This window comes from Bradyrhizobium sp. WSM1253 (assembly GCF_000244935.1).
Taxonomy (GTDB): Bacteria; Pseudomonadota; Alphaproteobacteria; order Rhizobiales; family Xanthobacteraceae; genus Bradyrhizobium; species Bradyrhizobium canariense.
The window spans coordinates 375,368-481,793 of sequence record NZ_JH600073.1 but is presented as its reverse complement, the minus strand read 5'-3'; the positions used below and the strand labels follow the sequence as shown (position 1 = coordinate 481,793).

General features: G+C 63.2%; 121 protein-coding genes, 3 tRNA genes and 1 pseudogene (1 of these 125 only partly in view). 75 read left to right on the top strand and 50 right to left on the bottom strand.

Going from position 1 to position 106,426, the window contains the following annotated elements:
- From BRA1253DRAFT_RS04215 to BRA1253DRAFT_RS04200, 5 genes are all read left to right on the top strand, one after another.
- Window positions 1–457, top strand: the end of a protein-coding gene (locus BRA1253DRAFT_RS04215; protein ID WP_007591511.1) for a tripartite tricarboxylate transporter permease. The gene continues 1,106 nt to the left of window position 1, outside the view; the window shows 457 of its 1,563 coding nt (coding positions 1,107–1,563); its start codon lies beyond the left edge, outside the window; it ends in the stop codon at window positions 455–457.
- The gene (locus BRA1253DRAFT_RS04210; RefSeq protein WP_007591509.1) at window positions 454–1,458 is read left to right on the top strand and encodes a 4-hydroxythreonine-4-phosphate dehydrogenase PdxA; all 1,005 of its coding nucleotides are present in this window, start codon (window positions 454–456) and stop codon (window positions 1,456–1,458) included. Before BRA1253DRAFT_RS04215 ends, BRA1253DRAFT_RS04210 begins: the two co-directional genes overlap by 4 nt.
- A gap of 137 nt (window positions 1,459–1,595) precedes the next feature.
- On the top strand, window positions 1,596–1,805 hold the full coding sequence (locus tag BRA1253DRAFT_RS41105) for a hypothetical protein (RefSeq protein WP_007591507.1): 210 nt from the start codon (window positions 1,596–1,598) through the stop codon (window positions 1,803–1,805).
- Between the two features lie 135 nt (window positions 1,806–1,940).
- On the top strand, window positions 1,941–3,002 hold the full coding sequence (locus BRA1253DRAFT_RS04205) for a glycosyltransferase family 4 protein (protein WP_007591505.1): 1,062 nt from the start codon (window positions 1,941–1,943) through the stop codon (window positions 3,000–3,002).
- A gap of 12 nt (window positions 3,003–3,014) precedes the next feature.
- Entirely contained in the window at window positions 3,015–4,013 is a 999-nt protein-coding gene (locus tag BRA1253DRAFT_RS04200; protein WP_007591504.1) for a L,D-transpeptidase family protein, read from the top strand.
- A 41-nt stretch (window positions 4,014–4,054) separates the two neighbouring features.
- Here the strand turns inward: BRA1253DRAFT_RS04200 and BRA1253DRAFT_RS04195 are convergent, their stop codons facing one another.
- The 3 genes from BRA1253DRAFT_RS04195 to BRA1253DRAFT_RS04185 all read right to left on the bottom strand — a co-directional run bounded on the left by BRA1253DRAFT_RS04195 (window position 4,055) and on the right by BRA1253DRAFT_RS04185 (window position 6,476).
- On the bottom strand, window positions 4,055–4,471 hold the full coding sequence (locus tag BRA1253DRAFT_RS04195; protein WP_007591502.1) for a cupin domain-containing protein: 417 nt from the start codon (window positions 4,469–4,471) through the stop codon (window positions 4,055–4,057).
- Between the two features lie 10 nt (window positions 4,472–4,481).
- A complete protein-coding gene (locus BRA1253DRAFT_RS04190; RefSeq protein WP_007591489.1) occupies window positions 4,482–5,225 on the bottom strand; it encodes an SDR family oxidoreductase in 744 nt (247 codons plus the stop codon).
- 237 nt (window positions 5,226–5,462) lie between these two features.
- Entirely contained in the window at window positions 5,463–6,476 is a 1,014-nt protein-coding gene (locus BRA1253DRAFT_RS04185) for a formylglycine-generating enzyme family protein (RefSeq protein WP_007591477.1), read from the bottom strand.
- A gap of 499 nt (window positions 6,477–6,975) precedes the next feature.
- Between BRA1253DRAFT_RS04185 and BRA1253DRAFT_RS04180 the strand changes: the two genes are divergently transcribed.
- Complete coding sequence (locus BRA1253DRAFT_RS04180) at window positions 6,976–7,962, top strand: helix-turn-helix domain-containing protein (protein WP_007591473.1); 987 nt, start codon at window positions 6,976–6,978, stop codon at window positions 7,960–7,962.
- A 160-nt stretch (window positions 7,963–8,122) separates the two neighbouring features.
- Here the strand turns inward: BRA1253DRAFT_RS04180 and BRA1253DRAFT_RS04175 are convergent, their stop codons facing one another.
- On the bottom strand, window positions 8,123–9,199 hold the full coding sequence (locus BRA1253DRAFT_RS04175; RefSeq protein WP_007591471.1) for a methyl-accepting chemotaxis protein: 1,077 nt from the start codon (window positions 9,197–9,199) through the stop codon (window positions 8,123–8,125).
- A 278-nt stretch (window positions 9,200–9,477) separates the two neighbouring features.
- On the opposite strand from BRA1253DRAFT_RS04175, the gene recJ reads away from it, so the two are divergent.
- The 3 genes from recJ to BRA1253DRAFT_RS04160 all read left to right on the top strand — a co-directional run bounded on the left by recJ (window position 9,478) and on the right by BRA1253DRAFT_RS04160 (window position 13,080).
- Complete coding sequence (gene recJ, locus BRA1253DRAFT_RS04170) at window positions 9,478–11,319, top strand: single-stranded-DNA-specific exonuclease RecJ (RefSeq protein WP_007591469.1); 1,842 nt, start codon at window positions 9,478–9,480, stop codon at window positions 11,317–11,319.
- Between the two features lie 44 nt (window positions 11,320–11,363).
- Entirely contained in the window at window positions 11,364–12,173 is an 810-nt protein-coding gene (locus tag BRA1253DRAFT_RS04165; RefSeq protein WP_007591463.1) for an SDR family NAD(P)-dependent oxidoreductase, read from the top strand.
- Between the two features lie 109 nt (window positions 12,174–12,282).
- Window positions 12,283–13,080, top strand: coding sequence for an aldolase (locus BRA1253DRAFT_RS04160; RefSeq protein WP_007591461.1), 798 nt, complete (start codon window positions 12,283–12,285; stop codon window positions 13,078–13,080).
- A 31-nt stretch (window positions 13,081–13,111) separates the two neighbouring features.
- On the opposite strand, the gene BRA1253DRAFT_RS04155 is transcribed toward BRA1253DRAFT_RS04160, so the two are convergent.
- A complete protein-coding gene (locus BRA1253DRAFT_RS04155; RefSeq protein ID WP_007591460.1) occupies window positions 13,112–14,332 on the bottom strand; it encodes a lytic murein transglycosylase in 1,221 nt (406 codons plus the stop codon).
- 129 nt (window positions 14,333–14,461) lie between these two features.
- Between BRA1253DRAFT_RS04155 and BRA1253DRAFT_RS04150 the strand changes: the two genes are divergently transcribed.
- The 3 genes from BRA1253DRAFT_RS04150 to BRA1253DRAFT_RS04140 all read left to right on the top strand — a co-directional run bounded on the left by BRA1253DRAFT_RS04150 (window position 14,462) and on the right by BRA1253DRAFT_RS04140 (window position 15,291).
- Window positions 14,462–14,722, top strand: a complete 261-nt coding sequence (locus tag BRA1253DRAFT_RS04150) for a hypothetical protein (RefSeq protein ID WP_007591459.1) — start codon at window positions 14,462–14,464, stop codon at window positions 14,720–14,722.
- Window positions 14,723–14,781: 59 nt separating this feature from the next.
- A complete protein-coding gene (locus BRA1253DRAFT_RS04145) occupies window positions 14,782–15,033 on the top strand; it encodes a hypothetical protein (protein WP_007591458.1) in 252 nt (83 codons plus the stop codon).
- A 75-nt stretch (window positions 15,034–15,108) separates the two neighbouring features.
- A complete protein-coding gene (locus BRA1253DRAFT_RS04140; RefSeq protein WP_007591457.1) occupies window positions 15,109–15,291 on the top strand; it encodes a hypothetical protein in 183 nt (60 codons plus the stop codon).
- 18 nt (window positions 15,292–15,309) lie between these two features.
- Here BRA1253DRAFT_RS04140 and BRA1253DRAFT_RS04135 read toward each other — a convergent pair whose 3' ends face one another.
- Window positions 15,310–15,831 (bottom strand): MarR family winged helix-turn-helix transcriptional regulator, encoded by a 522-nt coding sequence (locus BRA1253DRAFT_RS04135; RefSeq protein ID WP_007591456.1) that lies wholly within the window; start codon window positions 15,829–15,831, stop codon window positions 15,310–15,312.
- 54 nt (window positions 15,832–15,885) lie between these two features.
- On the opposite strand from BRA1253DRAFT_RS04135, the gene BRA1253DRAFT_RS04130 reads away from it, so the two are divergent.
- Window positions 15,886–16,359 carry a carboxymuconolactone decarboxylase family protein gene (locus tag BRA1253DRAFT_RS04130; RefSeq protein WP_007591446.1) on the top strand — a complete coding sequence of 158 codons (474 nt, stop codon included), beginning with the start codon at window positions 15,886–15,888 and terminating at the stop codon, window positions 16,357–16,359.
- Between the two features lie 21 nt (window positions 16,360–16,380).
- A complete protein-coding gene (locus BRA1253DRAFT_RS04125; protein WP_007591444.1) occupies window positions 16,381–16,884 on the top strand; it encodes a cupin domain-containing protein in 504 nt (167 codons plus the stop codon).
- A gap of 100 nt (window positions 16,885–16,984) precedes the next feature.
- On the opposite strand, the gene BRA1253DRAFT_RS04120 is transcribed toward BRA1253DRAFT_RS04125, so the two are convergent.
- From BRA1253DRAFT_RS04120 to efp, 3 genes are all read right to left on the bottom strand, one after another.
- Complete coding sequence (locus BRA1253DRAFT_RS04120) at window positions 16,985–17,893, bottom strand: amino acid ABC transporter substrate-binding protein (RefSeq protein WP_007591441.1); 909 nt, start codon at window positions 17,891–17,893, stop codon at window positions 16,985–16,987.
- Between the two features lie 180 nt (window positions 17,894–18,073).
- Complete coding sequence (locus tag BRA1253DRAFT_RS04115) at window positions 18,074–19,696, bottom strand: peptidoglycan DD-metalloendopeptidase family protein (RefSeq protein ID WP_007591437.1); 1,623 nt, start codon at window positions 19,694–19,696, stop codon at window positions 18,074–18,076.
- 23 nt (window positions 19,697–19,719) lie between these two features.
- Window positions 19,720–20,286: an elongation factor P gene (efp, locus tag BRA1253DRAFT_RS04110; RefSeq protein ID WP_007591435.1), complete on the bottom strand. Its 567-nt coding sequence runs from the start codon at window positions 20,284–20,286 to the stop codon at window positions 19,720–19,722.
- 162 nt (window positions 20,287–20,448) lie between these two features.
- On the opposite strand from efp, the gene epmA reads away from it, so the two are divergent.
- From epmA to BRA1253DRAFT_RS04095, 3 genes are read left to right on the top strand one after another with little or no spacing between them, the layout of a single operon-like run.
- Entirely contained in the window at window positions 20,449–21,513 is a 1,065-nt protein-coding gene (gene epmA / locus BRA1253DRAFT_RS04105) for an EF-P lysine aminoacylase EpmA (RefSeq protein ID WP_007591431.1), read from the top strand.
- Window positions 21,510–22,604: a lysine-2,3-aminomutase-like protein gene (locus BRA1253DRAFT_RS04100; protein WP_035992751.1), complete on the top strand. Its 1,095-nt coding sequence runs from the start codon at window positions 21,510–21,512 to the stop codon at window positions 22,602–22,604. Before epmA ends, BRA1253DRAFT_RS04100 begins: the two co-directional genes overlap by 4 nt.
- A 44-nt stretch (window positions 22,605–22,648) precedes the next feature.
- The gene (locus BRA1253DRAFT_RS04095) at window positions 22,649–22,903 is read left to right on the top strand and encodes a hypothetical protein (protein ID WP_007591425.1); all 255 of its coding nucleotides are present in this window, start codon (window positions 22,649–22,651) and stop codon (window positions 22,901–22,903) included.
- A gap of 54 nt (window positions 22,904–22,957) precedes the next feature.
- On the opposite strand, the gene BRA1253DRAFT_RS04090 is transcribed toward BRA1253DRAFT_RS04095, so the two are convergent.
- The 7 genes from BRA1253DRAFT_RS04090 to BRA1253DRAFT_RS04060 all read right to left on the bottom strand — a co-directional run bounded on the left by BRA1253DRAFT_RS04090 (window position 22,958) and on the right by BRA1253DRAFT_RS04060 (window position 28,515).
- Complete coding sequence (locus BRA1253DRAFT_RS04090) at window positions 22,958–24,043, bottom strand: 3-deoxy-7-phosphoheptulonate synthase (protein ID WP_007591423.1); 1,086 nt, start codon at window positions 24,041–24,043, stop codon at window positions 22,958–22,960.
- A 235-nt stretch (window positions 24,044–24,278) separates the two neighbouring features.
- Window positions 24,279–24,857, bottom strand: coding sequence for an HdeD family acid-resistance protein (locus BRA1253DRAFT_RS04085; protein ID WP_007591421.1), 579 nt, complete (start codon window positions 24,855–24,857; stop codon window positions 24,279–24,281).
- 74 nt (window positions 24,858–24,931) lie between these two features.
- On the bottom strand, window positions 24,932–25,972 hold the full coding sequence (locus tag BRA1253DRAFT_RS04080) for a PrsW family glutamic-type intramembrane protease (RefSeq protein WP_007591420.1): 1,041 nt from the start codon (window positions 25,970–25,972) through the stop codon (window positions 24,932–24,934).
- A 563-nt stretch (window positions 25,973–26,535) separates the two neighbouring features.
- Window positions 26,536–26,793 carry a hypothetical protein gene (locus BRA1253DRAFT_RS44300; protein ID WP_007591419.1) on the bottom strand — a complete coding sequence of 86 codons (258 nt, stop codon included), beginning with the start codon at window positions 26,791–26,793 and terminating at the stop codon, window positions 26,536–26,538.
- 104 nt (window positions 26,794–26,897) lie between these two features.
- Window positions 26,898–27,524 carry a pilus assembly protein PilZ gene (locus BRA1253DRAFT_RS04070; RefSeq protein ID WP_007591418.1) on the bottom strand — a complete coding sequence of 209 codons (627 nt, stop codon included), beginning with the start codon at window positions 27,522–27,524 and terminating at the stop codon, window positions 26,898–26,900.
- Window positions 27,525–27,689: 165 nt separating this feature from the next.
- Entirely contained in the window at window positions 27,690–28,337 is a 648-nt protein-coding gene (locus BRA1253DRAFT_RS04065; RefSeq protein WP_007591416.1) for a hypothetical protein, read from the bottom strand.
- A 103-nt stretch (window positions 28,338–28,440) separates the two neighbouring features.
- A tRNA-Glu gene (locus BRA1253DRAFT_RS04060) sits at window positions 28,441–28,515 on the bottom strand.
- 224 nt (window positions 28,516–28,739) lie between these two features.
- Between BRA1253DRAFT_RS04060 and BRA1253DRAFT_RS04055 the strand changes: the two genes are divergently transcribed.
- The 3 genes from BRA1253DRAFT_RS04055 to BRA1253DRAFT_RS42665 are packed head-to-tail and all read left to right on the top strand — an operon-like array spanning window position 28,740 to window position 29,461.
- Complete coding sequence (locus tag BRA1253DRAFT_RS04055; RefSeq protein ID WP_007591415.1) at window positions 28,740–28,994, top strand: PilZ domain-containing protein; 255 nt, start codon at window positions 28,740–28,742, stop codon at window positions 28,992–28,994.
- A gap of 48 nt (window positions 28,995–29,042) precedes the next feature.
- Window positions 29,043–29,288, top strand: coding sequence for a hypothetical protein (locus BRA1253DRAFT_RS04050; protein WP_007591413.1), 246 nt, complete (start codon window positions 29,043–29,045; stop codon window positions 29,286–29,288).
- 5 nt (window positions 29,289–29,293) lie between these two features.
- Window positions 29,294–29,461 carry a hypothetical protein gene (locus tag BRA1253DRAFT_RS42665; protein ID WP_007591410.1) on the top strand — a complete coding sequence of 56 codons (168 nt, stop codon included), beginning with the start codon at window positions 29,294–29,296 and terminating at the stop codon, window positions 29,459–29,461.
- A gap of 108 nt (window positions 29,462–29,569) precedes the next feature.
- Here the strand turns inward: BRA1253DRAFT_RS42665 and BRA1253DRAFT_RS04045 are convergent, their stop codons facing one another.
- From BRA1253DRAFT_RS04045 to BRA1253DRAFT_RS04030, 5 genes are all read right to left on the bottom strand, one after another.
- Window positions 29,570–30,208, bottom strand: coding sequence for a glutathione S-transferase family protein (locus BRA1253DRAFT_RS04045; protein ID WP_007591409.1), 639 nt, complete (start codon window positions 30,206–30,208; stop codon window positions 29,570–29,572).
- 239 nt (window positions 30,209–30,447) lie between these two features.
- Window positions 30,448–30,630, bottom strand: coding sequence for a hypothetical protein (locus BRA1253DRAFT_RS43390; protein WP_157158543.1), 183 nt, complete (start codon window positions 30,628–30,630; stop codon window positions 30,448–30,450).
- The gene (locus BRA1253DRAFT_RS04040; RefSeq protein WP_007591407.1) at window positions 30,597–31,049 is read right to left on the bottom strand and encodes a VOC family protein; all 453 of its coding nucleotides are present in this window, start codon (window positions 31,047–31,049) and stop codon (window positions 30,597–30,599) included. The genes BRA1253DRAFT_RS43390 and BRA1253DRAFT_RS04040 overlap by 34 nt, the downstream gene beginning before the upstream one ends.
- 224 nt (window positions 31,050–31,273) lie before the next feature.
- Complete coding sequence (locus tag BRA1253DRAFT_RS04035) at window positions 31,274–31,672, bottom strand: VOC family protein (protein ID WP_007591406.1); 399 nt, start codon at window positions 31,670–31,672, stop codon at window positions 31,274–31,276.
- Between the two features lie 279 nt (window positions 31,673–31,951).
- Complete coding sequence (locus tag BRA1253DRAFT_RS04030; RefSeq protein ID WP_007591405.1) at window positions 31,952–32,206, bottom strand: hypothetical protein; 255 nt, start codon at window positions 32,204–32,206, stop codon at window positions 31,952–31,954.
- A 180-nt stretch (window positions 32,207–32,386) separates the two neighbouring features.
- On the opposite strand from BRA1253DRAFT_RS04030, the gene BRA1253DRAFT_RS04025 reads away from it, so the two are divergent.
- From BRA1253DRAFT_RS04025 to BRA1253DRAFT_RS04015, 3 genes are all read left to right on the top strand, one after another.
- Window positions 32,387–32,626, top strand: coding sequence for a hypothetical protein (locus BRA1253DRAFT_RS04025; RefSeq protein ID WP_007591404.1), 240 nt, complete (start codon window positions 32,387–32,389; stop codon window positions 32,624–32,626).
- A gap of 116 nt (window positions 32,627–32,742) precedes the next feature.
- Window positions 32,743–32,985: a hypothetical protein gene (locus tag BRA1253DRAFT_RS04020; RefSeq protein WP_245285858.1), complete on the top strand. Its 243-nt coding sequence runs from the start codon at window positions 32,743–32,745 to the stop codon at window positions 32,983–32,985.
- A gap of 5 nt (window positions 32,986–32,990) precedes the next feature.
- Window positions 32,991–33,260 (top strand): hypothetical protein, encoded by a 270-nt coding sequence (locus BRA1253DRAFT_RS04015; RefSeq protein WP_007591399.1) that lies wholly within the window; start codon window positions 32,991–32,993, stop codon window positions 33,258–33,260.
- Window positions 33,261–33,287: 27 nt separating this feature from the next.
- On the opposite strand, the gene BRA1253DRAFT_RS04010 is transcribed toward BRA1253DRAFT_RS04015, so the two are convergent.
- The 6 genes from BRA1253DRAFT_RS04010 to BRA1253DRAFT_RS03990 form a co-directional block, all read right to left on the bottom strand.
- A complete protein-coding gene (locus BRA1253DRAFT_RS04010) occupies window positions 33,288–33,491 on the bottom strand; it encodes a DUF3072 domain-containing protein (protein WP_198288292.1) in 204 nt (67 codons plus the stop codon).
- Between the two features lie 132 nt (window positions 33,492–33,623).
- Window positions 33,624–34,646, bottom strand: a complete 1,023-nt coding sequence (locus BRA1253DRAFT_RS04005; RefSeq protein ID WP_007591395.1) for an acyltransferase — start codon at window positions 34,644–34,646, stop codon at window positions 33,624–33,626.
- Window positions 34,647–35,029: 383 nt separating this feature from the next.
- Window positions 35,030–35,206: a hypothetical protein gene (locus BRA1253DRAFT_RS44295; protein WP_007591393.1), complete on the bottom strand. Its 177-nt coding sequence runs from the start codon at window positions 35,204–35,206 to the stop codon at window positions 35,030–35,032.
- Between the two features lie 186 nt (window positions 35,207–35,392).
- Window positions 35,393–35,665, bottom strand: coding sequence for a hypothetical protein (locus tag BRA1253DRAFT_RS04000; protein ID WP_007591383.1), 273 nt, complete (start codon window positions 35,663–35,665; stop codon window positions 35,393–35,395).
- 176 nt (window positions 35,666–35,841) lie between these two features.
- A complete protein-coding gene (locus BRA1253DRAFT_RS03995) occupies window positions 35,842–36,144 on the bottom strand; it encodes a hypothetical protein (RefSeq protein WP_007591380.1) in 303 nt (100 codons plus the stop codon).
- A gap of 245 nt (window positions 36,145–36,389) precedes the next feature.
- Complete coding sequence (locus BRA1253DRAFT_RS03990; RefSeq protein ID WP_007591378.1) at window positions 36,390–36,575, bottom strand: hypothetical protein; 186 nt, start codon at window positions 36,573–36,575, stop codon at window positions 36,390–36,392.
- Window positions 36,576–36,983: 408 nt separating this feature from the next.
- On the opposite strand from BRA1253DRAFT_RS03990, the gene BRA1253DRAFT_RS03985 reads away from it, so the two are divergent.
- Together BRA1253DRAFT_RS03985 and BRA1253DRAFT_RS41100 are read left to right on the top strand one after the other, a co-directional pair.
- Window positions 36,984–37,280: an HU family DNA-binding protein gene (locus BRA1253DRAFT_RS03985; protein WP_007591377.1), complete on the top strand. Its 297-nt coding sequence runs from the start codon at window positions 36,984–36,986 to the stop codon at window positions 37,278–37,280.
- Window positions 37,281–37,427: 147 nt separating this feature from the next.
- The gene (locus tag BRA1253DRAFT_RS41100) at window positions 37,428–37,604 is read left to right on the top strand and encodes a DUF2934 domain-containing protein (RefSeq protein ID WP_007591371.1); all 177 of its coding nucleotides are present in this window, start codon (window positions 37,428–37,430) and stop codon (window positions 37,602–37,604) included.
- Between the two features lie 229 nt (window positions 37,605–37,833).
- Here BRA1253DRAFT_RS41100 and BRA1253DRAFT_RS03980 read toward each other — a convergent pair whose 3' ends face one another.
- Window positions 37,834–38,061, bottom strand: coding sequence for a hypothetical protein (locus BRA1253DRAFT_RS03980; protein WP_007591369.1), 228 nt, complete (start codon window positions 38,059–38,061; stop codon window positions 37,834–37,836).
- 290 nt (window positions 38,062–38,351) lie between these two features.
- On the opposite strand from BRA1253DRAFT_RS03980, the gene BRA1253DRAFT_RS44290 reads away from it, so the two are divergent.
- Both BRA1253DRAFT_RS44290 and BRA1253DRAFT_RS03975 read left to right on the top strand, forming a co-directional pair.
- Window positions 38,352–38,504: a hypothetical protein gene (locus tag BRA1253DRAFT_RS44290; RefSeq protein WP_007591367.1), complete on the top strand. Its 153-nt coding sequence runs from the start codon at window positions 38,352–38,354 to the stop codon at window positions 38,502–38,504.
- Window positions 38,505–39,252: 748 nt separating this feature from the next.
- Entirely contained in the window at window positions 39,253–39,450 is a 198-nt protein-coding gene (locus tag BRA1253DRAFT_RS03975; protein ID WP_007591364.1) for a hypothetical protein, read from the top strand.
- On the opposite strand, the gene BRA1253DRAFT_RS45835 is transcribed toward BRA1253DRAFT_RS03975, so the two are convergent.
- Complete coding sequence (locus BRA1253DRAFT_RS45835) at window positions 39,447–39,572, bottom strand: hypothetical protein (RefSeq protein ID WP_007591362.1); 126 nt, start codon at window positions 39,570–39,572, stop codon at window positions 39,447–39,449. The two genes, BRA1253DRAFT_RS03975 and BRA1253DRAFT_RS45835, sit on opposite strands and share 4 nt — an antisense overlap.
- 77 nt (window positions 39,573–39,649) lie before the next feature.
- Window positions 39,650–39,880 carry a hypothetical protein gene (locus BRA1253DRAFT_RS03970; protein WP_007591360.1) on the bottom strand — a complete coding sequence of 77 codons (231 nt, stop codon included), beginning with the start codon at window positions 39,878–39,880 and terminating at the stop codon, window positions 39,650–39,652.
- Window positions 39,881–40,162: 282 nt separating this feature from the next.
- On the opposite strand from BRA1253DRAFT_RS03970, the gene BRA1253DRAFT_RS03965 reads away from it, so the two are divergent.
- From BRA1253DRAFT_RS03965 to BRA1253DRAFT_RS03945, 5 genes are all read left to right on the top strand, one after another.
- On the top strand, window positions 40,163–40,462 hold the full coding sequence (locus BRA1253DRAFT_RS03965) for a hypothetical protein (RefSeq protein WP_035992730.1): 300 nt from the start codon (window positions 40,163–40,165) through the stop codon (window positions 40,460–40,462).
- 536 nt (window positions 40,463–40,998) lie between these two features.
- Complete coding sequence (locus tag BRA1253DRAFT_RS03960; RefSeq protein ID WP_007591358.1) at window positions 40,999–41,760, top strand: NAD-dependent protein deacetylase; 762 nt, start codon at window positions 40,999–41,001, stop codon at window positions 41,758–41,760.
- Window positions 41,761–41,958: 198 nt separating this feature from the next.
- Window positions 41,959–42,591 (top strand): cold-shock protein, encoded by a 633-nt coding sequence (locus tag BRA1253DRAFT_RS03955; protein WP_035992727.1) that lies wholly within the window; start codon window positions 41,959–41,961, stop codon window positions 42,589–42,591.
- Window positions 42,592–42,702: 111 nt separating this feature from the next.
- Window positions 42,703–43,188 carry a DUF192 domain-containing protein gene (locus BRA1253DRAFT_RS03950; RefSeq protein ID WP_007591354.1) on the top strand — a complete coding sequence of 162 codons (486 nt, stop codon included), beginning with the start codon at window positions 42,703–42,705 and terminating at the stop codon, window positions 43,186–43,188.
- Between the two features lie 126 nt (window positions 43,189–43,314).
- A tRNA-Pro gene (locus BRA1253DRAFT_RS03945) sits at window positions 43,315–43,391 on the top strand.
- Window positions 43,392–43,735: 344 nt separating this feature from the next.
- Here the strand turns inward: BRA1253DRAFT_RS03945 and BRA1253DRAFT_RS45830 are convergent.
- A complete protein-coding gene (locus BRA1253DRAFT_RS45830) occupies window positions 43,736–43,867 on the bottom strand; it encodes a hypothetical protein (RefSeq protein ID WP_256375792.1) in 132 nt (43 codons plus the stop codon).
- A gap of 334 nt (window positions 43,868–44,201) precedes the next feature.
- Here BRA1253DRAFT_RS45830 and BRA1253DRAFT_RS03940 point away from each other — a divergent pair, with 334 nt between their 5' ends.
- On the top strand, window positions 44,202–44,396 hold the full coding sequence (locus BRA1253DRAFT_RS03940; RefSeq protein WP_007591350.1) for a hypothetical protein: 195 nt from the start codon (window positions 44,202–44,204) through the stop codon (window positions 44,394–44,396).
- Between the two features lie 39 nt (window positions 44,397–44,435).
- Here the strand turns inward: BRA1253DRAFT_RS03940 and BRA1253DRAFT_RS03935 are convergent, their stop codons facing one another.
- Window positions 44,436–45,605, bottom strand: coding sequence for an OpgC domain-containing protein (locus BRA1253DRAFT_RS03935; protein WP_007591348.1), 1,170 nt, complete (start codon window positions 45,603–45,605; stop codon window positions 44,436–44,438).
- A 259-nt stretch (window positions 45,606–45,864) separates the two neighbouring features.
- On the opposite strand from BRA1253DRAFT_RS03935, the gene BRA1253DRAFT_RS03930 reads away from it, so the two are divergent.
- The 3 genes from BRA1253DRAFT_RS03930 to BRA1253DRAFT_RS03920 all read left to right on the top strand — a co-directional run bounded on the left by BRA1253DRAFT_RS03930 (window position 45,865) and on the right by BRA1253DRAFT_RS03920 (window position 47,426).
- On the top strand, window positions 45,865–46,170 hold the full coding sequence (locus tag BRA1253DRAFT_RS03930; protein ID WP_007591346.1) for an ETC complex I subunit: 306 nt from the start codon (window positions 45,865–45,867) through the stop codon (window positions 46,168–46,170).
- Between the two features lie 198 nt (window positions 46,171–46,368).
- A complete protein-coding gene (locus tag BRA1253DRAFT_RS03925) occupies window positions 46,369–46,854 on the top strand; it encodes an Lrp/AsnC family transcriptional regulator (protein WP_007591345.1) in 486 nt (161 codons plus the stop codon).
- Window positions 46,855–47,126: 272 nt separating this feature from the next.
- On the top strand, window positions 47,127–47,426 hold the full coding sequence (locus BRA1253DRAFT_RS03920) for a DUF3551 domain-containing protein (protein ID WP_007591343.1): 300 nt from the start codon (window positions 47,127–47,129) through the stop codon (window positions 47,424–47,426).
- A 73-nt stretch (window positions 47,427–47,499) separates the two neighbouring features.
- On the opposite strand, the gene BRA1253DRAFT_RS03915 is transcribed toward BRA1253DRAFT_RS03920, so the two are convergent.
- Complete coding sequence (locus BRA1253DRAFT_RS03915; RefSeq protein ID WP_007591341.1) at window positions 47,500–48,528, bottom strand: AraC family transcriptional regulator; 1,029 nt, start codon at window positions 48,526–48,528, stop codon at window positions 47,500–47,502.
- Between the two features lie 112 nt (window positions 48,529–48,640).
- Here BRA1253DRAFT_RS03915 and BRA1253DRAFT_RS03910 point away from each other — a divergent pair, with 112 nt between their 5' ends.
- The 4 genes from BRA1253DRAFT_RS03910 to BRA1253DRAFT_RS03895 are packed head-to-tail and all read left to right on the top strand — an operon-like array spanning window position 48,641 to window position 54,363.
- A complete protein-coding gene (locus BRA1253DRAFT_RS03910) occupies window positions 48,641–49,813 on the top strand; it encodes an isovaleryl-CoA dehydrogenase (RefSeq protein ID WP_007591339.1) in 1,173 nt (390 codons plus the stop codon).
- A 24-nt stretch (window positions 49,814–49,837) separates the two neighbouring features.
- Window positions 49,838–51,442: a carboxyl transferase domain-containing protein gene (locus BRA1253DRAFT_RS03905; RefSeq protein ID WP_007591337.1), complete on the top strand. Its 1,605-nt coding sequence runs from the start codon at window positions 49,838–49,840 to the stop codon at window positions 51,440–51,442.
- A 4-nt stretch (window positions 51,443–51,446) separates the two neighbouring features.
- Window positions 51,447–53,450, top strand: a complete 2,004-nt coding sequence (locus BRA1253DRAFT_RS03900) for an acetyl/propionyl/methylcrotonyl-CoA carboxylase subunit alpha (RefSeq protein ID WP_007591331.1) — start codon at window positions 51,447–51,449, stop codon at window positions 53,448–53,450.
- Window position 53,451: 1 nt separating this feature from the next.
- Window positions 53,452–54,363: a hydroxymethylglutaryl-CoA lyase gene (locus tag BRA1253DRAFT_RS03895; RefSeq protein ID WP_007591329.1), complete on the top strand. Its 912-nt coding sequence runs from the start codon at window positions 53,452–53,454 to the stop codon at window positions 54,361–54,363.
- Between the two features lie 13 nt (window positions 54,364–54,376).
- On the opposite strand, the gene BRA1253DRAFT_RS03890 is transcribed toward BRA1253DRAFT_RS03895, so the two are convergent.
- The 5 genes from BRA1253DRAFT_RS03890 to BRA1253DRAFT_RS03870 form a co-directional block, all read right to left on the bottom strand.
- Window positions 54,377–55,369 carry an IS110 family transposase gene (locus BRA1253DRAFT_RS03890; protein WP_245285857.1) on the bottom strand — a complete coding sequence of 331 codons (993 nt, stop codon included), beginning with the start codon at window positions 55,367–55,369 and terminating at the stop codon, window positions 54,377–54,379.
- A gap of 257 nt (window positions 55,370–55,626) precedes the next feature.
- A complete protein-coding gene (locus tag BRA1253DRAFT_RS03885; protein ID WP_007591326.1) occupies window positions 55,627–56,553 on the bottom strand; it encodes a dihydrodipicolinate synthase family protein in 927 nt (308 codons plus the stop codon).
- Between the two features lie 75 nt (window positions 56,554–56,628).
- Window positions 56,629–57,612 carry a TRAP transporter substrate-binding protein gene (locus BRA1253DRAFT_RS03880; protein ID WP_007591324.1) on the bottom strand — a complete coding sequence of 328 codons (984 nt, stop codon included), beginning with the start codon at window positions 57,610–57,612 and terminating at the stop codon, window positions 56,629–56,631.
- A gap of 24 nt (window positions 57,613–57,636) precedes the next feature.
- Window positions 57,637–58,902 carry a TRAP transporter large permease gene (locus tag BRA1253DRAFT_RS03875; protein ID WP_007591322.1) on the bottom strand — a complete coding sequence of 422 codons (1,266 nt, stop codon included), beginning with the start codon at window positions 58,900–58,902 and terminating at the stop codon, window positions 57,637–57,639.
- The gene (locus tag BRA1253DRAFT_RS03870) at window positions 58,902–59,510 is read right to left on the bottom strand and encodes a TRAP transporter small permease (protein ID WP_007591320.1); all 609 of its coding nucleotides are present in this window, start codon (window positions 59,508–59,510) and stop codon (window positions 58,902–58,904) included. The genes BRA1253DRAFT_RS03875 and BRA1253DRAFT_RS03870 overlap by 1 nt, the downstream gene beginning before the upstream one ends.
- A 204-nt stretch (window positions 59,511–59,714) precedes the next feature.
- On the opposite strand from BRA1253DRAFT_RS03870, the gene BRA1253DRAFT_RS03865 reads away from it, so the two are divergent.
- Window positions 59,715–60,407 carry a GntR family transcriptional regulator gene (locus BRA1253DRAFT_RS03865; protein WP_007591318.1) on the top strand — a complete coding sequence of 231 codons (693 nt, stop codon included), beginning with the start codon at window positions 59,715–59,717 and terminating at the stop codon, window positions 60,405–60,407.
- Window positions 60,408–60,526: 119 nt separating this feature from the next.
- Here BRA1253DRAFT_RS03865 and BRA1253DRAFT_RS03860 read toward each other — a convergent pair whose 3' ends face one another.
- Genes BRA1253DRAFT_RS03860 through dctP form a run of 3 tightly spaced genes read right to left on the bottom strand, consistent with a single transcriptional unit; the run spans window position 60,527 to window position 63,455 of the window.
- On the bottom strand, window positions 60,527–61,885 hold the full coding sequence (locus BRA1253DRAFT_RS03860) for a TRAP transporter large permease (protein ID WP_007591317.1): 1,359 nt from the start codon (window positions 61,883–61,885) through the stop codon (window positions 60,527–60,529).
- Window positions 61,882–62,436, bottom strand: a complete 555-nt coding sequence (locus BRA1253DRAFT_RS03855) for a TRAP transporter small permease (RefSeq protein WP_007591315.1) — start codon at window positions 62,434–62,436, stop codon at window positions 61,882–61,884. The genes BRA1253DRAFT_RS03860 and BRA1253DRAFT_RS03855 overlap by 4 nt, the downstream gene beginning before the upstream one ends.
- Window positions 62,433–63,455, bottom strand: a complete 1,023-nt coding sequence (gene dctP / locus BRA1253DRAFT_RS03850) for a TRAP transporter substrate-binding protein DctP (protein WP_007591303.1) — start codon at window positions 63,453–63,455, stop codon at window positions 62,433–62,435. Before dctP ends, BRA1253DRAFT_RS03855 begins: the two co-directional genes overlap by 4 nt.
- A 318-nt stretch (window positions 63,456–63,773) precedes the next feature.
- On the opposite strand from dctP, the gene BRA1253DRAFT_RS03845 reads away from it, so the two are divergent.
- On the top strand, window positions 63,774–64,016 hold the full coding sequence (locus BRA1253DRAFT_RS03845) for a pentapeptide MXKDX repeat protein (protein ID WP_007591301.1): 243 nt from the start codon (window positions 63,774–63,776) through the stop codon (window positions 64,014–64,016).
- A gap of 123 nt (window positions 64,017–64,139) precedes the next feature.
- On the opposite strand, the gene BRA1253DRAFT_RS03840 is transcribed toward BRA1253DRAFT_RS03845, so the two are convergent.
- Window positions 64,140–64,487, bottom strand: a complete 348-nt coding sequence (locus BRA1253DRAFT_RS03840; protein WP_007591299.1) for a DUF6481 family protein — start codon at window positions 64,485–64,487, stop codon at window positions 64,140–64,142.
- A 267-nt stretch (window positions 64,488–64,754) separates the two neighbouring features.
- Here BRA1253DRAFT_RS03840 and BRA1253DRAFT_RS03835 point away from each other — a divergent pair, with 267 nt between their 5' ends.
- The 3 genes from BRA1253DRAFT_RS03835 (at window position 64,755) to BRA1253DRAFT_RS03825 (ending at window position 66,264) form a co-directional block, all read left to right on the top strand.
- Window positions 64,755–64,991 (top strand): hypothetical protein, encoded by a 237-nt coding sequence (locus tag BRA1253DRAFT_RS03835; protein ID WP_007591294.1) that lies wholly within the window; start codon window positions 64,755–64,757, stop codon window positions 64,989–64,991.
- A gap of 75 nt (window positions 64,992–65,066) precedes the next feature.
- Window positions 65,067–65,303: a hypothetical protein gene (locus BRA1253DRAFT_RS03830; RefSeq protein ID WP_007591292.1), complete on the top strand. Its 237-nt coding sequence runs from the start codon at window positions 65,067–65,069 to the stop codon at window positions 65,301–65,303.
- 184 nt (window positions 65,304–65,487) lie between these two features.
- A complete protein-coding gene (locus BRA1253DRAFT_RS03825; protein WP_007591290.1) occupies window positions 65,488–66,264 on the top strand; it encodes a hypothetical protein in 777 nt (258 codons plus the stop codon).
- 110 nt (window positions 66,265–66,374) lie between these two features.
- Here BRA1253DRAFT_RS03825 and BRA1253DRAFT_RS42655 read toward each other — a convergent pair whose 3' ends face one another.
- Window positions 66,375–66,554, bottom strand: coding sequence for a hypothetical protein (locus BRA1253DRAFT_RS42655; protein ID WP_007591288.1), 180 nt, complete (start codon window positions 66,552–66,554; stop codon window positions 66,375–66,377).
- 227 nt (window positions 66,555–66,781) lie between these two features.
- On the opposite strand from BRA1253DRAFT_RS42655, the gene BRA1253DRAFT_RS44285 reads away from it, so the two are divergent.
- The gene (locus tag BRA1253DRAFT_RS44285; RefSeq protein ID WP_167552267.1) at window positions 66,782–66,931 is read left to right on the top strand and encodes a hypothetical protein; all 150 of its coding nucleotides are present in this window, start codon (window positions 66,782–66,784) and stop codon (window positions 66,929–66,931) included.
- A 237-nt stretch (window positions 66,932–67,168) separates the two neighbouring features.
- Window positions 67,169–67,387: a hypothetical protein gene (locus BRA1253DRAFT_RS03815; protein WP_007591284.1), complete on the top strand. Its 219-nt coding sequence runs from the start codon at window positions 67,169–67,171 to the stop codon at window positions 67,385–67,387.
- A gap of 126 nt (window positions 67,388–67,513) precedes the next feature.
- On the opposite strand, the gene BRA1253DRAFT_RS03810 is transcribed toward BRA1253DRAFT_RS03815, so the two are convergent.
- Window positions 67,514–67,741 (bottom strand): DUF2171 domain-containing protein, encoded by a 228-nt coding sequence (locus tag BRA1253DRAFT_RS03810; RefSeq protein WP_007591282.1) that lies wholly within the window; start codon window positions 67,739–67,741, stop codon window positions 67,514–67,516.
- Between the two features lie 140 nt (window positions 67,742–67,881).
- On the opposite strand from BRA1253DRAFT_RS03810, the gene BRA1253DRAFT_RS03805 reads away from it, so the two are divergent.
- Window positions 67,882–69,165: a hypothetical protein gene (locus BRA1253DRAFT_RS03805; protein WP_007591281.1), complete on the top strand. Its 1,284-nt coding sequence runs from the start codon at window positions 67,882–67,884 to the stop codon at window positions 69,163–69,165.
- Window positions 69,166–69,180: 15 nt separating this feature from the next.
- Window positions 69,181–69,546 (top strand): hypothetical protein, encoded by a 366-nt coding sequence (locus tag BRA1253DRAFT_RS03800; protein ID WP_007591279.1) that lies wholly within the window; start codon window positions 69,181–69,183, stop codon window positions 69,544–69,546.
- 61 nt (window positions 69,547–69,607) lie between these two features.
- Here the strand turns inward: BRA1253DRAFT_RS03800 and BRA1253DRAFT_RS03795 are convergent, their stop codons facing one another.
- Entirely contained in the window at window positions 69,608–69,850 is a 243-nt protein-coding gene (locus BRA1253DRAFT_RS03795) for a hypothetical protein (protein ID WP_007591272.1), read from the bottom strand.
- Between the two features lie 573 nt (window positions 69,851–70,423).
- On the opposite strand from BRA1253DRAFT_RS03795, the gene BRA1253DRAFT_RS43385 reads away from it, so the two are divergent.
- From BRA1253DRAFT_RS43385 to BRA1253DRAFT_RS03785, 3 genes are all read left to right on the top strand, one after another.
- On the top strand, window positions 70,424–70,609 hold the full coding sequence (locus BRA1253DRAFT_RS43385; RefSeq protein WP_007591267.1) for a hypothetical protein: 186 nt from the start codon (window positions 70,424–70,426) through the stop codon (window positions 70,607–70,609).
- Between the two features lie 645 nt (window positions 70,610–71,254).
- The gene (locus BRA1253DRAFT_RS03790) at window positions 71,255–72,112 is read left to right on the top strand and encodes a hypothetical protein (protein ID WP_157158541.1); all 858 of its coding nucleotides are present in this window, start codon (window positions 71,255–71,257) and stop codon (window positions 72,110–72,112) included.
- A 253-nt stretch (window positions 72,113–72,365) separates the two neighbouring features.
- Window positions 72,366–73,208, top strand: coding sequence for a hypothetical protein (locus BRA1253DRAFT_RS03785; protein WP_157158540.1), 843 nt, complete (start codon window positions 72,366–72,368; stop codon window positions 73,206–73,208).
- 109 nt (window positions 73,209–73,317) lie between these two features.
- On the opposite strand, the gene BRA1253DRAFT_RS03780 is transcribed toward BRA1253DRAFT_RS03785, so the two are convergent.
- Complete coding sequence (locus BRA1253DRAFT_RS03780) at window positions 73,318–73,668, bottom strand: hypothetical protein (RefSeq protein ID WP_007591262.1); 351 nt, start codon at window positions 73,666–73,668, stop codon at window positions 73,318–73,320.
- Window positions 73,669–74,208: 540 nt separating this feature from the next.
- Between BRA1253DRAFT_RS03780 and BRA1253DRAFT_RS03775 the strand changes: the two genes are divergently transcribed.
- From BRA1253DRAFT_RS03775 to BRA1253DRAFT_RS43380, 8 genes are all read left to right on the top strand, one after another.
- Window positions 74,209–74,739 carry a hypothetical protein gene (locus BRA1253DRAFT_RS03775; RefSeq protein WP_007591261.1) on the top strand — a complete coding sequence of 177 codons (531 nt, stop codon included), beginning with the start codon at window positions 74,209–74,211 and terminating at the stop codon, window positions 74,737–74,739.
- On the top strand, window positions 74,739–75,320 hold the full coding sequence (locus tag BRA1253DRAFT_RS03770) for a hypothetical protein (RefSeq protein WP_007591260.1): 582 nt from the start codon (window positions 74,739–74,741) through the stop codon (window positions 75,318–75,320). Before BRA1253DRAFT_RS03775 ends, BRA1253DRAFT_RS03770 begins: the two co-directional genes overlap by 1 nt.
- Entirely contained in the window at window positions 75,313–75,501 is a 189-nt protein-coding gene (locus tag BRA1253DRAFT_RS03765) for a hypothetical protein (RefSeq protein WP_007591259.1), read from the top strand. Before BRA1253DRAFT_RS03770 ends, BRA1253DRAFT_RS03765 begins: the two co-directional genes overlap by 8 nt.
- A complete protein-coding gene (locus BRA1253DRAFT_RS03760) occupies window positions 75,494–76,006 on the top strand; it encodes an HK97 family phage prohead protease (protein ID WP_157158539.1) in 513 nt (170 codons plus the stop codon). Before BRA1253DRAFT_RS03765 ends, BRA1253DRAFT_RS03760 begins: the two co-directional genes overlap by 8 nt.
- Before the next feature lie 181 nt (window positions 76,007–76,187).
- The gene (locus tag BRA1253DRAFT_RS41090; protein WP_245285855.1) at window positions 76,188–76,466 is read left to right on the top strand and encodes a P27 family phage terminase small subunit; all 279 of its coding nucleotides are present in this window, start codon (window positions 76,188–76,190) and stop codon (window positions 76,464–76,466) included.
- Complete coding sequence (locus tag BRA1253DRAFT_RS03755) at window positions 76,466–76,717, top strand: hypothetical protein (RefSeq protein WP_007591255.1); 252 nt, start codon at window positions 76,466–76,468, stop codon at window positions 76,715–76,717. Before BRA1253DRAFT_RS41090 ends, BRA1253DRAFT_RS03755 begins: the two co-directional genes overlap by 1 nt.
- Before the next feature lie 1,953 nt (window positions 76,718–78,670).
- Window positions 78,671–78,904, top strand: a complete 234-nt coding sequence (locus BRA1253DRAFT_RS46125; protein ID WP_007591252.1) for a hypothetical protein — start codon at window positions 78,671–78,673, stop codon at window positions 78,902–78,904.
- 37 nt (window positions 78,905–78,941) lie between these two features.
- Entirely contained in the window at window positions 78,942–79,658 is a 717-nt protein-coding gene (locus tag BRA1253DRAFT_RS43380) for a hypothetical protein (RefSeq protein ID WP_007591249.1), read from the top strand.
- 518 nt (window positions 79,659–80,176) lie between these two features.
- Here the strand turns inward: BRA1253DRAFT_RS43380 and BRA1253DRAFT_RS03735 are convergent.
- Window positions 80,177–80,623, bottom strand: a complete 447-nt coding sequence (locus BRA1253DRAFT_RS03735; protein ID WP_083869791.1) for a hypothetical protein — start codon at window positions 80,621–80,623, stop codon at window positions 80,177–80,179.
- Between the two features lie 743 nt (window positions 80,624–81,366).
- On the opposite strand from BRA1253DRAFT_RS03735, the gene BRA1253DRAFT_RS03730 reads away from it, so the two are divergent.
- The 4 genes from BRA1253DRAFT_RS03730 to BRA1253DRAFT_RS46120 all read left to right on the top strand — a co-directional run bounded on the left by BRA1253DRAFT_RS03730 (window position 81,367) and on the right by BRA1253DRAFT_RS46120 (window position 84,918).
- Window positions 81,367–82,161, top strand: a complete 795-nt coding sequence (locus BRA1253DRAFT_RS03730; RefSeq protein ID WP_007591246.1) for an outer membrane protein — start codon at window positions 81,367–81,369, stop codon at window positions 82,159–82,161.
- A 63-nt stretch (window positions 82,162–82,224) separates the two neighbouring features.
- Window positions 82,225–82,509 (top strand): addiction module antidote protein, encoded by a 285-nt coding sequence (locus BRA1253DRAFT_RS03725; protein ID WP_007591244.1) that lies wholly within the window; start codon window positions 82,225–82,227, stop codon window positions 82,507–82,509.
- Window positions 82,510–83,533: 1,024 nt separating this feature from the next.
- Entirely contained in the window at window positions 83,534–83,794 is a 261-nt protein-coding gene (locus BRA1253DRAFT_RS41085) for an AlpA family transcriptional regulator (RefSeq protein WP_007591240.1), read from the top strand.
- Window positions 83,689–84,918: a tyrosine-type recombinase/integrase gene (locus BRA1253DRAFT_RS46120; RefSeq protein WP_083870035.1), complete on the top strand. Its 1,230-nt coding sequence runs from the start codon at window positions 83,689–83,691 to the stop codon at window positions 84,916–84,918. Before BRA1253DRAFT_RS41085 ends, BRA1253DRAFT_RS46120 begins: the two co-directional genes overlap by 106 nt.
- On the opposite strand, the gene BRA1253DRAFT_RS03720 is transcribed toward BRA1253DRAFT_RS46120, so the two are convergent.
- Window positions 84,877–84,953: transfer RNA gene (locus BRA1253DRAFT_RS03720), tRNA-Arg, on the bottom strand. The two genes, BRA1253DRAFT_RS46120 and BRA1253DRAFT_RS03720, sit on opposite strands and share 42 nt — an antisense overlap.
- Window positions 84,954–85,355: 402 nt before the next feature.
- Here BRA1253DRAFT_RS03720 and BRA1253DRAFT_RS03715 point away from each other — a divergent pair.
- The 6 genes from BRA1253DRAFT_RS03715 to BRA1253DRAFT_RS03690 all read left to right on the top strand — a co-directional run bounded on the left by BRA1253DRAFT_RS03715 (window position 85,356) and on the right by BRA1253DRAFT_RS03690 (window position 96,549).
- On the top strand, window positions 85,356–90,560 hold the full coding sequence (locus BRA1253DRAFT_RS03715) for an alpha-2-macroglobulin (protein ID WP_007591236.1): 5,205 nt from the start codon (window positions 85,356–85,358) through the stop codon (window positions 90,558–90,560).
- Window positions 90,561–90,655: 95 nt separating this feature from the next.
- On the top strand, window positions 90,656–92,764 hold the full coding sequence (pbpC, locus tag BRA1253DRAFT_RS03710; RefSeq protein ID WP_007591234.1) for a penicillin-binding protein 1C: 2,109 nt from the start codon (window positions 90,656–90,658) through the stop codon (window positions 92,762–92,764).
- Between the two features lie 50 nt (window positions 92,765–92,814).
- Window positions 92,815–94,557, top strand: a complete 1,743-nt coding sequence (locus BRA1253DRAFT_RS03705) for a glycosyltransferase family 39 protein (RefSeq protein ID WP_007591232.1) — start codon at window positions 92,815–92,817, stop codon at window positions 94,555–94,557.
- 1 nt (window position 94,558) lies between these two features.
- Window positions 94,559–95,404 carry a phosphatase PAP2 family protein gene (locus BRA1253DRAFT_RS03700; RefSeq protein WP_007591226.1) on the top strand — a complete coding sequence of 282 codons (846 nt, stop codon included), beginning with the start codon at window positions 94,559–94,561 and terminating at the stop codon, window positions 95,402–95,404.
- A gap of 63 nt (window positions 95,405–95,467) precedes the next feature.
- Window positions 95,468–96,214 carry a glycosyltransferase family 2 protein gene (locus tag BRA1253DRAFT_RS03695; protein ID WP_007591225.1) on the top strand — a complete coding sequence of 249 codons (747 nt, stop codon included), beginning with the start codon at window positions 95,468–95,470 and terminating at the stop codon, window positions 96,212–96,214.
- Entirely contained in the window at window positions 96,211–96,549 is a 339-nt protein-coding gene (locus tag BRA1253DRAFT_RS03690; protein ID WP_007591223.1) for a lipid-A-disaccharide synthase N-terminal domain-containing protein, read from the top strand. Before BRA1253DRAFT_RS03695 ends, BRA1253DRAFT_RS03690 begins: the two co-directional genes overlap by 4 nt.
- Before the next feature lie 10 nt (window positions 96,550–96,559).
- On the opposite strand, the gene BRA1253DRAFT_RS03685 is transcribed toward BRA1253DRAFT_RS03690, so the two are convergent.
- Both BRA1253DRAFT_RS03685 and metC read right to left on the bottom strand, forming a co-directional pair.
- Complete coding sequence (locus tag BRA1253DRAFT_RS03685; RefSeq protein WP_007591220.1) at window positions 96,560–98,251, bottom strand: Na/Pi cotransporter family protein; 1,692 nt, start codon at window positions 98,249–98,251, stop codon at window positions 96,560–96,562.
- A gap of 156 nt (window positions 98,252–98,407) precedes the next feature.
- The gene (metC, locus tag BRA1253DRAFT_RS03680) at window positions 98,408–99,592 is read right to left on the bottom strand and encodes a cystathionine beta-lyase (protein ID WP_007591219.1); all 1,185 of its coding nucleotides are present in this window, start codon (window positions 99,590–99,592) and stop codon (window positions 98,408–98,410) included.
- Between the two features lie 395 nt (window positions 99,593–99,987).
- On the opposite strand from metC, the gene BRA1253DRAFT_RS03675 reads away from it, so the two are divergent.
- From BRA1253DRAFT_RS03675 to BRA1253DRAFT_RS03655, 5 genes and pseudogenes are all read left to right on the top strand, one after another.
- Window positions 99,988–101,004, top strand: coding sequence for an amino acid ABC transporter substrate-binding protein (locus tag BRA1253DRAFT_RS03675; RefSeq protein WP_007591217.1), 1,017 nt, complete (start codon window positions 99,988–99,990; stop codon window positions 101,002–101,004).
- Between the two features lie 25 nt (window positions 101,005–101,029).
- Window positions 101,030–102,235 (top strand): amino acid ABC transporter permease, encoded by a 1,206-nt coding sequence (locus BRA1253DRAFT_RS03670; protein ID WP_007591216.1) that lies wholly within the window; start codon window positions 101,030–101,032, stop codon window positions 102,233–102,235.
- Window positions 102,232–103,752: an amino acid ABC transporter permease gene (locus tag BRA1253DRAFT_RS03665; RefSeq protein ID WP_007591214.1), complete on the top strand. Its 1,521-nt coding sequence runs from the start codon at window positions 102,232–102,234 to the stop codon at window positions 103,750–103,752. Before BRA1253DRAFT_RS03670 ends, BRA1253DRAFT_RS03665 begins: the two co-directional genes overlap by 4 nt.
- An 11-nt stretch (window positions 103,753–103,763) precedes the next feature.
- Window positions 103,764–104,501: an amino acid ABC transporter ATP-binding protein gene (locus BRA1253DRAFT_RS03660; protein WP_007591212.1), complete on the top strand. Its 738-nt coding sequence runs from the start codon at window positions 103,764–103,766 to the stop codon at window positions 104,499–104,501.
- A 100-nt stretch (window positions 104,502–104,601) separates the two neighbouring features.
- Window positions 104,602–106,426 (top strand): annotated as a pseudogene (locus BRA1253DRAFT_RS03655) (tetratricopeptide repeat protein); the annotation flags it as partial.

Sequence of the window (106,426 nt, the reverse complement as noted above, 5' to 3'; positions counted from 1 at the left end):
CGCCGTTGTGCTGGTGCTGCTGACCGTGCCGGTCTTTGCGGCGCTGATGCGGATTCCCTTCGTGATCATCGCGCCGCTGATCGTGATCATCTGCGTTGTCGGCGCCTATTCGGTGTCGAACTCCTATCTCGATGTCGTCATGATGCTCGGCTTCGGGATCGTCGGCTATCTCTTCAAGAAGCTGTTCTATCCGCTGGCGCCACTCGTGCTCGCGACCGTCATCGGCGACAAGGCCGAGGACGCGTTCCGGCAGTCGATGCTGATGTCCAAGGGATCGCTCGGGATATTCTTCGCCAACAAGCTGGTGACATGCCTGATCGTGGCGGGCATCGTGCTGTTGCTGCTTCCGCTCGTGCTGCAGCTTGCGCGCTTGCTGCGCAAGCCTGCGCCGTCGATCCACGAGACGACAGTCCAGAACACAGCTCGAGAGACCGCTCGAGAGAAGGTGATCATATGACCGCAAAGCCGCTCATTGCACTGGCAATGGGAGATCCCGCTGGCATCAGCCCGGAATTGACCGCAAAGCTCGTGGTGCAGGACGACATCCGCGCCCGCGGCCGGATCGTCGTGATCGGCGACCGGCGCGTCTTCGACCAGGGCGCGCGGATTGCCGGCGTCAACCCGGAGCTGACCATGGTGGAGCAGGGGGCCGATTTGCGCGCGGCGGAGGGCGAGACGCTGTTCGTCGATCTCGGGCACCTCGATCCCGGCGAGGTCCAGCACGGGATCGCGAGCCTCGCCGGCGGCAAGTTCGCGCTTGCCAACTACAAGCACGCGCTCGAACTCGGCCGCGACGGCCGGGTCGATGCCGCCTGCTTTACGCCGTTCAACAAGCAGGCGATGCGGCTGGCCCGCGCCGAGTATGACGATGAGATCGCGTTCTCCGCCGAAGTGGTCGGACTCAAAACTCCCGCAAGCGAGTTCAATGTGCTGGACCGGCTCTGGAATGCCCGCGTGACGTCCCACATCCCGCTCAAGGACGTCGCCGCGCGACTGTCCGGCGAACGTATCCATCGCGCGCTCAAGCTGACTGATGCCTGCATGCGCAATGCCGGCTTCGCCCGGCCGCGCATCGCGGTCGCCGGTCTCAATCCGCATGCCGGCGACGGCGGTAATTTCGGCCGCGAGGAGATCGATGTCATCGCACCCGTGGTCGCGGCCGGCCAGCGCGAGGGCATTGCCGCCGAAGGGCCGTTCCCGGCCGACACCGTGTTCCTGCGCGCCAAAAGCGGCGCCTTCGATGCAGTGCTGACGATGTATCACGACCAGGGCCAGATCGCGATGAAGCTGATGGGCTTTGATCGCGGTGTGACGTTGCTCGGCGGCTTTCCATTTCCGATCTGCACGCCGGCGCACGGCACTGCCTACGACATCGCCGGCCAAGGCATTGCATCAGTCGGTGCCAGTCGTGCCGCGGTGTTGCTCGCCGCGGAGATGGCCGTGCGTCGCGTCGCCTGATTTCTCCGACGGGGAGGTGGGCGCCTGCTTGTGTCTGCGGTGGCCGCGCAGTTTCGGACTTTCCGGGAAGAAGTGGAAACTTCCGTCCTCGTAACGAGTTGCCGTCGCATGAACGTCTCCAATCTCGGAGTTGGAACATGGTCGACGACGACCCGCTACGAACGGCGGTGGATATTGCTTGGTCCGTTTACCGCGCCCGGCATCGCCACGTCGATGCCGCGGATAGTCGTCGCTGCCTGCTTGAGCGTCATCTGCAAGGGAGATGGAAAGCGCGCGGGAGCGATGCCGAAGAACTCACGCAATTCGGGATTGCCTTCCTCGATCGGCTTCCTGACGACGAATGTTGAGGCTCATGGAAGGGCTCGTCTGCCGGGTCGCGGCCGCAAGTGCCAGGCCGAATTGGACGCTGCTCGCGATTTCGAACCTTCTGTCCGCCGCGATCATTCTGGTCGTGCGTGCGGCGGTTTAACGGGTAGCCTCTCATGCGCATCGCTCAGATTGCTCCCCTCGCCGAAAGCGTCCCTCCGAAACTTTACGGCGGCACCGAGCGGGTAGTGGCCTGGCTGGTGGATGGGCTGGTCGAGCTCGGCCACGAGGTCACGCTGTTTGCGAGCGGCGATTCCAGGACGAATGGTGCGCTTCATCCGGTTTGGCCACGCGCGCTGCGTCTCGGGCGGAAGGGGGCGGACCCGACGGCCGCGAGCGCCATGCTGATGGAGGCGATTGCAAGGCGTGCGAAGGAGTTCGACGTGATCCACGCGCATGTCGACTGGCTGTCGTTGCCGTTGCTCAGCCGTCTCGGCGTGCCGTTCCTCACGACCATGCACGGTCGCCTCGACTTGCCTGGGCTACCCGACGTAGCCAGGCAATTCCCTGAAGCATGCTTTGTGTCGATTTCCGATCATCAGCGCCTGCCGCTTCCCGATGCGAAATGGATCGGAACCATCCAGCACGGGCTGCCGTCCAACCTGTTTCGTCCGTCCTACGAACAGGGGTCCTATTTGGCGTTTCTCGGGCGTCTCACCGCAGACAAAGGTCCGGAAGACGCCATTCGCATCGCACGTGCGGTCCAGATGCCCCTCCGCATCGCCGCGAAGGTCCCCCGCGCCGAGACAGCCTACTTCAGGAAGCACATCGAGCCCAACATCGACGGTAAGAACATCCAGCTTGTTGGTGAAGTCGATGACGCGGAGAAACAGCCCTTCCTTGCCGAAGCCGCTGCGCTGTTGTTTCCGATCGACTGGCCGGAGCCGTTTGGGCTGGTCATGATCGAAGCGATGGCATGCGGAACCCCGGTGATCGCCTATCGCTCCGGCTCTGTCCCCGAAGTCGTCGAGCACGGATTGACAGGCTTCATCGTCGAGAACGAGGAGCAGGCCGTCAGGGCAGTCGGCGAATTGGGCAAGCTGGATCGAAGGAAGGTGCGCGCCCGCTTCGAGGAGCGCTTTTCCGCGAGCCGAATGGCGAGGCAGTACGAAGACCAGTACCACAAACTGGCTGCCGCCGCGGCTCGGGAGTTGATCACTGAACCGTCGGAAACGTGAAAGGACCCGGCGATGTCGCTCGGAAAAGCGGGGCAGATTTGCATCTTTCTGGTCTTCGCTCTGGCTGCGCCGCCGGCGTTCGCCGCGGAGATCGACGCCGCTGCCATCAAGGTCGCTGAGCCGTCGAAGAAAACCCTGTCGAACGATAAGCCGACCGCGGCGGGTGTCCGGTTGCAGGTCCTGCTGGACCGCGCGCACTTCTCGCCCGGCGAGATCGACGGCAGGTTCGGCGAGAACGCCAAAAAGGCGTTGCGGGCCTATGCCGAAGCGCGGCAGCTGCCGGTTTCGGACACCGTGACGGACGATGTCTGGACCGCGTTACGGGCGGACGACCGGCCGGTGACGATGACCTATGCCATCACCGAGCAGGACGTGGCGGGTCCTTTCCTGAAAAAGCTGCCGTCGAAGATGGAGGACATGATGGAGCTTACAAAGCTAGGCTTCACCGGTGCGCGCGAGGCCCTGGCCGAGAAATTTCACATGAGCGAGCAGCTCCTGGCCGCGCTCAACTCCGGGCGCCATTTCGATCGCGCCGGCGACACCATCGTCGTGGTGGACACATCAGGCGCAGGCGAGGGCATCTCCACCAAGGCCGACAGGGTCGAGGTCGACAAGGTCAGGCAGACTGTAAAACTGTTCGACAAATCGAATGCGCTGATCGGATTTTATCCCGCGACGGTCGGCAGCGAAGAGAAGCCGTCGCCTTCAGGCACGCTCAAGGTCACGGAAGTCAGCCGAAATCCGTACTATCGCTACAATCCCGCTTATCGTTTCAAGGGCGTCCATTCCCGCAAGCCCTTCACCATCAAGCCCGGCCCGAACAATCCGGTCGGCACGGTCTGGATCAACCTGTCTGCCGAGGGCTACGGCATTCACGGCACGCCTTCGCCGGAGAAGATTTCCAAGGCGGAATCTCACGGCTGCGTGCGTCTGACCAATTGGGATGCCGAGCGCGTCGCCGGCCATGTCTCGAAAGGCACGCCGGTGGCATTCGTGGGCAGCCCCGGATGAACGAACGCCTCGAGGTGGCAACGCCGCTCGCCGATTGTGCGCTATTTCGGGATCGGCATCGTCAGCTCCTTGTCGGCCGTATCCACCACGAAGACAGCCAGCAATTTTGCGGGTTCGGTGTCGCTGGCATTGGCGCTGACGGCATGACGGTCGCCGGGCTTTTCAGAGAAGTTCTCGCCTTTGTGAAAGACCTTGGCGGGGCCGTCATTGACCTGACTGCGGATCGCGCCTTCCAGGACAGTGGCGTAGATGAAAGCCGAGGGCGCGTGGATGTGGGCCGGTGACGACCCTCCGGGACCATACTCGACCAGCACGCCTTTCATGCTCTTCCCCGGGACATTGGGCAGCGCCTGGTCGAACACGACGGTCACCTTGGCCGTGGGGGCCGCCGTCTCGGCGGCATGGGCCGTCAGGAATGATGCGGCATAGACAGCGGTTGCGATCAGCAATTTGCGCATGGGAGTCTCCTCAAAGCCTCGCGAGCCATGTTGCGAGCGACGTTTTGCCGAGCCGCGCCTCGCCGAGAGGGTTCAGCGATGTGTCGTCGATGGGAGCGCCGTAGTACGGCGCCTTTGGGTCTCCCACCACGGGTCGAGCGTCGCCGGACGCCTTCAGGCGCCGTGCGATGAATTCGTTGAAGGGCGCCTTCTCAGGTCCTGCGATATCGATCGTGCCGTTGAGCGGCTGGCCCATCGCGACCTCTGCGAGGCGATCAGCCACGTCGTCGGCCGCGATGGGTTGAAACAATGCCGTGGGAACGACGATCCGGCCCTCGGCCGCACCCATGTCACCGATGGCGCTGAGGAATTCGAAGAACTGGGTGGCGCGGACGATCGAGTAGGGGACCGGAGATGCCTTGACGATGGTCTCCTGCGCCAGCTTGGCACGAAAATAGGCGATGTCGGGCGAGCGCTCGGTCCCGACGATCGAGAGCGCCACATGATGCTTCACGGCCGCAGCCGCCTCGGTCGCAGCGAGGTTTTTGCTCGAACGCTCGAAGAATTCGAGCACGGCGGCAGGCTCCCAGGACGGCGCGTTGGCAACGTCAACCACGACATCCGCACCCGCCAGCACTGCTGCGAGGCCTTCCCCGGTCACGGCGTTCACGCCTGACTTCGGCGAAGCCGCAACAGCGTCGTGGCCTTGTTGCTTGAGCTTCGTTACGAGCTTGGATCCGATCAATCCGGTCCCGCCGATCACGACGATCTTCATGGCCTATCTCCTCGGCACGTTGCGAGCGCGAGCCTTTCAGGATCGACGGCGCCCGCGTCGCGAAAGCGATGAGGCGACTCTTACCGGGGAAATGGGGCAGGCTCTTGCCTGTAACCGGCCTGCCTTGTCCAAAAATGCTGAAGACGTCTGTCCAATCGCCGATAGATAAAGTTGCGTATCGAAATAGTCCGACGCACGGAGCGCACCGCTGACGCCGGCATCCGCCAGCGGCGCTCGCTAGATTGCAGCACGTCCGTCTCGTTGGCGTTCGGTTACAGACGGCATTCGCACCACGCAGCGGAACCCGACATGGCCGGTCGAGGTATCGACCGGCTCGGCGTGCCGCGCAGCCGGGCGATATCGGCGGCAATAGTTCGGCGCGCAAAGATGCGAGCCGCCCTTGAGGACCTTGCGCGGAATCTGGATGTCGGGGAGGCGAGGGTCGTAGCTTGTGTGCTCACCGCCGCCGCGGGGATTTTTGGGGATGCAGCAGGGCTTTGCAGCGTCGGCGGCGTGCTTCGACGACCACCAGTCGGAGGTCCACTCCCAGACGTTGCCGATCATGTCGTAGAGACCGTAGCCGTTCGGCGGGAAGGCCATGACCGGCGAGGTACGCTCGTACCCATCCTCGCCGAGATTCTGGACGGGGAAGTTGCCCTGCCAGATATTGGCCATGTGCTTGCCGCCCGGCACCAGCGCATCGCCCCAGGCGTATTCCTCCGCCTCGAGGCCGCCACGCGCGGCGAACTCCCACTCCGCCTCCGTCGGCAAGTCCTTGCCGGCCCAGTGGGCATACGCTGCCGCATCGCTAAAGGAGACGTGAACGACCGGATGGTCGTCGAGGTCCTTGATGTTGCTGCCGGGACCATAGGGATGGCGCCAGTTGGCGCCGCGCAGGAAAGTCCACCACTGGCTCCAGTCGGTGAGATCGGTGATGCGCGGCAGCGGGGAGAACACCAGCGATCCCGCGTAGAGCATCTCCGCCAGCGCGCCCGGATAGTCCTTCGGATCCGGAACGACCTGCGCCTCGGTGACATGGCCGGTTGCGTTGACGAACTGCTTGAACTGCCGGTTAGTCACGGGCGTGCGGTCGATCCAGAAGCCGTCGACAGCGACGCGATGGCTCGGCGCTTCCTCGGGATAATGATGGTCGGATCCCATGCGAAAGGTTCCGCCGGGAATGAAGACCATCTCGCCGGTCTTCAAATCATCCGGCAACCACTCGCAGTGATCCAGATCCGCTCGCAACATGGTGGAAGCTCCGATACCCGCATTCCACCCGATGCTACTGCGCTACCTCTGGCAGACTTCGACGATGGCTCCTTGTCCGGCCCATTGGACGCATTGTCTGGTCCCCCACTTTTTTGGCGCTCCGGGCAGAGGAGGACGCTGCATTGCGTCCACATCTCTTTCCTTTGCACGCACGTCTTCGAACACGCGGCAAATCCATGCCGCGTGCGCTCTGCCACCCGCAGAACGCTTCCGCTTAATATCGCTAAGGTTGCAAATGATACCCGAAGATTGGACGGCTGTGATGTGCAATTTGTGCCAGTCTGCCCGGGCAGTGAGACCTAATGCCCCATGGCTCAGATCCTTCAGTGCAGAGGCATTTGAGAGCAAATCTTGCGACAAATTCGGCGATGACTTGCCTGAAAACGCGAAGTCAGCTTGTCGTACCCACCTCGCGTTGTAGTGGTACTTCGCTATCGCGTGCCGCAGAATTGTCGCGCTTCAGTAACACGGTACAGCCATGGGGCAATTCCTTCTGGTTGATTCGCGCAAGCTGGATGGTTTCGAAGGTCTTCAGCAGGCCGTCCACGGCTCGCATGTCGATGTGATGCAACTCGGCCGCGGTCGGTTGCGCGGAACTTTATCCCATGTCGGCATCGGCGACTTCTCGCTCAGCATTGGTGCTTTCAACGTCGGCATGCGCACGCAGCGGGTTTCCAGCGACGACAGACTGATCATCGGGATGCTGCTCGCGGCCGAAGAGCGCGTCGCCCACTGGTCGTTCGACATGCAGCTCAATGATGTGCTCGTCATTCCGCCGCGGCTCGAACATGACGGTGTTTTTCACGGCGGCTCCGCCTACGCCGCCATGCGATTCGACATCAACGAGGTCGCGACGCTGTTCGGCGGAGAAGCACGGCTAAGCGATCCCGACACCTGGCGCAGCCGCGGTCATTTCCGCGCGCACATCGAGACCGGCGCGATCGCCTCGCGCCGCCTGGTCCGGATCATGTCGCACCTGCGCGACAACAAATATGGGCTGACGCTATCAACTGCCGATTTCTGGAAACGATCGATCGCCGAATGCATGGCTGCCAACGTCGCGTCGTCGCTGCCACCCGACGGGAATGGCTGGCTCCCTTCCGCACGCCGGCTGATCCGCAAGGTCGAGGAGTTTCTCGACGACGCCGGCACCCGTCCGGTGCACGTGTCGGAAATTTGCGCGGCGCTCGGCGTATCGCGGCGCACCCTCCACCGCGCCTTTCAGGAGGTATTCGGTCTCGGTCCGGTCACCTTCCTCAGGCACAAGCGTCTCTGCGCTGTTCATTCGATCCTGCACCAGAGCGCACCTGGCTCGACCACCGTGACAGCCGTCGCCATGCAACAGGGCTTTTACGAGCTCGGCCGGTTTTCGCAATATTACCTGGCAATGTTCGGGGAGCGTCCGTCGCAAACGCTTGGAATTGCGACGGTGCAGCCCGTCGAAGACGATATCACCAGAACCTAGCGCTCTGAGTCTGGACCGCGAACGACGCCATGATGGCATGCGTGCCGGTGTTTTGCCGGCGTGAAACGGCGAAAAAAACCGTCATGAAAACAACCAGATGGCTACTGTGCATGGGGTTGTTTTCACAGTTTTGAGTTGGATAGGCAGGCCGCCTTCAGCTTTACGCCCCGCAGACGATCACGCCATACCAGCCCAGACCCCGATAGGTCTCGTAGCCCGGGGTGGCATGGAACGCGACCAGCGTGCCCGAGCCGTCCTGATAGAAGCCGGAACGCTGGCCATTGAGCGACAGCGAGATGCGTTCGCTGAGAATGCCTTGTCCGTCGGAAGCGGCGATCACGCGAAGATTGGAGTCGACCAGCAGCACGCGCGCCTTGTCGCTGTCGCCGACACGCACGCCTTGCACGATGGCGCGGGCCTGTGCCTCCCAGTCGAAATGGATGGCGAGCACCCCGATCGGCGCGCCGTTAGCCTGTCCACCGGCGCGGACGCTGGCGCAATAGGTCGCGACCTGGGCATTGCCGAGCAGCGGCTGGTTCTCGACGTCGCCGGCGACATAGTCGTCGCCGGAGCGCAGGGTCTTGGCCTCGCGAAACCATTTGGTGTGGGCGACGTTCTGGCCGACGGCGTGAAACCGGTCGGCGCGGCCGTTGGCGATGACGTTGCCATCGAGGTCGCAGAGCCAGAGGTCGAGATAGACGGTGTAGGCGCCCAAGATCACGCCGAGACGCTGCGAGGCATGGGACACGGCCGCGCCGTCGGGCGAGGCCGCGCAATCGACCAACGCGGAATCGGTCGCCCACCAGCGCACGTCGCAGGTCCGTTCATAGAGGTTGCGGTCGATGAGCTCGATGGCGTTGAGCGACAAATCGACCATGCGCTCGCCGCGCGAGCGCTGGCTCATCCGGTCGATCGAGGAGACGAGATCGCCGGTCCGTTTCGTCAATTGGCTTTCGAGCTCGCGGGCGATGGTCTCGACCTGCTGGCCGACGCCACGGACCTCCTGCGCCACCACGGCGAAGCCCGCGCCCTGTGCGCCGGCACGCGAGCTTTCGATCAGCGCGTTCAGTGCCAGCATCTTCATCTGGTTGGTGATCTGCTGGATCGACTTGGTCTTATCGACCGCGATCTGGTTGACCTCCGCCGTAAGGCGGTTGATCAGCGCGGAGATGTCGGAATCATCCTCGGCGGATTCATTTGCGATCGGCTTGGCTTTGAGACCCAGCGCAGCAGACATCGGGGGCTTCCCTTGGCAATGAGGTCTGATCTGCAACGAACCCGGAACAATCACTGACAGATCGAATACAATTCTTTTTCGAAGATTCCGCCTAACGCCTGCTTAATTTGCTGTTTTGCGGAATGCTCAAATGATAGTCAGTCCGCGCAGCAAAGCGGCAATCCACCGCTTTGTGCGGCGCAGACATTGCAAATCCCGGGGGATTGCGGGCCAATCGTTCCGTCGGCCGGGCGATGCAATACCTCCGGCTCCCAGGTTCCTCAAACCGACCGCTGTTCATGACGCCGCCCGCCACCGCCTTGCCCGTCGAAGCGCCCCAGGCGTTCCTGGGAGTGGCGCGCTCGCTCACCGACAAGCTCTGGCGCGACCGGCTGGATGCGCGCGGGGCGGCGAAGGCGCTTGCCATCGTGCAGCGCCACCAACTGCCCGAGCTGCTGGCGCGGGTGCTGGCAGGTCGCGGTGTCGACAGCGATGCCGTCGCCGATTTCCTCGATCCAACCATCCGCAAGCTCCTACCGGACCCGTTCACGGTGACGGAGATGGAAGCCGCCGCGAAGCGGATCGCGGATGCCGCGGGAAGCGGCGAGAAGGTCGCGATCTTCGGCGATTACGATGTCGACGGCGCGACCTCGGCGGCGCTGCTGACCTGGCATCTGCGCCATTGCGGGCTCGATCCGCTGATCCACATTCCCGACCGCATCTTCGAGGGCTACGGGCCCAACACGGAAGCCGTGCGTGCGCTGGCCGCAAAGGGCGCCACGCTGCTCGTCACCGTCGATTGCGGTACCACCAGCATCGAGCCGCTCGCCGAAGCAAAACGTCTCGGCATGTCCGTCGTCGTGATCGACCATCATCAGGCCGGCACGGAGTTGCCGGAGGTCGACGCGTTGGTCAATCCGAACCGGCTCGACGATCTCTCCGGTCTCGGCCATCTCGCCGCCGTCGGCCTCGTGCTGGTGACGCTGGTCGCGGTCAATCGTGAGCTACGCCAACGCGGCTTCTGGAATGCGGAGATGCCCGAGCCGGATCTGCTCGGCATGCTGCATCACGTTGCGCTCGGCACGGTTGCCGATGTCGCGCCGCTGATCGGGCTCAACCGCGCGTTCGTCGCCAAAGGCCTGATCGCGATGCGGCGGCGCGACCATGTCGGCCACACCGCGCTGATGGACGTGGCGCGGCTCAACGGCCCGCCGGAGGCCTGGCATCTCGGCTTCATGCTAGGGCCGCGCATCAATGCCGGCGGCCGCATCGGCCGCGCCGATCTCGGCGTGCGGCTGCTTTTGGAGGGTGACAGCGTCGAGGCCGCGCGGATCGCCGCCGAGCTCGACCGCCTCAATAGCGAGCGCCGTATCATCGAGCAGGCGGCCGAAGCGCAGGCCGAAGCCGAGGCGCTCGCCTCGATCGGGCTCGAGGACAAGATCGGCGTGATCGTGACGGCCTCCGAAGGCTGGCATCCCGGCGTGGTCGGTCTCGTTGCGTCCCGGTTGAAGGAGAAGTTCTCGCGGCCCGCCTTCGCGATCGCGCTGGAGCCCGGCGGCATCGGCACCGGCTCCGGCCGCTCGATTGCCGGCGTCGATCTCGGCAAGGCAGTACGGCAGGCGGTCGCCGACGGCATTCTGCTCAAGGGCGGCGGCCACGCCATGGCCGCGGGCGTCACGCTGCGCAAGGAAAAGCTCGCCGAATTTCGCGCCTATCTCGAGCATGCGTTGGCCCGCGACGTTGCCGAGGCGCGCCACGTCAACGAGCTCTACATCGACGGCGCGGTCTCCGCGCGCGCGGTGACGACCGAGCTTGCAACGACGCTCAACCGCGCAGGTCCGTTCGGCAGCGGCAATCCGGAAGTCGTGTTGGCGCTGCCGGCGCACCAGCTCGTCTATGCCGACGAGGTGGGACAGGCACATTTGAGGCTACGCTTCAAGTCGGGCGACGGCGCCATCGTCAACGGCATCGCGTTCCGTTCGATCGGACAGAAGCTTGGCAACGCGCTCGTCGCCAATCGCGGCCAGCAATTGCATGTCGCGGGATCATTGTCGGTGGATCGCTACCAGGGCGCCGAGCGTGTGCAATTCCGCGTCATCGACGTCGCGCTGCCCGACCAGGGACCATCCATGATTAGATAGGTCCGGCAAACAACAAAAAACGAATAGCAAAAAAGGGAGTGAACATGGCAGGGCAGGTTGAGGGCAAGGTCGCGCTGGTGACCGGCGGCGCCTCCGGCATCGGCGAGGCCGTCGTCGAGATGTTCGCGCGCGAGGGCGCCACCGTCATCGCCACCGACATCGACGAGCTGCGCGGCCCCGAGCTCGCCAATCGCATCACCAAGGCCGGTGGCAAGGCGATTTTCCTGGAGCAGGACGTCACCAGCGAAGAGCGCTGGATCGAGATCACAGCCGAGATCGCGAAGCGCTTTGGCCGGCTCGATATTCTCGTCTCCAACGCCGGCATCGGCATTGCCGTGCCCTCGATCGTCGACATGACGCTCAGCGATTGGCGCAAGCAGAACGCGATCAACCTCGACGGCGTCTTCCTCTCGGTCAAGCATTGCCTGCCCCTGATGCGCAAGACCGGCGGCGGCTCGATCGTCATGATGTCCTCGCTCGCGGGCCTGCGCGGCGCGCCCGGGCTGTCGGCCTATTCGGCGACCAAGGGCGGCGTGCGGCTGTTCGCAAAGTCGATCGCGATGGAGTGCGCGGCGGCCTGTGACGGCATCCGCGTCAACTCCGTCCATCCCGGGATCATCGACACGCCGATCTGGGGCAAGATCCCGACAGGTGCGACCGGCAACCAGGGCAACGCGCCGATCGACCCGGACGAGCGTGCGCGCGTCGCGACGCCGCTCGGCCGTGCCGGCCAGGCTCTGGAAATTGCCTCCGGCGTGCTGTATCTGGCCTCCGATGCCTCGCGCTACGTCACCGGCAGCGAGCTCGTCATCGACGGCGGCATGAACGCCGGCGGCGTGCCGCGGCGGCAGTAGGCCGCCGCGCGGGCTGCGAAGGGCAGGGTGGCGCCCGCGGGGGCTGACGCGCAGGCGTCGGACCTGTACAACGCGGGCGTCTTCCGATCGACAGAGGTGTCCTTCCGCCATGGCGCACAGCCTTCACTCTTCGTCATCCACGCCAGCAACGTTTCGATCGAACCGTCCGGATCTCGCGAGCGACGCGATCCGCAGCGCGCGCGAGGATCTTGCCGCCTGCTTTAGGATGGCGGCGCGCAACGGCTTTGAGGAGGGCATCTGCAACCACTTCTCGGCCGTGGTGCCGGGCCATGACGATCTCTTCCTGGTCAACCCTTACGGCTACGCCTTCCGCGAGCTGACCGCGTCAAAACTTCTGATCTGCGACTTCCACGGCAATGTGCTCGACGGCGAGGGCGTGCCCGAGGCGACCGCGTTCTACATCCATGCCGAGATGCACAAGCGCCTGCCGCGCGCCAAGGTCGCCTTCCACACCCACATGCCCTACGCCACGGCGCTGTCGATGACCGAGGGCGATCCGCTGATCTGGGCCGGCCAGACCGCGCTCAAATTCTACGGTCGAACGGCCGTGGACCGCGACTACAACGGCCTCGCACTCGACAACCGCGAAGGCGCACGCATCGCATCGGCCGTGGGGGATGCCGACATCATCTTCATGAAGCATCACGGCGTGATGGTGCTGGCGCCGACCATCGCGGAGGCCTGGGACGATCTTTATTATCTCGAACGCGCCGCCGAGGTGCAGGTGTTGGCGATGTCGACCGGGCGACAGGTACTGCCGGTCGATCCCGCGATTGCGGCCGAAACCTACAGGCAGATGCGCGAGGGCGATTCCGAATCCGCGCGGCTGCATCTTGCCGCAATCCGCCGCCAGCTCGATGCGGAAGAGCCGCAGTACCGGCACTAGCGATCGCGTCGTAGCCCGGATGGAGCCACAACTAAGACCCCTGGCGCAGCTTCGCCAGCACCTTCAGCCCGCCATAGCCGTCCGCAGGCGTGATGCCCGCGCGCTGCTGAAAGTCCTTGATCGCTTTCATGGTGTCGTTGCCGACACGGCCATCGGTGCCGCCGGTATCGAAACCCGCCTTGGTCAGGCGCGTCTGCATCTCCTGCACCTCGGCGAGCGTCAATGCGCGCTCGGAGCCGGGGAATGGCTGGATGAAAGGCGGGGCGCCGAGGCAGCGGTCGCCGAGATGGCAGATCGCCAGCGCATAGTTCATCGAGGGATTGTAGCTCTTCACCGCGTTGAAATTCGGTCCCAGCAGAAATGTCGGCCCGCCCGCAACCGGCGTCCACATCTGCGCGGATGCGGAGGCTTGCGGAAACGGCTGGCCGTCGGCGCGGGTGACGCCGGCCGCCTGCCAAGCCGCATAGGTCCGGCTGCCGCTCATCTCACCGGGCGTGCGCACCTCGTAGCCCCAATGCTCGCCGCGGTGCCATTTGCCGCGATTGACGAGATATTTTGCGGTCGAGCCCAACGCGTCGTCGGGCTTGCCGAACGGCGACACCTTGCCGTCGCCGTCATAGTCGATGCCGACATTGAGCCAGACTTCCGGCATCCATTGCGAATGCCCCATTGCGCCGGCCCAGGATCCCTGCATCTGCTCAGGCGTGCTCCAACCCTTGTCGACGATGCGCAGCGCGTTGATCAGCTCAGTTTCCCAATAGGCTTTTCGGCGCGGCTCGTTCCAGGCGAGGGCGGCGAGCGAGGGAAACACCGGCGTCATGTGGTTCTGCTGCACCAGCGGATCGCCATAAGCGGACTCGACGCCCCACAGCGCCAGCAGCGTACCGCGCTCGACGCCGAAATCGCGCTCGATGCGCGCGAGCAGCGCCTCGTTGTTCTTCAGCGCGATCTTGCCGTTGATGATGCGCCAGTCGGAGACGCGACGGTTGATGTATTGCCAGACCTGCTCGTGGAATTCGGGCTGGTTGCGCATCTGCTTGAAGACGCTCATGTCGGGGTCGACCCGCGCCATCGCGCGCTGCCATGTCGCAGCCGAGATGCCTTTCGCCATGGCACGTGCGCGGAAAGACTCGCGCCATTCGTCGAAGCCTGGAGGTGCGGCGAAGACATGCGTCGGGAAAGCGAGCAGGGTGGCTGCACCGATGGTGAAGGCGCGGCGGGTATGATGGACCGAGGAATCAGCGTGTTTCATCGACTTATTGTAGCCGGAAACATGGCTCCTGTGAGTCGGTTCCTGGAGGCTCGGAACGGGACGTCCAGTCCTTCCGGAACAAATTGTCGCACTCCCGCATTCCCTCCGCATGCAATCGAGGAGGACGAGATGAGGAAATATCTGTTTGCGGCCGCCATGGTCACCGCTATCGCAGCCCCCGCATTCGCCGACGAAGTCGGTGTTCATGTTGGTCCGGTCGGCGCCGGTGTGACCGTCGGACAGTCCCCGGAATATCGAGAGCGTGACCGCGATCGTGATCGCACCACCGTGATCAAGGAGCGCGAGCCTGCCGACCGCACTACGGTCATCAAGAAGGAAGATGAATTCGGTAACCGCGAGAAGACCGTAATCCATCACGACAACGACTGACGGAGCAGGGCCCCGGCCGATTGTCGGGGCCCGCTTTCTGTTCGAAAATTCGGGGTTGAATGAAGATACGCGCGCATGCGGAGAGCCACGTCGTCGAGCTCGACGACGGATCGCAATGGCAGATTTTCCCTGGTGATCTCGCGACGACGCTGAGCTGGAAGCCCGAAACCGATTTGCGCCTCGAGCCGAGCGGGGATCGGATGAGTTCACATGTACTCGTGAATGGCACCGATCAAAGCCGCGTGCGGGTGATTGCGGCGGGCGAGGCTTGGCCGGACGGTGAGGTTAAGAAAGTATTGAAGGGCGGGTAGGCTTGGTCGAACATCCCCAAATTTGGGCCCCGTCACTTTACTGTCGGTTCGCTTCCATCTGCGCAGAATGCACTTATGCGGGAGCTGTTCGACATCATCCGTGCGAATCCCTGGCCGTTCGGCGCCGGACTCCTCGTCGTGGTCCTGATGATCATCGCCGAGAATTTTGGCCGCAGCATTCAAGGAGGCGGTGCCGGAGGCGGCGACTTCTCCGATGCCGGCGGGTGTGACGGCGGTGAGGGAGGCGGGGGCGACTAGACTTGGCCTGGTCCTCGCCTAGTCCTCCTGCAGATCAGTTGGGATGCCGGCGAGCCAGCGGCGAATACTCGCCTCGGTGCCGGCATCCAATCCCGCGGCCAGACGCTTCTCCAGCGCGATCACACGCTCCCTGCACGCCTTCAACAACGTCGCTCCCCGCGACGTCAACGTCCATTGCTGGATGCGGCCGTGGACGGGGTGGGGTGTCATCTCAATCGCGCCGTCGCGCTCGAGATTGCGGATGATGACGCCGACCGTCTGCGGAGTCAGGAAGGTGAGACGGGCGACGTCGGCGCCCGACAGGCCGGGATAGGCATTCAGCATCGTCAGCACCGCGAATTGCGGTGGCGTCACGCCGAGATCGGCGAGTGTCCGCTCCATCGTGAGACGGACTGCGGCATGGGCCTGGCGCAAGAGATAGCCGAGATAGCCTTGCTCGCCACGCTTGCCTTCGCCGGGGGCGGGCAGGCGCACGGCGTCAGGGCCGGCGGTTTTGCTCCGGGATTTCGATCTCGTGATCTTGGGCGACTTGCGCAACATATAAGAGCTCTTATAAGATGTAAGCCTTCTTATAATAACACGAGGTGAATGGCAATGTCACATGCCCGCAGCGAATACGAGGATTTCAAACGGATTGCGCCCGATGCCTATGATCTGGTGCTCGCGTTGGGCCGGGCGGACGCCGGCCTCGACAAGCAGCTTCTCGAGCTGGTCAAGTTGCGCGCCTCGCAGATCAACGGCTGCGCCTTCTGCCTGCAGCATCACATCCTGCTTTCGGAGCGGATCGGCGTGCCCGTCGACAAGCTCAATTTGGTCGTGGTCTGGCGCGAGGCGCCGATCTTTTCCGCGCGCGAACGTGCCGCGCTGGCCTGGGCCGAGGCGCTGACCTGCCTGCCCGACGGCGTCGGCGAAGACGTGTACGCCGAGGCGAGCCGTGAATTCTCCGAGACCGAGCTGACGTACCTGACCTCGGCGGTCGCCTCGATCAACGTCTGGAACCGTTTTGGTGCGGCGTTTCGCTGGACGCCGGCGACGCGGCCCGTCGAAGCCAATGCCGCAGCGTCCTGATTGCAACGAAGGGAGATCATGATGACAGCAATGAGTTTTCCCACCGCGCCGCGCCCGGCGTCATCGCGTTCGATGGCGATCGCCGTCGTCGGCGGTCTCGCGTGCGCGCTTGCGATCGGCAAAGCGCTGCCGGTGACGATGGACACCATTTCCGGCGCACTCTCGCCGCTCTGCGCCACCGCCGCCGAAAGCTCGCCGCTCGACAAGGTCGAGCCGATCGGCTCCTACGCGCTGCCGAACGTGCCGGGCAAGCGCGTCACGATCGTGCGCGTGTTCTACGGCCCCGGCGGGTTCTCGCGGCCGCATCGTCACGCAGGATCCGTCACCGCCTACATCACCAAGGGCGAGATCCGCTCCCAGCTCGGCGGCGGCCCGGTCGAGACGTTCGGCGTCGGCCAGTCCTTCTTCGAGCCGCCCGGCTCGACCCATCTGGTCTCGGCCAATGCGAGTACCACGGAGCCGGCAGAATTGATCGCGGTGTTCGTGGCGGACGAGGGCGCGCAACTCACGACGTTGCTGGATTGATCCGTAGCCCGGGTGAGCGAAGCGACACCCGGGGCAGTCGTAGCGTGAGTCCGGGATGTCGCTTCGCTCATCCGGGCTACGTTACCAGCGTGCTCTCTCGTCAGCCGCCGTAGGATGCTGGATCAGGATTATCCGACGGATGCTCGAACGACTTCTTCATCGACACCGGCATGGGTACGTGAAAGTTCAGGCCGCGCGGCGGCACCGGCTCCATGAACCATTTGTTGTAGATCTGCTCGATCTCCGGGCTCTTGTAGAGTTTTGCGGTCGCGCGATCGACCACCGCCTTGAACGGCGCGTCGTCCTTGCGCAGCATGATGCCGTAAGGCTCCGGATCGGAGAACGCGCCGGTGCTGATCGCGTACAGCGACGGATCCTTCGAGGAGGCGATCATCGCCGCCAGCTGGATGTCGTCCATGACGAAGGCCACGGCCCGGTCGGTCTCGACCATTAGGAACCCTTCGGGGACATCCTTTGCGTTCATCACGGTGATGTCGAGCGAGCGGGCCGCATTGGCCTTGTTGAGCTGCGTGATGTTGGTGGTGCCCGAGACCGAGACGACGGCCTTGCCCTTGAGATCGTCGATTTGGTCGAGCTTCGAAGTCTTCTTGGACACGAAGCGGCTCGCCGTGAGGAAATGCGTGTTGGTGAACCACACTTGTTTCTGGCGATCGGCGTTGTTGGTCGTCGAGCCGCATTCGAGATCGACGGTGCCGTTCGCCATCAGCGGAATGCGGCTGGACGAGGTGACCAGGTTCTCGTTGACCGCGAGCTTGTCCAGCTTGAGCTCGGCCTTGATCTCCTCGACGATCTTCATGCAGATGTCGATGGCGTAGCCGACGGTCTTCTGCTTCTCGTCGATATAGCTGAAGGGCACCGCGCTGTCGCGCACGCCGAGTGTGATCGCGCCGGTGTCCTTGATCTTCTTCAAGGTCCCGCTCAATTCCTGCGCATGAGCCGGCACGCCGAACGCGACGGCCAGAACGGCCACTATAGTGAGACAACGCATGTGCTTCCCTTCATCCTGTTTACCCGTGGGGAGGAAAGCAATTCTGAGGCCAGACAATTCCGAGGCCAGAGAAGGCTCCGTCATAAGGAGGCCGGGCCGGTCAGGCGGTGTGCGTGCAATTCGCTGTCATAGGACCGTCATCAGACAGTTTGGTTGGCTGTCAAGATGGCGCAAGCAGCGTCAATTCTCGTCGCCGCCCGATCCCTCGCGCAGGTCCGGCTTGAGCACGTCCTCCGGCAGCGCATGTGCCACGGGCTGCGGCGTGCCGGCGATCTCCGGGCCGACCTCGCGGCCGCGGGCATGGATCAGACGCTCGTACGCCGAGACCAACGTGACGTAAGGACTGACCCAGATCCAGCCGTCGCGGGTGAACACCTGCACGTCGAAATGCAGGTGCATCGAGGTGCCGGCGGGATGATCGAGATAGTTCGAGACCACGCCGATCTTCTCACCCTCCGATACGATGCGACCATTGAGCAGGCCATCGGCGTTCAGCGCCTGCGGGTTCATATGCATGTAGCGGAAACGGATGTGCTCGGTCCGGCTGTTGATTTGCAGCGTCACGGCCTGGTCCTTGGAAGCGCGTATGACCCTCGCATCGCGCACGGCGACGATGGCGCGCTGCTTGGGATCACAGGCTTGGCGGCCTTCACCAGGCGATGGGCACTCAGCCGCGCGGATGTCCTCGCCCTGATGGCCATAACCGCCGCCGCATTGCCAGACCTCGAAACTGCGGGATTCGCAGAAATTGTCGCGCCAGGGGTAAGCGGTCGTGCTCTCCATCTTGTCGCGCTTGGCATAGGATTGCGAGTGTACGAAAGCGGGCGCCTTCTCGAGAGGAAAGCGGATCTGTGCGTAGGCCATCACGTCGGGATGGCCGCCCTGCTTGCGATAACCGGTGTTCGGGATGATGTCGCCGCTCGGCCGATAGGTGAAGTCCGGGGAACGCGCCGCGGGACGATCGAGAATGTTGGAAGCGATGTCCGTGAGCGGCCGCATGCGCTGGCCGCCCGCCACGCGCAGCGCCTTCAGGAAGCGCTCGGCGACCGGATAGGCCTCCTTGCAGGCAAGCCGCCGCGGCTTGGCGACGCTGTCGAGGCATTGGATCGACACCACATAGGCGACGCCGAAACGGGTGAAAGCGTAGCGCACATAGCCTTCCCGGATGAATTTGCGCAGGTCCGGGTAGAGCGCTGCGAGCGGTTTGACCGGCTCGCCCTTGCCGCCCGAGGGATCGGCAATGTCATAGACGAGCGCCGAACCCGTGATCTGCACCTCGACCGGTCTTGCGAAGACCCGGCTCGGCATGCCGTCTCCGGTACCAGGCTCGAACGAAAAGGTCGCGCTGTAGCCGGCGGGGCCGGCATCGAACATGTCGACGGAATTGAAGTCGGCCTGGTAGCGCGACAGCGCGACGGTCGCTGGCGCACCATTGTGCCGTGCTTCGAAATACGCAGCAGCGTCGAACGGCAGCAGCACGGGCACGGAGCTGCGGGAGATGCCGGTGAAGAATTGCGAGGAGATCGCGTTGAGCTGCACCAGCGCCGGCATCGTGCGCGGATCATAGCGCGGCACCGAACGACGGGGCGCGAAGATGAAATCGTCCGCGACCCGGGGATGGGCGTTGATTTCGGTGCGCAGCTGATCGAGCGCCGCGCGCCAATCGACGCGCAGCGCCGTGAGCGAGGGGCTGCGGAATTCATCCGCAGCTAGCGGAGAGGCAATGAGGAGCGAAAGCGACGCCAGAAGTTGCGAGACGAAGCGGAAACCTTTCCCAACCACTGTCTCGCCCCCCGGCGGCACCTGTTGCGCTCGCGTTGGCCCCGTCAGTCCTTGGCGCGCTCGGAGTAGGAGCCGTCTTCGGTCATCACGACGATTCGGGTGCCGACGGCGATGTGCGGCGGCACCGTGGTGCGCAGGCCGTTCGAGAGCACGGCGGGCTTGTAGGACGAGGAGGCGGTCTGGCCTTTGGTCACGGGCTCGGTCTCGACCACTTCCAGCGTCACGCGCTGCGGCAGGGCGATCGATACGGGATTGGCGCCGTGCAGCGACAGCTTGACCGTCATGCTCTCCTGAAGATAGGCCGCCGCGTCGCCGATCACGTCCTTGGAGACCTGGACCTGGTCATAGGTCTCCGGGTTCATGAAGTGATAGCCGTCACCATCTTCATACAGGAAGGTGTAGTTGCGCTCTTCGATCGTGGCCTTCTCGACCTGATCCGTGGTCTTGTAGCGCTCGGAGATCTTTACCCCGTCCGAGATTCGGCGCATTTCGATCTGGCTGACCGGGGTGCCCTTGCCGGGATGGATGTTCTCGGCGGTCACGACGACATATAGCTTGCCGTCTTGCTCGATCACGTTGCCCTTGCGAATAGAACTGGCGATGACTCTCAAAGCTGTATTTCCTGCTTGCTTGGCCCGGCTCGGGCCAGGACGTGGTCAAATTGATGGGGGACCTGGGGCCCCAAATCAGACCGCGGCACCCGTTTCGGGCCGCAACATACTGGTTTTGCCGTTGGATGCCAGCATTTTGCGGGCCTGCGGGACGGCCGGTTAATGGCTGGGGACAAGCCGATGTCGCCGTTCTGGTCCCCCTCGCGGCATCTCGACCGCCGGCCCTTCCTGCAGGCCAGGGGAGCAATCACCGGGGCTCTACGGGGATTTTTCGCCGAGCAGGGCTTTGTCGAGGTCGAAACCTCCGTTCTCCAGGTCTCTCCGGGCAACGAGACCCACCTGCACGCCCCCCGGACCGAGATCGTGCGACCCGACGGCAGCCGTGTGAGCCGATATTTGCGGACTTCGCCGGAATTCGCCTGCAAGAAGCTGCTGGCGGCCGGGGAGACCCGGATTTTCGAGTTCGCCCGGGTGTTCCGGGACCGCGAGCGCGGCGACCTGCATTTGCCCGAATTCACCATGCTGGAATGGTACCGGGCAGGCGCCCCCTATGACGCCATCATGGCCGACTGCGTCGTCCTCATCGGCCGCGCCGCCCAAGCGACCGGGATTGGCACCTTCGCCTTCCGCGGCCGGACCGCCGATCCCTTCGCCGAGCCTGAACTTGTGACGGTGGCCGGCGCCTTCGAGCAGTTTGCGGGAATCGACCTGCTTGCGACCATTTCCGGCGGCGAAGGCGACCGCGCCGCGCTTGCCCGGGCCGCTGCCGGCAAGGTCCGTGTGGCCGAGGACGACACCTGGTCCGACATCTTCAGCAAGGTTCTGGTCGAGCATGTCGAGCCGCATCTGGGGCAGGGGCGTTTGACCATTCTGTTCGAATACCCATCTCCAGAGGCGGCACTGGCGCGCGTGAAGGCAGGCGATCCCCGCGTTGCCGAGCGGTTCGAGATCTACGCCTGCGGTGTCGAGCTCGCCAACGGCTTTGGCGAACTGACCGACGTCGAGGAGCAGCGCAAGCGCTTCACGCAATCCATGGCGGAGAAGCAACGCCGCTACGGCGAAGCCTATCCGCTGGACGAGGACTTTCTGGCCGCGGTCGCGGCGATGCCGGAGGCGAGCGGCGTCGCGCTCGGTTTCGACCGGCTGGTGATGCTGGCGAGCGGCGCATCGCGAATTGATCAGGTGGTCTGGACGCCGCCTGCAAATGAAGCGTTAAGCGAGACATGATGAAGAGCAATCTTGCGCGCACATTGCGCGAGCCGGCCGAACTTGTCGCCGAGCAGCTGGTATCAGCCACAGCGCTGCCGGTGCTCGATCGCGTTGCCGCACGCTATGCGGTTGCGATCACGCCGGCGCTGGTCGATCTGATCGACAGGTCCGATCCCGACGATCCCATCGCGCGGCAATTCGTTCCGACTGCCGCGGAGCTCGAGATGCAGCCGGGCGAGAACGCAGATCCGATCGGCGATCATCCGTACTCGCCGGTTCCCGGGATCGTGCATCGCTATCCCGACCGTGTGCTGTTCAAGCTCGTTCACGTCTGCGCGGTCTATTGCCGCTTCTGCTTCCGCCGCGAGATGGTTGGACCCGGCAAGGAGAACGCGCTCTCGGACGGCGCCTATCGCGCCGCGATCGACTACATCCGATCGCACAGCGAGATCTGGGAGGTGATCCTGACCGGGGGCGATCCCCTGATGTTGTCGCCGCGGCGGATGAGCGAGATCATGGCGGATCTTGCCGGAATCGATCACGTCAAGATCATCCGCCTTCACACCCGCGTGCCCGTGGCCGAGCCCGCGCGCATCAGCGAGGAGATGGTCGGGGCGCTCAAGGTCGAAGGCGCCACCACCTGGGTGGCGCTGCATGCCAACCATGCGCGCGAACTGACGGGGCCCGCGCGTGCCGCCTGCGCGCGGCTGGTCGATGCCGGAATTCCCATGGTAAGCCAGTCCGTGCTTTTGCGCGGCGTCAATGACAACGCGACCGCTCTGTCGGATTTGATGCGAGCTTTCGTCGAATGCCGGATCAAGCCCTATTATCTGCATCACGGCGATCTCGCGCCCGGCACGGCGCATCTGCGAACGACGCTCGCCGAGGGGCAGGATTTGATGCGGCAGCTGCGCGGACGGGTGTCGGGACTGTGTCAGCCCGACTATGTCATCGACATTCCCGGCGGCGCCGGCAAGTCGCCGGTGGGACCGAATTACGTGTTGCCGATGCAAAATACCGCACCTGATGCGGGTGATGCGGCATCGGAAACGCGCTATCGTATCGTGGATTATTGCGGCGACGTTCACCTCTATCCGCCCGAGACCTGATTGGTCGTGATGGAGATTCTGGCTCGAGGAATGGAGGGAGAGACATGAAGAAGATCATGGTGGCAGTATCGCTCGCGGTCTTGCTCGGCGGCGCGGCGGTCGCGCAGACCGGCGGCACGAAGGGATCGACATCGGGCGGCGCGGCGTCCGGATCGCTGCCGCAGGCACCCGTGGGCCATCGCCAGCCGCGCGTCGGCGACGTGCCCAGCGAGAAGAACCTGAGCGACCCGAACGATCCCCTCAGCAAGGAAAATCAGGCGCTCGACAAGAAGATCAAGAGCATCTGCCGCGGCTGCTAGGCGCCGGAGCAGCGGGCAGGGTGCGACAGCCTCACCCCGCCCGCGATCGTTCGGTCAGGCGGAGCGCTCGTGCAGCCCTGCGCGTTTGGTGTTGCGCCGGATCTCGACCGCGTCAGCGAGCTGTTTGAGCACGGTTGCCGTGGTCGCCCAGTCGATGCATCCGTCCGTGATGCTCTGGCCATAGGTGAGCGGCTTCCCCGCCACCACGTCCTGGCGTCCGGCGACGAGATTGCTCTCGACCATCACCCCCATGATGCGGTTCTCGCCGCCGGAAATCTGGCCGGCGATGTCGGCTGTCACGAGCGGCTGGTTTTCCGGCTTCTTGCTCGAATTGGCGTGGCTCGCATCGACCATCACGAGCGGTGCGACGCTCGCTTTCGCCAGATCGTTGCAGGCCGCTGCGACGCTTGCCGCATTGTAATTCGGCGTGCTGCCGCCGCGCAGGATGATGTGACAATCCTCGTTGCCCGCGGTTGAGGCGATCGCCGAGCGGCCGAGCTTGGTCACCGCCATGAAATGATGCGGATTCGAGGCCGACTTCACCGCGTCCGCCGCGATGCGCACATTGCCGTCGGTGCCGTTCTTGAACCCCACAGGGCAGGACAGCCCCGAGGCCAGCTCGCGATGGATCTGGCTTTCGGTCGTGCGCGCGCCGATCGCGGCCCAGGACACGAGGTCGGCAATGTATTGCGGCGTCGTCATGTCGAGGAATTCGGTGCCGGCGGGCAGGCCGAGATTATTCACGGCCGAGAGCACGTTGCGCGCCAGCCGCAGGCCCTTGTTGATGTCGAAGCTGCCGTCCAGATCAGGATCGTTGATCAGGCCCTTCCAGCCGACCGTGGTGCGTGGCTTCTCGAAATAGACCCGCATCACGATTTCAAGTTGATCGGCAAGCTCTTCGCGCAAGCTCGCGAGGCGCTCGGCGTATTCGAGCGCGGCCCTGGGATCATGCACCGAGCAGGGGCCGACCACGACCAGAAGCCGGTCGTCCTGGCCATTGAGGATCGCGTGGATGGCGTTGCGTGCCGCCATCACCACGCGCGTCGCGGTGAGCGTACGCGGGACTTCCCGCATCACCTCTTCAGGCGTGCTCAGTTCTTTCAGTTCGCGGATACGAAGATCGTCGGTCGTGCTCAGCACGGCGGGCTCCTTGTCATTTTGAGACCCTGCCGGCCAATAAAAAAGCCGCCAGGTCTGGCGGCTGTTCGGACTAGATGCTGCAATTTGTCAGATTGAGCGTGATCCTCCCACCGCCAGCGAGCTGTCGTAGCTAAAATACCAATAAAAGCTGGTGGTGACGGTGATCATGGCCAGTCATATAGCGCGCGATCGGCGGGTTGTCACCCCCTAAGCGAGGTGAGGATCACGGGGCGCCTCAACTGTTGCTTTTGCGTGCCGCCAGCGCCATGCCGATCAGCGTGGCGCCACCGAACAGCAGGTTGATGCCGACGAGGATGCCGATCGCCCATTCCGCCGAGCTCGGCAATCCCGTGATCACCATGAACGAGATCGCGATATCGACGAGGCCCGAGATAAGAAGCCACGACCAGCGGCCGCCCGGCTCGCGGCGGTGCTCCAGCGCGTACATGATGGTGGCGATGCCCTCGGCGAGGAAATAGGCGCCGAGCACGATGGTCAGCGTCAGCACGGCCTGCATCGGTCGCGCCAGCAGCAGCATGCCTGCGAGCACCGCGAGCGCGGCCGAGATCAGCGACCACCAGAAGCCCGGCGTGCTGCGCGCCCAATAGGTGGCGATCAATCCGCCGATGCCGCTGATCAGGAACATCCAGCCGAGGAAGATCGCAATCGCAAGGCTTGCGAGCGGCGGCAGGATCAACGCGGCAACGCCGAGCACTGCAAGCAGGATGCCTTCGAACAGGAAGGCCTTCCAATGTGCCTTGACCGTCCGGCTCATGGCGGATTGCAGCCGGGAAAAATCCTCAGGCGATGTCATGGGCGGGCTCCGGATCGACAGGTGTGTGCTCGATCCAGTCTAGTACGTGCACACCGCGCTTGCCATCCCGCGGCTCAGCCGCCGCCGTGCGCCGACGAAAAACCTTCGCCGCTGGTGCGGATGCGGTTGCGCCCGAGAACATAGATCGCGGTCGTGACGATCAGAAGTGCGAGGCCGAGCAGGATCGAGACCAGGCCGATCGGGATCAGGGCCAGGGTCAGATTGCGCTCGGGGTTGATGAGCCAGTGATGGATTGAGGTCAGCACGAAGGCGAGCCCGAGAAAGCCGACGCCGCCGCCCGCGAGCAGCAGCGCCCACATCCGGCGGAGCTGGCTGAGGCGCTCGCGCGCGACCTCGGTCCGGGGCGCGTGATGGCGCGCGACGCGCCGCACCAGGCGGATGGCGAAGGCGATCGAGCTGAAGCCGATCAGCAGGCTCGCGCCGCCCAACCACATCCGCAGCGTCGGATCGAGATCCGGCATGCGCTGGAGTGTGAGCAGCGGGAAGTCGAACGCCGAATGCAGGGCGAGCGGGCCTGCGAAGATCAGCAGCCGGCTGGAGAGACGGGCCCAGTCGCGATGATGGCGGTTCGCACCCAGCGCCGTGCCGGCGCGCGCGATGGTCAGATAGGCGCCGGCGATGATGCCGAGCGCGCCGTGGAATGGCACGGTCAGCACGCTGCGCAATGCAGCCAGCGAGCGCCACATCTCCGCGTGCTGGACGAGATAGGCGAGGTTCTCGTAGGCGGCGAAGCCCAGGCCGACCGCAGCGCCATAGACCACGGTGTCCATCGGATTGGCGAAGGTCCGCCGCTTGGTCGAGGCGACCAGCACGATCGCGATCACCTTGACCGCTTCCTCCGGCAGCGCGACGCCGAAGATCGAATGCATGGCCAGCGCCGCCCACGGGTTGTCCGGAGCCGCGACCATTTTGGCGAAAGGGGCGCGGGCCAGGCCCAGCAGCGAAATGCTGGCCGCGCCGAGCAGGAACGCGGTCCAGACCTGGGCCGGCGGTCCCGGGCGTTCCTCGGCGGCAATGACAAGCCACAGCATCAGCAGCGCCGGGGCAATGGCGGCCGTTCCGATGACGGTGGGTAAAGCTTCAATCAGGTACATCGGCGCCGAAAATAGGTTCCCTTGATCCGCTTATCCACATTGCCCGATGCGACCTTGTGTCATGCGCTTGCTGTCGCGTCGCTTAACAAGCGCGACAGCCTACGTTCATCAGGACGGTCGCCGAGGTGTAGAATATGGAGCGCAATCAATCGCATGACAGAACCACCTCGTCATTTCTGACAACGGTCGCGCGCCTGTCATCGGATCGCGATTGGTAAGTCAGATCAAGGCAATGTGCAGGTTTCTTCGATTCACGATGAACGTGTCGCCGCGGCAAGTCCAGAGCCGGGATTGCCCTGTGCCGGCTATGCACGGCCGGGCGACGGCCTAGTCACGCCTGGTCGCGCGGGATGGCGACGCGGTCCGGCGGGCCCGGAGTTGCTCCACCTCCCAGAAGGCGCGTATAAGGCACGTGCCAAGGCAGAGCACGATGAGCAACAGCAGAAAGGCTTGGTCGACGGCGGGGATGTGGGTCATGGCAATGATAAAGCAACCGCTATGCCACCGCGTTCCTTCCCGGCCTGCACCACGTGCAGGGCTGCCGCTCCCAAGCCCGCTTTGACTCAATGCGTGGTGAACGGCGGCGGTGCGTCGGGCGCCACGTCGAAAGCGCCGAGATGGAATTCCTCGCCGATGGACGCGTCCGGCTCGGAATGCTGCGCCATCAGCGTGAACGCTGCCTGCGGGTATTGCTTCCAGATATCGAGATCGCCGGCGGTGATGGTGAGCCAGCCGAAGGTGTACATGTAGCGTCCCGGCTCGGTGACCCGGCCGACCTTGTCCCAAGTGATCTTATCGACCGTGATCTTGTCGACTGCCATTCGGTCCCCCGATCGCAAGTCTGCAAATGATGCCCGGCACGAGGCGCGGACCTTCAAAAGCTTATCTCGAAATAGGGCTGCGATAGGGCGGCGAGGCCGGCGGATCAGGCCGATTGCAGCATGGGCGAGCGGACGATCAGCCGGACGACGTCGTCCCGCGACTGCTTTTCCGCGAATTTGACAGCAAAGCCGTTTTCGAATTTGCGGATCACGCGCCCGACACAAGCGCCGACCGCAAGCGGAGTTCCCACTGGCGGATCGTATTCGCAGGATATGGCGACACCGGCCGTGGAGACGTCGATGATGAAGCAGGCATGGGTGTTGCCGTCGGCGAGCGTCAGGAAGGTGTGCGCGACCTGCGGAACGAAGCGCGCGTCATTCCGCAGCTCCTGGACACTGGCGTCCTTCTGCTTCTTCTCGAGCCAGGTCAGCTTTTCCGACATCCAGGCGCGCCGGGCTCGCGTCATGTCGAGCTCCATCAGGAAGCCCGATTTCAGCGTCGCGCTGATGGTGCACTGGAATTCGCCAAAGTCCTGGAAGTAGGAGGTCACGCGCTCGCCGACTTTGCCGACCACGGGAACGTCGACCATCATGCGGAACGGCGAGACGCGGCTGGTGCGGCAGGCGAAGGTCCGGAGCTTGCCCTCGCAATCGTACCAACGCGGCAGCGAGTAGCTGCCACTCACGGTGACTTGCACGGCACGCTGTCTGAGGAATTCTGCGACGGACATGGGCGCCAATCGTGGTTCGGAGGGTTTCCGTAGTTCCACGGTAGCAATCAAATTCTAAGCAAATGATACCGGCGCTCACGAGCAGGGGTAAATTTTTGGTAAATGCGCCGGTCGAGACAGGCGGCATAGCGCCGCGATTATCAGGCCCGTGACCTCACGATCGCGTCATCCGAGCAGCACCAGCAGGGCCAGCACTCCAAGGGCCATGACGAGCTTGATCGTCGCGCAGGCAACGCCGCTCGGTCTTCTCTCAAATCCGAACCACGGCAATGAATGCTGCATCGCGCGCGTTGCGACTGCTTCGACGATGGCGAACAAAAGAGCGATTCCGGCGAGGAAGGACCACGATGTATCCGGAAGCATCCATGTCGAGAGCGACGCCGGAACGGACGCTTTCAGCGATGCCAGCAGCGCGAACCATCCGAACAGGGATACGAAGCCCTTGATGATTTCGGGCCCGATCGTGCCGGGCTCGAGACGGATGCCGATCTTTCCAAGAGCGAGTTCGATGCGCTCGCCATCGCTGAAGAAGAGGAAGGCGCCGAGGTAGAGCGGAACGCGCGATTGAAACAGGAGCGCGATGATGCCGAACAGCACGGCGTAGCCGTACGCGTCACCGAGAATGTTCGTGCCGGCCGTATGCGACGGCTCCGGCGCAGCGGTGGCCCGAGGCAGCGATCTGGCGCGCGCCATGTGCTCCAGCATTCTGGCGCGCCGTTCCGGCGCGTAGGCTGCCGAACGGTGGATCCATGGCGGCGGTGCCGGCGAGGCAATCCCGGCCTGGTCGTCCGAGGGAGATTTATGCTGCGCCATGGGCCTGCATCCGGTTCCGTCTGGACATTGGTCGGAGGCGAGGGGGAAGGAGGTTCATTGCGAGGGCGGCAGATTTCGCCGCGTCATCCAAACGTCCGGATGATGGCGCTCCCTAGCGGAATCGAACCGCTCTCTCCACCGTGAAAGGGTGGCGTCCTAACCGATAGACGAAGGGAGCAAACCCAGGGCCCCGCCGCTTTTCGCGGCACGGCCGCTGGCCGCCCGAGTCATGCCCGGCGGCTGCAGCGGGCGAACCTATAATGGCCTTTGGCGCCCTGGGCAAGCCGTTCGGGAACGGTCTTTTGGCACCGGTGGAGCCTCCCACCCCGGATCAGTCGCGGGCGAATTCAACGGTTTCTTAGGTTCCCTAAGCTAGCGCTGGGCTGGGGAGAATTTGAGCCGATGCCACCGCCCAAGAAGCGCGCAGCCCGCAAGTCGCTGTCGCAGCATGCCTGGATCACGCTCGACGGCGGATTCGCGGCACGGCAATGCCTGGTCCAGGACATCTCCGCCACGGGCGCCAAGATCACGCTGGACGAGGATGCGAGCCAGCTCCCGGGCGTGATCCGGATGGCATTCGCACGCGATGCGCGGACCGGGCGGAGCTGCCAGGTGGTGTGGCGCCGCGGCAAATCGGCCGGCATCAAGTTCATCTGAAGCGACCCCCGATGGCGCGCGGCGCCGGTCCGGGCTAGAACGGCCCGCATGCGTGCGCCGCTCCTCATCCTGATCTCGTTGCTGACGACGTCCGCGGCCGCGGCGGAAGCCTTGCGTCTCCCGCCTGCGGAGCGCCCACAGGCCGGCAAGGACTTGCCGCTGAAGGGTGCCGGCGGGAGCGCGAAAGCGGGCTCTTGCGCCGCCTATGGCCGCGGCTTCCATCTGGTCGAGAGCACCGGCACCTGCGTCAAGATCGGCGGCTCGATCAGCATCGAGACCACGGTCAGGCGCTGACGTCGATGCCGCCGGACATCATGCGGCCCGAGATCATCGTCCCGTTCGTGATGTATTGCGCGCTGCTGTGGTGGGTCGGCCGCGGCCTGAGCTGGACCGCGCGGCTCGCCACCGCGGCCGTCACGCTCGTGCTGATTTTCTGCGTGCTGCTGTTCGAGCGCGGCTGGCCTTAAACAAAAAACGCGAAAACAACCCCATGCACAGTAGCCGCCACCTCCCGGCGGCGCGCGGCGAAGTGCGGATTCATCGTGCTCTCAACGGAGTTTAGGCCGCATCACCGCTCACGACATCGGCGGTGCCACAAATTGCGCAAAACCGGGCCGTTTGCCGAGCTCGGCGAGCCAGCGCGTCAGATGCGGCTGCGCGGGCCGGGTGATGCCCTCGACGCCGAGCCAGCGCCGCGCATAGGCGCCGATCGCAATGTCGGCGAGGGTGAACGCATCGCCGTCCATGAACGGACGCGTGGAGAGCAGACGGTCGGCGATGGCCCAGACCTCGGCGGCGGCATCCGCATCCTTCTGCAGCTGGATCATGTCGCGCTCGGCGGGCGGCGTGCGCACGAGGCCCCAGAACACCGGGCGGTCGACCGGCTGCACCATCGACAGCGTCCAGTCGAGCCAGCGGTCGACGCTGGCGCGCAGCTTCGGCGCCTCGGGATAGATTTGCGTGCCGCGCCCGTGCGCGAGGCAGAGATAGCGCATGATCGAATTGGATTCCCACAGCGTGAAGTCGCCCTCGACCAGCGTCGGGATCCGCGCATTGGGGTTCATCGCGAGATAGTCGGCCTCGCGGGTCTTGCCGAAGGCCATGCCGGCGTCGATGCGCTCGTAAGCCAGGCCGAGCTCGGCGAGGCACCACAGCACCTTCTGCACGTTGACCGAATTGGCGCGGCCCCAGATCGTCAGCTTTTGGTCCGGCACATCATCCTCCCCAAGCTTTTCTTGGTGTCGTAGCCCGGATGGAACGAAGCGCAATCCGGGGTGCTTCGGCAGCGTCAGTCCCGGACGACGCGTGCGCTCCACCCGACAAGCGCGGGTGATAGCGGAATCCACTGCGGCGAGCGACGCGCGATTGCGCCGATCCTCTCATGCAAAAGGTCCGCATGCAAAAAGCTCCGCCTGAGGCGGAGCTTTCGTGCAGGGTCAAGTTGGTCAGGCGATCAGCGGCCGAAGAACAGCCATAGCAAGATGATCACCGGGATCGGCACACCCAGCATCCACAACAAAATTCCGCGTCCCATCGCGTCCTCCTCCAATTGCATTGTCGAAGAGAGAACGCTGCTGGCACGGGCTTGTTCCAGCGGCGAGCCTACCAATGGCCGGTGTTCGGCATCGACGACCACGGCTCCTGCGGCGGCTTCGGGTCACCCTTCTGCAAGATCTCGATCGAGTGCAAATCCGGCGAGCGGACGAAGGCCATGTTGCCGTCGCGCGGCGGACGGTTGATGGTGACGCCGGCCTTCATCAGCTTCTCGCAGGTGGCGTAGATGTCGTCGACCTCATAGGCGAGATGGCCGAAGAAGCGATCTTCGCCATATTTTTCCTCGTCCCAATTCCAGGTGAGCTCGACCAGCGGCGCACCGCGAGTCTGCGGCTGCTTCTTCAGCGCCTCAAGATCGTCCGACGAGCACAGGAACACCAGCGTGAAACGCCCCTTGTCGTTCTCGATGCGCCGCACCTCCGTCAGCCCCAGCGCATCCTGGTAAAACTTCAGCGCGACATCGAGATTGCGCACGCGCAGCATGGTGTGGAGGTATCGCATGGTTGTTGCTCCCTTGAACGGATGGGGTTTTGCTTTGGGCCGAGACGGCGGAGAAGGAGATAGCAGGAAATTGGGGGGAGGGGCAAAGGGTGGGTGCACGTGTGCGTGAGGGTGAAGCCCGCTGATGAAGCAAATCAGCCGGCGACTTCAATGCACTTTCACCGCAAATCCAGTGCCGCACACGCGCCACCGGCAACGTATGCGGGCCGGTCTGCTGCCGCGGCCTATTGCGCCGCGAGGCGCTTTCCGGCCTGCTCGATCGGCGGCATGAAGAGCGATACTGCGGTGCCTTCGGGGTCACGAAACTGGAACGTCTTGTTGCCCCATGGCATCGTTTTCAGCTCATGAACCAGGGTGACCTTGTCTTTCAGGCGCTCATACTCCGCATCGATGTCTTCAACCTGAAACTCGATCACGGCGGTGCGGTTTGCGCCGGGCTCGGCACTGTTTTCTTGCCAGAGCGCGACCGTCTCGGCAGCGCCGATTGCCAGGTTGGCGCCCGGCGTTACGATCTTGGCGAACACCGGCGCGAGCCATTCGGCGGAAACTCCGGTGACCATTTCATAGAACGAGACCATGATGTTGATGTCGGAGGCGATCAGGCGAGTGGAGGCGAACTTCATGGCATGTCCTTTGGTTGACCGCAGATTTGAGCGGCATCGCGGGGCTCGTCGCACACCGCTGCTGCCACCCTGATGTCAGCAGTCACGATGCCGTGCCGAGCGCGCGAACTACGGGCATGAATTGCGATGGCAATGCTGGACTGCGCCTCAAGTGAGACACGATGATCCCGGTGAAAGGGCTGGACTGCACCGTCACCGCAATTTTAGAGTCACATGGGCAGCGCGCCAGTTCGTTCGAGGCCTAAGCCCAGCCTCCAAGGAAGACGGGCCCGTGATGACTCAACGCTTGGGCGTCCAGGTATCGAAGTTGCCGTCCTTCTTACCGACAGCTCTGGCCTTCTCAACCGAGATGCCGTCGCGGCAGGCGATGTAGGACTGAACCTGGGCGTTGGTCCCGGCTCGCTTCGCAACCCACATGTCACGCGTGAAGCCGTTCTTTGCCATGCAATCGAGCGCATGAGGGGTGCTGTTCGAGGCGGCGTGGGCGCCGATTGTTGACAGCAGCAATGCGGAAACAGCGATAATTGTTTTCATGAAATCTCCCAATGAAGCGCCTGTACAATAGCCGCCGTAAACAAAGCTACAAGGCGCTGTTGTCAGAACGCTCAACTTTCCAGATAGTCGATCGTTGGAGACTCTTCAGATCGCTGGAGGTCGGGGCGTCGCGCCGGTCGAGCGAAGGGGGACTCAATTGCAAGCTCCCGGGAGATATTGATGCGTTTTAGAACGGCACTTTTGGTTGCTTCACTCGTGGCGCCGTGGTGTGCGGCTCCGGACACGGCAAAGGCTGCGGGCAGCATGACGCTCTGCCTGCAGGCTGGCTTCTCGCAAGCCTGCTGCAAAGCCGAGGAAGCGAAGGGCGGTTTCAACGGTGACGGTGCCGATGCCTCTGCGCGCCGCTGGAATAGTCTTGCTATGTGCAAGAGCGGGAGTGCGCAGAAGATCAAGCGCTAGAAGACGAGCCCCTTCACGCGAAGCACCTCCACAGCGCTAACCGGGCCCTCAGAACGGTGATCCAAAACCGCGGAATTTGGCCACCTCGCTCACGGGTGGACAGGCTTGTTTAGCCATTGGCAGATGAACTCCTCGCGGAGATGACGCGACTAACGGCCATGGCTAATATTCTAGGCGAGCTTCTGTTCGCACTGATCCGCTCGATTGTTGCTGGATGGGCGTATGCGCTCTGGGTCAAACTGGCGACATGGCTCGAGCCGAAAATCCAACGGCGTTGGGTGAAGGTTGCCGTCGGAGGCCTCCTCGGCCTGGCAGCCTTCTTTATGATTCCGATACTGATGGGGCTGTTGGGCCTTTGAAGGCAATGAAATCCGTTCTCATCCCCGCACTGGCAATCGGGGCGCTCGTCTCGACGGTGCTGCTCGTCATGGAGCAGCTCACCGACTACTCCATCGTTGTGATGGCATGGGAGATGCCGGGCATATCCGCAGCTTACCTTTTCTGGGGAGCTGTCCGCAGTTCCGTTTTCCTGGGCGTCGCCATCACTTGGGCCGTGAATGCCATCGTTTACGGGGCGCCCGCCTTCGTCGTCCTTACGGTCGTCAAGCTGGCAATTCGCGGTTCGCCGAAGTGACCTGACAATGATGGTGATGCCAGATATTTACTTCTCGAGCCCGGCCTTCTGCCGCATCGTATCGATTAGCTCTGAGGCGTCTGCCTTGGTCAGATCCTTCTTGGGCAGCTCCTTGTGGGCCTGCTCGGCGAGGGTCTTGAGGTAAGATTCCTGGGCACCGGTCATCGGGTCGTCGCCGGAGACCCAATCCTTCGGATCCTTTTGGGTGTTGTCCGCGGTGTTGTCAGCCATCTTGTTGTCAGTCACGGCGATCTCTCCTTTTCAGGTTCAATGCCGGCTGACGCCTTTTGTTCCTTATTTGTTCGTGGCTGACCCATGACGCAGCAAGGGCCGCACTTGCCCCGATTCAGCGTCGGGAGATGATCACGGAACGGCCGGCAGCGATCGGCGTCTGCGCATGAGACCTATCTTGCGACTTGCCTTGCGCCCCCAATCGAGGATCGGTGCCTCAACCGCGACATGCAAGGCGGCGGCGAGACCGATGGAGAGCAGGATGCCGGCGATGATTGTCCCGACGATCGACAGACGCCACAGTCCGTCAAAGCTGGCGATCCATTTCACCACCAGATAATGGACGATATACAGCGCGTACGAAATCTTGCCGAGCCATTGCAGGATCGGTGAGAAGGATCGTCCTTCGGTCTCGACAGCGACCACAGCATGGATCAGCAATCCCGCACCTACGCCATAGGTCAGGACGCGCGCGAACTGCGCGTCGATCGCGCCGTGCACGAAAATCCAGTACCAGCCGGCCACGAACAGGCCCGCGGAAACGGCTGGGAAGTGGCGCGAAAAGCGCAATCGTCCGCTTCTCTGGAGATAGGCGATGACAACGCCGGCACCGAATTCCAGCACCAGCGGATGAAAGTAGATCCCGAACTCAAGGCCGAAGACGAGAGCAAGAATGACCAGGCCGAATCCAGCGAACAAGATCTCGAACAGCCGGTCCGGCTTGATCGCCAAGACGACCGCGACTACGACATAGAAGTGCAGTTCGAAAGCCAGCGACCACGCCGGCCCGAGATACCAATTCGGATATGTCCATGCGAAGATGGTTCCGAGGTCGAGAGCGGGGCGGTCGCCCGGCGCCAGCGCGATCCAGGAAGAGCTGACAAACGCGGCCAGCAACACCAGCCAATAGAGCGGAAAAATTCGGAGGGCCCGTCTGAAAGCGAAATCGAGCGGGTTGTGTTGTGCCGTCGCCGTGGTCGCGATGATGAAGCCGGAGATCACGAAGAAGATGTCGACGCCGCTCGCGAGAATCGTCAGCGCGCCCTCGGCGAGCTCCGGCCCGACCATATCGGGTCGCGCACTGATTGCGTGTCCACAGACCACCGACAGCGCAGCGACCCCGCGCATTGCCTGTACACCCGCGAAGATCCGCACCAAGCCCCGCCACGCTTATTGATACGCAATCTAGGCGAGAAACCCATTAAGGAACAGTTGCGCTGATGCGATAGAATGGCTGCTGGAGCGAGCGCCTGGTCCTTCGAGACGACCGCTTCGCGGTCTCCTCAGGATGAGGCTCAGCTGCATCCGTCTGCGTTGAAATGCTGCCGCCAACTCATCCCTCATCCTGAGGGCCCGCCGCAGGCGGGCGTCTCGAAGGATGGCCGCAGTCGAGCTTCCAGCCACATGTTTCTTCATGTGCGAGAGTCCCGCACGCGACGGCGCGTGAATCGAAAAACCGCCCCCGATTGCCGGAGGCGGTTCTCGAAAATCTGGCCAGAGAATTATCGCGAACCGATATTCACTTCGCGCGAAACGCCCTAGTGACCGGTGCCGGGCTTGGTCGTCTTTGGCGGCTTGCCGTCTTCGATCCGGCCTTCGTTGCGCAAGTCACGACCTTCCTGAGCCTTCTTCTGGCTCTCGCGGGATTTGCCGTGTTCGTTCATCTCTTCTTTGATGAACCCGGCGCCTTCCTTCACCTTACCTTCAACGCTCATGACGATCTCCCTTGCTGGAGATGGGGCAACTCGCGGCGAGACCTGACCGTTCCGGTACGCGCACGATTGTGAGGCGTGCATTCGCGACAGGTTCCAAAAAGATCCGCGTCATGATGGGTCATGAAATGGCCGCGCCGCCTTGTGGGAAGCGACGCGGCCGGGAAGCAAGCCGTACAGGAAACCGGCTTACTTCATGTTGCTGCGGGTCCTGGTGCCGCCCTGGTCGCTGCCGGGGCCGGAGCCGCCTTGGCCGGAGGCGTCGGGCCTCACCATTCCGCCCTTGCCCATGCCGTCATGGCTCATGCCGGTGGTGCCGCTCCTCATCGTGCCCTTGTCCGTGTTGGTCATACCGGGCTTCTGCATGTTGTCGGTCTGCGCGGCGGGGCCGGTCTGGTTCTGCGCAAAGGCGGAGCCGCACATGAGGCCGAGGGCGGCGGTCGCAATGACGAGCTTCTTCATCTCAAACTCCTGGTTGGTTGTGTGGGCCAACGGGAGCGCAGAAACCGTGTTCCTAAAACAAGGTGTTCCGGAGTGCAAAAATTCTCGTCTGCAACGAGGGTACTTTCGGTTCTGATTGACTCAGAACCGCTCCGGATTGTCGTGACGCGTTTTCTTCGCGCGAACTTGAAAACGCCCTACGCCGCAAGCCGCTGGTCGGTCGGGCCCGTCAGGTGCTTGAGCACTTCCGCATGCTCCAGATCGGGAACCGCGATGGCCGTGTGGCTGTAGCTCGCATGGGTTCGTGATTTTGCAATCTGGTCCAGGATCTCGCCGCCCTTGATGACGTGGAGGCCCATGCCCTCTCCGGACGGGAAGATCGCGAGCACCACGTCATAGGCCGTGATGACGGCGCGAAGCGCTTCGGCCTTGTCTTCGGCAATTTCGACGAACACGCGAACATCGGCCGCGAGTTCACGCAGCTCGTTAAAATCCAACACTGTGGGGTACTCCAACGCAACGATACTGAGAGGAGCTTGGAGGCGTTAGGTTACTGAAGTCTCAACGGCCTATGCCCAGCCACAGGTTTATCGACCAGGCGCCCCCGTCAGGCCGATAGACGCGCGGGCGTTGCCGCCTGCTCGGCGATGCGCCGGCACGGGAAGGACATCTGGAGCGGGGAGGGACGAAGCGCGCCTCGTACCCACACGGGCGTCACGCGATACACGCGTGACTTACGCGCGCTTTACTTGGCGTATCCTTGGGAGCGGAGCCACGCGATCTTGCGGTCGCCGTTGATCCAGTCGTCGGCGTCTGCCTTGCTGGTGAAGCCCTTGATTTCGCGCTGTTCGCTGTCCGGGTAATCCGCCAGGATTTTCCAGTCGTTGTCTGCAATGCGGACGGTTTTGAAGGTCACTTTTGTTTTTGCCATGCCGCATTATGCAGGAGATGGCCGGAAAAGAGAACCTGCCTTGTGACGGTCACCGGCGTGGCCCGGGCGCAGACCTCGGGGGCCAGCCTGATCGGCTTTGCGCGGCCAGGTCCCCGAAAAAGCGAAAGCCCCGCTTGGGGGAAGCGGGGCTCTCTGATGGGGGTGAAGCTTGGGGACTTCAAAGAGTTAGACGCCTCCGGGAGAAAATGGTTCAACGCGAAAACGGCGAAGGCTGCGGCATCTTTCCCACGGCGTCCGGCCCCCCGCAGAACCCCTGCTTGCGTTTTGGGCGTCGATGGGTTCTAAGCCCCGTCACTTCATGAAAGTTGGCATGAATCAGAAGCGCGTTGCGCGGTTGGACCGCGTCCTGAGCAAAGCCTGCTCGCGCGCACAGAAGGAAATTCAGACATGGCGAAGATGACCAAGACTCAGTTGATTGATGCAATTGCCGAGGGCACGCAGCTGTCGAAGAACGACGTGAAGTCGGTCATCGAGTACATGGCGACCGTTGGCTACAAGGAGCTCAACGAGTCCGGCGAGTTCGTCATTCCCGGCTTCGTGAAGATGTCGGTGGTGAACAAGCCGGCGACAGAAGCCCGCATGGGCGTCAATCCCTTCACCAAGGAGCCGATGCAGTTCGCGGCGAAACCGGCGAGCAAGTCGGTGAAGGCCTCGCCGCTGAAGGTGGCCAAGGACTCCGTCTAAGGGCTCGCTAAGGGTTCGCATTTTCGTTGCGGCGGCTCCTTTTTGCGGAGTGCTGCCGCGGAGTGCTGCAATGACTGCTTGCTTGTGCTGAACCAATAAGGAACTCTGGGCGATCGTCAGGCTTTGCTTCCGAGAGGGAGAAATCACATGACTGGTCTCAGCGAAGTAGAGATTCGAAATCGGGCCTATCACCTCTGGAAGGAGGCCGGCGAGCCTGCGGGCGCGATGGACACCTTCTGGTACGAGGCCGAAAAGGAGCTTCTCGCCGAGCGGACCAAGCAAGGCGAAGTGCCGCCTGGGATGACCGACAATCTGCCGGTCTGACTGCGATGGTCTAAGAGGCGAGCGTCGACAGTTCTCAAAGCAGCCACCCGGCGTAACGCCCGGGTGGCTGCTTTGCTGTTCGGGCCACCGCTTGGATGGCGACCGCCTTAAAGAAAAACCCCGGGCTTAGGGACCGGGGTTCTTCAAGCTGGCCGCCCGCGTCGCGACGTGCCGCCAGCACCACTGAATTCGGCTTGATAACGTGAGACGGGAAAATTCGTTCCGGCCGCTAGTCCGGCGACACGGACACGTCGATGATCGCCGGCGTATCGACCTGGCGCTCGCGCCAGACGACGAGATCGCATTTGGGATTGAGCCACTGATATTCGGAGCCGCGCGCCTTCAGGTGCGCGAGCGCTGCATCATGTGCGGCGGTCCGGTCCGGCGCCTCGACCATGATCTCCACGGTCTCCTCGATCTGACGCACCACCTCGACGGCGTAGAATTTTCTGGTCACGGTCCCTCGCTCCGGAATGACTAACGGGGAGGGCGATGGCGCGTTCCCGAAAAGAAAAACCCCGCGCTTTCGCACGGGGTCTTCTTGGCTGGCGGCAATGGGATTTCAGCGCCTGGCCGCCGGCCGCGTTCTCGAACTTAAGGTTGAAAACCCAAAAAGCAACCGCGCCGGCGCGCGGAAGGCTCGAGGCGATGTGCCCAATGAATTTCGGGGGGAGGGCTGGACTTTTTGTTCTTATTTTGTTCTAGTGGGGCATCTCTTTTGGCAGCGACATTGATTTGGAGGTGCCCATGACTGTCGAGAAACAACGCGAAGTGATCAGGCTCTGGAATCAACTCAGGAAACTCGACGGCCCGGCCGCGGAAGAACTCCGCATCCAGATCCTCGAATGCTTTTCGGAGAAAGATCTGTCGGGGACGGGCACGGCGAAGCGAGCGGCGTGATGAGCGTCGCACTACGTTGATGATAACGGGCCATCTTCCCCACCTTCACCGATCGTTAGGAATCGTTTTGCGCTGATTTCTCGACTCCGATTCGTTCCTTGCGAACGAAATGGAATCGGATGCAGAACAAGCCGTGCCTTCTGTGTCGATGCGGGACACGCGCTTCCTAACCAAGCCAGCGTGATGCTTCGCACGGTACCTCCCGCGTGTCCTCGCTACGAGATGAGATGAGGCGAGGGAGACACGACATGGATGCGTGCTGGTTTCTTGAGATGTTCGCCGAGATCGCGAAAGTGTTTTGGTATGATCGGCATCCGCGCTTGCGCAAAGGCAGGCCGTCGGTGCCGCAGGTGTCGCCGCGGTCGAAATCCGAAGACGCGATGTGAGTGCGCGATCGTTGGCGACTGCGCTCGTTTGTGTGCAAACGAAATGTTAAGATTTGCTTCGCGTCGATTTCTGCGATTCCGATTCGCTCTTCGAGAACGAAAGGCGGGCGAAGCTGGAACAAAGCCGGATGGCGGATCGGCCAGAAGCTCCGCAGCCTCGGCTTTCGCGCGGGCTTGAGGCGGCTCGCCGACTTCTGGAGACGCTTCGCGAACTCCTAACGGAAGCTTGCCGCGAAGCCGATAACCGTATTCGGTTAGGTTAAAAGCGCGATCGCGTTGCGCTTGCCGCTGCTTGGGATAGGTGTGTCTGGCGACGTCTGGAAACGACTTTGCCAACAAGCAATTTTGCCAAGAACGAATTCATGACACCTTTTTCAGAACCGAGCTTTTATCAGGGCGACCGCCACACCTATCGGCGCGTTGCCATCGTCGGCACGCTCTTCTGTCTGGCTTTCGTGGTGATCAGCGTCTCGCTGCGGCCACAGCTCGAGGAGACGCGTGTCGCGGTCAAAGCCGACAGGCTGATGCGCACGGCGGGCCAGCCACCGCACACGAATTAACGGTCCTCGCCGGAGATCTGATGGTCGGCGCAATTGCCTGGGCAGGCGGTGCCCCGCGAGGCGAGCGCCACGAAGCCGGCATAGCCGGACAGGTTGAGCAGGACTTCGAGCCAAACGGGCATGTCGGCCTCTTTTCTCCCTGAAAGCTACGCCAACGTGCGCGCGAAGCGCATGTTCCCGGACAAGAAGGCGCCGCGCCTCAAAGCGGGGTGGTGGGGTCGAGCCGCCGGCCGAGGACGCCTACGGACTCGCTCGACGGCTGCTCCTTAAGGAACTCGGCAATAGCCCGCGCCAGTTCGCCGTCGCTCATCGGCGTCGATGGCGGGCGCAGCGTGCCGACACCGAAACTGCGGACGATCTCGTCGTAATGCTGATCGCCGGATTTGGGAACGAGCCTCCGGATACGGGCCAGCAGCGTGGATATCGGCACTTTAGCCTCCTAGGCGCTCCCCGCTGGCAGCAATTGGGCTGCGTTGCCAATTTGCTGTCCGTGAAACTGAAAACCCCGCCAGCATTGGTGATGCTGACGGGGTCTTCGTGCTGTTGCCTCAACCGGATGGCAGAGGCATCCGCACTTGCACAAACAATTCGCGGAACGCGCGCCTGTTCCATGCGTGGCCGGATTTATTCCGAGCTCGGTTCCACAAGCTTGCGCGCAACCATCGCAACGCGCCGGCGTTGTCCATCCGAGATACGAAGGAGGAGATTCATGATGAGGAAGACACTGGCAGTTCTGGCTACCGTTGCAGCCGTCGGCCTGACCGCGGTTGCGGCGCCTGCGCCCGCCGAGGCGCGCGGCCGCGGTATCGGTCCGGGCCTCGCATTCGGCCTCGCCGCCGGTGCCATCACCGCGGGCGCCGTCGCCGCGTCGCATCCTTATGGCTATGGCTACGGCTACGGCCCGGGTTATGGCTACTATGGCGGCCCGGCCTATGCTTACGGCCCCGGTCCGTACGCCTACTACGGCGATGGACCGTACTACCGCCGCCACCATTATTACCGTCACTGGTAACGCCTGAACAAATGAAAAGCCCGGAGCAATGCTCCGGGCTTTTTTCATGCTCGGTGATCTGGTGTCGTTATGGCCAGAGCGAGGGCCGTTCCACCTTGCGCGCGTTGTCGAGCGTCGACACGAAATATTCTTCACGTTCGCGCTTGAGTTTTCCTGCGTGGCACGGAAGGCGGCGACACGGGCGGCGATCTCTTCGCGTTCGCGGATTTTGCGTTGTTCGTCCTCGGTCATGTCAAATCCCCTCTGCACGTGAGTATGTGTCCTACTGAACTCAAGCACTGCCGCCGCAATCACGTTGAGTCGCGTCAACACATGCATTGGCGCTTCTGATTGGGGCGTCAATGGGGAGGAGGCATTGCAGGATTGTGATAAGCGAGGGTCGGAAAAAATTGCCGACCGTGCCTTGCGCGGCAGTGGATAACAGCGTCAATAATCTTGTCGCTTGCGCATGTTGCAGCTAGCGCAAAAACAAATCACCAACCGATCAGCAGAACTAATCGGCCAAACCAATCGGCAAAGCAAAACGGGAGGCCGCGTTGATTGCATCGGATCTTCGCAGCGGCGTCGAGCGTCTCGGCGACATGATCGCCGAAGCCAAACGGATCGTGCCGTTCACCGGCGCCGGCATCTCGACCGAATGCGGCATCCCCGACTTCCGCTCGCCGGGCGGAATTTGGACGCGCAACCGCCCGATCCCGTTCGACGAGTTCGTCGCCAGCCAGGAGGCGCGCGACGAATCCTGGCGCCGGCGCTTCGCGATGGAGGAGGTCTTTGCGGCGGCCAGGCCCGGCCGCGGCCATCGCGCGCTCGCCTCACTCTACCGCGCCGGCAAGGTTCCCGCGATCATCACCCAGAACATCGACAATCTGCACCAGGCCTCCGGCGTCGCGAGCGACCACGTCATCGAACTTCACGGCAACACCACGTATGCGCGCTGCATCGGATGCGGGCAGGCCTATCCGCTTGATTGGGTGAAGCGCCGCTTCGACGAGGAGGGCGCCGCGCCCAACTGTCCCGTGTGCGACGAGCCGGTGAAGACCGCCACGATCTCCTTCGGCCAGACGATGCCCGAGGATGAAATGCAGCGCGCCACCGCGCTGTCGCAAGACTGCGACCTCTTCATCGCGATCGGTTCCTCGCTGGTGGTATGGCCGGCCGCGGGCTTTCCGATGATGGCGAAGGAAGCAGGTGCACGCCTGGTAATCATCAATCGCGAGTCCACCGAGCAGGACGACGTCGCCGATCTCGTGATCCGCCACGACATCGGCGAAACGCTCGGGCCCTTTGTCGGTAATTGAGGCAGCAATTTGATTCGCGGCTGTGCAAGCTGTTCATAGGTTCCGGCGAATCTCTTTTTTGTCTATGCGTCGCAACCGGGAGTGTTATCTTTTGAGTCGAAAGATTCGCGTCGCGTCGAGTTGAGAAGATTCTCTAAAGACGCGTGATTCGGCGCCGCCATTCAGGCGGGTTGCATGGCATGTGTGGGGTCCGGGGTTATGGGGTCGTCCGACGGATTTGAGTCCAAGAAGGTCGGAGTTCCCGCGGTGGGTGAACACGGCGGTGGCGGTCGCGACAGCGTTCTCAGTCCATTCACCGGACTTGGTGAGAGCAGCGCCAACCTCGTCGAGGTTCACGGCGTCATCAAATGGTTCGACGCCTCAAAGGGCTACGGCTTCATCGTTCCCGACAATGGCTGGCCCGACGTGCTCCTGCACGTTACCGTGCTTAGGCGCGATGGCTTCCAGACCGCCTACGAGGGCGCCCGCATCGTCGTCGAGTGCATCCAGCGGGCCAAGGGCTACCAGGCGTTCCGCGTCGTCTCGATGGACGAGTCGACTGCGATCCATCCGGCGCAGATGCTGCCGCCGCGCACCCATGTCACGGTGACGGCGACCAGCGGGCTGGAGCGGGCCCAGGTCAAATGGTTCAACCGGCTGCGCGGTTTCGGCTTCCTGACCTGCGGCGAGGGCACGCCCGACATCTTCGTGCACATGGAGACGCTGCGCCGCTTCGGCATGACCGAGTTGCGGCCCGGCCAGTATGTGCTGGTCCGCTTCGGGCCCGGCTCCAAGGGCATGATGGCGGCAGAGATCCATCCCGAGACGGGATCGCCGGTCTCGTCCCACTAATTCTATTCCCGCGATCGTGAGCAGAGGCGCGCTGGCTGACCGGCGCGCCTCTGGCTTTTCCGGCGATCGCCACGTAAGGACTGGTCCAGTCCCACGCCTCGAGAGCCATCCATGAATTTCGATCGAAAGGCCGTCTTCGCCGTTGCGAAGGGCTGGCTCGCCGCCATCCTCGTCATCGCCGGCTGTGCCGTCGCGAGTGCGCCCGTCCGCGCCGCCAGTTTTCAGCCGCTCGAGATCGTCACCAAAAACGGCGTGCAGGTGTTCTCGGTCGAGATCGCGACGACCGAGGAGGAAAAGCAGACCGGCCTGATGTACCGCAAGGAACTGGCGGACGGCAAAGGCATGCTGTTCGACTTCAATCCCGAGCAGGAGGTGTCGATGTGGATGAAGAACACCTATGTCTCGCTCGACATGATCTTCATTCGCGCCGACGGCCGAATCCTGCGCATCGCCGAAAATACCGAGCCGATGTCGACAAAAATCATCTCATCCAGGGGGCCCGCGCGGGCTGTTCTGGAGGTGGTGGCAGGGACGGCGCAGAAATATGGCATCCGCGCCGGCGACCGCGTCGGCCACCCGCTGTTCGGCAGCAAGTAGGCGGGTCAAGGGGCTATTGGCAGGGCTATTGCCCCCGTCCTGAGGTCTTTTGGGAAGCTTGCTGGTGCCGTTGGAAGGCTTGCTGGCGCTTTGGGAAGCGTGTATCGACGGGGCTCGCCGGACATTCGGGGTATAGCGCAGCCTGGTAGCGCGGCAGTTTTGGGTACTGCAGGTCGTTGGTTCGAATCCAGCTGCCCCGACCAGTCCGGAGGTGGGTCGGAACCGCACCAGAGAACAACAGCCCGTCGGCGAGGCGCCAGGCGATCCAGGCGAGAGCGCAGCAGCCGAGCATGGTGCGCGTTCAGTGCCGATGCCCGGAGCTGCCAAAGCCCTCCAAACCCTCGGCGCTCATTCCCTGCCCAACGCGACTTCTGCGCGATTTTTCAAGCCATTGGGCAGATCGGGCGGTGCGGAAATCGTAAAACTTTGTCGAACCTTTTGTCGTCGCCGTGCACGTATAGGTGTTGGGGGATTTCAGCGCCCAATGCCTAATGGGCGCCGCCAAGCGATGATATTCCGCTTGCGCGGCGTTACGCTTTTCCGACCATCAGTTCGTCGCGTACCAGCCGAACGGAAACGGCAGGAACGGCCAGGCCAGCTGATTGTCGTTGGCGGCCTTCCGCGGGTCTTGCTCCGGCGTCTTCGCGGGCAGAGCAGGCGGCGTCGAACGCAGCGCCAAGCGCAGACATGCACATTGCAAATTCATCGTGGTGGCCCCCGCCCATTAATAGTTTTCAAAAATTTGCGTCAGCCTGGAAATAACCGCACGTCCTCAAAACGACGCGCTCATTCTCAAATCGCACACAGTCTAGGAAAATCGGCGACCGCTTTCAACCGGTCTTGCCGCGCGCGCACAGGAAGTAAGGTTGATCGGTTAGGTTAAGGACGAGCGGTTGTTGCGGCCGTCTTCGTGACTGTTATCAGATCGGTCCGGCTCGCGACGGCTGCCTGAAATTCGTGCTCACATGATATCACAGTTCGTCGCAGTGCTCGTATCCTGTGAGTTCTGCATCATGTCTTTCGATCGCAACGTCCGAACCATCGGTCCGCAGGCGAGCTGGACCGAGATCTGGCATCTCTGGACCGTGTTCGTGCCGCGCCGCTCGATCAACGGGCAGCTGGTTTACGGCAAGGTCTGGCGCCGCCACGACGGCCGCGACTGGATCTACAAGAAATTCACCGAGTACGACAGCGAAGCGGCAGCCTGAAGCGGCGTCGCTGTCGTCCGGCGCGGTATCGCTGCCCCCTCAAGCGGCCTTTGCCGCGGCAGGCTTGGGCGGCGGCGGCTTCAGCGGCTTGTCCTGCCTCTTCGACCAGGAGATGTAATAGGCCACTGTCGTCATGATCGCGATGCCGGCGACGCTGACGAAGATCTGCGCGAACAGCGAGCCCGAGCTCATCGACAGCTCGAAATGACCGACGAAGGACAGGAACACGCCGACGCAGAACACGGCGAGCGACTGCTGGCCGCACACGATGATGGGATCGAACCCTTTCCATTCCAGGCCCGGCCAGTCCTTCGGCACGAAGCGGATCACCAGGATCACGATCACGACGAAGTGGATGAAGCGGTAGGGCGCAAGGTTGGTCTTGTCGTTCGGGTTGAACGCCGAGAACAGCCATTCCGGGAACATGCCGCCGAGGGTCGGGAAACGGCCAGCCATGGTCATGACCAGCGCAAACAGCATGTAACCGAGACAGAGCCAGAGCGTGACCGGCGCATTGATCAGCGCCATCGAGCGCCGCGCGCCGCCCATGGCGCACCAGGCGCCGAACACGAACAGCACCTGCCAGCAATACGGGTTGAAGTACCACTGTCCGGCCGGATAGGCGTTCAGGTTCAAGCCGAAATGGCGCGCGGTCAGCCAAAGCACGATGGACAATGCCATCGTCAGGTCCGGCTTGCGCAGCATGAACCACAGCACCGGCGGAAACAGCCCCATCAGCACAATGTAGAGTGGCAGCACGTCGAGATTGAGCGGCTTGAAGCGCAGGAACAGGCCCTGGCGCAGCGTCTCGGTGGCGTTGTCGACCAGGCCCGCGACGTTGAATTCGTTGATCATCTCGGAATCGCCGAAGCGCAGCGCCAGATAGCTGATCGAGGCGATGTAGATCACGAACAGGATGATGTGGGCGACGTAGAGCTGCCAGACCCGCTTGGTCAGCCTCGTGGCGCCGACCAGGAAGCCGCGCTCGAGCATCATCCGTGCATAGACGAAGGAGGCGGTGTAGCCGGAGATGAAGACGAACAGATCGGCGGCGTCGGAAAAGCCGTAATTGCGGGTGGTGATCCAGTTCACCACGTTGTCGGGGATATGGTCGAGGAAGATGGCCCAGTTCGCAATACCGCGAAACAGGTCGAGCCTGAGGTCACGGCCCTTTTCGGGGAGCGTGGCGTTGATGTTCAGGAAGGACATGCGACGGGAGCTTTCGGAGGGGACGGACAGGTGGGCGTCAACGAAGCAGGGCCGCCGGGCGAGATCCCGGCGCGGAAGGCGGGTACGCAATTGTCACGATGCAGCATAATGATTATACCCGTCGGCGAGGCATCCCGGGGGCCGGAATCACGGATCAGTTCCCTAAAGGTGTCTCTATACTATGCCCGCGGTTTCCACCAACTGCTACCGTGACGCATCGAAATCGAACGAAAAGACGAACAAGAGGCCCGGACCATCCATGACCGCACGCATTTTCAAGCCCGCCAAGAACGCGATGCAATCCGGCCGGTCCAAAACCAAGGAATGGCAGCTCGACTATGAGCCCGAGCAGCCGCGCGCGGTCGAGCCGCTGATGGGCTGGACCTCGTCCGGCGACATGAAGCAGCAGATCACGCTGCACTTCCACAGCAAGGAAGAGGCGGTCGCCTATTGCGAGCGCAAGGGCATCGCCTACCAGGTGATCGAGCCAAAGGAATCGGTGCGCCGTCCGGTCGCCTATGCCGACAATTTCTCGTTCCGCCGCGGCGAGCCTTGGACGCATTGAAGGCGGGCCACGCGTCGAGACTCTCGCCATGCCCGGGTTTGCCCCGGGCATCCTTCTTTTAGCCCCCGCGTAAAAGCCCGCGGCTGGCCGGAATAAGCCCGGGCAACCACGCGGGTTCTTCCCATCGTCCTGCCCTTGGCAGCCATTCCGCTCCGTGCTTCGCTGCCGCGCAAGACAGGCTCATGGCGAGGTGGGGGTATGGCCGGGCGTGACCAGCTCGACGGCGTCGATCTGAAAATACTCTCCGAGTTGCAGCAGGACGGGCGGGTTCGTAACAATGAGCTGGCGCTGCGCGTCGGGGTGTCCGGGCCCAACTGCGTCAGGCGGTTGAAATCGCTGTTCAGCCGCGGCGTGATCCGGGCGGTGCGCGCCGTCATCGACGAGCGGCTGCTCGGCTACGAGGTGGTGTCGTTCGTCTCGATCCAGCTCGGCAGCCAGGCCCAGCCGGTGCTGGCGGCGTTCGAGAGCTCGATCGCCGCGATCCCGCGCATCCAGCAGTGCTGGCGGATTTCGGGCGACACCGACTATCTTCTCAAATGCGTGGCGCCGAGCGTCGAGAGCATGCGCCAGCAGCTCCTGCATTTCGCCGCGATGCCGAACGTGAAGAACGTCCGCAGCTTCCCGGTGCTGGGCGTAGCGAAGGACGTGCCGCTGCCGTTGCAGGAGATCGCGGCGGCAGGATAGTTCGGTGGCAACTGTCCCAGAACGTAGCTCGCACAACGACATCCAAACGTCTGAAGGCGCGGGGGTTATTCCCTTGCCGGGATAGAAGTTCGGATAAGGCGGATAAAAAGATAAGTAACTCACCTAACTGTGACATGTGATTTGGGAAGTCCTGCAATGCGCCGAGCCGTGATTGCCGGTTCCTGGCGCCGGCCTACATGCGAGGTGTGAACCTCAGCCTGCATCGCATGCCGAGGCCTCTTTTGTGGGACCCTGAAGCAGGAAAAGACAACATGACCTCGATCTCGAAGACGTTCGTCGCATCCGCTGCGACGCTGTTTGCATCTGCGTTTCTCATGATGACCGCGCCGGCTGCCCAGGCAGAAGACTACTGCATCACCAATGGCGCCCAGGCCGCGCATGGCTGCGGCTATCCGACGATGGAGGCCTGCCGGGCGGCGGCCGGCGGCATCGGCGGCTCGTGCTCGCAGAGCGGCGGCGCGAAGACGTCGACAGACGCGCTGGCCTTCCAGCCGAAGCAGACGCACTCGCGCACCAAGCTGCGCCCGGGCGGGCAGACCAACTCGAACTGATCGAGACCGGTTTCGAAATGTTGCGGCCTCCGAGTTGGATCTCGGAGGCCGCAACGGCACGACAGCCCGCGCGTCAGCGATACCGGCCGCGGAACTCGCGCGGCGAGGTACCGGTCCAGCTGCGGAAGGCGCGGGAAAAGCTCTTTTCGTTGCTGAAGCCGGCGATCTCCGCGATCCGCTTGATCGGGCTGCGACCGCGCATCAGCTCCTGCTTGGCGAGCTCGAATTTTGCCTCTTCCTTGAGATCGCGCAATGAGGTCGCCTCCTCGCGCAGGCGCCGATGCATGGTGCGGGTGGAGAGCGCGAGCTCGCTTGCGACATCCTCGGCTCCGAGACTGCGTCCGCGCGCATTGCGGAGCACGCGGCGAACGCGCTCGACCAGCAGCCGGTCGCGCCGATAGGGCAGCACGGTCAGCCGCAGCGCGCCCTTGAGCATGTTGTCGAGGTCCGCCGCGCTACGGGTGAGCGGTAGCGACAGATAATGCTTGTCGAAGGTGATGGAAGCACGGTCCGCATCGAAGCGGATGTTTCGGCAAAAGATGGTGGGATAGACCGAGACATGGCCGGGCTCGGCGTACGGGAATTCCGCGGCGCGGAGCGCGATCCTGGAATCCACGGCCCAGCAGGAAAAGCCAAGAACATAGCGAAGCAGGGTGACCAGGCAGAATTCGCGTAGAGATCCAAGGTCGCGCAGTTCACGGATGGACACGACTGCGGTCTCCTTGCCGACCGCGAGATCGAGCAGCACGTCCTCGGTGAGCAGACGATGGTGCCGGCACCAGCGCTTGAGCGCGACCTCCAGCGTCGGGGCGGTGATCGAGGCGCGGCACAGCATGCCGTAGGTGCCGAAGGGCAGCCGGCGCGAGAACCAGCCGAGCGCCTCGTCATCGAGCTCGCGCATGGCATGGCCCGCCAGCGCCTCGAACTGGCCGGCCGTGACCCGTCCACCCGGAGAATTGACAAGGTCTGGCGTTACCTGACCCCGGCTCAGCGCCTCGGTCGGATCGCGGCCGTAACGTTCGTAAGCGGCAACGACCCCGCGGACGAAGGCGGCTGGGGTCACGGCGCGGCGCGGGATCGCGGTTGCGACTTGAAAAGGCATCGGAAATCCTCTGGGAAAATCCTCGCCAAGTTTGGCGGAAAATGCAACCTTTTCGACCGCAGAAGGGCCCCGATGCCGCTAGGTTCGGTCCCCAAAAGACGGAGGAATCGCCTTGAATATTCCGAGCATCGATTTCGATCTGGGCGAAGATATCGGCATGCTGCGCGACACGCTGCGCGCCTTCGTGGAGGCGGAGATCGCCCCACGTGCCGCCGATATCGAGAAAGCCAATCTGTTCCCGGCGGACCTCTGGAAGCGCCTCGGCGACCTCGGCCTGCTCGGCATGACCGCGCCGGAGCAATATGGCGGCTCCAACATGGGCTATCTCGCCCATATCGTCGCGATGGAGGAGATTTCGCGCGGCTCGGCCGCGGTCGGTCTCTCCTACGGTGCCCATTCCAATCTCTGCGTCAACCAGATCCGCCGTAACGGCAGTGATGCGCAGCGCGAGCGTTATCTGCCGAAGTTGATCTCCGGCGAGTATGTCGGCGCGCTCGCGATGTCCGAGCCCGGCGCCGGCTCCGACGTTGTGTCCATGAAACTGCGCGCCGACAAGCGCGGCGACCGCTACGTGCTCAACGGCTCGAAGATGTGGATCACCAATGGCGGCGATGCCGACGTGCTGGTGGTCTATGCCAAGACCGATCCGGAAGCGGGCCCGCGCGGCATGACCGCCTTCCTGGTCGAGAAGGGGGCCAAGGGCTTCAGCCACGGCCAGCATCTCGACAAGCTCGGCATGCGCGGCTCCAACACCTATCCACTGTTCTTCGACGAATGCGAGGTGCCGGAGGAGAACGTGCTTGGCAAGGTCGGCGAGGGCGTCAGGGTGCTGATGTCCGGCCTCGACTATGAGCGCACGGTCCTCTCCGGCGGCCCGCTCGGGATCATGGCGGCCTGCATGGACGCGGTGGTGCCCTACATGCACGAGCGCAAGCAGTTCGGCCAGCCGATCGGCGACTTCCAGCTCATGCAGGGCAAGCTCGCCGACATGTACGCGACCTGGCAGGCCACGCGCGCCTATGTCTATGCGGTGGGGCGTGCCTGCGACCGCGCCGATCACGCACGCAGCTTGCGCAAGGATGCCGCCGCTGCGATCCTCTATTCCGCCGAGAAGGCGACGTGGATGGCCGGCGAGGCGATCCAGGCGCTTGGCGGGGTCGGCTACACCTCGGAATTTCCGGTCGGACGGCTCTGGCGCGACGCCAAGCTCTACGAGATCGGCGCGGGGACTTCCGAGGTCCGGCGCATGCTGATCGGTCGCGAATTGATGGCCGAGACGGCTTAAAACCTTCACGCAATTGGAATCAACATGCCGCTCCATTCCAGCATCGATACGTCTTCGTCGGACTTTGCACGCAATTCCGAGGCCATGCGCACCCTCGTCGCGGATCTGCGCGAAAAGCTGAGCCAGGTCGCCGGCGGCGGCGGCGAGGTCTCGCGCAACCGCCACACGTCACGCGGCAAGATGCTGGCGCGGGAGCGCGTCGACCTCTTGGTCGATCCCGGCACCGCGTTCATGGAGCTGTCGCCGCTCGCGGCCTATGGCCTCTATGGCGGCGACGTGCATTCGGCCAGCGTTGTCACCGGGGTCGGGCGCATCGCGGGTCGCGAATGCGTGATCGTTGCCAACGATGCCACCATCAAGGGCGGCACCTATTATCCCATGACCGTGAAGAAGCATCTGCGCGCGCAGGACGTGGCGCGGCAGAACAATCTTCCCTGCGTCTACATGGTCGATTCCGGCGGCGCCTTCCTGCCGCTGCAGGACGAGATCTTTCCCGACGAGCGGCATTTCGGCCGCATCTTCTACAACCAGGCGCAGATGTCCTCGCAAGGAATCCCGCAGATCGCCATCGTGATGGGCTCCTGCACCGCCGGCGGCGCCTATGTCCCCGCGATGTCGGACGAGAGCATCATCGTGCGCAATCAAGGCACCATCTTCCTCGGCGGGCCGCCGCTGGTGAAGGCCGCGACGGGCGAAGTGGTGACCGCAGAGGAGCTTGGTGGCGCCGACGTGCATTCGCGGCAATCGGGGGTAACCGATCATTACGCCCAGAACGACGCGCACGCGATCGGCATCGCCCGCCGCATCGTCGGCACGCTGAAGCCGTCCGTGCGACCGAACCTCAACATGCATCCGCCGCGTGATCCCTTGTTTGCGGCGGAGGAGATCTACGGCGTGGTGCCCGTCGATGGACGCAAGCCGTTCGACGTGCGCGATATCATTGCGCGCGTGGTTGATGGTTCCGAGTTCGACGAGTTCAAGAAGCTCTACGGCACGACGCTGGTGTGCGGCTTCGCCCACATCTGGGGTTTTCCGGTGGGTGTCATCGCCAACAACGGCATTCTCTTCAGTGAAAGTTCGCTGAAGGGGGCGCATTTCATCGAGCTATGCTGCCAGCGCGGCATTCCGCTGGTGTTCCTGCAGAACATTACCGGCTTCATGGTCGGCAAGAAATACGAGGCGGGTGGCATCGCGCGTGATGGTGCGAAACTCGTGACGGCGGTCGCGACAGCGTCGGTGCCGAAATTTACCGTGGTGATCGGCGGCTCCTACGGCGCCGGCAATTACGGCATGTGCGGCCGCGCCTACTCACCGCGCTTCCTGTGGATGTGGCCGAATGCCCGCATCTCGGTGATGGGCGGCGAGCAGGCCTCGATGGTGCTGAGCCAGGTCCGCCGCGACAATATCGAGGCGAAGGGCGATAGCTGGTCGAAGGAAGACGAAGATGAATTCCGCGAGCCGATCCGCGCGCAATATGAGAGCCAGGGGCACCCGTATTACGCGACCGCGCGTCTCTGGGACGACGGCGTGATCGACCCGGCCGATACAAGGCTGGTGCTCGGCCTCGGCCTCTCTGCGGCGTCGAATGCGCCGATCGAGCCGACGAAATTCGGCCTGTTCAGGATGTGATGCGATGGACCGCTCAAAGCTCTACCGCCGTTTTCGCACCCTCCTGATCGCCAACCGCGGCGAGATCGCCTGCCGCGTGATCCGCACCGCGCGCGCCATGGGCCTGCGCACCGTGGCCGTCTATTCCGAGGCCGACCGCGACGCGATGCATGTGGCGCTCGCCGACGAGGCCGTACTGCTCGGACCCGCACGCGCTCGCGACAGCTATCTCAATGTCGAGCGGCTGATCGGGGCCGCGCGAAAGACCGGCGCGGAGGCGGTCCATCCCGGCTACGGCTTCCTATCTGAGAACGCCGAGTTTGCGCAGGCGTGCTTCGACGCCGGCCTGGTCTTCGTCGGCCCGACCGCCGCGATGATGACCGCGATGGGCTCGAAGTCCGGCTCCAAGGCGCTGATGGAGAAGGCCGGCGTACCGCTGGTGCCCGGCTATCACGGCGAGGCCCAGGACGATGCGACGCTGGCGAAGGCGGCCGAGAAAGTCGGTTTCCCCATTCTGGTAAAGGCGTCCGCCGGCGGCGGCGGCCGTGGCATGCGCATCGTTCGCTCCGTGGATGAACTTGCGCCTGCAATCGTCAGCGCGAAGCGGGAAGCAAAAGCCGCGTTCGGCGACGACCGCATGCTGATCGAAAAATATGTCGACAACCCCCGGCATATCGAGGTGCAGATCATCGGCGACAGCCACGGCAATCTGCTGTCGCTGTTCGAACGCGAATGCACGCTGCAGCGCCGGCACCAGAAAGTGATCGAGGAGGCGCCGTCGCCGACGCTCAATCCCGCCCAGCGCGAGACGGTCTGCGCCGCTGCGCGAAAGGCGGCCGGAGCCGTCAACTATGTCGGCGCCGGCACCATCGAGTTCGTCTCCGACGGCAAGGACGTGTTCTTCATCGAGATGAACACGCGCCTTCAGGTCGAGCATCCCGTGACCGAGCTGATCACCGGGATCGATCTGGTCGAGTGGCAGTTGCGGGTCGCCTTCGGCGAGGCGCTGCCGCTCAAACAAGATCAGATCAAGCTCAACGGACATGCGGTTGAGGCTCGGGTCTACGCGGAGAACCCGACCAAGAACTTCATGCCCTCGGTCGGCAAGATCTCGACCTGGCGGTTGCCCGCGGAAACCGGCGGCCTGCGCATCGACGCTGGCTATCGCGAGGGCGACGCCGTCTCCCCGTACTACGATGCGATGCTGGCCAAGATGATCGCGTGGGCGCCGACGCGCGATGTCGCGATCGAGCGGCTGAATCGCGGGCTTGAGGATTCAGACGTTCGCGGCATCGTCACCAATATCCCGTTCCTCTCTGCCCTGATCACCCATCCGAAGGTGCGGGCGAATGCGATCGACACCGGCTTCATCGAGCGCGAGCTGACAGTTCTGACGCAGGCACCGCCGGCGCCCGGCGAGCTCGAGCTGTGCGCCGCGGTCGCCGCGATCGTCAACGACGAGCGGGAGTCCGCGCAAGGTGGGGCGAACTCGCCCTGGCAGACATTTGGCTGGATGCCGGTCGGCCGCCGCCAGCGCGGCTTCGCTTTCCGCGTTGGCCACGGGCCGGAGCAGAAGGTCACTCTGAACTACGGCAGCGGCCCGTCGACTCTGGTGATCGGCGAGCGCGAGCTGGGGTTCGCGATCGTGACGAAGGACGGCGGCTTCGATCTGACCCTGGACGGCGTCAAATCGTCGGTCGCGGCCGTGATCGACGGCCACGAGCTGTATTTGCGCACGCGCAACGGACGGTTCGATCTGCACTGGGTCGATCCGTTCGGCGGCGAGACCGAGGAGCAGGCCGGCGCGGACAAGATCGCAGCGCCCTTGCCGGGCACGGTCGTCGCCGTTCTGGCGGAGGAGGGAGCCAAGCTCGAGAAGGGCGCGCCGATCCTGACGCTGGAAGTGATGAAGATGGAGCAGACGCTGCGCGCGCCCTATGCCGGCGTGCTGAAGTCGATCAAATGCAAGGTCGGCGACATCGTCCAGGAGGGCATCGAGCTCGCCGTGGTCGAGCCTTCCGGAGAATGAGATGAGCGACCCCGTCCGCATCATCGAAATGGGGCCCCGCGACGGCCTGCAGAACGAGAAGACGGCGGTCAGCGTCGAGGCCCGGATCGCCTTCATCGAGGCGCTGGTCGCGGCTGGCCTCAATACGGTCGAGGTCGGCGCCTTCGTCTCGCCCAAGGCGATCCCGCAGATGGCGAGCTCGGATGCCGTGCTGCGCGGCGTCAGCCATTTGACCGGTGCCGAATTCCACGTGCTGGTGCCGAACGAAAAGGGCTATGACGCCGCGTGCGCCGCGGGCGCCAAGATCGTCTCGGTGTTCGCCGCGGCTTCCGAAGGCTTTTCGCGGGCCAACATCAATTGCACGGTCGCGGAGTCCATCGAACGGTTCAAGCCGGTGCTGGCGCGCGCCAAGGCTGATGGTGTCAAGGTGCGCGGCTATATCTCCTGCGTGCTCGGCTGCCCCTTCGACGGCGAGATCAAGCCGAAAGCCGTCGCCGATCTCGCCACCTCGCTGTGGGAGCTCGGCTGCTACGAGATCTCGCTCGGCGACACCATCGGGGTCGGCACGCCTGATAAGGCGAAAGAAATGCTGCGCGCGGTCGGCGCCAACATCCCGCCCGCCAATCTCGCGATGCATTTCCACGACACCTACGGCCAGGCGCTCGCCAATCTGTATGCCGGCCTGGAGGAGGGCGTCCGCGTCATCGACGCCGCCGCGGGCGGCCTCGGCGGCTGCCCCTACGCGCCGGGCGCGACGGGCAACGTTGCGACCGAGGACGTCGTCTACATGCTCGAGGGCATGGGAATCAGGACCGGCGTTGATATGGAGAAGCTGCTGGCTGTCACGAACGAGATGAGTCGCGTGCTCGGCAAACCGCCCGTGAGCCGCGTGGCGTCCGCACTGAATGCAAGGAAGAAGCGGGCAGCTTCGTAGCAACCATTAAAGGCTAGGCGGCTTTTTCGATCCAGGGCGTGCCCCGTTGCACGACAGTATTGGCGTAGATCAGGAGCTTGCGGGCGCAGGCGATGAGCGCTGCGTTATGGACTTTGCCGTTTGCCATGAGGCGGGCATACAGCGCGATCAGAGCCTTGTTCCAACGGAAGGCAGCTGGAAGGGCGGCGGCGAATAGGGAGCGCCGCAGGCGGCTGCGGCCTCCGGCGATTTTGCGCTGCCCTCTGTGCTGTCCGCTGTCAGCATCGAAGGGAGCCAACCCGGCCAGGGCTGCGGCTTGCTCCCGGCTGACGCGACCGAGCTCGGGCATGCGGATGACGATCGCCAGCGCCGTCCGCTCGCCGATGCCGGGAACGCTCAGCACCAGCTTGAGCCGCTTGGCCAGATCGTCGTAGGCACGAAGGCGCTTGGCAATGTCCCGGATCTGCGCCGCCCTGCGTGCCTTCAACCGGGTGATGTCGCTGTCGACGATGCGTCGCAACGCAGGCTCGTCGATGTGCTCGAGACGGGTCTTGAAGCGCCGGATGTCTTCCTCGATCTGCTCAAGAAAGGTCAGATAGTCGGCCAATTCCGTCAATCGCGGATCCGGCGCGATCTCAGGGGGATCGAGCGCCGCAGCACAGGCAGCGATCAATACGGCGTCGAGCGCATCATTCTTGGCCCGGCGCAAATGGACCTTGGCGAACGCCTTGACCTGAAGCGGCTGCAGCAACAGCACGGTAAAGCCGGCCGATCGCAAATGCTCCACCACGCCACGTTCATAGCCGCCAGTGGCCTCGATCCCGATCCGTGTGACGCCGGCCTTGGCCAGGTTTGCTGCCAGAGCGCGCCAACCCGGCAAAGCATTGGCGACCTGCCAGCGCTCGGTTCGACCATGAACCGCGACGTCCAGCTTGGCCTTGGACGTATCGATCCCGGCCGTCGTTATGTTAGTCTGTGTCATCTTCGTCGACCCTGCCTTGTGAAGCGAACCAAGTTGTTCCGGCAACCATCCGGGTCCGATGAAGGTGCTGACGCGATCACGCTACGGGGCAGCCACAAACTGCTCTGGGTGGGCTCGATCCGATCATCAGCGGCCTGTCGCGGGGTGCAAACCGCGGCAGGCCATTCCTCACGGAACAGGTCGAGAATAACTGATCGCGCTATTACAAGGGTGGGCAAAGGCGCATAGCGCCGTGCCCACCATCTTTCCACGATTTCGATCTCAGTGGTGGGCACGCTTCGCTTTGCCCACCCTACGTGCGCTCAGGCTGCCTTCAACCCAACATCGGGCAGGCGCGGCCGGCTCTTGAGCGCCTTGGCCATCATCGCCTCGACCTCGGCCTTCTCCTGCGGCAGCAGCGCGAGGCGGGGCGGGCGGGTCAGCGCGGTGCCGCGGCCCATGATGTGCTCGCACAGCTTGATGCACTGGACGAGGTCCGGGCGTGCGTCGAGATGCAAGAGCGGCATGAACCATTCGTAGAGCGGCATCGCCTCGGCATAGCGTCCGGCCTTGGCCAGGCGAAACAGCGTCTCGCCCTCGCGCGGAAAGGCGTTCGACATGCCGGACACCCACCCCACGGCGCCCATGGCGATGCTCTCGACGATGACGTCGTCGAGGCCGGCGAACAGCACGAAGCGATCGCCGACCATGTTCCTGGTGTCGATGAAGCGCCTTGTGTCGCCCGAGGAATCCTTGAAGCAGACGACGGTCTCGACGTCGGCGAGCGTGGCCAAGATGTCGGGGGTGACGTCGTTCTTGTAGATCGGCGGATTGTTGTAGAGCATCACCGGCAGGTCCGTCGCGGTGGCGACGGCGCGGAAATGCGCGGCGGTCTCGTGCGGCTTGGACGAATAGACCAGGGCCGGCATCACCATCACGCCGTCGATGCCGACGCGCGCGGCCTCCTTCGCGGTTTCGACTGCGAAGGCCGTGGTGAATTCGGCGATGCCGCACAGCACGGGCACGCGGCCGGCCGCAACGGATTTCGCCGTCTCCATGATCGCGACCTTCTCCTTGCGCTCCAGCGAGGTGTTCTCGCCGACCGAGCCGCAGACGATCAGGCCGGAGACGCCATCACGGATCAGTCCGTCCATCACCTTCGCGGTCGCGTCGATGTCGAGCGAGAGATCGTCGTGGAATTGGGTGGTGACGGCCGGGAAGACGCCCTCCCAGGAAACGCGGCGGCTCATGATTTGACTCCGAGTGGATTTGGCCGGCGGGGGGCTGGATCCGCCGGGGTTCTTTGAAGGGGATGGCGGTTGGGGTCAGAGCGTGGCGCCGACCTTGCGCAGCTCGGCGAGGACGGGCGCCTTCGGCAGCCAGATCTTGTCGAACTCGGCAATGACGGCTTCGGTATCGCCGGCCGGCACCTGGCGGATCGGGATCGGGGCATTGCGGAAATTCTCGATCAGCGCGGGCTCGTTGGAGGCCAATTCGTCGATCTGCGCATCCAGCGTCGACTTGACGGTCTTGGCGATCAGCTCGCGGTCGGCGGCGGGGAGCGACTGCCAGACCCGGCCCGAGACCACTGCGGCCATCGGCATGAAGACGGCGTTCATCTGCAGGATCACCTTCGACACCTTGTCGAAGCGCTGGTTCCAGGAGAATTCGAGATCGGCCTCGAGGCCGTCGACCTGGCCGTTCGCCATCGCGTCGAACACCTGCGGCGTCGGGATCGGCGTTGGCGCGGCGCCGAGCGAGGAATAGAAGTCGCGATAGACGGGGGTCGGATTGATGCGCAGCTTCATGCCCTTGATGTCGGCGAGCGAAGTCAGGTCCTTCGAGGAGAATACCGCCCGCATGCCGGTGATGCCCCAGCCGAGCCCGATCGTTCCGGTCTCCTGCGGCAGCACCTCGAAAAGCTTCACCGCCGCCGGATGCCGTACGAATTTCGCCACTGCGGGCGTCGAGCGGACGATGTAGGGCGCATTGATCGCTGCAACGTGCGGCACGCGCGAGCCGAGCTCTGCGGCCTGGATGAAGCCCATGTCGAGCGCGCCGGACTGCAACTGTTGCATCATCGCGGGCTCGTTGCCGAGCTGGCCGGAGTGAAACACGGTCAGGGTCAGGCGGCCGTTGGTCGCCGCCTTGAGATCTTCACCGAATTTGAGCGCAGCCTTGTTCCAGGAATGGCCATTCGGCGTAATCAGGCCGAGACGGAATTCCTTGGCTTGGGCGAGCGCCAGCGACGGCGCAAACACCGATGCGGCGGCGCTGGCAGCGAGAAAGCGGCGGCGTGAAAGCGGCATGGTCGGGCTCCCTTTTGGACGGGCCTATTTGATCAGGATCAGCGAGAGTGACGGATAGAGCGAGAGCAGCACCAGCAGGACGCAGGAGATGACGAAGAACGGCAGCGTCACCATGAACATCTTGCCGGGCTTGGCGCCGGTGACAGCGGCCGCGACGAAGAAGCAGAGCCCGACCGGCGGCGACAACAGGCCGAGCACGAGGTTGATCACCACCACGACGCCGAAATGCCTGGGATCGATGTGATAGACGTCGGTTGCAACAGGCAGCAAGATCGGCACCGTCATGATCAGGCCGGGAATGCCGTCGATCACCGTGCCGATCACCAGCAGGATCACATTGCAGATCAGCATGAAGCTGATCGGGTCCTTGGCGGCCGTCTGGATCCAGGCGGCGGTTTCCTGCGGCACCTTGCCGAAGATCAGCACCCAGGAGAACACCGCCGCGGCGGCCACCAGGAACAGCACGATCGCCGAATAGATCGCGCTGCGCAGCATCATCTGCGGCAACTGCGAGAATTCGAACTCCCTGGTCCAGAACTTTCCGACCAGGGCTGCGGCAACGGCGCCGACGGCGGCGGATTCCGTCGCGTTGGCGAGACCGCCGAGGATGGTGCCGACGATGACGATCGGGATCAGTAGGGTGGGCGAGGTCCGCAGGATCGTCGCCACGCGCTGCCGCGGCGTCTGATAGTCGGCGCGCGGATAGTTGTAGACGTATCCCATCAGCGCAATGACGACACAAAACATCACCGTGAGGATCACGCCGGGCACGATGCCGGCAATCAGCATGTCGCTGACCGAGACCTGTGCGAGCACGCTGTAGACCACGAACATCACCGAGGGCGGAATGATCGGACCGAGCATGCCGCCATAAGCGGTCAAGCCTGCCGCGAAGGTCTTGTCGTAGCCCTTCTTCTCCATCTCCGGCACCATGATCTGGGCCATGATCGCGACCTGTGCGGTCGCTGACCCCAGGATCGAGGAGATGAACATGTTGGCGAGGATGTTGACGTAGGCGAGGCCGCCCTTGAGCGAGCCGACGAAGGCCATCGCCATGTCGACGATGCGCCGCGTGATGCCGCCGCCGTTCATGATCTCGCCGATCAGGATGAAGAGCGGGATGGCAATCAGGCCGTAGCTGTCGACGCCGCCGAACAGCTGGAGAGGATAGGACTGGAACAGCACCGGATTGCCGGATGCGGCGATATAGACCAGGCCGGCGAGACACAGGCAGAGGCCGATCGGCACGCCGACCAGCATGATCGCGAGGAAGGCTGCTGACGTGATCATCAGTTGACCCCGTCGAGCTCGGAGAGCGCAAAGCCCTTCGGTGGCGTGCGCGGGACCAGTTCCAGATCTTCCAGCAGATTGGCGAGACCGTGCACGGTCATCGAGACCGCGAAAATCGGCAGCGTCAGATAGAGCACCCAGGTCGGCCAGTTCAGCGTCTGGGTATGCTCCGTGTAGAGGAAATTGAAGGTCTGGGCCGCCAGCTTGCGCCCGTCGAAGCCGGCGCGGGCGAGGCCAATCGGGTTCATCCAAAGCACGCAGGTGACGATCAGGGCGAGACCGAACACGACGACGAGGCCGGTCGAGATCACCTTCGCGATCTTCTGGGCGCGGAGCGAAAGACGTTCCGTCAGCATCGTCACCGCGAAATCGAGCCGCAGCCGCGTCATCGCGGAGGCGCCGACGAATGTCAGCCAGACCACGCAATAGACCGCGGACTCGTCGATCCAGTAGATCGGGAAATGCGAGTAGCGGGTGACGACGTTGACCAGGATCAGGGCGGTGAGCAGGTACATCAGGCCCATCAATGCGATCCGCTCGACGGCGAGCAGGGCGCAGGAGGCGCGGACGACCATGCGTCGAACGCTGAACGCGCGCGTGGCCGGCATCGTCTGCTCGATCATGAAGAGGCCCCATTGCCCGCAAGATTTGTCGTGCGATGGCCGAATGTATAATTTATACATTTTGGCTGTCAAATGGAATCGCGGATTGCGTCGAAGGCGTGCACGCGCTTTTTGCGGGGACGCGATGACCTCAACATGCAAGACAGGGACCGTTCCGGCCGGCCGAGTCGGAGAGGGACGGAAGATCGGATGAAACTGCCTCTGAAGCATCGCACCCTGTCGGCTGCGATCGTCGACCAGCTCCGGCAAGCAATCCTCGACGGAACCTATCCGGCCGGATCGCAACTGCGCCAGGATGCGCTCAGCGAGGCCTATGGCGTCAGCCGTATCCCCGTGCGCGAGGCGCTGTTTCAGCTCGAAGCGGAAGGCCTGGTGCGGATCGTTCCGCAGAAGGGCGCCATCGTCTCCGAGCTGTCACTGGACGAGATCAACGACGTCTTCGACCTGCGCCGGATCCTGGAGCCGCGGCTGCTGGCGCACTCGGCTCCCCGGTTCACGGCGGAGGATTTCGCAGGGCTCGACGACATCCACAAAAGCTTCGAGAAGGCGATCAAGGCCTGCAACGTCAGCGAATGGGGGCAGCTCAATGCCGACTTCCACATGGCGCTCTACATCCACGCGCCGCAGCCCCGCACCCGGGCGATCGTGCTGTCACTGCTCCAGACCAGCGACCGCTACACGCGGCTTCAGCTCTCCAACACCAAGGCGATGGGCACGGCGGAGAAGGAGCATGCCCATCTGATCGCGCTCTGCCGCGCGCAGAAGATCGAGGAGGCCTGCCGGTTTTTGGAGCGTCACATTGAAGCCGTGCGCAAGGATCTGCTGCAGGTGGTGGGTGGCGGCACGCTCGCGCCGAAGTCGCGGCGGAAGCGCGAGTCGTAATCGACGCGCTGGTAGGGTGGGCAAAGCGAAGCGTGCCCACCACTTTTCGCGGAAGCACAGAGAGGTGGTGGGCACGGCGCTGCGCGCCTTTGCCCACCCTACAGCACTTGCGATTGCCGCTACCTGCTCCCGTCCGGCCCCATCACCAGGTCCGGCAGTGCGGTCGAGATGCCCGGCACAAAGCACAGCAGCAGCACCGCGAGCATCATCAAGAGCACGAAAGGAAGCGTGCCCCAGATCACCTCGCGCAGGGGAATGTCCGGCGCGACGTTGCGGATGACGAAGATGTTGAGCCCGACGGGTGGATGGATCAGTCCCATCTCCATCACGATGGTCATGACGACGCCGAACCAGATGATGTCGAAATTGGCGGCACGGAGCGGCGGCAGGATGATCGGCGCGGTCATGAGAATAATCGAGACCGGCGGCAGGAAGAAGCCGAGCACGACGACCATGACGAGGATCGCGAACAAGAGGCCCCAGCGCGGCAGATGCATCGCGACGACGGATTCGGCGGCCGATTGCGAGATGTGCAGATAGCTCATCACGTAGGAATAGAGCAGCGACATGCCGATGATCATCATCAGCATGGTCGATTCCCGGATCGTCGATTTCAGGATCGGGGCGAGGTCGCTCGGCCGCCACACGCTGTAGATCGCCGCGATCAGCGCCAGCGCCAGGAGACCGCCGAGGCCGGCAGTCTCCGACGGCGTGGCGTAGCCGCCATAGAGCGCGATCATGACGCCGGTGAGCAGCAGCACGAAGGGGATTACGCGTGGCAGCACGCTGAAGCGTTCCGCAAGCGTGTACTCGTCGCGGGCGAGGATCGCAGCTTCCGGCCCGCCGTTCTTGTAGATCGCTTCGGCCGCGGCGTATTCCTGGCGGAAGCGGATCACGGCGTAGACGCCGAACAGCGAGACCAGCAGCAGGCCGGGCCCGATGCCGGCGAGGAACAGCCGTCCCAGCGATTTTTCGGCGGCGACCGCAAACAGGATCATGGTGATCGACGGCGGGAGCAGAATGCCGAGCGTGCCGCCGGCGGCGATGATGCCCGCGGCAAAACCACCGGAATAGCCGCGCTTGCGCATCTCGGGGATGCCAGCCGAGCCGATTGCCGAGCAGGTCGCGGGCGAGGAGCCCGCCATCGCCGCAAACAGCGCGCAGGCAAACACATTGGCGACGCCGAGGCCGCCGGGGACGCGGTGCAGCCAGGCGTGCAGAGCCGAATAGAGATCCTGGCCCGCGCGAGACTTGCCGATCGCGGCGCCCTTCAGGATGAAGAGCGGGATCGACAGCAGCGTGATCGAGGCCATTTCCTCGTAGACGTTCTGCGTCACCGTATCGAGAGAGGCGGCGGGCATGTAGATGCCCATGAACACGACCGCGACCGCGCCGAGCGCGAACGCAATCGGCATGCCCGAAAACATCACGACCAGCGTCGCAATTCCGTATGCGAGGCCGATACCGAAAACGCTCATGAACGCCTGGCTCCAGCGAAAGGCAGCGCAAGCTGCACGAAGATCTGGACGCAGAGCAGGCTCATGCCGAACGCCATCAGCGAATAGGGGATGGCCAGCGGCGGCGACCACATCGAGTTCGAGACCTGGCCGTCGACATAGGCTTCATGCGCCAGCGTCCACGACTTCCAGGCGAAGAAAGCGCAGAACAGAAGCGTCACGGCGTCGACCAGCCACAGCCTGATCCGGTTCGCCAGCGGCGAGAGCAGGCCGACGAAGGCCTCGATGCCGATGTGACCGCGGTTCTGCTGTACGTAGGCGGCGGTCATGAAGGTGGCGCCGACCAGCAGGAACACCGCAGCCTCGTCCTGCCAGTAATTGGCGGCCTTGAACAAGGCGCGGCTGAGCACGCTGTAGCTCAGGATGGCGCAGGCGGCGATCAGCGCAATCGCGGCGAACACGACGATGATGTTGTTGAGGATGGCGAGACCGCGATCGATCGCCGCCGCAAGGCCAGTCCTTGCGGCAGCGTTGGCCTGGTCGTCACGATCCGGAAGCGGACCGTGGCTCATGCGGCGACGTCGGTCGCGAGCTTGAGCAGGTTGGCCGAGGTCGCGGTCTTGGCGCCGTAGTCTTTCCATGCGGTGTCGCGGGCGATGTCGCGCCACTTGCCGACGGTCGCGGCATCGAGCGCCGAGACCTTGGCGCCGGCCTTCTCGTAGACTTTGGCGACCTCGACGTCGTCGTCCTGCGCGCCCTTGCGGCCGAAGGCTTCGAGCTCGGTGCCGACCGCGAGCAGGACGTCCTGCTGGTTCTTCGGCAGCTTGTCGAAGATCGCCTTCGACATCATCAGCGGCTCGAGCATGAACCAGTAGGACGCGCCTGCGCCCGAGGTCAGCGATTTCGCGACCTCTTCGAGGCGGAACGAGATCAGGCTGGTTGAGGAGGTGATGCCGGCATCGCAGGCCCCCGTCTGCATCGCTGCGTAGATTTCGTTCGAGGGCACCGACAGCACGGATGCGCCGGCGGTCTGCAGCACCATGTCCATCTCGCGCGAGCCGCCGCGCACCTTGAGACCCTTGGCATCTTCGGGGGCCACGATCGGCTTGGAGCGGCTGGCGACGCCGCCGGCCTGCCACACCCAGCTGAGCAGGATGATGCCCTTGTCGGCGAGGAAGTCGGTCAACGCCTTGCCGACCGGCTCCTTCTTCCAGCGCATGCCCTGGTCGTAGGTGGTGACGAGGCCCGGCATCAGGCCGATATTTGTTTCCGGCAATTCGCCGCCGGCGTAGGGCATCGGGTAGAGGCTGATGTCGAGCGCGCCCTTGCGCATCGCGGAGAACTGCGCGTTGGTCTTGATCAGGGAGGAGTTCGGATAGATTTCGGCGGCGATGTCGCCGTTGCTGCGCTTGGCGACTTCGGCGGCGAACATGCGGCAGAGCCGGTCGCGGAAATCGCCCTTGTCAACGGTGCCGCCCGGGAATTGATGCGAGATCTTCAGCGTGGTCGCGGCATGCGCGGTGCCGGTGCTGAAACGGAGAATGGCGGGTGCGGCGACGGCGGTCGCGATCAAGTGGCGGCGCGTGAGCATGGTGTGATTCCCTTTGGACGTTTCTTGGACGGTTCTTGCTTGCTGTGATTTTGGGCGGGTCTTTGAGACCGTGCTGAGGCCCATCCTAGCCGGTCTTTCAGACAATGTTCTCTAGTCTGATAGTTCGAGACCGAATGCCGCGGCAAGTGTCGACCATGCTGCGTTGCACACTTCTGGGTTTCTGCATCCGTCCAACGAAGGGGCGGCGGGGGCGCAGAAATTTATCAGCGGTCGCGTAACAACGCCCCGTGGCAATCCGTCGAGATCAGATAGCGGCGTCCGTCGCTGACAAACATCATCTCGAAGGGAAGACCAGTCATGACCATTCGTACCCGCATCGCGCTCGGCGTTTCGGCGGCCGTTCTCTCGCTCGGCCTCGCGCTGTCGCCGGCCGCCTTTGCCCAGGACAAGATGGGCAAGGATGACGGCATGATGAAAAAGGACACGATGTCCAAGGACGGCATGAAGAAGGACACCATGTCCAAGGACGACGGCATGAAGAAGGACACGATGTCGAAGGACGGGATGAAGAAAGACGACGGGATGATGAAGAAGCACTGATCTTGCATCGTCGAGGCGGCGCTTGCGACAGCCAGACGCGCGCCAAAAATCCGGGGGCGGTCACGTAGACCGCCCCCGGAGTATTGTTTCAGTCCAAATTCAATTGAACGTGACTTGCGAACGTTACTTGCGCTTCGCCTTGCGGGCGGCGTAGCGGGCGTCTCGCTTGGCCTTTTGATCGGCCTCGGCTTCGGCCGCCTTCGCGACGGCTTCTTCGGCTTCGCGGGCGATCCGCGCGGCCTCGAGCGCGGCAGCCTCTTCTTGAAGGCGCTTCTGCTCGGCCTTTTCCGTCTCGCGCGCAGCCTTTGCCTCGGCGCGCTTGGCCGCAAGGGCCTCGCGCTCCGCACGCTTCGCCACAACCGCGGGATCATCCGGCCCCGGCTGCGACTTGAATTTGTTCAAAAGGTTTTTGCGTGCTTCCTGTGCCGCCTTTTGCCGGTCGGAGAAGCCTGGTTCCCTAAATCCACTCATCGGCGAACCTTGTCATCCTCGCTTTCGATCCTACATCACTGCCTGTTGGTACGTCGGCTGGGCATAGCGGGCGCCGCGCGACGCAGATGCGTGTACATCGGCGCGCGCCGTGATGCCACCTATAATCGCAGCCGATCAGGTAGACGAAAATCGCCGCCCCCGACGATCTCTCGTAGCCCCGAAAAACTGCCGAATTGTGATGCCCCTCATAAGGGGCACCAGGGCGGCGCCTAGCGTCCCGCCTGGTATGAGACGCGGAGCACGGGCATGACGATCTCAAGACTGAGCCTGAAGGCGCTCGCAATCGCCGTCGCGGTGGCAACCCTGGCTGGTGTCACGCTGCTCTTCGCCAGCCCGCAGCCGATCGAAAGTGCCGTCCTGGGTGCAGATTGGGAATGCACCCAGACTGCGTTTGTGCTCACGACCTGCGCACCGCGGGCCCAGCAGGCGATCCCGGCCGCCGAAACCTCGCGCAAGGAAGCGATCCGGCCGACGCGGGGCTAACCGGGAGAAGCTGGGCGGGATGTGACGCCACGCCGCAGAGGTGATAAAGCCCGCTCGCCCCGTGATCGGTCAGCCATGTCCAAGTCCGAAGCCAAGCCCGAGCCTAAGCCCAAACCGGGCGCGAAGCTCAAATCCCCTCCAAAACCTCAATCCGGTGACAACCGCCGCGGCGCCATCGCCGGCTTGATCATCGCGATTGTCATCCTCGGCGTCGGCTGGTGGCTCGCCCGCGATCTCACCTCCGCGAGCAAGATGCAGGACTGCCTGATGTCCGGGCGAAGCAACTGCAATGTGATCGAGCCGGCCCGCTAGAGGCACTCCAGAGCGGCCCGCGCGGACGAAAAAATGTCGTGATCTTAATCATTTGTAACGGGACTTGGCCGACCAAAGCAGGTCAGTCATGTCAGCCGGCATCAGCTCAGCGCGAGCCGAATCGTCTATCGCGCCAGGCATCACGGCCATCGACGGCAATCGAGAGAGTAGGGGGCAAGCACGCATGAGTGCGTCCAGTCGCATCAAGATCATCATTCCCTTGGTTTCGGCCATGTCATTGCTCGCCGTCCCGGCGCAGGCTCAGGACGCGCGGCCGCCGAGAGACGCCGCCCAGCCATCGCCCGGGCCGAGCGCAGGTGCGCCGCCGCAGAACATGCGCAAGGGGCCGCCGCCGCAGCAGGCTGCCCGGCCCGTGCTACAGCCCGGCGGCCAGCCTCACGCGGGCGGTCCGGGCTATGCAGGTTCTGGTCCGCGCAATGCCGGCGGTCCGCCGCCCGGACGCAATTACGCCAGGGGTCCCGCACCGGCGCGCGATTGGGGCGGACACACCTATCGCGGCCATCTCGCCTGGGATGGCGGACGCTGGCGCCACGAAGTCCACGACGGCCGCTCCGGCTGGTGGTGGGATGTGGGCGGCGCGCGGTATTATTATCCGCAGCGCATGGAAGGGCCTCCGGCCTACATCTCGGAGGATTATTACGATGACGTGCCTGTGGCCTACACCCCGCCGCCGGTCGCCTACGAACCGCCGCCTCCGCCGCCGCCGGCGGATCCTGGTGCGAGCGCGCTTGGCGGCGCTATCGTCGGCGGCGTGCTGGGGGGCCTGATCTCGGGCAACGCCTCGGGCGCGGCCGCAGGCGCCGTGATCGGCGGTGCCACCGGGGCGATCGCCGGCGCGACGGCTGCTTCGCGCCCCGGCTACTATTTGGCCCAGGGCAACTGCTACTACCGCTATCCGAGCGGCCAGTATGTGCAGGCCGATCCCCGGGCGTGTTACTGAGCACTCCAGGCGAGACCTGAAGCGATGAGGCGGGCGAAAAGTCCGCCTCTTTTCGTTTTGCGCTGGCCGTCAGCTGGCCGGGAATTGATTCAAGGGGGATCGCCCGCGCGTCAGGACACCAGCCAGCTGAAGAACGCGATCGCGGCCCAGACCAGGCCTGCGATCCAGGCCAGCATCACGATGCCGATGGTCGCAAGATAAGCGATGCCGAGCGGGTCGGATCTTTCGCGTCGCGTCGGGACGGCAATTTCGGCTGCGGCTTCTTGCGTCATGACGGGAATATCTCCCATGCCTTCTCCCTCTCTGGGAGCGCTGAGAACTGTTTAGCGGAGGCGCCGGGCGCCGGCTGTGACGCACTTCACAGATCGGTACGCACCAAGCCCACAATCGGGGCGGATCGTTCGACAGATGCGTGAGCTGGATCGCGTCGCAAATCCGTGTCGGGAGGCATTAACCCCGCAATCATACGGACGAAATTGCCACGCGCTTGTCCAGATCGTCCGGCTAGAATTGCTTCATGTGTACCAAGTACGATCCACAGCACGAAGCCGAGGCGGCGATGAAGCGCGCCGTGGCGGCCGATGGCCCCGACCGGCAACGTCTCATCGAGCTGGCCCTGGCCTGGCACCAACTCGCCCGCGACCGGCGCGAAGAGCGGACGGACTGAGCCCACGCTCTTACGACAATATCCGTATTCAAAGAAAAACCCTGTGCTCGGGGGGACGAGCACGGGGTTCTCGAGAGCCGATCGGGGCTGGCAAATCGGCACCACTCGATATCGAACGCGCTGATCGCAGGTTCGTTCCGCGCCCCCTCAATTCTTTTCGCGCGAAGATCATGAAGGGCGACCGGGGGAGGGCGTCTTGCCGATGGAACGTCGGTTCCCCGCCGACGTTGAGCCGCTATGACCGATCCCGAGTTGCGCGCACAGTCCTTCGAGATTGCCTGGAAGTATCTCGACCAATCCGGCCTGCTTACTGGCGAGCGCAGGGACGCGGCCCGGTTCATCCTGAACAGGATCGACCGCATGATGTTGGGTGGCGAGAGGCGACGATTGCTGCTGTCCAACGCCGCGATCGACGCCTACCGCTTCCGGCCCGTGCTCGTGACGCTCGAGGCCTGACGCGAGCCGTCGAAACGCGACGTTAAGACTCGTTCGGGCGACGATTTTCCGATTGCGTTTCGTTTCGGAGAACGAAGCGGAGCAGGACCGTGAACAAACAAAAAGTCCCCGAGGGGACTTGCTGGCTCAGGCTGCTTCCGACTTCGGCACCGCGTCGGCATTGACCGAAAGCTTGACGACATCGCCTTCGACGGCACCGACATATTTCGTGTCGATGTAATGATGATGGTCCTTGTGACCTTCCGGGCTGTCCTTCCGCGTCAGCTTGATGCGGTTGCCCTCGACGCGGTCGACGGTGCCGACATGTGCGCCGTCCTTGCCGACGATCTTCATGTGCTCTCTGATCTCGCTCATGATGTTCTCCTTGTGCAGTGTCAACGGCGAGGACCGGTCTTCGTTGCAAGGATGAGCGCGGCCGACTGTTTGGAGCCAATGCGTTCGCCGAACGTTGAAAGGCCGTCGCAATTGCCAAGACCACCTTCGTCAAGATCCGCATGGAGACCTCCGAGGCCTATCTCGAACGAAAGCACAGGGAAATCGGGCTGCTGAACGATTGCCTGAGGAGCCCGCTGCATTTGGCTCGGCCGCAATCGGTCGACGAGGTCGTGGTCTCCAAGTTTCAGCTCGCCGCCGCGCTACGCGCGGAGCATGCGCTCCAGGACTGGAAGGCGACGGAGACCGCCTGGTCGCACGCGGCGTCTCCCAGCAGCGGTCCGTTCGTGTTCAGCTACGATTATCAGCGCGCGGACCTCAAGGTGCGTGGTCCCTCGTTCTACGAACTCGAGCGGAGCTGCGGGAGCGAGGCGATCTATACCGCATCCGGCATGGCCGCGATCTCCGCGCTGCTGCTCGCGTCCGCACGAATCATCGGCAAGGCAGACGTCGTGGTGCTGCCGGGCACCTACGGCGAGACACTGGAGCTGATCGAGAGCCTCGTCCCCCATTTACGGCTTGTCACCGCCAGCCTCCCGCTGGGCGAAGCGTTTGCTGCGGCAGCCTCGCCACGGTTTCTCCTGCTGGATTCATGCGCCCCTGCCGCGGCGTTCGAAGCGGCTTTGCGTTGCGACGGTTCGGGGCTCGACCTGTTGATTTTCGACACGACATGTTTCGCCGGCAGATCGGGGCGCATCCGGCGCGTTCTGAGATGGGCCGCGCGATTGGACATTCCGGTCGTGTTGGTGCGAAGCCACAACAAGCTGGATTCGCTCGGGGTGGAATACGGCCGGCTCGGCTCTGCCGTATTCGTGCATTGGAGCCGGAAAGACCTGAATGCAGGCCAGCTGCTGTCCGAGAGCCTGGCGGCGGAAACCGGCAATGCCGTCCGGCTTCTCGGTGGCGCGGCGTTGCCGGCACACTTCCCGCCATTCGTGGGCTCAGCGGGCTATTGGGCCCTGACGAAAAAACGCGTCGCGGCGATCCTGCGCAACGGTCGCCACACGGCGCGATATTTCGCCGCCGAGCTCGGTTCGCTCTCGGCCGAGCTGCATTTCACCCACGGCCTCTATGTCACGCTTCGCGGCAGGCGCTCCCTCGATGAGGCGACCGCGCGGCAGGCGGCCGAGGACATGAGCCGCGACCTCGGCGGCGAAGGCTTCCCCATCCGCCACGCCGGCAGCTTTGGTTTCGATTTCGCGGCGACCGAGTGGTTTCACGACGCGACTACGGATCGGTACAGCGTCCGGGTGGCGGTGCCGGATCTGCCGACCGAGTTGTGGAAGAATCTTGCGGCGGCGATCGCCGGATGGTGGGCGCGACATCACGGCGATACTGAAGAGTGAGTGCGGTGCAAGGCCATGACAGAGCGACCGACAGCGTTTCCTTACAGGGAATGCACGTGGCATGTTTCAGACGAACAGTCCCAGCAATGGCTTGCGGTGCTTGAAAAGACGGGTGCAGCCAACGTCCGAGCGCGCCTAGCCCAGACCGACGCGGCATCCGCAGGAGCGATTGCGATCGGAACCGCGCCCGTCATGACGATCGGGTTCGCCCAGGAATGGCTGAACTGGAAAGATAATCAAAAATCCGAGGCGGATATCGAACGGCACGAGCGGCAGATCTGGTGGACTCGGACCGCGGCAATCGCCGCATCGGTCGCCGCCTTGAGCGCACTGTTCGGCTGGATTTGGACGATCTTCATTCGGGGGAATAATGGCCTGTAACAGACATGATTGTTACTTGCGGATATATCCGCGAGACGAGAGCGGCGACAACTGCGCTGTTTCAATCGATCGCCAGGCATTCTTCCACGGCCGGCTTCTGGTGGCCGCGACGTGCCCAGGCTTGAACGGCGAAGGCGAGTTGGTGCTGACTCGCCGCCGCGTCCGCGATGGAGGCCCGCGCCGTCGCGATGGGCTTTGTGATCACCCCGGAGTTCACGACTCCCGCGTCAACTGCCAGGAACGATATTGCCACAACCGCCACCGCAGATGCGATCGCCATTCTCGTCAAGTCGGATAGTGGCATCAAAGTCCTTATCGGGGCGCAAGTCGCTCGGCGGATACATAGGGTTCGTTTGCCCGGATCAAAGCCCGGAGGGAGGCGACCCACGCGTTCGTGAAGGGCAGCGGATTCTGCAGGTGCGCGCCGTAGACCGGGCTAACAGTGAACGCCGGTGTATCGAGTCAGCGTGCGCCGGACGATGTCCCCGTCCGATGAGACTGAATATGGCGATCCCGGCAGGATTGATTGAAATGAATCATTTCAAGAGCTTGATGGCGCGGTTAGGCAATTCTCCTGCCATTGTTTCTCTTAGAGGAATTTGGCGAATGCCTAACCTTCAGAGGGCAGGCGCGGGGTCTGATTCGTCCTCGATTGGCGACCCTTGCCCTGACCCTCTTTTTTGAGGGCACCCTGAGTATTTTCCTCGCCGGCCATATTTATTCCTGAAGCACGATAGGCCTAACCCTCAGCCAGGCGCACCTCGCAATTTTCTCCGCAGGTTTGCCGCGGCGACCACCATATAGATGGACGGCGGCATTTAGTGTTTTGCCTGCAAAAGCGCACTAGTTCTCAGTAACTTCAACTTCGGGGGCTTTCATGGGCAATCGCGCCGCTCGTCGTGCTTGGGCACACCGCGTCATGTCTGATCCGCGGATGAGCGATATCCACCGGCAAGTCGCTCTAACGGTCGCTGACATGGATCGGCGCGGTTTTGTGTTCTGCGAGCTGGACGGCGATCTCTTTTTCGAGCCGAAACCGCAATACGCGGCCAGCCTCAAATAGCGGTTACGCCAGACAACCTGCGTCAAATGTTCTAGGAAACTACAATCTTGAAAATCATTGAATTCAGACCCTCCCGCAGTAGCGGGAAACAACTTGGCACGTTTGACGCTGAGATAGCACCCGGCGTGCGAGCGCTGGATCTGACTCTCATCCGCAAGCAAGACGGCAGCTATAGAGTGTTCGGCCCTAATGTTCGGCTTGATATCGGCGTTGCAAACGATCTCGCCAGGGCAGCGGTAGCGATGGGGGGCAGTAGCCGTGGCGGACAGTAGAATTGAGAAGACAGGCGGGTTGCTGGATCAGTGGACGCTTCTTAGCGAGATCATAGCCGACACGCGCACCCGCAAGCCTCACATTCAAATCGCGCAGATCGTTATCGATCGTCAAAAGCGCGAGCACGGCAACGGCCAAGCGAGTGTGCGCTACATTGAGCGTGGCACCGGCCTGTCGAAATGGCGGATCAGCAAGGCTACCGCCGAGCTGGCCGAGTGGGGCTACTTTAGCAGGCGTCCGGGCGCCGGCACTCGGCCCTCCGAATTCACCGCGACTTCATGGCCTAGTGTCCGAGTCCAGAGGGACACTACGCTAGTGTCCGAGTCTGAAGGGACACAGTGTCCGAGTCTGGAGGGACGCTGCGAGCCTCTAGTGTCCGAGTCTGAAGGGACGAATCCTGCTTACGTAGACGGCTTACAAGCCGGCCTACGTGAAGCAGAATGTTCTGTCGGCGCGGCTACGCCGCCGGCTTTGGCCGGGCTTGTGCCCGCCACGCCGGAGACGCCGTCAGGTGGGTTTGTCGAGCTATGGGATGCCTTCAGTCTCAAGCTGACAAATACTAAGGCCAAAGCCAGAGCGGCCTATGACAAGTTGGCGCCGGAGGCCAGCCTCCATGCCACTATTGTTGGGGCGGCAGCGCGCTTGCACGCTCATTACGAAGAGCACGCGACTGAGCGGCGATATCGTATCCAGCTCCAAAATTGGATTACGGCGCGCGGCTGGGAGGATGATCTGCCCATCGTATATTCCAACGGGAAATCCGCGGCGATAGCCAAGGTACGCGGTAGTGCGAAGCCAGCCCAACGGTACGACGAAGCCGATCGTGGCGAGAGGTCCCGCGCTGAGGCACCAGAGCCAGCCGAGGATGGTGAGATGGGCAGGCGCCGCTCCAGTACCGTTGACGCAGCCGAGGCCGCTGAGCACGAGCGCAAACTCAGCGGGACGGCTATTGAGATCGGTGTGCCGCGCGGTGTGTCAGTGACGATCGTATCCAGCGCTGTGGTCTCTCGGGGTGACGACACTTGGTTGGAATTAAAGACGAACCGAGGCGACGTTGCCCTCCTCATAGAGGGGCACAGGGAGGCTCTTCAGGAGGCGGGCCAAGCCCACCTTATGCGGCTCACCATCGCGTGCGGCAACTTCGATGACTCGGCCGAGTTGCACGGTAAGTCCTTCATGATAGCTCGCGACACATTTGCCGCCCTCTCTGAGCTGGAAGATGCGGCCTGACCGGACGGGGGCCCCCGATTTCCTTGGCGCCTGTGCTAGCGCGTAAGCGCTTGATCCCGTTGGCCATGGGGCCGATTTCCTAGAAGTGTGCAGCCGCAAGGCCACACCAAGAGCCGAAAAGGCCAGCACGTCACGTCATGAGAGATATTCCATGAAACATACTCCATTCGAATCCCGCCTTGCCCGCGCAGGCCGTCGCTCAGACCTACGCACCCTGCAAGACTACGCCGCGCCAACGGTGGCGTCGGCCTGGATGCCGGCGAACGACAATTCTCCCAGCGGCACCCAAGTTGACCGCGTGATCGAGATCCGGCCGTCGCCCGACGAAATGGTTCGGCTCGCCGTGAAGGACGCTATCCGCGCCCGCGACGGCTATGGCCCCATCACTGCCGCGGAGCTTGATGCGACGATGCGGGCGCGCCTGCGCATTAAGCGTGGGCAGATTACGGCTTGGCTCGGATCTGACGGGCGCTGGCACGACGCTGCAGAGCTATTCCGTCAGGAGAAGGGCAGGCGCCGTAAGATGGACGAGGATAGGCAGGCCGACAATGAGCGGCACCTTGCTATTCGCGGCAGCGGTGGGTTTCCGGCGGCGTCGACGTATCGCGAGCGTGGCAGCGAGGGCGAGGACTACCGGCGGCAGCGTGCGGCTTATTGGGCGCAGACAGTATCCGCATGCAACGATAATGCGCGGCGAGAGATTGACCGCCTGGGCGTCGGCGGCAGGCACGCGTTCGGCGAGGCTTGGGCCAATGCGGGTTTGCCGCCAGCCTGTCGGATTCCCCGGTACATGACGGCCGTCGCGCCGGGCGCAGAATTTCTTGGCTATCGCCAGCACCGCAACATTACTGCGACACCCGGCAGCTTCGTCGGCCCCGCGAGCGGCCCCCAGGAGGCACTGATCGCCGGCCTCGACGCGCTGAAGACAAAGGCCGGCCTTGGCGAACACTTCCATGTGCTTGAGGATTCTCTCGATGGTCTGACCGCCCGCGAGATTGCCGCCGAGCGTGGTTGGGGCAACGGCAAGGCCGGCGAGCGCAGGGCTGTGGCGGCGCAGGACTCGGCGCTGCAGACGTTGGCACAACTCGCTGCTTAGGGCGTGTACTGGTAAGGCGTGGTGTTCGTTTCCGACGAGCAATTGGAAACGTCACATAAAGTCAAACCATTACGCTCGTGACCCGAAGCAGGCTACTTTTGGAAGTCAGTCAAGTCATGCTGCCAGGGATGAAGCATCGGACGCGCGGATGGCCGTCGATGTAATGCCTCCAGACCATTGTGCGGCCGAAGCGGTTTGGTTCTGTGATAACGGCGCCGTCAGGTACGATCACCCATTCGCCGTCGATGAGGACGCGGTAACGCCCACGACTGGACTCCCAATCGGCATCGGACACTATGTATCCGTCGGCATCGGTACAGCACTTTCCAAATTCGCTCTGCAAGCTTTCGAACCACAACTTCAGTGGAGAGTGCTCGTATCGGCCATCGTCGCGTGCAAGTACTGGCGTCAATAGCAACGCTGAGCCAAACAACGATGCAGCAAGTTTCGCTGGAAACATCTCTTTGCCTCCGCGATATTCACCGGCCGATCCGCTGGCTTACTGCGGCTTAGGCTGGCAACCCGGAAACTAAGTCCGTTGCAACTGCCGCTAACGACTGACGATAGCTACAATCGCTCGACGCTGAGAGGGGACAGTTCATCCCCATCGTTTACTGACGTGAGTCGGGCAATTCGAGCGAAGGTTCAAAAACGATAACGGTTCAACTAAAGGTCAGTGCAGCTGCTTCTTTGGCCTAGCCCGTCAGGACTCGGGTCGACTCTGCCGATCGATCGCTGCTGGCCCAATGCGGAAGTTGCGCAACGTCAGGGCCATAGCGGACGTCCACAGCGCCTGTGATTAAGAGTGCGCGCCCTAGTCCAGTCCCTCCCTTCAGGTGGGACCGTATTGATATGTAGGGATGCTGATCCCGACGTGTTGTGCACCTTAGCGCCGGTCTCGGCCGGCGACATTTTTCCGGCCTAGTGCCGATGAGCCGCCAAGCGGCTTTTCATTTACCCAGCTAATCGCAATTCCCAAACCTGAAAGGATAGCGGCCAAATGGCCATCTTGAATCACGTGCTCGATTCTATCGAGACACATATCGGCTTTCCGCGAAGCCGCACCAACGGCATCAGCCGGCGCCTACAGGAGGCCGGACAACTGCCAGTTGGCGCGCCCGGTGTTGCGCCCGAACTGGATCAGCGGGACGTGTGCTTGCTGCTCTCGGTCCTAATGAGCGCGCCAAAATTGCACGAAGCGGTGGACCATGCGCAGGCGTATGCAGCCATGACCCCAGGTGGCGTCGTGCTGTCTGCGGGCGCACCCGACAGCATCCCGCGAGCACTGGAATATCTGGAAGTACAATCCGAAATCGCTATCGGCGGGGAGCCCGAGGCCGTTGATGACGTCCGCGGCCATCGTTTCGAGTTCGTGCATCACTGGCGCGAACTTGCAGCATACACCCCGCAAGGGTCGGCAACGCGGTTTGTACTGCCGGGACAGCTGGCCTCCCATCAACAGGCGCCGCATCGGGTTGCCGGTGTGGTGAAGGGCGAGGCACTCGTAAGTTTGATGAAGGACTTGTTTTGATGGCACCTCTCACAAAGAAACCAGCCGAAATGTTTATCGTACCATCTCTGTCAGATGCCTCGCCTGATCACAGGGCACTTGTGGAGAAGCAGACTGAGTTGCAAACTCGCTACTCAGAACTGCGCGCAGAACGGGCGAAGCTTCAGCACGAGATCGAAGCGGAAGAGGCTGCTGGCAAACAGCGCATTGCGCCAGAAGTCGCTCGACTTCTTGGTGACCCTATCGACTCTGTGACAGCGCTTTCAAATCGCCACCGTGAAGTCGCTGTTGAAATGGGACATATCGAGGTTGCCCAGGAGACCCTCAGGCGACGACTTTCGGAGGCACGAAATGGGGCGAGTAAGGCCGTGTGCGACAGCGTTCGCGGCGAGTACCAGCGACGCCTGGGTGTCATGTGCAAATTGTTGACCGAGGTCGAAACGGCCCGTCACTCGCTCGATGAATTGCTTGACGATCTTGACCGCGAAGACGTGGCGAAGAGCTATCTACGGCCGGTCATTCCCCATTTTTTGGGCGATCGAAGAGACGGCCGAGTTAGTTATTTTCTGCGCGAAGTAGCGGAGAACGGTCACAATGTTTGAGAAAGCCACCTCAAAGCGGGCGCGGTCAAGCAAGCAATCGCGCCGCATCAAACTGCCGGGCAAGTCCGAAGCCTACGCCGATGCTGATCCCGTCGAGATTGCGCGCGAGTTGCGGGCGCAATCCAAGCTTGGCAAGCGTGAGGCTCGGCTCGCTGCCGCGGAGATGAAAGCGCGTGGTTGATAACGTAATCACAGGATTCGCTGTGGTGTTCGGGGATGAAACCGTCATCGCAGGCGAGTTTCGCGAAAGGATTGCGGCAGGTGCGTTCACTCGCACGCTGAAGGAAAAGCCGGACGTTGTGATGTTGCTCGATCATGATTCCGGGCGCGTACTGGGACGCACGGCGGCGTCAACGCTGTCGGTGCGCGAAGATCGAGTTGGCCTTTACTTTTCCTTGACTGTTGATCCGACGACGCCCGAAGGCCGGACAGCGCTTGGCACTGTCAGCCGGCAGGATGTGGGCGGCTGTAGCTTTGGTTTCCGAGTTCGTGCCGAGGAATGGGAAGACGGCGGCGATCGATTGCCGTTGAGAACGATTACAGATCTCGACCTGTTTGAGCTGACCCTCACAGCGTTTCCCGCATATCCAACGACAACCGCAGCAATGCGCTCCACCGCCGAAACCAACAGCCAGGCAGCCCGTCGTCGCATCGAAGCGAAGCAGAGGGCGCGAGGTATCCTGTAGGCGGGTAGGGGCAGGGGGAGGGGAATGGCGTTTTTAAGCCGCCATCGCTCTCGGAGACCGGCCCCATCCTGCAACGCGCGTGGGGGGTGCCCCGGTTCAAACGAAAATTTGGAGACATTGGCCTGTGACTGCCAAGACACCTGCTCACCTTCGGCCAGCAACCGCAAAATGGTGGCGCTCTGTGACCACCGAGTTTGATTTAGACCCGCATCATGTTCGGCTGCTGACTCTCGCTGCGGAGGCCTGGGATCGAGGCCAGCAGGCGCGAGAAATCATCGATAGCGATGGCATGACTTACACCGACAGGTTCGGCTGCCCAAAACCTCGGCCGGAGGTAGCGATTGAGCGCGATAGTCGTATTGGTTTCGCCCGGCTGCTGCGTGAACTGGCCCTTGACGGCGTTGACGGTCCAGAGGCGCCGCGCGCGCCCCGCACGGCTGATTATGGGAGCCGAAGATAATGCCCGTTCGCGGCAGGAAGAAGAAGCGCTGCACCGTCGCGGACGCTGCGGCTTGGTATGACGTGTTCTCCAGTGAGTTCGATTTCAACGGCGATCTAGCGGACGCCGGTGTTGAAACCGACGCATATGGCCGCCCAGACCGGGAGGAAGCGCGCAAAGCGTGGCAGCGCCTCGGTGCGGAATTTCTGTCGACGTTTACAGATTCATTCCAGCCCTGGGGTTTGGAGCAGTTCGGCGAGCCACCACGCTAATGCCCGCCAGACTAAGGCGGGAAAGGCGCCGCCGCTCTACGCACATCTCGCCTGAAGCCGTAGCCCTGTTCCGGCGTGGCATCGACCTGCAGCGCGGCCCGCACGATCCGTGCGCGTTGAGCGACATCAAGATAGCCCTGGCCGCAGCGTTGGGCCGCTCAAAATTTGGCGCCAGCCCGCTAGATCGGGAGCCACGTTCGTTGATCGGATGTGACCGCGAACCGATGGAAGTTGTGTTGGGGCTTCGGGCGCAACTTCTTAGCCAGGGCGTGAACCTATAGATCTACCGGGCGGACAGCTTGCCAGAGTCCGCTATGCACAGTTAGCGATCGAATTCTGCAGCGCAGCTAAATGACGCGATGGACCAAGAGGAGACAAGGCCAAGAATTCCCCTTTGAATGCTCGAGTCTCATCGAGGCACAGCATTGGGCCGTGATGGTAACCGCTTGGGATTGCTACGCCGCCGACGAGAGTGAACTCGCGCCGCCTCATCCCCGCCGCCGAGACTCGGGGCGGGAGATTGTAGCCGATCAAATGGGGCCGTTAAGGACATGCCGGATGGCCGCTACGGCACACAGCCAGGGTCATTCGCGACCCAGCCGAGCCGGTCGCAAGTCTAGTTAAGTCCGCTATGCTGCCGAAAGCCGAAGTAAATTCGGAGCATTAGCAGCATGGCCACGCCGCGTGACCGGTGACGAAAAATAAATGGGATTCGGCCCATTTTTGTTTGGCCGCACAAAAAGAAAGCCCGGCAGGTCGGCTACCGGGCTTTCAATCCGCTCTTTTCCTGCCAGCTACCGAGCTAGCACGAACATGTCGTAATACATTTTCGATGCTAACGCGGACCCAGCCGCTATGCCAAGCCAGAACAGGGTTTCCTTGGAGGCAACAAAACGAAGGAAAACCCAGCAGGTCGACTGCCGGGCTGTTGGTCTGGTTCTCAGCCCTTGTCCGTCACGTGAGGTTTTAGCGACAGCCGCAGCTCTGCTTGCCGTTGTAGGTCGTCGTGCAGTCGTACCGAGTGCCGGGCGGACAACCGGCCTTCGCAGGAATCACGGTGCCGAGTAAAGCCAAGGCGGATAATGCAAAAAGCAAATGCTTCATTGGACGTTCCCTCTGCTAGCCCGGGCTGGTGCCGGGTGGTTGAAATTCAGCAGCAGAGGTTGCTGACCCCCCATATTACCGCCACACGCGGAGCTACCGCGCGCTGCTACTAACGGATATTTTGGGAGCCACCCGGCGTATGCCGAGAACCTCTGCCGCCTAAGCTCAAGGGGCAGATTTCAAGCTACCCAGCGAGCATCACGATGCTAACATGCTTTTGCCCCGCGACAACCCATATTCGTGCGAACGCGACCGAGGCGCTAATCGGCAATCCAGTCCAGCCAGGTGATGTCCGGCTGGCTGAATGAGTTGAGCTGGCCGCTGTCGCCCCCACACCGACAGCACAGAAGACGCTTGCCAAATGATGCAGACGAACTCCGGCGTCGGTGGGTAGGGATCAGCAACCTCTGCTCTGGAAGAGAACGCTAGGTTTCACGCGTTGGGAAATGCCGTGCTGTTATCGTTTCCATTCCGCCATGGACGACCGCAAATCGGAGCCGACCTGAGTGGCACTTCCTACGTCGCAGGCTTGCTCTGCTTGCGACGGCGGCGACCGGCGCTGCTGGTGGTGGTGGGGGCGGCGTCACCGTTCACAGCGGGTCTGTCTACATTCAAGGTGATGCCAGCGAGAAGACGGTGGCGCTGATCAAGGCGGCGATGAACCAGTATGATGCTGCTCTGCCAATGAAGGTAGTTACTGCGGTGAAAAGCGCGCAGGCGCGTCGGGTGTTGTGAGGGCGAGGCGAATCAGTGGCGCCGTGACTGTTGCACTGACCCTGTCGTTCTTGACAGGTTCGAGCCGTTCCCAGATGTGGGCATGATCGCGGCTTATGGACGAGGGCCGCGGCTATGCGACGTTACTACTTCCCGATTTTACACAACGGCGAGACACAGGCGGACGATGTGGGAGAGCTATTTCGCTCCGCTGAGTTGGCGGTCCGATATGGCGCCCGTGTCGCTCGGGACATCGCCAGCGATCCCGATTGCGACCATGATGCAGGCACGGTTGTAATCGTGGTTGACGCCTCCGGTGCTGAGATCGCCCGGCACAGGGTTGGGGGGCGGCGGAAGCGGAGGGGGTGAGCGGGACCAATTGCCGACCCATTTAGGAGAATGAACGATGCGCGGGTTATGGGCGTCGGTTTTAGGCGTAATGCTAATTTGCCTGGGCCCCGCGCTTTGTGCGGCGGAAAACGGCAAAGTTGCCGGTAGCATTCATCATCTTTATCTCATTGTTGGGCGTGGTAGTTCGGGTGAAGAGCGCGAACTCGGTTTCATATTCGTTTCCGAACACATCGCCATAACGGATGCAACCCAAAAGGAAGAAGTTCTTTTCTCCCTTAGCATCGAGGACCTCTCTCGCGTCAACCGCGAAAGGCTCCACGATATCGCCAGTCTCAATTCCCGGCACAATTCCGCGAACACTTATAGTGGTCGATTTGCCTCCGCCAAGGGCTACCCATCTTCTGAATATCAACTCGGTGGGTATAGCTACAGGCTCGGCATGACCGCGCCTGATCGCGCGGCTGACAGCGCCTATCTCAAAGAAGGTGGCGGGCGTCTCTCCGCTGTTAGAGATTTCGAGGGCTACTCGGGGACCGTCTTGGCCCCAAATGAAATGAGCCGAGCTAGCGTGAACGTAGGGTCGCAATTGTCTTTCTGCGTTGATATCTGCGCCCTTAACCAGCCTATCAGTCGCTCGCCAGAGCAGCCAGGTTGCGATTCCAAGAATGATGGTGAAGAGCGCAATGATTGCTTCGGCATTCTTGTGAACAAACTCCCCCAAACAGGGAGTGAAGCCCTTAGACATTATAAAGAAAAGGTAGCACCCTTTTGAAAGCCATCGGCGGCCTGTTGGTGATAATGCTCTCCTACGCAGGCTTGAAAAGATGGTGACGTACCGACAACGAACCCGAAAAAGGACAGCCAAAGCAGAATAAAAATCGCAGTTTTCGCGCGTTCTTTGGTGATCATTAGCTCGGCACCCTCGCTTTGTCGGCCCGTGGAATGGCTGCTCGACCGTTCGGACGACTGTGTGGGTTTGTCGGCCGCTCGCTACTCAGCGACCTTTCAATCGGTAAGCACGTCACGAAAGGGGGATAATTTGATTCCCCCCGTCCAGGCCGAAAGAGTACTTTACAAGCTTGTTGCTGCGCTGGTTTTCTGGCAACTCCACCACTTGGAAAGGAATTGTCGCCGATGCATCAATATTTCTCGAACACATGAATGCAATGAGAGTCTCGAACGTATCGGCAATATGCTCGGTGACCTGAGACGTATATGCGGAAATCGCTAATCAGCCTCGCCAAGACCGAATTGACGCGAATGCCATAAAATTTGTGAGCCCCTCAGGCTCTAGCGTCGCACTACAACTACCGAGGGCGATGCCATCCACGCAGCTGCGGCTGCCGACTCTTGAGCACCTACTGATCGATTTGCGAGATTGCGGCGCTGCTCCTCGGCTGCGATGTCTGACTGAGCTTGGGTCGCCTCTTGATTAGCTTCGGCCACAGTCATTTTTCCCGCCTGCACGCGTTCGGCTATGACAGCTCGCGTGGCCCAGTATCTATCGAACAGATCGGTGTAGGTCGTGAAAGGCCTGATCGCCAGCGCGGCGGTGGCATTGCACTTGTTCTTCTCGATCATGTTTTTGGTGCCTTCGGGGAATTGCACCTTGCAGTTTTCAAAGCCCTGCTGCATGGCCGCAGCTGCTGCTGCTTGTTGCTGCTCACGCTCTTGGCGCGCGGCAAGTCCGCAGCCGCCCAGCATGACGCAAAGCGCCACGACGCCAAATCTACGCATGTGAAAAGCCCCCCGGCCGAAATAATAGGCACACTGAACCTCAACCAATGCGCGAGATCAATAGGTTGCGCGCGTAAAGTGCAGCAACTTGGGAAAAATATGCAAGGCTTGTGGACGAAAAGGCGGAAGCGCCCCGAGGCGGGTGTTTGTTCTGCGCATGGAGCTATCGGATGATCAGCGTGCGGAGGTAGCCGCCAGACGGTCGGCGGCGGTTCTGCAGGCGGCCAAATAGCCCTGATTTGCCATTCGGCCCGCTCCAGCCGCAAAGCTTGGGCGGGCCTTCCGCAGGAGAGCCAGAACAATAGGGAGAGCGCTGCCGGGCTCGAAATGCCAGTCCCCCCGGCGGCGCTCTTGTCTCAGACTGGGCACTGAAATCCCACTGCTGTTCAACTCTGCAATGATTATGCCACAGGTTGATGACAGCGGCTTCCTCGACCGCCGGTCACGCTGGCGCAGTATGCACAGGAAGTGTGACCGGCAGCGGCTGATGACGGCTCACGCCCGCCGCTTAGCGCGCGACGGGCCGGTCGTCCCTAATTGCATTCCCGATGTGCACGCCACTGGGCATTTAGTTCCCTTAACTGTCGGACAAATATCACAAATATCAAGAATCTCACGGCGCCTTTGGGAGCGCGTGTTGTAAGCCCGCTACAGCAAAGCAGCGGCGAGCGACGTACCATTGATTGGCAGGTGGGCGAACGCACCGATTTCATTGAACTCGTATCTCTGGGGAGAGAACTCGCATGAAGAAGCTTTTTGCGGCTGCGGCCGGAACACTAGCTCTGGGCCTCTCGGCTCCCGCAAGCGCCGCGGATCTCGCTGCACGTCCCTACACCAAGGCTCCGGCGCCGATGGTCGCCGCCATCTACGACTGGAGCGGCTTCTACATCGGCATCAACGGCGGCGGCGGCTCAAGCCACAAGTGCTGGGACTTCGTCGACACTTTTGGCGGTGTGACTGGCGTTCCGGGTAGTCTTGTCGGTGAAGGCTGCCACAATGCGACCGGGGGCACGGTCGGTGGTCAGATCGGTTATCGCTGGCAGTCGGCCAACTGGGTGTTCGGTATCGAAGGCCAGGGCAACTGGGCGGATTTCAAGGGCGACAATATCAGCGCGGCGGGATTCGGCCTTCGCAATCAGTCGAAAATTGACGCCTTCGGTCTGATCACGGGTCAAATCGGTTACGCCTGGAACAACGCCCTGTTCTACGTCAAAGGTGGCGCCGCCGTCGTCGGGGATCGCTACAGGGCCTTTGACGTTGCAACCGGCCTTGAATTCGATCGGGCGAGCGACCAAACCCGCTGGGGCGGGACGGTCGGCGCCGGCTTCGAATATGGCTTTGCGCCGAATTGGTCGGTTGGCATCGAGTACAATCACATCTTCCTCGAACGTCGCAACGTCGATTTCGCTGGCTCCGGCAACTTCGTCGGCGCGGGACTTGGTGTCTTTACGCGCACCGAGCGTATCGATCAGAACGTCGACATGGGCCTCGTCCGCTTGAACTACCGCTGGGGCGGCCCGGCGATCGCGAGGTACTGAGTAGCTTCATTAATAACAGAGGGCCGGCTCTTTGAGCCGGCCTTCTTCTTGGGGAGGCTCGAAATGACAAAGACCTACAGGCCAGTCATCCCGTCGCAGCTCGCCGCCGATCTAAACCGAGCATTCGCTTCGGCTGAACCTCACACGGTTTGCCGGGCGATCGGGCAATCACTCAAGGATTTCAACGTTTCAGAAATCTCAAAAAAAACCGGACTGCAGCGTACAAGCATCTATCGCGCTTTCGGCGACGAACAGCTTCCGAACTTTTCCACTGTTCTTGCTGTACTCACGGCGATGGGCTTGGAGCTCAAGGTGGCTCCACGCTTCGGCGCGTCCTCCGGCTATTGAAGGAACGCGCGCGAGCTACTGCGCGTCGGGATGTGGACAGGCGCCGGTTCACGCTGGCGGGCTTACATGCTACGGGGGCCCGAAGCGACCGGTGCCCGCCGGTCTACAATCTCAGTCAAAACTCCCGCCGGCTCACTAGGTCGGCGGGTTTTTCTTGACCTGGGAAATTGATGGGTGGCGCCACCCTGCTGGCGCCGCGGCGCGCCGATCCGCAATTGAATCGGCGGCCGGGAGCATTGGGGGCTGGAGGGCGAGCCATGCCATGTTCGCTCCAAACTGACAAGGCGCCACCGGTAGTTGTACGGAGTCCATTTTCGGAACGGGGTGTTCTACTGTGAGAACACCGGCGCGATTTAAGTACCAAGCAATTTCATTTATCCGGGATGGCCGCAGTGGGGGCTGGAACCACGCTGCGGCCTTTCCCTGTTTGCGGCGGTCTCACAGAGCTGATTGTTTTCACGTGCATTGGGCAAGCGGCCGACTTAACCTGCGTTAAGAAACTGCATGGTCCAGTATTCTCGGATCTACCGATCTCCGGCTGGCCGTCATGTTCGACGATGCTGCTAAGTTCCGACTAGAGTCTGAGGAATGCCGCAGCAAGCGGGCACAACGAAAAACCCGTGCTCCAAGGCGCAGTGGCTTCTATTCGCTGACGAGTGGCTAAAGCTGGCTGTGGCCGCTGAGGCTCTGGCGAAGCGCGAGGCGGCTGAACCTGTGGCCGCAAAGTAAGTCCGCCTCGGTGGTCGGCTTAGAGTCGGCCCCGGCTTCATGGGGGCTGGAAGTTGGGCCGGGGCCGCTCCGCCAGCTCAGGAGAGGAGCTAGCAAAATCTTCAAGCTTTCCTCTGCGCGTTCGTTCCTCTAGCGAGCGCTGGAGATCGCACGTTGGGCCCGGTAACGAAGTGTTACAAATCGGGTCCAAGGTAGGTTTGCGCCGCATTTGTCGCGAGGCGACCGTGTATAGTTCAATGAGTGCGTCGGATTCGCCCGGCGAGGTAAGCAGAGCATTTTTCGCAGGGGCGCGCTCTTGCCCAATCCAGCCAATGATAACCACCGCGTGCAACCGCGCGGCCTACGCCGTGCCGATGCGGCTCGGTACCTCGGGATCTCTCCCAGCTATTTCGATACCCAGCGCAAGGCCGGTAACATTCCAGCGCCGAGGCAGATGCTCGGCGTGGTGCTATGGGACCGCAACGACTTGGATCGCTTGTTCGATGGTGTTTCAGCCGGGCACGAAAACGACGACTATTGGGACAAGCAATGCGGCAGCGGAAGCCAAAATACGTAAACGAATATCTCGATAGGCACGGGCGACCACGGGTCTATTTGCGCAGGCCCGGCAGGCCGCAACTCGCTTTGCCCGCGCCTCTCTACACACCGGAATTCTGGACGGCCTATCGCGCTGCTATGAGCGCAGACGAGCCAACGCCGGAGGTGCGCCGTATCAAGCCCGGGACGATTGCTGCTGCTGTGCGCGGCTACTACGGCAGCGCCGAATTCAAGGGCCTGGCTGAGAGCACGCAAACGATCTATCGCAACGTCCTGAATCGTTTCGCCGACAAGCACGGTGACGGGCCTATCGCGGGCATTCAGGCCAAGCACGTCAACAGCCTCATTGACGAGATGGCCGACAAGCCGTCAGCGGCGAGCAATTTCAGGAAGCGTTTGAAGGCCGTGATGGACTACGCAGTATCGGCCGGGATGCGCAGTGATAACCCGGTTATTGTGTCCAAGCGCGTGAAGCTCAAAACCACTGGCCATAGGACGTGGACCGAGGCCGACATCACCGCATTCCGCAAGCGCCATAAAGTCGGCACACCGCTACGGCTTGCCTTCGAGGTGTTACTGCACACTGGCCTGCGTCGCAGCGATGCCGTGCGCCTTGGCTGGAAGCATCTCACTAAGCAAGGTTTCGTCATCACCACCAAAAAAAGCCAAGGGCATGTCGAGTTGTGCATTCCGGTGCATCGCGACTTGGCGGGCTACATCGCCGATTGCCCAAAGGACGGCCCGGCCTTCATTGAAACCATGTACGGAAACGCGCGCAGCGAGAAGGCGTTTTCAAGTTGGATTAGCGAAGCGGCGGCAGCTGCAGACCTTCCACCTCGCTCCAGCCCGCATGGAGTTCGAAAGGCGGCGTGTCGTCGTCTAGCCGAGACAGGATGCACAGCGCTCGAAATTATGAGCATCACCGGCCATACGGATATCCGTGAAATCGAGCGCTATTGCCGTGAGGCCGCGCGCAAGAAGCTTGCCGTTGCTGCGATGGCGAAACTTGAAGGTGGTTTCGATATTCGATTGCCTAACCCACCCGAGGAGTTAGGCAAAAGTGACGATAATTTATTGAAATCATTGACGGCAAAAGCCGATTGGCGATCCCGGCAGGAATCGAACCTGCAACCCTCAGAGTAGAAATCTGATGCTCTATCCAGTTGAGCTACGGGACCGTCTTGAGCCGCCCTGGTTGGGGCCGGCTGTTCATCTACCATGCCATTATGAAAAATATCGTCTTTCGCCAAGCCTGAACCGAACCGTTTTCCTCGAAGCCGCGACAAAGCGGAACGGTGGGGTGTCAGGGTGCCGGGTTGAGCGGCAGCGGACTGGACGATGGATCACATCGCCGGGAACGCTGGCCAGCTTCCGGGACACGGCCGCCGGACGACTGATCGGGTATTGCTGCGCCATCAGGACGGCGTGCGCGGCGGTAGCTTGATCGGTCTCCTCTGGGCGTGCCTTGTCATGGCGAATGCGACGGTTTGCACCTTTGGTTCCATCGCCTTGAGTCGGTCACCTTTCCGCGCATTTCATGCGACAAGCGGCGTTCGTCCGCGATTTCCGGGAGTCCATCCATGATCGGTCTTGTTCGCGCCGTCACACTCTGCGCCACGCTGGCGTTCGGCCTTAGCGTAGCGCAGGCCGCCGACAAAGCCTTCAAGCGGGACGACCTCGCCGATTCCGCGATCAAACTGGAGGCGCAGATCAAGAGCGAGGCGGGGCCGGTCGCCAAGAGCGGCGCGAGCTTACGCACCGACGCCGATGCTGCCTTCCGGCGCAACGACTATCGCACCGGCCTGTCGGTGCTCGGCCAGATCGCGGCGACCACGCCGGAGGACGCCGGCAACTGGCTGCGCCTGGCGAAAGTCATCTTCCAGATCACGCCCAAGAGCTCGAGCGAGCAGACGTTTCTGCTGGAGCGCGCCTCGACTGCCGCCTACATCGCCTACCAGCGCGCCGGCAATGCGGGCGAGGAGGCCGATTCGCTCGCGGTGCTCGGCAAGTCGCTGTCCGAACGCAAGCTGTGGCGGCCGGCGCTTGATGCACTGCGGCTGTCGCTCGACATGCGCGAGGTCGCCGACGTCCGGGGCCAGTACGAGAAGATGCGCGACGAGCACGGGTTTCGGTTGCTCGACTACACCGTGGACTCGGACTCCGCCAGTCCGCGCGCCTGCTTCCAGTTCTCGGAGGAGCTGGCAAAACGCACCGATTTCGCGCCGTACCTCGCGCTGGCGGGCCAGGACAAGCCGGCTTTGTCGGCCGAGGGCAAGCAGCTCTGCGTCGATGGGCTCAAGCACGGCGAGCGCTACAACATCAATCTGCGCGCCGGCCTGCCGTCCACCGTGAAGGAAGGCCTGCCGAAATCGGCCGAGTTCAACGTCTATGTGCGCGACCGCAAGCCCTTCGTGCGCTTCACCAGCCGCGCCTATGTGCTGCCGAGGACGGGCCAGCGCGGCATTCCCGTCGTCAGCGTCAACACGCCAGCCGTCAACATCAACGTGTTCCGGATCGGCGACCGCAATCTGATCAACACGGTGGTCGACAGCGATTTCCAGAAGACTCTGTCGAAATATCAGCTCAGCGATCTCGGTGGCGAGCGCGGCGTCAAAGTCTGGACCGGCGAGCTCGCGACCGCGATGACGCTCAACCAGGACGTCACCACGGCGTTCCCGGTCGACCAGGCGCTGGGCGAGCTCCAGCCCGGCGTCTATGTGATGACGGCCGCAGCCAAGGGGCCGGGCTCGGACGACGACTACCAGCTCGCCACCCAATGGTTCATCGTCTCCGATCTCGGCGTCACGGCCTATTCCGGCAATGACGGCATCCATGTCTTCGTGAATTCGCTGGCCTCGACCGATCCCGTCGGCAAAGCCGAGGTGCGACTGGTCGCGCGCAACAACGAGATCCTGGCCACCCGCAAGACCGATGAGAGCGGCCATTTGCTGTTCGAGGCGGGGCTTGCGCGCGGCGAGGGCGGCCTGTCGCCGGCGATGCTCACCGTGACCGGTGAGAAGGCCGACTATGCTTTCCTCAGCCTCAAATCCTCTGCCTTCGACCTGTCGGACCGCGGAGTTTCGGGCAGGGCCGTGCCTGTGGGCGCCGACGCCTTCGTCTATGCCGAGCGCGGCGTCTACCGCTCCAGCGAGACCGTCTATCTCACCGCGCTGTTGCGGGACGGGCAGGGCAACGCCGTTACCGGCGGGCCGATGACCCTGGTGATCGAGCGTCCCGACGGCGTCGAATATCGCCGCGCCGTGCTGTCCGACCAGGGCGCCGGCGGGCGCACCTTGTCCGTGCCGCTCAACTCGGCCGTCCCGACCGGGACCTGGCGGGTGCGCGCCTTCACCGATCCGAAGGGCTCTTCGGTCGGCGAGACCACTTTCATGGTCGAGGACTACGTCCCTGATCGGATCGAATTCGACTTGTCTTCCAAGGACAAGCTGATCAAAGCTAACGCTCCAGTGGAGCTTAAGGCGGACGGTCATTTCCTCTACGGCGCGCCGGCCTCGGGGCTGGCGCTCGAAGGCGACATGCTGGTCGCGCCTGCGTCCGAGCGGCCGGGCTTCGCCGGTTACCAGTTCGGCGTCGCCGATGAGGAGACCACCTCGAACGAGCGCACGCCGCTGGAAAACCTGCCGGAAGCTGACGCCAACGGCGTTGCGACCTTCCCGGTCACGCTCGACAAGCAGCCGGCCTCGACGCGGCCGCAGGAGGCGCAGATCTTCGTTCGCATGGTGGAGACCGGCGGCCGCGCCGTCGAACGCAAGATCGTGCTGCCGGTCGCGCCTGCTGCCGCCATGATCGGCATCAAGCCGCTATTCGGCGACAAGAACGTGGCCGAAGGCGACAAGGCCGAGTTCGACATCGTGTTCGTCTCGCCCGAGGGCGAGAGGCTACGCCGCGACGGCCTGCGCTACGAGCTCCTGAAGATGGAGTCGCGCTACCAATGGTATCGCCAGAGCAATTACTGGGAGTACGAGCCGGTCAAATCGACCTCGCGCGTCTCTGACGGCGACGTGACCGTCGCCGCGGACAAGCCGTCGCGGATTTCGCTGACCCCAAAGCCCGGCCGCTACCGGTTGGACGTGAAGTCGAACGATGCCGACGGGCCCGTGACCTCCGTACAGTTCGACGTCGGCTGGTATTCCGACGGCAGCGCCGACACGCCGGACCTCCTGGAGACCTCGATCGACAAGCCGCAATACGCCTCGGGCGACATGATGACCGTGTCGGTCAACGTCCGCAGCGCCGGCAAGCTGACGGTCAACGTGCTCGGCGATCGCCTGCTGACGACGCAGACCATCGACGTCAAGGAAGGCACCGCCCAGGTGAAGCTCCCGGTCGGCAAGGACTGGGGCACTGGCGCCTATGTGGTGGCGACGCTGCGCCGTCCGCTCGATGCGGCCGCGCAACGCATGCCAGGCCGGGCGATCGGACTCAAATGGTTCGGTATCGACAAACAGACCCGCACGCTCCAGGTGAAGCTGACCCCGCCGGCGCTGATCCGGCCGAATGGGTTGCTGAAGATCCCCCTCAAGCTCGACGGGCTCAATCCGGGCGAGGACGCCAAGATCGTCATCGCCGCGGTCGACGTCGGCATCCTCAACCTCACCAATTACAAACCGCCGGCGCCGGACGACTATTATCTCGGCCAGCGCCGCCTCAGCGCGGAGATCCGCGATCTCTATGGGCAACTGATCGACGGCATGTCGGGCACGCGCGGTCAGATTAAGTCCGGCGGTGACGCCGGCGCGGCCGAATTGCAGGGCTCGCCGCCTGCGCAGAAGCCGCTCGCGCTCTATTCGGGCATCGTCACGGTTGCCGCTGACGGCACCGCGGAAATCAGCTTCGACATTCCGGAGTTCGCCGGCACCGCGCGCGTCATGGCGGTGGCGTGGACCGCGACCAAGCTCGGTCGCGCCAACACGGACGTGGTGATCCGCGATCCTGTCGTGCTGACCACGACCCTGCCGCGCTTCCTGCTCAACGGCGACCACGGCACGGTCAATCTCGAGATCGACAATGTTGAAGGGCAGGCCGGCGATTACGTCATCAACGTGAAGACGGGCGGACCGGTGAAGATGACCGGCAATCCCGCAACCACGGTGAAGCTCGCCGCCAAGCAGCGGAACTCCTTCTCGCTCGCCATCGACGCGACGGCGGCGGGGCAGGCGACGCTCGACGTCGACATCAAGGGGCCGAACGGGCTTGCACTCGCGCGCCACTATGCGCTCGACGTCAAGGCGGCGACGCAGGTGCTGGCGCGGCGCTCGATCCGGACGCTGGCGAAGGGCGAGAGCCTGACGCTGACGTCTGATATGTTCGCCGACCTCGTGCCGGGCACCGGCAGCGTCTCGGTCTCGGCGAGCCTGTCGACCGCGCTCGATGCGGCGACGATCCTGAAAGCGCTCGACCGCTATCCCTATGGCTGCTCGGAGCAGATCACGAGCCGTGCGATGCCGTTGCTCTATGTCAACGATCTCGCGGCCGGCGCGCATCTGGCCATGGACACCGAAGTCGACCAGCGCATCCGCGACGCGATCGAGCGGCTTTTGGCCCGCCAGGGCTCCAATGGCTCGTTCGGACTGTGGTCGGCGGGCGGCGACGATGCGTGGCTCGACGCGTACGTGACCGACTTCCTGACCCGCGCCCGCGAAAAGGGCTTTGTGGTCCCGGATGTGCTGTTCAAGACCGCGCTGGATCGTATCCGCAACTCGGTCGTCAACGGCAACGAGCCGGAGAAGGACGGCGGCCGCGATCTCGCTTACGGCCTCTATGTGCTCGCGCGCAACGGCGCGGCGCCAATCGGCGACCTCCGCTATCTCGCCGACACCAAGCTAAGCAACCTCGCAACTCCCATCGCGAAATCGCAGCTCGCCGCGGCACTCGCGCTGGTCGGTGACCGCAACCGCGCGGAGCGCGTTTACGGTGCCGCGCTCGACAGTCTCGCGCCAAAACCCGTGCTGGAGTTCGGCCGCACCGACTACGGCTCGCAGCTTCGCGATGCCGCAGCGCTGGTGTCGCTTGCCAGCGAAGGCAATGCCCCGAAGGCGACGCTGACGCAGGCGGTGTCGAGGGTCGAGACTGCCCGCGGGCTGACGCCCTATACCTCCACGCAGGAGAATGCGTGGCTGGTGCTGGCGGCACGCGCGCTCGCCAAGGAGAACCTGTCGATGGAGGTCGACGGCCAGCCGGTCAAGACCGCGCTGTACCGCAGCTACAAGGCGGCGACCCTGGAGGGCAAGCCGCTGAAGATCACCAACACCGGCGATGCGCCGGTGCAGGCCGTGGTCTCTGTGTCGGGTTCGCCGGTGACGCCGGAGCCCGCGGCATCGAACGGCTTCAAGATCGAGCGCAGTTTCTTCACGCTCGACGGCAAGCCCGCCGATATCAGCAAGGTGAAGCAGAACGACCGCTTCGCCGTGGTGCTGAAGATCACCGAGGCCAAGCCCGAGTACGGCCACATCATGGTGTCCGATTATCTTTCGGCCGGCCTCGAGATCGACAATCCGAAACTGGTGTCGTCGGGCGACAGCGGCACGCTGGGCTGGATCGAGGACGGCCAGGAGCCCAAGGATACCGAGTTCCGCGACGACCGCTTCACGGCGGCCGTCGACCGGGCCTCGGATTCCAAGGCGGTCTTCACGGTGGCCTATGTCGTCCGTGTGGTCTCGCCCGGCAAATACGTGCTGCCGCAGGCCTATGTCGAGGACATGTACAATCCCTCGCGCTACGGCCGCACCGGGACGGGCACCGTCGAGGTGCGGGCGGCGAAGTGAGTGGTGAGGGGATGAGCGACAAGGAGCCACATGCTCCGCCGTCATGCCCGGGCTTGTCCCGGGCATCCACGGACTTTTGTGCGAGGGGCAAGGACGTGGATGGCCGGGACGAGCCCGGCCATGACGGAGCGCGGAGCTTGGACCTGCATGTCCTCTCCGCGCTGGCATTCTCGCTCATTCTCACCATCGTCGGTTTCGTCGCCTGGGTCTACGCCCTCGGTCCGCTGCCTTTCGACGAAGCCCGCCAAGTTTCCACCACCATTGTCGATCGCAACGGCAAGCTGCTGCGCGCCTATGCGATGGCGGACGGGCGCTGGCGACTGCCGGTTGAGACAAATACGAACGTCGATCCGACCTATCTGAAGCTGCTGCTCGCCTATGAGGACCAGCGCTTTTACGCGCATGACGGTATCGACCCGCTGGCACTAGGGCGCGCTGCGTTTCAGCTTGCGACCCGCGGCCACATCGTCTCGGGCGGCTCGACCATCTCGATGCAGTTGGCGCGGCTGATGGAGCCGCGGCGGCAGCGCTCGCTCCATGCAAAGCTGCGGCAGATGGTGCGTGCGATCGAGATCGAGCGCAGCTTGAGCAAGCAGCAGATCCTCGACCTCTATCTCGCGCTCGCGCCCTACGGCGGCAATCTCGAAGGCATTCGCGCCGCCTCGATCGCCTATCTCGGCAAGGAGCCGAAGCGGTTGTCGCTGGCTGAAGCCGCATTGTTGGTCGCGCTGCCGCAATCGCCGGAGACCCGTAGGCTCGATCGCTATCCCGATGCGGCGCGCAAAGCGCGTGACCGCGTGCTCGACCGCATGGTCGAGGAGCAACAGATCAGCCTCGACGATGCCAAGCAGGCCAAGGCCGTTCCCGTGCCGAAGCTGCGCAGGCCAATGCCGATCCTGGCGCCGCATGCCTCCGATGCGGCGCTTGCGACGGTCAAGGACGCGCCCGTCATCAAGCTGACGCTGGATGCCAACCTGCAAAAGGTGCTTGAGCCGCTGGCGCGCGACCGTGCCATTGCGCTGGGACCGAACATCTCGGTCGGCATCATCGTCGTCGACAATGAGAGCGGCGACGTGCTCGCACGCGTCGGCTCGGCGGATTATTTCGACGAGCGCCGGGCAGGGCAGGTCGACATGACCCGCGCGGTCCGCTCGCCGGGCTCGACGCTGAAGCCGTTCATCTATGGGCTCGCTTTCGAGGACGGTTTTGTTCACCCCGACAGTCTGATCGACGATCGGCCCGTGCGCTTCGGCTCCTACGCGCCGGAAAATTTCGACATGACGTTCCAGGGCACCGTGCCCGTGAAGAAGGCGCTGCAGCTGTCGCTGAACGTGCCCGCGATCGTCCTGCTCGACCGCGTCGGCGCGAGCCGGCTGGCCTCGCGGCTGCATCAGGCGGGCGGCAATCTGGTGCTGCCCAAAGACGAGGCGCCGGGACTTGCCATGGGCCTTGGCGGCGTCGGTGTGACGCTGCAGGACCTCGCCCAGCTCTATGCGGGCTTCGCCCGGCTCGGCACCACCAAGCCGCTGCGCGAGATCATGAGCGACAGGGACGTGCGCGAGCCGCTGCGACTGCTCGATCAGGTCGCGGCCTGGCAAGTCGGCAATGTGCTGCTCGGCACCCCGCCGCCGGAGAACGCGGCTCACAACCGCATCGCCTTCAAGACCGGCACCTCCTACGGCTACCGCGACGCCTGGTCGATGGGCTTCGACGGGCGCATGACCATCGGCGTCTGGGTCGGCCGGCCCGACGGCGCGCCGGTTCCGGGCCTGATCGGGCGCGTCGCCGCCGCGCCGATCCTGTTCGACGCCTTCGCCCGAACCGGCAAGACGCTTCTCCCGTTGCCGAAGCCACCGAAAGGAACTCTCGTTGCCAGCAACGCCAAGCTGCCGTTGCCTTTGAGGCGGTTCCGCCCGGTCGGGGATCTGGTGCGGACCGGGGGCGAGCAGGCTCTGCACATCCAGTTTCCGCTGAACGGTTCGCGGATCGACGTCGATCGCTCAGGTGGCGAGGGGGGCGCAGCCATGCCGGTCAAGGTCGCCGGAGGCGTTCTCCCCATGACTGTCATGGTTAACGGAATGGCGCTCGGCGAGATCGACGGCCGCCGTCAGCGGCTGATCGATCCGCCGGGTCCGGGCTTTGCGCGGCTCACCGTGATCGATGCCACTGGCGCCGCGGACACAGTTGTCATTCGAATTCAGTGACCCTGCCTCAAGCGGTTGTGGCGATGGCGGTTTCAGCGTAAGCGGAACCGATGGCTGAAACCTACCCAGCACCCCGTTTTGGAGCTCCCCGCGAGCCGAAATCCCCGGTGAATCCGGGCAGCCGGCTCGTGTTCATGTTCGACATCGCCACCGCCAGCCACGTCCGCGCGGTGAGCTTCCTGTTGCTGTGCGCGCTGCTGCTATTCCTGCCGGGCTTCTTCACGATTCCGCCGGTTGACCGCGACGAGGCGCGCTTTGCGCAGGCCACCAAGCAGATGGTCGAGAGTGGCGATTATGTCGACATCCGTTTCCAGGAGGACGTCCGCTACAAGAAGCCGGTCGGGATCTACTGGCTGCAATCGGCTGCGGTCGAGACGGCGTCGGCGCTCGGTCTGCCGAAGGCCGAGTTGCGGATCTGGGTCTACCGGCTGCCGTCGCTGATCGGCGCGATCGGTGCCGTGCTCATGACCTACTGGACGGCGCTCGGCTTCGTCACGCGGCGCGCCGCGGTGCTTGCAGCACTTCTGATGTGCGCCTCCGTGCTGCTCGGGGTCGAGGCGCGGCTTGCGAAGACCGACGCCATGCTGCTGTTCTGCGTGGTCGCCGCGATGGGCGCGATGGGGCGGGCCTATCTGTCGTGGCAGCGCGCCGAGGACGAGACGCGTCCGCCCTGGAGCTGGCCCGCGATCTTCTGGACCGCGCTCGCTGTCGGCATCCTGATCAAGGGCCCGCTGATCCTGATGTTCGCGGGCCTGACCATTGTCGCGCTCGCGATCCAGGACCGCGACGCCTCCTGGCTATGGAAGTTGCGCCCGCTCTGGGGCCTGATGTGGATGCTGGTGCTGGTGCTGCCCTGGTTCGTCGCGATCTTCTGGCGCGCGGGCGATGCCTTCTTCGCCGATTCCGTCGGCGGCGACATGCTGAGCAAGTTGGGCGCGCAGGAATCCCACGGCGCGCCGCCCGGTCTGTATCTGGCGCTGTTCTGGATCACGTTCTGGCCCGGCGCGCCGCTCGCGGCGATGGCGGCGCCCGCGGTCTGGCGCGCGCGTCGCGAGCCCGGCGCGCAGTTCCTGCTGGCCTGGCTGATCCCATCCTGGATCGTGTTCGAGGTGGTGCTGACCAAGCTGCCCCATTACGTGCTGCCGCTGTATCCTGCGATCGCGATCCTCACCGCGGGCGCGCTCGAGCGGCGCGTGCTGTCCTGGTCCTGGCTGATGCGCGGCTCGGCCTGGTGGTTCGCGATCCCTGTTGGCGGCTCGATCATCGCGGTCGTCGGCGCGGTGATGCTGACTCGACAGCCTGCTTTCGTGGCCTGGCCGTTCATCGCGGCCTCGCTGATCTTCGGCCTGTTCGCCTGGTGGCTTCACGACAACAATCACGCCGAGCGCTCGCTGCTCAACGCGCTGGTCGCAGCCCTGATGCTCGCGGTAACAGTCTACGGCATCGTGCTGCCGTCGCTGACGCCGCTGTTTCCGAGCATCGAGATCGCACGCGCGCTTCGCAACGTCACCTGCGTCGGCCCGAAGGCGGCCGCGGCCGGCTATCACGAGCCGAGCCTCGTCTTCCTGACGGGTACGCAGACGCTGCTCACCGACGGTTCGGGCGCGGCGGATTTCCTGCGGCAAGGAAGCTGCCGTTTCGCGCTGATCGAGCAGCGTTCGGAGCGCGGCTTCGTGCAGCGCGCCGAGGCGATCGGGTTGCGCTATAAGGTCGGCACGCGCATCGACGGCTACAATTTCTCGCAAGGGCGTGCGATCTCGATCTCGATCTTCCGCTCGGAAGGCACCGAGTAGGATGTCGGCACCAACCGACATCGCGCCGCGCGCGAGCTATCCCGCGCAATTGCTCACGCTCTCGGGGCGCGCCCTGGCACAGCTCGTGCGCACGCCCTCGCATTCGCGCCGCGCCGAGGCCGCGCGAAAGCTGGCGCGGCATTCGCTGTGGCTGAGTGCGGCAGGTGCAGCCCTGGTCATCGCGCTGATGGTCGTTTTCGACCTGACCGAGATCCAGCTGATGCCGGCGCGTGGCACGCCGGGCCTGTGGCCGATCCGCATCCTCACTGATTTCGGCAAGGACGAGTATGTGCTCTCGGTGCTCGGGGGCCTGCTGGTGGTGCTGGCGCTGGTTGCGGCGGGATTGCGCGGCACAAGCCTCGCGTTGCTGCTCGGCCTCGGCACGCGGCTGCAGTTCATGTTCCTGTCTGTTGCCGTGTCCGTATTCGTCGCCGAGATCCTGAAATATCTCATCGGTCGAGGACGTCCGTTCGTCGGCGGCAAGGCCAATCCGTTCAACTTCATCCCGTTCGAGGGGACCGGGGCCTATGCCAGCCTGCCGTCGGGGCATGCGGTGACGGCGTTCGCGCTGGCGTTCGCGGTCTCGGCGCTGTGGCCGCGCCTGCGCGTGTTCATGTTCACTTACGCGATCGTGATCCTGCTGACGCGACTGGTGCTGCTTGCGCACCACCCGAGTGACGTTGTGGCCGGCGCCTTGGTCGGCTTGGTCGGCGCCTTGGCGGTGCGCTACTGGTTCGCGGCCCGCAGGCTCGGCTTTGCCATCCGTGCCGACGGCACCATTGTGCCTCTTGCAGGGGCGGTCTCGGGCCGCCTCAAAAGGGTTGCCCACGGGGCATCCGCCCCATAAAAGCGGCTGCCTGCCGGGACCGCCGGTTCCCGAGCCAAGCCAATTCTAACCACGAGCTTCGATTTGTCGTCCCAGCCTTCGGTTTTCCAGCCCTCGGTTTCCATCGTCGTTCCCGTGCGCAACGAAGCCGACAACATCGTGCCGCTGATCGAGGAGATCGTCGCAGCGCTCGACGGCCGCTGGACCTATGAGATCATCTACGTCAATGACGGTTCGAGCGACGCGACCGGCGAACGGCTCGGCGCGGTCATGAAGCAGCGGGACAATCTGCGCCAGCTGCGCCATGCCAGATCAGGCGGCCAGTCCGCGGCCGTGCGCAGCGGCGTGCGTGCGGCACGCGGTGCCATCGTGGCGACGCTCGACGGCGACGGCCAGAACAATCCGGCTTTCCTGCCCGACCTGATCGCGGCGGTCGAGAACGGAAGCAAGGTTGGACTTGCCGCCGGACAACGCGTCGGCCGCAAGGATACCGGCTTCAAGAAATTCCAGTCGCGCATCGCCAACGGCGTCCGCAACGCGATCCTGAAGGACGGGACGCGCGATACCGGCTGCGGCCTGAAGGCGTTCCGGCGCGAGGTGTTCCTGATGATGCCCTATTTCGACGGGCTGCATCGCTTCCTGCCGGCACTGGTGCGCCGCGAGGGCTACGAGATCGCCTATGTCGACGTGATCGACCGGCCGCGCCGCTCCGGCGTTTCGAACTACGGTTTCTTCGACCGGCTGTGGATCGGCATCATGGATCTCGGGGGCGTGTGGTGGCTGATCCGCCGCAAGAAGCCGACGCCGGATGTGACTGAGGTGACGGCATGATCATCCAATACGGTCAGGCGCTGAGCAATTATTTCTACGACGTCTTCGTGGCCAAGTTCGACTTCTGGCTCGCGTTCGGCCTCGTCGCGCAACTGTTCTTCACGGCACGCTTCCTGGTGCAGTGGATCGCGAGCGAGCGCGCCGGCAACAGCGTGGTGCCGATGGCGTTCTGGTTCTGCTCCATGGGCGGCGGGCTGATGACGCTGGTCTACGGCGTCGTCAAGCGCGAGCCCGTCATTATCCTCGGCCAGGCGCTGGCGACCATCATCTATATCCGCAACATCATGCTGATCGTGAAGAACCGCGGCCGCGCGTCAAAGACGCTGGAGCGCTGATCCGACGCGACTAGCGCGGCAAGGCCGACGCCGCGCCCGTTGCGGGCAGGGCAGCGGTCCCCGTCTCGGTCCTGCGATGGGGCTCGCCGGCTGCGTCGAGCACGGGATAGGCGACCGAGCAGATATGCGAGTGGATGCGGCGCAGGTCCCGCAGCACGTCGAGATGCAGCGACGTGGTTTCGATGGTCTCGGGACGGCCCTCGCGCAGGCGGTCGAGGTGGCGCTCGACGGCGGCCAGCTCGGTGTTGCGCAGCGCCGTCTTCTCCACCAGCAGCTTGCGCGCCTCGTTGGCGTCGCCCGACATGAAGACGCCGAAGGCGATGCGCAGCGAATCCATCGTGCGCTTGTGGAAGGCGGCGAGCTCCTCGGCGCCCTCGGGCGAGAACTGGAAGCGGCGCTTGATCTTCTTGGTCGCCAGCTCGCTCAAGCTCTTGTCGATGATGTCGCCGATATGTTCCAGATTGATGGCGAAGGAGATGATCTCCATCGCGCGCCGGCCCTCGCTCTCGTCGAGACTGCCCCGCATGAGTTTGGTCACGTAGAGCTTGATGGCTTCGTCGAGGCCGTCGACGATGTTGTCCATCTTCGAGACCTGGTCGACCAGCGCGCGGTCACCGCTCATCATCGCCGCCATCACCTTGCGCAGCATGATTTCGACGAGATCGCCCATGCGCAGGGTTTCGCGGCCGGCATCGGCCAGCGCCAGCGACGGCGATTCCAGCGCAGTCTCGTCGAGATAGCGCGGCCGGGCCGGATCGGCCTCCTGAACGCGATCGGGCAAGAGCCGGGTCAACAGGCGCGACATGGGGTCGAGCAGGCCAATGAAGATGATGGCTGTGCCGACGTTGAAGGCGATATGAAATGCCGCCGTCATCCTGGCGAGATCGGGTTGCCAAGCGTGCATGTGCTCGGCGATCGGGCCCAGGAAGGGCAGGACGAGGGCGATTCCGATCACGCGGTTGACGAGATTGCCCACCGGCAGGCGATAGCTGGCGGGATCGTCGCGTCTGGCGCCTTCGAACACAGGATTGATGGCGCTGCCGAGATTGGCGCCAAGCACCAGTGCGAGCGCGGCGTAAGGCGAGATGAACTGCGAATAGGCGAGTGACATGATCAGCAGCACGCTTGCGACGCTCGAATGCACCGCCCAGGTGACGAGCGCCGCGATCAGGATGCACAGAACGGGATCGCCCGTGATGGAGGACATCATGACGCGGACGCCCGGTGCGTTCTCGGCCGGGGCCAGCGTGTCGAGCAGGATGTGCAGCGACAGCAGCATCAGTCCGAGACCGATCGAGACACGGCCGACATCCTTGATCCGCGAGCGCGGACCCACGCGGAAGGCGACCAGTCCGAGCACGAACAGGACCGGCGCGACGGCGGCGATGTTGAACGACAGCACCTGCACGATCAACGTCGTGCCGACATTGGCGCCGAGCATGATGGCAAGCGCGGTGACAAGGCTGAGCAGGCCCTCGGCTGCGAACGAGCTCGTGAGCAGCGCAGTCGCGGTGCTGCTCTGGAGCAGCGCCGTCAGCCCGAGACCGGCAGCAAACGCGTTGAAGCGGTTACCAAGAGCCTTGCCGAGCAGCCGTCGCAGGTCCGGGCCAAAGGCACGCAAAATCCCGCTGTGGACCATGTGCAGGCCCCACAGCAACAGCGCCACGCCGCCCATCAGATCGAGCAGTACCAACGTTCCCATGCTCCGAGTCCGGATTGGAGTCGATTGGTGAGGCTAGCGCCAAATGCTTGAGGTTCAAACCATTTGTTGGCGCAGGGGGCATCAACGTTTGCAGCGGCTACACGTTCCTGCGGCGCGCGTTGGCGCGTCCGCAGGCGCAGTGCCTTGTGAACAGGCTCACATTGCCGCTTTGAGGGCAGCGAAGCCGCGATCGAGGTCGGCCTTGAGGTCGTCAGTGCTCTCCAGCCCGATGTGCAGACGCAGGGTAGGGCCGCCCGGCGCCCACTTGGTCGCCGTGCGATAGCCGTCGCAGTCGAAAGGAATCGCAAGGCTCTCGAAGCCGCCCCAGGAAAAGCCCATGCCGAACAGCTTGAGCGTGTTGAGCATTGTGTCGACCGCCTTCTGCGGCGCCGGCTTCAGCACGATGCTGAATAGGCCCGACGCGCCCGTGAAGTCGCGCTTCCAGATCGCATGGCCCGGATCGGTCTCGAGTGCCGGATGCAACACGCGCGCGACCTCTGGCCGGTTGGCGAGCCAGCGCGCCATGTCGAGGCCGGAGCGATGATGCTGCGCCAGCCGCACCGACAGCGTACGCAGGCCGCGCAGCGCCAGGAAGACGTCATCGGGACCGGCGCAGACGCCGAGCAGGCGGATGCCTTCGGCGATCTGCGGCCATGCCCTGGCATTGGCCGAGATGGTGCCGAACATGATGTCGGAATGGCCGCCGATATATTTGGTGGCGGCCTGCATGCTGATGTCGACGCCCTGTTCGAGCGAGCGGTGATAAAGCGGCGTCGCCCAGGTGTTGTCGTCGATGACGAGCGCGCCGCGCGCATGTGCGACATCGGCGATGGCGCGGATGTCGGGCATCTCGAACGACTGCGAGCCGGGCGCCTCGACCAGGACGGCGCTTGTGTTGGATCTGAACAGCTTGTCGATGCCGGCGCCGATCATCGGATCGAAGTAGGTGGTCTCGATGCCGTAGCGGGTGAGCATGCCATTGCAGAAATTGCGCGAGGGCCGGTAGACGTTGTCGCAGACCAGGATGTGGTCGCCGGCCTTCAGCACCGAGAGCAGGGTGGTGGAGATCGCCGACAGGCCCGACGGCACGATGCCGACGCCGGCGCATTGTGGCCCCTCCAGCGCCATCAGCGTCTCCTGGAACGCCTTGGTGGTGGGGGAACCATGGCGACCATAGGTGAACTCGCCGCGATGGGCGTGCAGGTCCTCGGCGGTCGGATAGAGCACGGTCGAGCCGTGGAACACCGGAGGATTGACAAACCCCTTCTGCGCCTTGGTGTCGCGGCCGGAGGTGACCAGCCGGGTCTCGGCGTGCTGTTCGGAGGGGTGTGAGGAATCCATGCGTCTGCTTTCAAAAGCGCGTTTCCACCAGGCGCGCTGCGCCCGCGGGCAGGCCGAAAGGCCGCTGTCGTTAATAACAGAACACAGAAGAGTCCCGTCAACCCCTTGACCCGGCACGCCAGCCGTTCTGTTATCGCAGGTGCTATTCAGTCGCCGCATGTTGAGGGGCCTGCCGCGACCTTCGATCCATCGCCTGACCGGACCACGCGCCACAGCCGTAACGGCGGGCGCCTTTCGGCGGGGATTAAGGTAGGGCCTCCCGGGATCGGCGGGTGATCGGCAAGGTTTTCCAGCATGACTCTTGCAGGGCTGGTCCTGATACGGCTAGCCCTGGCAGAGACGATCGCAAAGACAACGTTCCTGACCTTGAGACGACTTTGAAAGGCCCCAAGCCCATGAAACGCGTAATCCTGGCTCTCACTCTCGCCCTCGCCGCCGGCCTGACGGCCCAAGCCGCCGAGGCGCAAACGCTCAAGACCGTCAAGGACCGCGGCATGCTGTCCTGCGGCGTCAGTCAGGGCCTGCCCGGCTTCTCCTCGCCGGACGACAAGGGCAACTGGACCGGGCTTGATGTCGACGTCTGCCGCGCGATCGCCGGGGCGATCTTCAACGATCCGACCAAGGTCAAGTACGTGCCGCTCTCCGCCAAGGACCGCTTCACGGCGCTGCAATCCGGCGAAGTCGACGTGCTGTCGCGCAACACCACCTGGACCATCTCGCGCGACACCTCGCTCGGCGCAAACTTCACCGGCGTGACCTATTATGACGGGCAGGGCTTCATGGTGAAGAAGTCGCTCAAGGTGAACTCCGCGCTCGAGCTCAACAGCGCCTCGGTCTGCGTCCAGACCGGCACCACCACGGAGCAGAATCTCGCCGACTACTTCAAGGCCAACAACATGAAGTACGAGGTGATCGCGTTCGGCACCAACGACGAAACGGTCAAGGCCTACGAGGCCGGGCGCTGCGACGTCTTCACCACCGACCAGTCGGGCCTTTACGCCAACCGCCTGAAGCTTGCCAATCCCGGCGATCACATGGTGCTCCCGGAAATCATCTCGAAGGAGCCGCTCGGACCGATGGTGCGCCACGGCGACGACCAGTGGTTCGACATCGTGAAATGGACGCTGTTTGCCATGATCACCGCCGAAGAGCTCGGCGTGACCGCGAAGAACGTCGACGAGAAGGCGAAGCAGGAAAATCCGGAGCTGAAGCGCGTCCTCGGCACCGACGGCAATTTCGGTGAACAGCTCGGCCTGAGCAAGGATTGGGTGGTGCGCATCGTGAAAGCCGTCGGCAATTACGGCGAAGTGTTCGACCGCAACGTCGGCGCAGGCTCGCCGCTTGGTATCAATCGGGGACTCAACAATCTCTGGAATAAGGGCGGTCTCCAATACGCGCCGCCGATCCGCTGACCCCGCCTGACCCGCGCTCGCGGCGATGAGCATCGAGGCCCGCAAACCCCCGCCCCAGATCGCGCTGAAGATCAGGCGCGTCCTGGGGGGCAAGACAGGCTGGAACGGCATCGCCGTCCAGTTTGCCTTCGCTGCGGTCCTGGGCTGGATTGCCTATGAAATCGTCTCCAACGCCCGCGCCAACCTCGAGAACCAGCACATTGCGGCCGGCTTCGGCTTCCTCGCGAACAACGCCGGTTTCGACGTCAATCAGACGCTGATCTCGTATACCGGCTCGGACACGTTCCTGCGCGTGTTCCTGGTCGGGCTCCTCAATACGCTCGTGGTCTCGGTGGTGGGCATCGTGTTTGCCACCGTGATCGGCTTCATTGTCGCGCTGTGCCGGCTGTCACCCAACTGGTTGCTCGCGCGCATTGGCGGAATCTATGTCGAGATCATCCGCAACCTGCCGGTGCTGTTCCAGATCCTGTTCTGGTACCTGGCGGTGCTTGCTGCCTTGCCTAATCCACGACAGAGCATTTCGCTGCTCGGCATCGCTTTCGTCAGCAATCGCGGTCTCGTCATTCCCCGGCCGATCGGCGAGAGCGGCTTCGAGGCGTTTCTTGTGGTGCTGGCGCTCGGCATCGTGGCTTCGGTGGTGCTGCGCATCCACGCGCGCCGGGCGCTGTTCCAGCGGGGGCAGATGATCCGGATCTGGCCCTATGTGCTGGGCCTGCTGTTCGGACTGCCGCTCGTCACCATTCTGGTAGCGGGTCTGCCCTTCAGCTTCGAGCTGCCGCAGCTCAAGGGCTTCAATTTCGCCGGCGGCTCGCGGATCATCCCGGAGTTCGTGGCGCTCACATTGGCCTTGTCGACCTATACGGCTGCCTTCATCGCCGAGATCGTGCGCGCGGGCATCCTCTCCGTCCACAGCGGGCAGATGGAGGCGGGATCGTCGCTGGGCCTGAGCCGCGGCACCACGCTGCGCCTGGTGGTCGTGCCGCAGGCGATGCGCGTCATCGTTCCGCCGCTGACCAACCAGTACCTCAATCTCACCAAGAATTCGTCGCTGGCCGTCGCGATCGGCTATCCTGACCTTGTCTCCGTGTTCGCTGGCACGTCGCTGAGCCAGACCGGGCAGGCCATCGAGATCATCGCCATGACGATGGGCGTCTATCTCCTGATCTCGCTGATCACCAGCGCCGTCATGAGCGTCTACGGTTGGCGCATCAGCCGGAGTCTCGGCGCATGAGCGATATCACCTCGTCCAGCTTCGTCCGCCAGGATCTTCTCGATGAGCGTCCCGCGCCGGTGAAGACCACGGGCTTCGTCGGCCTGGTGCGGACGCGCCTGTTCAACTCGCCGACCAACATCCTGCTCACGATCGTCGGCGCCTTGCTGCTATGGTTCACCATCATTCCTTCCGTCAGATTCCTGATGGTCGATGCAGTCTGGACCGGTAAGGATCGCACGGCCTGCCTCGCCGAGAACGCCGGCTTTACGGTCGGCGCCTGCTGGCCCTACATCCAGGCCAAGCTGCCGCAACTGATCTACGGCTTCTACCCCGAAGCCGAACGCTGGCGGGTCAACCTCACGCTCGTCCTGTCGGTGGTCCTGTTGGTGCCGTTGCTCATTCCACGACTGCCGTCGAAAGGATTGAACGCAGGCCTGTTCTTCTTTGCGTTTCCAGTGGTCGCATTCTTTCTGCTGCATGGCGGCGGCATCAAGGGATTTGGCCTGAGCTGGACCGCTGACCTGCTGCAACTGTTCGACGACAGCATCATCGGCGCCGGCAAGGCTCTGCTCGGTCTCGGCAAGACATCCTCTGCCGCACCGCTGTTGTGGGTCGTCGGCAATGTCATCATGCTCGTGGGGACCGCGATCTACTGGCTGATCTTTCCGCTGACCTGGCTGCGTGACCAGCTGCAGGGGACGGGCCAGTCGGTCTGGGCCGATTTCGCCATCACCGCCGCGATCGTCTCGCTGATCGCCTTCGTTCTCGGCGGCGGCCTCCGCACGGGGGGGCGGGCCCTGACGTCCAGCGTCGTCACCTTCGCCGCCATCGCAATCGTGATCAGGCTGATCGGGCTCGATCACGGCGGACTGCCGATCGTGCAGACGAACCTGTGGGGCGGACTTCTGGTGACGCTGGTGGTCTCCGTCACGGGCATCGTCACCTCGCTGCCGATCGGCATTGCGCTGGCGCTTGGCCGCCGCTCGACCATTCCGCTGATCCGGATCTTCTCGATCGCCTTCATCGAGTTCTGGCGCGGCGTGCCGCTGATCACCGTGCTGTTCTTCGCCACCTACATGCTGCCGCTGTTTCTGCCGGGCAATTTCACAGTCGACGGGTTGGTGCGTGCGCTGATTGGAATTTCGCTGTTCACGGGCGCCTATCAGGCTGAGAACGTCCGTGGCGGGCTGGCTGCTATCCCGCGCGGGCAGGGCGAGGCGGCCGCGGCATTGGGGCTGTCCTGGTGGAAGACGACCTCGCTGATCGTGCTGCCGCAGGCGCTGCGCCACGTCATTCCGAACCTCGTCAACAGCTTCATCTCCCTGTTCAAGGACACGTCGCTGGTCTCGATCGTGGCGCTGTTCGATCTGCTGGGCTCGCTGCGGGCGTCGTTCTCGGATCCGAAATGGTCGTCGCCGTCGACCGCGTTCACCGGGTTCGCCTTCGCCGGGATCATCTACTTCATCTTCTGCTTTGGAATGTCACGCTACTCGCTCTTCGTCGAGCACCGCCTCAACGCTCACCGCCGCAACTGATCGAGGTCACCATGTCCGACCCCATCGTCAAAATTTCCGGCCTGAACAAATGGTACGGCGAATTTCACGTGCTGCGCGACATCGACCTTGCGGTCGAGAAGGGCGAGCGCATCGTGATCTGCGGCCCCTCCGGCTCGGGCAAGTCGACGCTGATCCGCTGCATCAACGCGCTCGAGGAGTTTCAGGAAGGCGAGATCGTGGTTGACGGCATCGAGCTCGGGCCGAATCTGAAGCATGTCGATGCGGTGCGGCGCGAAGTCGGCATGGTGTTCCAGAGCTTCAACCTGTTTCCTCACCTGTCCGTGCTGGACAATTGCACGCTGGCGCCGATCTGGGTGCGCAACATCCCCAAGAAGGACGCCGAGGCTGCGGCGATGAAGTTTCTGGAGCGGGTCAAGATCCCGCACCAGGCCAACAAGTTTCCGGGGCAGATGTCCGGCGGTCAGCAGCAGCGCGTTGCGATCGCCCGCGCGCTGACGATGAACCCGAAGGTGATGCTGTTCGACGAGCCGACCTCGGCGCTCGACCCCGAGATGGTCAAGGAGGTGCTGGACACCATGGTCGACCTTGCCGAGGAGGGCATGACCATGCTGGTGGTCACCCACGAGATGGGCTTTGCCCGCGAGGTCGCCAACCGCGTGGTGTTCATGGACGCGGGCCAGATCATCGAAGCCAACACGCCCAACGAGTTCTTCGCGGCTCCGCAGCACGCCCGCACAAAACTGTTCCTGAGCCAGATCCTGCGCTGAGCACCTGCAATCCGGTGGCGTCGCTGGTCTAAGCGACCCGCCAGCTTGGCACCATGCGAATCGGTCAGCCTCTTTTCGGGCCATACCCCGGAGAGAGACTTTGCAGAGCAGCGCCGGCGCGCGCGCATTCCAGAACGCGCGATTGCAAAAGAAATTGAGGAAGCAGGCGGACGCGCTCATGTCCGCCGCGGTTCAGGCACTCGGGCAGGGCAGATACGCAGAGGTCGAGACACTCTGCCGGCGGATTCTGACGGAGGTTCCGGATCATTTCGACGCCGCGCACCTGCTTGGCCTGCGCGCGTATGATGGCGGCCGCCTCGATGAGGCGCAACAATTGCTCGAGCGCGCGACCGTGCTCGATCCACGTTCGCCCGATGCCCATGGCAATCTCGGGGCAGTGTATTTCACCCTCCAGAAGTTTCAGGACGCTCGCGCATGCCAGGAGAAAGCCATTGCGCTGAAGCCGAATTCTCCGATTGCCTTGACCAATCTCGGCAATACGCTGCTCCACATGGGCCTCGCCGAGCAGGCTATCGAGCTGCACGAACGCGCTATCAGGCTGAAGCCGGACTATGCCGATGCGTTTTGCAATCGTGGCATGGCGGAGCTGATCGAAGGCCAGTTCCAGCGCGCGAAGGAGAGTTTTGATCGCGCCCTCGCGTTTCAGCCGCGTCACGCGGAAGCGATTGCGGGCAAGGGCATGGTGTGCATCGAGCTCCGGCACTAGAGGCGGCCGCGGCGATCGCGGCAGGGCTCGCGATCAAGCCGGATTCGCCGAAGATTCTGGCGCAGCGCGGACGGCTCAATCTCGATCTGTTGCGGCTGGAGCAGGCGCTCGCGGATTTCGATGCGGCGCTGGCGCTTTCACCGAGGCTCGAAGTGGCCTTGCAGGGGAAGGCGCAAGTCAACATTCTCAAGGGCAATACGGCCGGGGCGATTGCGGCCGTCAAGACGTTGCTCGAGGAACATCCGCGGTCCGACATCGGAATTGCGCTCCTGGCTTCCTGCTATGCGAGCCAGGGAGACATCGCGACGGCGCTCGAACATCTCGATGCAGGGCTGGCAATCGCGCCTGACTATGCGGACTTGATCGGGCGCAAGATATTCTTGCTGGACTATCTCCCCGACGCGGATTTTGCGGTCCAGCAGGCTGCGCGAAAACATTGGTGGGAAGCGATCGGCGCCAAATTGCCGCAAAGGGTGTTGTCGCCCCGCAAGCTCGACCCGGACAAGCGGATCTTGATCGGATATGTCGCTTCCGAATTCAGGAACCACTCGGCAGCGTTCGCTCTGTTACCAGTGCTGCGCCATCATGATCACGCCAGGTTCGAGATCGTCTGCTATTCGTGCTCGCCGGTAAGAGATGAGATGACCGCCGCATTCAGGTCCTCGGCGGACGTCTGGGTCGACGCCTGGCAGATGTCGGACGACGAGTTGGCCGATCGTATCCAGGCCGACAAGATCGATATCCTGATCGACGTATCCGGGCACACCACCGGCAACAGACTCCATGTCTTCGCCCGCAAGCCGGCCCCGATCCAGGTCTCAGGTTTCGGACACGCTACGGGCACGGGCCTTCAGACCATGGACCACGTGCTCGCGGATCCCATCTTCATTCCGCAATCGGCGCGCCATCTGCTGGCTGAAAAGGTCTACGACCTGCCGTGCCTGATCACGATCGATCCCATTTTGGATGTACCTGCATCGGAGCCGCCCATGCTCCGCAACGGCCATGTCACCTTCGGCGTGTTCAACCGCATCTACAAGATCTCGGACGAGGCCATCCGGGTGTGGTCGAACGTGATGCGCGAGGTGACCGGTTCGAAGATCGTCATCAAGCATACGCTGCTCGACGATCCCATGCTGCGCGATAGTCTGATCGCGCGGTTCGTGGCGCAGGGCGTTGCCGAGGAGAATGTCATCTG

Excerpts from the sequence above, each read along its gene's own strand:
- BRA1253DRAFT_RS04210 (WP_007591509.1), top strand. The coding sequence starts at position 454 with ATGACCGCAAAGCCGCTCATTGCACTGGCAATGGGAGATCCCGCTGGC.
- BRA1253DRAFT_RS41105 (WP_007591507.1), top strand. The coding sequence starts at position 1,596 with ATGGTCGACGACGACCCGCTACGAACGGCGGTGGATATTGCTTGGTCC.
- BRA1253DRAFT_RS04205 (WP_007591505.1), top strand. The coding sequence starts at position 1,941 with ATGCGCATCGCTCAGATTGCTCCCCTCGCCGAAAGCGTCCCTCCGAAA.
- BRA1253DRAFT_RS04200 (WP_007591504.1), top strand. The coding sequence starts at position 3,015 with ATGTCGCTCGGAAAAGCGGGGCAGATTTGCATCTTTCTGGTCTTCGCT.
- BRA1253DRAFT_RS04195 (WP_007591502.1), bottom strand. The coding sequence starts at position 4,471 with ATGCGCAAATTGCTGATCGCAACCGCTGTCTATGCCGCATCATTCCTG.
- BRA1253DRAFT_RS04190 (WP_007591489.1), bottom strand. The coding sequence starts at position 5,225 with ATGAAGATCGTCGTGATCGGCGGGACCGGATTGATCGGATCCAAGCTC.
- BRA1253DRAFT_RS04185 (WP_007591477.1), bottom strand. The coding sequence starts at position 6,476 with ATGTTGCGAGCGGATCTGGATCACTGCGAGTGGTTGCCGGATGATTTG.
- BRA1253DRAFT_RS04180 (WP_007591473.1), top strand. The coding sequence starts at position 6,976 with ATGGGGCAATTCCTTCTGGTTGATTCGCGCAAGCTGGATGGTTTCGAA.
- BRA1253DRAFT_RS04175 (WP_007591471.1), bottom strand. The coding sequence starts at position 9,199 with ATGTCTGCTGCGCTGGGTCTCAAAGCCAAGCCGATCGCAAATGAATCC.
- recJ (WP_007591469.1), top strand. The coding sequence starts at position 9,478 with ATGACGCCGCCCGCCACCGCCTTGCCCGTCGAAGCGCCCCAGGCGTTC.
- BRA1253DRAFT_RS04165 (WP_007591463.1), top strand. The coding sequence starts at position 11,364 with ATGGCAGGGCAGGTTGAGGGCAAGGTCGCGCTGGTGACCGGCGGCGCC.
- BRA1253DRAFT_RS04160 (WP_007591461.1), top strand. The coding sequence starts at position 12,283 with ATGGCGCACAGCCTTCACTCTTCGTCATCCACGCCAGCAACGTTTCGA.
- BRA1253DRAFT_RS04155 (WP_007591460.1), bottom strand. The coding sequence starts at position 14,332 with ATGAAACACGCTGATTCCTCGGTCCATCATACCCGCCGCGCCTTCACC.
- BRA1253DRAFT_RS04150 (WP_007591459.1), top strand. The coding sequence starts at position 14,462 with ATGAGGAAATATCTGTTTGCGGCCGCCATGGTCACCGCTATCGCAGCC.
- BRA1253DRAFT_RS04145 (WP_007591458.1), top strand. The coding sequence starts at position 14,782 with ATGAAGATACGCGCGCATGCGGAGAGCCACGTCGTCGAGCTCGACGAC.
- BRA1253DRAFT_RS04140 (WP_007591457.1), top strand. The coding sequence starts at position 15,109 with ATGCGGGAGCTGTTCGACATCATCCGTGCGAATCCCTGGCCGTTCGGC.
- BRA1253DRAFT_RS04135 (WP_007591456.1), bottom strand. The coding sequence starts at position 15,831 with ATGTTGCGCAAGTCGCCCAAGATCACGAGATCGAAATCCCGGAGCAAA.
- BRA1253DRAFT_RS04130 (WP_007591446.1), top strand. The coding sequence starts at position 15,886 with ATGTCACATGCCCGCAGCGAATACGAGGATTTCAAACGGATTGCGCCC.
- BRA1253DRAFT_RS04125 (WP_007591444.1), top strand. The coding sequence starts at position 16,381 with ATGACAGCAATGAGTTTTCCCACCGCGCCGCGCCCGGCGTCATCGCGT.
- BRA1253DRAFT_RS04120 (WP_007591441.1), bottom strand. The coding sequence starts at position 17,893 with ATGCGTTGTCTCACTATAGTGGCCGTTCTGGCCGTCGCGTTCGGCGTG.
- epmA (WP_007591431.1), top strand. The coding sequence starts at position 20,449 with ATGGCTGGGGACAAGCCGATGTCGCCGTTCTGGTCCCCCTCGCGGCAT.
- BRA1253DRAFT_RS04100 (WP_035992751.1), top strand. The coding sequence starts at position 21,510 with ATGATGAAGAGCAATCTTGCGCGCACATTGCGCGAGCCGGCCGAACTT.
- BRA1253DRAFT_RS04095 (WP_007591425.1), top strand. The coding sequence starts at position 22,649 with ATGAAGAAGATCATGGTGGCAGTATCGCTCGCGGTCTTGCTCGGCGGC.
- BRA1253DRAFT_RS04085 (WP_007591421.1), bottom strand. The coding sequence starts at position 24,857 with ATGACATCGCCTGAGGATTTTTCCCGGCTGCAATCCGCCATGAGCCGG.
- BRA1253DRAFT_RS04080 (WP_007591420.1), bottom strand. The coding sequence starts at position 25,972 with ATGTACCTGATTGAAGCTTTACCCACCGTCATCGGAACGGCCGCCATT.
- BRA1253DRAFT_RS44300 (WP_007591419.1), bottom strand. The coding sequence starts at position 26,793 with ATGGCAGTCGACAAGATCACGGTCGATAAGATCACTTGGGACAAGGTC.
- BRA1253DRAFT_RS04070 (WP_007591418.1), bottom strand. The coding sequence starts at position 27,524 with ATGTCCGTCGCAGAATTCCTCAGACAGCGTGCCGTGCAAGTCACCGTG.
- BRA1253DRAFT_RS04065 (WP_007591416.1), bottom strand. The coding sequence starts at position 28,337 with ATGGCGCAGCATAAATCTCCCTCGGACGACCAGGCCGGGATTGCCTCG.
- BRA1253DRAFT_RS04055 (WP_007591415.1), top strand. The coding sequence starts at position 28,740 with ATGCCACCGCCCAAGAAGCGCGCAGCCCGCAAGTCGCTGTCGCAGCAT.
- BRA1253DRAFT_RS04050 (WP_007591413.1), top strand. The coding sequence starts at position 29,043 with ATGCGTGCGCCGCTCCTCATCCTGATCTCGTTGCTGACGACGTCCGCG.
- BRA1253DRAFT_RS42665 (WP_007591410.1), top strand. The coding sequence starts at position 29,294 with ATGCCGCCGGACATCATGCGGCCCGAGATCATCGTCCCGTTCGTGATG.
- BRA1253DRAFT_RS04040 (WP_007591407.1), bottom strand. The coding sequence starts at position 31,049 with ATGCGATACCTCCACACCATGCTGCGCGTGCGCAATCTCGATGTCGCG.
- BRA1253DRAFT_RS04035 (WP_007591406.1), bottom strand. The coding sequence starts at position 31,672 with ATGAAGTTCGCCTCCACTCGCCTGATCGCCTCCGACATCAACATCATG.
- BRA1253DRAFT_RS04030 (WP_007591405.1), bottom strand. The coding sequence starts at position 32,206 with ATGAAAACAATTATCGCTGTTTCCGCATTGCTGCTGTCAACAATCGGC.
- BRA1253DRAFT_RS04025 (WP_007591404.1), top strand. The coding sequence starts at position 32,387 with ATGCGTTTTAGAACGGCACTTTTGGTTGCTTCACTCGTGGCGCCGTGG.
- BRA1253DRAFT_RS04015 (WP_007591399.1), top strand. The coding sequence starts at position 32,991 with ATGAAATCCGTTCTCATCCCCGCACTGGCAATCGGGGCGCTCGTCTCG.
- BRA1253DRAFT_RS04010 (WP_198288292.1), bottom strand. The coding sequence starts at position 33,491 with ATGGCTGACAACACCGCGGACAACACCCAAAAGGATCCGAAGGATTGG.
- BRA1253DRAFT_RS44295 (WP_007591393.1), bottom strand. The coding sequence starts at position 35,206 with ATGAGCGTTGAAGGTAAGGTGAAGGAAGGCGCCGGGTTCATCAAAGAA.
- BRA1253DRAFT_RS04000 (WP_007591383.1), bottom strand. The coding sequence starts at position 35,665 with ATGAAGAAGCTCGTCATTGCGACCGCCGCCCTCGGCCTCATGTGCGGC.
- BRA1253DRAFT_RS03990 (WP_007591378.1), bottom strand. The coding sequence starts at position 36,575 with ATGGCAAAAACAAAAGTGACCTTCAAAACCGTCCGCATTGCAGACAAC.
- BRA1253DRAFT_RS03985 (WP_007591377.1), top strand. The coding sequence starts at position 36,984 with ATGGCGAAGATGACCAAGACTCAGTTGATTGATGCAATTGCCGAGGGC.
- BRA1253DRAFT_RS41100 (WP_007591371.1), top strand. The coding sequence starts at position 37,428 with ATGACTGGTCTCAGCGAAGTAGAGATTCGAAATCGGGCCTATCACCTC.
- BRA1253DRAFT_RS44290 (WP_007591367.1), top strand. The coding sequence starts at position 38,352 with ATGACTGTCGAGAAACAACGCGAAGTGATCAGGCTCTGGAATCAACTC.
- BRA1253DRAFT_RS03975 (WP_007591364.1), top strand. The coding sequence starts at position 39,253 with ATGACACCTTTTTCAGAACCGAGCTTTTATCAGGGCGACCGCCACACC.
- BRA1253DRAFT_RS45835 (WP_007591362.1), bottom strand. The coding sequence starts at position 39,572 with ATGCCCGTTTGGCTCGAAGTCCTGCTCAACCTGTCCGGCTATGCCGGC.
- BRA1253DRAFT_RS03965 (WP_035992730.1), top strand. The coding sequence starts at position 40,163 with ATGAGGAAGACACTGGCAGTTCTGGCTACCGTTGCAGCCGTCGGCCTG.
- BRA1253DRAFT_RS03955 (WP_035992727.1), top strand. The coding sequence starts at position 41,959 with ATGGGGTCGTCCGACGGATTTGAGTCCAAGAAGGTCGGAGTTCCCGCG.
- BRA1253DRAFT_RS03950 (WP_007591354.1), top strand. The coding sequence starts at position 42,703 with ATGAATTTCGATCGAAAGGCCGTCTTCGCCGTTGCGAAGGGCTGGCTC.
- BRA1253DRAFT_RS03940 (WP_007591350.1), top strand. The coding sequence starts at position 44,202 with ATGTCTTTCGATCGCAACGTCCGAACCATCGGTCCGCAGGCGAGCTGG.
- BRA1253DRAFT_RS03935 (WP_007591348.1), bottom strand. The coding sequence starts at position 45,605 with ATGTCCTTCCTGAACATCAACGCCACGCTCCCCGAAAAGGGCCGTGAC.
- BRA1253DRAFT_RS03930 (WP_007591346.1), top strand. The coding sequence starts at position 45,865 with ATGACCGCACGCATTTTCAAGCCCGCCAAGAACGCGATGCAATCCGGC.
- BRA1253DRAFT_RS03925 (WP_007591345.1), top strand. The coding sequence starts at position 46,369 with ATGGCCGGGCGTGACCAGCTCGACGGCGTCGATCTGAAAATACTCTCC.
- BRA1253DRAFT_RS03920 (WP_007591343.1), top strand. The coding sequence starts at position 47,127 with ATGACCTCGATCTCGAAGACGTTCGTCGCATCCGCTGCGACGCTGTTT.
- BRA1253DRAFT_RS03915 (WP_007591341.1), bottom strand. The coding sequence starts at position 48,528 with ATGCCTTTTCAAGTCGCAACCGCGATCCCGCGCCGCGCCGTGACCCCA.
- BRA1253DRAFT_RS03905 (WP_007591337.1), top strand. The coding sequence starts at position 49,838 with ATGCCGCTCCATTCCAGCATCGATACGTCTTCGTCGGACTTTGCACGC.
- BRA1253DRAFT_RS03900 (WP_007591331.1), top strand. The coding sequence starts at position 51,447 with ATGGACCGCTCAAAGCTCTACCGCCGTTTTCGCACCCTCCTGATCGCC.
- BRA1253DRAFT_RS03895 (WP_007591329.1), top strand. The coding sequence starts at position 53,452 with ATGAGCGACCCCGTCCGCATCATCGAAATGGGGCCCCGCGACGGCCTG.
- BRA1253DRAFT_RS03885 (WP_007591326.1), bottom strand. The coding sequence starts at position 56,553 with ATGAGCCGCCGCGTTTCCTGGGAGGGCGTCTTCCCGGCCGTCACCACC.
- BRA1253DRAFT_RS03880 (WP_007591324.1), bottom strand. The coding sequence starts at position 57,612 with ATGCCGCTTTCACGCCGCCGCTTTCTCGCTGCCAGCGCCGCCGCATCG.
- BRA1253DRAFT_RS03875 (WP_007591322.1), bottom strand. The coding sequence starts at position 58,902 with ATGATCACGTCAGCAGCCTTCCTCGCGATCATGCTGGTCGGCGTGCCG.
- BRA1253DRAFT_RS03870 (WP_007591320.1), bottom strand. The coding sequence starts at position 59,510 with ATGCCGGCCACGCGCGCGTTCAGCGTTCGACGCATGGTCGTCCGCGCC.
- BRA1253DRAFT_RS03865 (WP_007591318.1), top strand. The coding sequence starts at position 59,715 with ATGAAACTGCCTCTGAAGCATCGCACCCTGTCGGCTGCGATCGTCGAC.
- BRA1253DRAFT_RS03860 (WP_007591317.1), bottom strand. The coding sequence starts at position 61,885 with ATGAGCGTTTTCGGTATCGGCCTCGCATACGGAATTGCGACGCTGGTC.
- BRA1253DRAFT_RS03855 (WP_007591315.1), bottom strand. The coding sequence starts at position 62,436 with ATGAGCCACGGTCCGCTTCCGGATCGTGACGACCAGGCCAACGCTGCC.
- dctP (WP_007591303.1), bottom strand. The coding sequence starts at position 63,455 with ATGCTCACGCGCCGCCACTTGATCGCGACCGCCGTCGCCGCACCCGCC.
- BRA1253DRAFT_RS03845 (WP_007591301.1), top strand. The coding sequence starts at position 63,774 with ATGACCATTCGTACCCGCATCGCGCTCGGCGTTTCGGCGGCCGTTCTC.
- BRA1253DRAFT_RS03840 (WP_007591299.1), bottom strand. The coding sequence starts at position 64,487 with ATGAGTGGATTTAGGGAACCAGGCTTCTCCGACCGGCAAAAGGCGGCA.
- BRA1253DRAFT_RS03835 (WP_007591294.1), top strand. The coding sequence starts at position 64,755 with ATGACGATCTCAAGACTGAGCCTGAAGGCGCTCGCAATCGCCGTCGCG.
- BRA1253DRAFT_RS03830 (WP_007591292.1), top strand. The coding sequence starts at position 65,067 with ATGTCCAAGTCCGAAGCCAAGCCCGAGCCTAAGCCCAAACCGGGCGCG.
- BRA1253DRAFT_RS03825 (WP_007591290.1), top strand. The coding sequence starts at position 65,488 with ATGAGTGCGTCCAGTCGCATCAAGATCATCATTCCCTTGGTTTCGGCC.
- BRA1253DRAFT_RS42655 (WP_007591288.1), bottom strand. The coding sequence starts at position 66,554 with ATGGGAGATATTCCCGTCATGACGCAAGAAGCCGCAGCCGAAATTGCC.
- BRA1253DRAFT_RS44285 (WP_167552267.1), top strand. The coding sequence starts at position 66,782 with ATGTGTACCAAGTACGATCCACAGCACGAAGCCGAGGCGGCGATGAAG.
- BRA1253DRAFT_RS03815 (WP_007591284.1), top strand. The coding sequence starts at position 67,169 with ATGACCGATCCCGAGTTGCGCGCACAGTCCTTCGAGATTGCCTGGAAG.
- BRA1253DRAFT_RS03810 (WP_007591282.1), bottom strand. The coding sequence starts at position 67,741 with ATGAGCGAGATCAGAGAGCACATGAAGATCGTCGGCAAGGACGGCGCA.
- BRA1253DRAFT_RS03805 (WP_007591281.1), top strand. The coding sequence starts at position 67,882 with ATGGAGACCTCCGAGGCCTATCTCGAACGAAAGCACAGGGAAATCGGG.
- BRA1253DRAFT_RS03800 (WP_007591279.1), top strand. The coding sequence starts at position 69,181 with ATGACAGAGCGACCGACAGCGTTTCCTTACAGGGAATGCACGTGGCAT.
- BRA1253DRAFT_RS03795 (WP_007591272.1), bottom strand. The coding sequence starts at position 69,850 with ATGCCACTATCCGACTTGACGAGAATGGCGATCGCATCTGCGGTGGCG.
- BRA1253DRAFT_RS43385 (WP_007591267.1), top strand. The coding sequence starts at position 70,424 with ATGGGCAATCGCGCCGCTCGTCGTGCTTGGGCACACCGCGTCATGTCT.
- BRA1253DRAFT_RS03785 (WP_157158540.1), top strand. The coding sequence starts at position 72,366 with ATGCCGGCGAACGACAATTCTCCCAGCGGCACCCAAGTTGACCGCGTG.
- BRA1253DRAFT_RS03780 (WP_007591262.1), bottom strand. The coding sequence starts at position 73,668 with ATGTTTCCAGCGAAACTTGCTGCATCGTTGTTTGGCTCAGCGTTGCTA.
- BRA1253DRAFT_RS03775 (WP_007591261.1), top strand. The coding sequence starts at position 74,209 with ATGGCCATCTTGAATCACGTGCTCGATTCTATCGAGACACATATCGGC.
- BRA1253DRAFT_RS03770 (WP_007591260.1), top strand. The coding sequence starts at position 74,739 with ATGGCACCTCTCACAAAGAAACCAGCCGAAATGTTTATCGTACCATCT.
- BRA1253DRAFT_RS03765 (WP_007591259.1), top strand. The coding sequence starts at position 75,313 with ATGTTTGAGAAAGCCACCTCAAAGCGGGCGCGGTCAAGCAAGCAATCG.
- BRA1253DRAFT_RS03755 (WP_007591255.1), top strand. The coding sequence starts at position 76,466 with ATGCCCGTTCGCGGCAGGAAGAAGAAGCGCTGCACCGTCGCGGACGCT.
- BRA1253DRAFT_RS46125 (WP_007591252.1), top strand. The coding sequence starts at position 78,671 with ATGCGACGTTACTACTTCCCGATTTTACACAACGGCGAGACACAGGCG.
- BRA1253DRAFT_RS43380 (WP_007591249.1), top strand. The coding sequence starts at position 78,942 with ATGCGCGGGTTATGGGCGTCGGTTTTAGGCGTAATGCTAATTTGCCTG.
- BRA1253DRAFT_RS03735 (WP_083869791.1), bottom strand. The coding sequence starts at position 80,623 with ATGCGTAGATTTGGCGTCGTGGCGCTTTGCGTCATGCTGGGCGGCTGC.
- BRA1253DRAFT_RS03730 (WP_007591246.1), top strand. The coding sequence starts at position 81,367 with ATGAAGAAGCTTTTTGCGGCTGCGGCCGGAACACTAGCTCTGGGCCTC.
- BRA1253DRAFT_RS03725 (WP_007591244.1), top strand. The coding sequence starts at position 82,225 with ATGACAAAGACCTACAGGCCAGTCATCCCGTCGCAGCTCGCCGCCGAT.
- BRA1253DRAFT_RS46120 (WP_083870035.1), top strand. The coding sequence starts at position 83,689 with ATGGGACCGCAACGACTTGGATCGCTTGTTCGATGGTGTTTCAGCCGG.
- BRA1253DRAFT_RS03715 (WP_007591236.1), top strand. The coding sequence starts at position 85,356 with ATGATCGGTCTTGTTCGCGCCGTCACACTCTGCGCCACGCTGGCGTTC.
- BRA1253DRAFT_RS03705 (WP_007591232.1), top strand. The coding sequence starts at position 92,815 with ATGGCTGAAACCTACCCAGCACCCCGTTTTGGAGCTCCCCGCGAGCCG.
- BRA1253DRAFT_RS03700 (WP_007591226.1), top strand. The coding sequence starts at position 94,559 with ATGTCGGCACCAACCGACATCGCGCCGCGCGCGAGCTATCCCGCGCAA.
- BRA1253DRAFT_RS03690 (WP_007591223.1), top strand. The coding sequence starts at position 96,211 with ATGATCATCCAATACGGTCAGGCGCTGAGCAATTATTTCTACGACGTC.
- BRA1253DRAFT_RS03685 (WP_007591220.1), bottom strand. The coding sequence starts at position 98,251 with ATGGGAACGTTGGTACTGCTCGATCTGATGGGCGGCGTGGCGCTGTTG.
- metC (WP_007591219.1), bottom strand. The coding sequence starts at position 99,592 with ATGGATTCCTCACACCCCTCCGAACAGCACGCCGAGACCCGGCTGGTC.
- BRA1253DRAFT_RS03675 (WP_007591217.1), top strand. The coding sequence starts at position 99,988 with ATGAAACGCGTAATCCTGGCTCTCACTCTCGCCCTCGCCGCCGGCCTG.
- BRA1253DRAFT_RS03670 (WP_007591216.1), top strand. The coding sequence starts at position 101,030 with ATGAGCATCGAGGCCCGCAAACCCCCGCCCCAGATCGCGCTGAAGATC.
- BRA1253DRAFT_RS03665 (WP_007591214.1), top strand. The coding sequence starts at position 102,232 with ATGAGCGATATCACCTCGTCCAGCTTCGTCCGCCAGGATCTTCTCGAT.
- BRA1253DRAFT_RS03660 (WP_007591212.1), top strand. The coding sequence starts at position 103,764 with ATGTCCGACCCCATCGTCAAAATTTCCGGCCTGAACAAATGGTACGGC.